We start from the raw sequence: 115,343 nt of genomic DNA on the forward strand, positions 1-115,343 counted from the left end.
TCGCGCCGAACGAATCATGCGCGAGGCCGCCGCACAGAGCGAGCGTTTCATCTTACCCCAGGCGCCAGCCAGCGTCGCTCTCGATGAGCTCTATGCGCCGCAGTCTGCATCGTCATTGCGTTTTGTCTTAAGCCCTGGCGCAGAAACCACTTTGCTGGAGGAACTCTGTGCGCTCCGCCAGCGGGCGCCCGCCCTGTGCGCCCCCTACCGCGCGCCGCTGCAGCTGGCTATCGGACCGGAGGGCGGGTGGGAGCAAACTGAACTTGAACGATTGCAGCAGGCCGGATGGCGCTGCGCAGCGCTGGGCCGCAGCATCCTGCGTGTGGAGAGCGCCGCCCTGGCGGCGCTTGCCATCGCTCAATCGGCCTGTTACTGATGGATCGAACTTTTGCCCACGTCGAGGGCCGCTTCCTTCATCGCTTCCGATAGAGTGGGGTGGGCGTGGAAGCTGCGACCGATATCCTCGGCGCCGGCGCCAAATTCCATGGCGACGGCGGCCTCGGCGATCAGCTCGGAGGCATTGGGGCCAAGGATAAAGACGCCGAGCAGTTTGTCGGTGCGCTCGTCGGCAATGAACTTAATCAGTCCCTCGCTTTCGTTCATGGCCTTGGCCCGACCGTTGGGTTTGAAGAAGAACTTTCCGCTGCGAACCTTTTTGCCTTCGGCCTGCAGCGCCTCTTCTGATTTGCCAACCCATGCCACTTCCGGCCAGGTATAAACGATGTAGGGCAGCGCATCGTAATTCACGTGACCCGGTTTGCCGGCCAGGATCTCCGCTACCATTACGCCCTCTTCCTCGGCGCGGTGCGCAAGCATGCCGCCCTCGATCACATCGCCGATGGCGTAGATGCCCGGCGTCGAACATTGTAAAGTGTGCGGATCCGCTTCAATCCGCCCGCGTTTGGTAAGTTTGACGCCCACCGCCTCAAGATTCAAACCCTCGACATAGGGCCGGCGGCCGACAGCCACCAGCACGCGATCGGCTTCCAGTTCCTTCTTCTTTCCGTCCTTGTCGGCAACGCGCACAATGGCGCGGCTGCCCTTGCGTTCGGCGCCTTCTACCTTGTGCTCCAGAAGAAAGCTCAGTCCTTGCTTCTCGTAGCTGCGCTGAGCCAGCTCGCGAAATTGGCGATCCATGGGCCCAAGCAGCGAGGGCAACATCTCAACGATCTGTACTTTCGATCCAAGTCGGCTCCAGACCGATCCCAGTTCGAGTCCGATGACTCCGGCGCCAATGATCGTCAGACGCTCTGGAACGCGCTCAAAGGAGATCGCCTGATCCGAGGTGACAATCACTTCGCCGTCGATCGGAACGCCCGGTATCTGTATCGTGTCCGAACCCGTGGCTATCACCGAGCGCCGGGCGCGCACTGTCGCCTTCTGGGCGCCGTCGACCTGGATCACGCTGCCTTCGGCGCTGTGGCTCTGAAAGGAACCGGCGCCCTGAAATACCGTAATCTTGTTCTTCTTCATTAAGAAGTTCAAGCCATCAGTGAGTTCCTTTACAACCTGCGTCTTGCGCGCCATCATTTTGCTGATGTCGATGCGGACATCCTTTACGGATATTCCATGAGCATCAAGTCCGTGCTGCGCCTCGGCATATTTGTGCGAGGTGTCGAGCAATGCTTTGGAGGGAATACAGCCGACATTAACGCAAGTCCCGCCAAGCGTTGGCCGCTTCTCAATCAGTGCGGTTTTCAATCCCAGCTGTGCGCAGCGAATGGCGCAGACGTAGCCGCCTGGTCCTCCGCCGATAATAGCAACATCAAAGACTTCGTTTGTTTCGCTCATTCGGGACTTATCCGCCTCAAATATCGAGCAGCATGCGCTGCGGATCTTCGATCAATTGCTTGATGCGCACCAGGAAGGTCACGGCCTCTTTGCCGTCGATTACGCGATGATCATAGGAGAGCGCCAGGTACATCATCGGGCGAATGACAATCTGATCGTTGACGACCATTGGACGCTTCACAATATTGTGCATGCCCAGGATGCCTACCTGCGGCGGATTGAGAATTGGCGTCGACATCATCGAGCCGTAGATTCCGCCGTTGGAGATGGTGAAGGTGCCGCCCTGCAGTTCCTCCAGCGCAATCGAGCCTTCTTTGACGCGCAGCGCCAGACGCAAGATCTCCTGTTCGATGCCGGCGAGGCTGAGCTGATCAGCGTCGCGCACCACCGGCACCACCAATCCCTTGGGTCCGCCGACGGCGACGCCTATGTCGTAGTAGTTTTTGTAAATCAGGTCTGTGCCGCGGATCTCGGCGTTGACTGCCGGCGTTTCTTGCAATGCCAGGACAGCGGCGCGCACAAAAAAGGACATGAATCCCAGTCCGACCTGGTGTTTTTCCTTGAAGGCGTCCTTGTAGCGCGCGCGCAACTCCATGACGGCATGCATATCGACTTCATTGAAGGTCGTCAGAATGGCGGCGGTGTGCTGCGCTTCGACCAATCGTTCGGCGATCTTTTGCCGCAGTCTGGACATAGCCACGACGCTTTCGCGTTCGCCGCGGGCGGCGGCGCTGCGCGCTGGCGCCGAAGGTGCAGCGGCGCGCTGCTCGATGTAGTTCACAACGTCTGGCTTGGTAACCTGTCCGCGCTTTCCGCTGCCGGCGACATCGGCCGGATTGACGCCGGCTTCGGCTGCCAGGCGGCGAGCGCCGGGGGGCAGCGTTTCGTTGCGCGGACCGGCGGCAGCCGGCGCAGCAGGCGAGGCGGCGGCAGGCGCTGCGGCCGAGGCAGCTGCAGCCGGCGGCGGCGAGGCGGCGCGCCCCGGACCCTCTTCGTATTCGCCCAGGGTTTCATCGACTTTGACCGTATCGCCGCTGTTGCGCTTGATTTCTTTCAGCGTACCGGAGCTGGGCGCGGGCACCTCCATGGTGACCTTGTCCGTTTCCAGCTCTACCAGGATATCGCCGGCGTTGAAGCTATCGCCGGGCTTCACGCGCCACGAAGCGACCGTTGCTTCGCTGATGGATTCACCCATGGGCGGCGTCTTGATACTCTGGGCCATGCTCTGTCTCCCTTGCCTGCTTGGTTATCGATCTGCGCTCTAAAACGAATTTAATTATGCATCGCGGCGTGGCTGTGCAACTTCAAAGCCGCATCCAGAATGCCCTGCTGTTCGCGTTGGTGCACCTTGTGGTAGCCGGTCGCCGGGCTGGGCGAGGGGGTGCGTCCAAAGTAGTGCAGTCGCTGGTTGGGACGCAGCTGCGAATTCAGCCTGCTTTCGATGAAAGTCCACGCCCCCTGGTTGCGCGGCTCCTCCTGAACCCAGCCAACTTCGCTGGCCATGGAATAGCGCTGCAGTACGCCGGCGATCTCATTGACCGGATAGAGATAGAGCTGTTCGACGCTGACGATGGCTACGTTTTGCTGCTCGCGTTTTTTGCGTTCGGCAACCAGCTCGTAGTAGATCTTCCCAGTGCAAAACAACACGCGCTCCACATTCTTCGGATCGATGGCGGGATCGCGCTCATCGATCACCTCTTGAAAGCGGCCCTCGCACAGGTCGCCAAAGGAACTGGCCGCTTCTGGCAAGCGCAGCAAGGACTTGGGCGAAAGAACAATCAATGGTTTGCGGAACTGCCGCTTCATCTGGCGGCGGATCAGATGGAAATACTGGGCCGGCGTCGATGGATTGCAAACCTGGATGTTATTCTGCGAGCAAAGCTGCAAGAAGCGCTCCGGTCGCGCGCTGGAGTGCTCCGGACCCTGGCCCTCGTAACCGTGCGGCAAGAGCATCACCAGACCGCTTTGACGGTTCCATTTGGCTTCACAGCTGCAAATGAACTGGTCGATTACCACCTGGGCGCCGTTTACAAAATCGCCAAATTGCGCTTCCCAGATTGTCAGATGACGCGGATCGGCGAGGGAAAAGCCAAACTCGAAGCCCAGCACCGCTTCTTCCGATAGCAGGCTATTGATGACTTCGAAGCGCGCCTCGCTATTCAGGCTGGCCAGGGCAATATGTTCGGCGCCGCTTTCCATATCGAAGATCGCTGCGTGGCGATGGCTGAAAGTGCCGCGTTTGGCGTCCTGGCCAGAAATGCGAATACTTGTTCCTTCCATAAGAAGAGATCCGTAGGCCAGGGTTTCGGCCATGCCCCAATCCAGACGCGATTCGCGCGAGGAAGACATCTGCCGCCGCTGCTCCAGCAAGCGGGCGATCTTACTGTTGGGCCGGAAACCCTCTGGCAAGCGCGTGATGTGCTCGGCAATCACCTCCAGGTGTTCGCGATCGACGCCGGTCTCCGGATTGAGCTGCGCTGTCGATTCTGCTTTCTGGAAGCCCGACCAGGCCCCTGAAAAAGCCTCCATCTCTACCTTGAGTTGTCCTTCTTTGACGCGCTGCAACGCCTCTTCCAGGCGCGCATGCACGCGGTCCTTGATGGCCTGGATCTCGGAGGCGTGGATGCCTTCGGCCAGCAGTCGATCCTCGTAGATCTTGGCAGTGGTGGGCAAATGACGGATGCGATTGTAGACTACCGGCTGGGTGAAAGCCGGCTCGTCGGTCTCATTGTGTCCCCAGCGCCGATAGCAGATAATATCCAGAAATACATCGCTCTGAAAGCGCTGACGGAACTCAAGACTGAGCATGATCGCTCGATAGCAGGCCTCGGGATCATTGCCGTTAACGTGGAAAATCGGCGACTGCAGCATTTTGGCAACGTCTGTGCAGTACTGCGTGGAACGTGAATCGCTGGGCTCCGTGGTGAAGCCAATCTGGTTATTCACAACGATATGAATGGCGCCGCCGACGCTGTAGCCGCGCAGTCCGCTCATGTTCAGCGTCTCGTAGTTGATGCCCTGACCGGCGAGGGCTGCGTCGCCGTGAATCAGCACCGGCAGATTGTTGCTGCGCGTTTGATCCTTGCTGCGCGTCTGCCGCGCTCGACAGGAGCCAAGTACGACGGCGTTGATGACCTCAAGGTGGCTGGGATTGAAGGCCAGGCTGAGGTGCACGCGCTGGCCGCCCAGGGTCTCTACATCATTGGAATAGCCCAGGTGGTACTTCACATCGCCGGCCATCTCCTCTTCTTCGTGGGCCAGGTTCTCATTGAATTCGGCAAAGATCTGCGCCGGGTCTTTGCCAAGAATATTGGTTAACACATTCAAACGACCGCGGTGGGCCATACCCAGTACAATCTGTTGAATGTTGAAGCGATCGGCGTTTTCAATGATCGAGGACAGCGCCGGGATCAGGCTTTCTCCGCCCTCCAGCGAAAAGCGCTTCTTGCCCGGAAAGCGGGTGTGGATGAACTTCTCGAAGTATTCAGCATTGTAGAGCTTGTCGAAGATCATCAGCTGCACGTTTGCCGGCAACTTGCTCAGGTGCTGCTCCGATTCGAGGCGCTCCATCATCCAGCGCCGACGGTCCTCGTCGCGAATGTAGAAAAATTCTACGCCGATGGAGGAGCAGTAGGTCTTCTCCATACGCGCCACTAGATTGCGCAGGGTGGTGCGCACTTCGCGAGCGCCAATCCATGCGATCACATCGCGATCCAGATCCGCTTCCGTAAGCCGATGATCTTCCAGACCAAGATGATCGCGATTGTGTTTCTTGAATCCAAGCGGATCTGTATCGGCGGCGAAATGTCCGTGTCGGCGATAAGCCTGCACCAGCAGCAGAGCCTTCATGTGCAGGTCGGTAATATCCCGGGTTTGCTGCTCGGCCAGTTTTCCGGCGCCGGCAAGCAGAGAGACGGCCTGAGCCGCGCCGCCGGCGTTCGCCGCTTGCGGCGAACGCTCCATTTGAATAAAAAATTCCCGCCAGTCGGCCGGAACAGACTGCGGGTTAGAACTGAATTGTTCGTAAAGTTGTTCGAGTATTTCTAGGTTTGCGCTGTTGAGGACCGAGGTCGACTGGTCTCTGCTCATGTTGCTTCCCGGTAGCCGTAGTGCGGCTGACAGGGGAACAGTTAAAATGCGACGCAGACCGCGAAAACAATAAATTTTCGCGGGCGGTAGAATGCCGCGTCCCGAGCGGCGACCGGCTTATCGGCGGGTGAAGGGGGCCAGGCTGATCTGGCGAGCGCGCTTGATCTCTCGCGCAATCCGGCGCTGGATTCGAGCGGTGGCGCCGGTCATGCGGCGCGGCAGGATCTTGCCAGTCTTGGAAAGAAAGCGTTCCAGAACCTCGGGATGCTTGTAGTCCAGCACCAGATTGCGGGTATCGAGGACCTTTTTACGGTAACGCGGACGCTGCTTTTTGCGCTCAAAGTGGCCCTCGCCTTCGCTCTGGCCTTCTTCCCGTCCACGCTCTTCGCTGCGCTGGCCTGCCTCTTGTTCCGCTGCCTTGTTCTGCTCTTCGCTCATATGGTCTACGGGCAGATTTGGCGCTCTGCCCGCCTGGTAAAGCCAAAAAAGGCCGCGCAATGGTTTAGCTTTCGTCGAGGGGCGCGGACCCATCCTCGTTGCTCAAGCGAGCGGAGAGGTATTGCAGGGACTTCAGGCGTTCAGCGCGCAGCGGGCCTTCCGGGGGCTCCTCCGTAAAAATTTCCATGGTCTTATCGGTCTGCAGGCGGTTGAAGAATCCAAAGGCCGGTCGCGGCGGATTGAGCTCATCGTCGAGGCCGGTTTGGACCAGGGTTGGTTGTTTGATGGCCGCCGACCAGTTGAGCCCATCGAACAGCAATAGCGCCCTTTTTCCGCGGGATCGCGCCCGCTGCGAGCGATCCAGCAAGCGGCGGGCCTCGCTGCAGAGCGGCGAGCGCGCCAGAGAAAGCCAGCAATCAGACCAGAGCAGCGCCGGTCGCTCAAGCGCCAGAGCCTTCACGTTTTCCGGCATGGCGGCGGCGGCGAAGACAGCCATGGCAGCGCCAAGGCCGCGACCGACCACGCCAATACGCTGGGAGTCTATGGAGCGGTTGAGCTTCAGGAAATCAATGGCGCGTACTGCATCCAGAAAGCAACCGAACAGGTAGCTATTCTCCGGCGGCTCCAGTCCCGCATCCTGTAACAGGGCGGGCGGCGCCGGCGCTTGATCGGCTGAAGCGACTGTGGCCTCTTGCTGGTGGCCGCGCAGCCAGAAAGAGAGATGGGCGACTCCATGCTGCGTGTAGCTGCGCTCACTGTCGATTTCCTGCTGGTAATCATGGAAGGAAATCACCACAGGAACGCGGCCGCGGCGACGCGGGATGGCGAGAAAGCCGTGCAGGCGCTGGCCGCCGGCGCTGGCAAAGCTTATCTCATTTTGCGATTCACGGCCCAGCGAGCGCGATAATACCATTTTCTGGCGTGGATCGACCGGGATGCGGCGCAGCTGGGCCAAACCGCCCTCCCAGAACTGGCGCAGGTTGGCCGGCGGCGTTGCGGTGGGGAAACTCTGGAAGCACTCGTCGAAGGAAAAGCGCATGACTGGTGCTCCAACCCGGTCGATTTTCGTCGACGCCCTGTAAAGCGGACTTTTCCCGGGCGCCGACACATTCAAGCAGGGCGTCCTGGCGGCGCACTGCGCCCCTGGAGTCGCAATCCATGTCTCTATCATTAAAAGAAAAAGGTCGGCCGCTTTCCTACGTGACCGGCGACTACCTTTACCATGCCGACTATACGCTGGGCGAGCCTTCCGTTTTCCTGATCCTGGAAGGCGAGATCGAGGTTGTTCGACGCTACAATCCCATACAGAAAGAGACCTTTCGCTTTGGCAAAGGAGAGCTGGTGGGATTGCTTGAAGTCTACACCGGCAGTTCGCGCGTGACCGATGCCATCGCCCGCGGCGATGTTCGCGCCCTGGGCTTCTCCAGGGCCGAGGTGGAGCGCAATATGGCGCACGATCTGAAACTTGGAATTATGGCCATTCGTTCCTTGAGTCGAATGTTACGCCAGGCAAATGACCGCATCAAGACCCTGAACTGAGAGCCCTGAAGAAGCACTTTATGGAAGCAAACGCAGCAGACGCCGATTTGATGAAGCTGGGCTTCGAGGGCGAGCAGGCCATCACCGCCGAGCTGTTTATGAAGTACGGCAAGACCTACGAGCCGCGGCAAATCATTATCCGTGAGGGCGAGTTCGGGCGCGAGGTGTATCTGATCATTTCGGGACGGGTGGTGGTGACGGAGCGTTTGAACAAGGGTTCCTACCGCGTGCTCAATTCCCTGGGGCCGGGCGAAATCTTTGGCGAAATGTCGATGATCGAAAACGTGCCACGCTCGGCCACTTTGATAGCCGCCAGCTCCGCCAAGATTCTGAAGCTGGCGCCCAATGCATTTGAGATGATTTTTCGCAGTCATCCGCGCTGGGCCTTCAAAATCTTGAGCGCGCTCTCGCGGCGGATCCTCACTGCCTTCAGCCAGGTCGAAAGTTACTATGGCTCCCGCTGAGGCGGCCCTGCCGACATTGCAGCGCCTGCGCCGTCAGGGCGAGCGCCTTGTTCCGCTTCCCTTGCTACTGCGCAACTTCCTTGCCGAACGCGCGCCAGGCGCTCTGGAATTGATTGAGGATGCCGACCTGCCGGCCGGCGCCGCCCAGCGCCTGTCGATGCAGGGCGTTGCCCGCTGTGAGGCGGGAGGCTTCTTTACGCACGATCGACGCGCGGAGCGCGCTGCTCTGGTGGTCGCTTCGCGTAAGAATGCTTCGCCTTCGGCTAACGCCCGCCGCGAGCTGGCTCGCGAAATCTACGAGCGCTTGCTGGCCAGCGGTCGGCAGGCGCGCGACTTTCGTCTGATTGTGGCCGGCGGCAGCGATTTTCTGGCAAACTATCTTGGAAGATACGAAGCCTTGCTGGCTATCAGCTGGCGACCGGAGCGTCCGCTTCTGGAGCAGATCATTGCCAGTCCAGTCAGCGCCCGCGCCGAGTTCAATGTATTGCGCCTGGCGGATGCTGCCGTCGCCAGCGGTCAGCTGCTGCCATTTGATCTGGCCGATAACCTCAAACCACAACAGAGTCCCAGGCCGCGGCAGGAACACAATTTCACGGCGCCGGTTGCAGAGAAGCCGCCCGCTACGGCAATCCAGGCTGCGCCGCCGCCGGTCGCCGCCGGGCAAGGTCGCAGTGGCGATGAGGAATTCCACTCCTGGAATCATTTTCGCTATCGTATCGTCGGTCGCACTCGCGGGCGTATGCAGCGTCGATTTTTCGTGCGCCGGGAAGACAAACGCCTGGCGCTGGCTATGACCGCCTCCGCCGGCGCGCTGCCGGTGGATTTCACCGCGCAGTTCTTCGAGCGCGTTCAAGCGGCCGAGGACTCGATCGCCGCACACCGCGCTGCCATTGGCGCGGCGGAGCAGGGTCTTTGCACTCTGACCACGGAACTCTTTGTCGACGGTCGCTTTCGGTCGCTTTCCGTGGGCGTCACGCCTGTCTTCTTTCGTCTGCAGCAGGGGCGGGCGCTGCTGGTTCCCGATTCGCCTGGCGGCGGCGAAAAGACGCGGACGGTCGAGGGTCGCTTTCACCCCGGCGACTGTCTGTTGATTGCGCCCGGTCGAATCTCCAGTTCAGAGCAGCGCGAGTTGCTGGAGCTTGCCGAAGCCCTGCAGCAGGCGCCGCTTGAATTCCCGGCGCGGATTGCCGCCTGGCTGGATTGGCGGGAACGCGGGCGCTCGCTGCTCTTGACGCTCAGCAACAGCGATTGACGCAAGCGAGGCGCAGGCGCTGCTGGTCGCCTATGCGTCGCCGCTTTGCCGCCGTTGCACTGGCTCTGCTTGCGGCGTTTTTTGTTCTCGATCGACTGCTCTTTGGCTGGCTGATTTTTCAACCCGCCAACCACAGCGGATGGGACAGCTATCCCTGGTACAATTTTGAGCGACAATTTCGCCGGATCGAGGCCTTCCGTGCAGCAAACCCGCAGGCGACGCTGGTCCTTGTACCCGGATCGAGTATTTCCAAATACTCGGTGAACGAGCGGTTGCTGGAAGCTTTGCTGGCCGGCGATGGCGTCATCGAGCCGCATGTCTTCACCCTACAGCATGCTTCGATGCTGCCCGCTGATCTCTATTACTATTCCAGTCGCATTGCGGCGCTGGCGCCAGATCTAATTCTATTGATCACCGGACCGGCGGACCTGGATCTGGAGCGCTACGCTCCGCCCTGGGAGGCATCGCCCGACTATTCCGATTTTTCCGCTGAAAGCTATTTGAACCTGCGTCGACCGGGGGCCATCTTCTATCCGGGCGGTCTGGCCCTGCATTCGCCGCTGCCAAATAAGGATCAGCGGTTGAGTCTGCTGGGACGCAGCGCACTTTTTTCAGCGCGCTTTCGCAACGAATGGTATGAGCCCTGGCGCTACTGGCGCGATAATAGCGAACCGTTACGACGATATCTTTACTACCAGGGCGCCGCTCTGTCGCACCCAATCTGGCGCGATGGATTTACACGCGCCTGCTTTGAGGCGCCGCCTTCCTTTTTTCCGGAGCGTGTTGCCACGCTGGAAACGCCGGCGGGCCTTGCCGGTCGCGCCGCTTTGCGTATCTTCGCTGCTCGACAACAGCCAGCGGCGGGCGATCTGCCGCTGCAGCAACTGCAGGGCGAGTTCTGGGAGCAGGGCGGACCGTCGCGGCCAATTGCTTTGCGAGAGTATGCAACTCTGGCCCGGCGCTACATTGAGCAGCAGAGTCAGCCCTTGCATTGTCAGCAGCCACTGGCGGCGCGACCGCTGGCCGAGCTCAGGCTGGATCGTGTTGGCTGGAACGACTACAGCCTGCCGCCGCTGGCCGAGGGCGAGGGTTACTTTTTTCAATTGAGTCACTCCCTGGATGCAGAGGGTCGCGCCGTCGCCGGACTGGCAGATGGACGCGGCCTGCGTCTGCCTGGGAATCTGGGGCTTCTTCAGGCGCGAGTCGACGATTTCATGGTGCGACGCCCGGCCTGGGAGGATTATCGTTTGCAGGCAATGGACAGGGCGCAGTACGCCGCTGATTACTATGGACGCATCGAACCGGACGACTGGCGCAGCGCAGAGCGCGTTGCCTTTCATCAGCTGAACTCGCTACGACTGTCGCGCTACTATACGGCGTGGTATCCCTGGAGCGAGTCCTTCCAGGCGCGCAAGCTTCGAGCCTTTGTGGAAGCCATGCCGCCTTCCACTCGCTTTGTCATTGTTGAAAATCCCGAAAATCCGCTGGCCCAGGGCGACTACGATTCGCAATGGCGCCGCGGCTACAGCAGCTATCTACAGTCGCTGCTCGATGGCCGCTATCCGGCCCACGTTCGCTTTTTGCGTCTGGTCGACGAGCTGCCGGAGCAGTACTTCCTGGACCCGCACCACCTCAGCCATGCCGGCGTGTTGCGCATAGCCCCCGTTTACGCGGCGGCAGTTTCCGATGTATTTCGGGCGCCGCGTTACGGCCGCTGAGCGAAATTCCTGGTCGGGTAGTTGTCGCTGCCTAAAGCTGGCGATGCAGGACTTCGCCGCTGTCCCTGAAATGTCGGCCTTCATCCGTCAGCCGGAAGTCGCCGTGGCCCATGTGACAGTTGCCACAGTTTCGAAATACCTGGCGACAGGGATCGATGCCTTCGCTCACGCTTTCTGTCTGAAGCTGCCGAACACTGGTCGTCGAAGCGTCTGCCTGGTTCAATTGCTGCAGGCAGGCATCCAGTTCTGGCTCGCCCTGGCCGGCGGGGGCCACAAAGCGCGCCAGCTGCAGCATCACCTGTGTGCGTTGAGCCGGCGATTGCCAGGGCCTGGCGTCTGGATTGCGCAGCGTATAGCCGCGCTGCCAGAACAGGCAGGCGCCGCTTGCTGCACAGAGCAGCAGAGCGCCGGCCGTCGCTTGCGGAAGGCTGAAGGACATTTCGTTTGGACGGCGGCCCGCGCCGAAGGTTGGTCCTTTTTCAGCAAAGGAAGCAACTGTCCTAGCTGCGCTGCAGCATGGCCGCAAAGGCTTCGCGACGCCGCCACGCAATGACCGCTCCCGTCACAAACAGAAACAGCGCGCCAGGAAGATTGGCCGGGTCCAGCATGATGTGATACATCAGAAAATTCAGCACCAGCGGCGCCAGCATCAGCGCCGCCAGACGCAGGTACTGCCCGGAAAGTAGCAGGGCCCCGATGATCATCTCACAAATGCCGACAAAGGGCAAAAAGTAGCCGGTTGCAGCCATTGCGCCTTTGAAGGCAACTGCGCCGGCGGCCGATTGGGGATGCGTCAAGAAGGGGGATAGCTTATCAGCCCCGACAACCAGCAGCATCAGGCCGGCAATAATACGCAGCACAAGTTCGATCCATTTCATAGTCCTAACGCAACGGCCGCCGGCGAGATTACAAGATCAAAATGATCCTTCTGGCTGGCAGGACTGTTGAATTGCGCTGGCCGAGTTTGCAGCTTAGCCTGGACTGCACCGATGAAGCGGATACTGGCGTGGATTGCGATCCTGCTGGCCGTCGGTATGATCTTGAGTTTTTTTGCCGGCGTCTTTCAGATTCCGATGTCGCTGGAACTGATTGTCTTTTTTCTGATCGCGTCACTGCTGGTGGGCGGCGCCACCAGCGCTAGCTGCTACTGGCTTGCATCATTGCATCTGCGCTGGACTCTGGCCAGGCTGCTGGGCGCCGGCGCGCTGGCGGCGATTGCCTGGTCGCTGCTGCTTTGCCATTTGCTGGTCGAACTTATCTATCCTCTGCTCTCGATCAAAGGCTTTCAGCCCTCCTTTGCGGTCATTGCCCCGGCTATAACCTTTCTTTCGCTCTGCATAACCACGCTCAGCACGCTGATCGAATGGAATCTGGCGTTGCGTCCGGTCGCGGGCGGATTGGACGGCCAGGCCGCTTCTGCTCGATCGGACGCTGCGACAGGCGCCTTTGAAGCCGTCCCGTCGGCAGACAGCATCGCCATTCGCGAAGGCGATGTCCACCATCGCATTGCGCTGGATTCAATCTGTTATCTGGCAAGCGCCGATGATCGTACGGTCATACACACTACGGAGCGGCAATATGTAACCGCCAGGCCGCTCAAGGATTTGCTGACTGCGCTTCCGGACCGCTTTGTCCGCATCCACAAGAGCTACGCCTTGAACTTGAGCTGGATTGCACGACTGCAGTACTACATGGGCGGCCGTTATCTGGCCTATCTTCGGGATGACGAGGAAACCAACCTCCCTGTTGGACGGAAATACGCCGCCGACCTGCGCTCCCGGATGGGCATAGTCGGACGTTGAAGCGTCGCTGGCCGGCGGTTGAGTATCGTTGACCGTGCAAAGGTGTCGTTGGCCGCCGCCAGCTTGCGCGTTGGGAACGACTCTGCCATACTGCGGCTATGAAATTGCACAGTTTAAGTCGCCTGGCTGGCGCGGCGTTGATGGCGCTGGCCTTCGGACAGCCAGGGAACCTGACGGCAAGCGGCGAATGTACATTCCAGGTGGAGTCGCCAGACGGGCAGCTTTTTACGGAACGGCAATTGGCCGGAAAAGTGACCGTACTATTCTATGAAACGCGCGAGGGAACAAACCACAATCGCGCCGCAAAGGATGAGCTCAATCGCTTCTATTCCGAGCAATCGCCGGCCCTCGTGGCTCGCGTCCAGCGCGTGGGCGTCGTAAACGCCGCCGGCACGCCAGCGATCTTTCGTCCCTTCTGGCGCAGCGGACTGCGCAGCGCCGCGGCTCGCGAGGGCATCACAGTCTACGCCGACTGGGACGGCCAGATGGGCGCGCGTTGCGGTCTGGCCGACCCCTCCGGTACAAGCCTGGCGCTCTTTGATCATCGCGCACAGAAACGTGCGGTGTATCGAGGCGATCTTACAGAAATCGAAACGATCAAGACGCTGCTGGTGCAAATGGTTGTGGCGGCAGGCGCGCCACAGCCAACCAGCCCACGATGAACGCTAGCGATCGGTGGAGAACAGGCAATGAACGAAACAAGAAACAAACGTGTTGAAGTCGAAGAAATAGACGGCGAGCGCTGGGATGCGATATTCATAGGATCGGGCATTGGTTCGCTGGCGGCGGCGGCGCTTCTGGCGCGGCGCAAGAATCTGCGCTGCTTGATACTCGAACGACACTATCGCGCCGGCGGCTTTACCCACGCCTTCGAACGCAAAGGCTACAGCTGGGATGTGGGCATCCACTACATCGGCGGCATGCGCCCCGGTTCGTCGCTCTACCAGCTCCTGAACTATATTTCCAACGGGACCCTGCGCTGGCAGGCAATGCCGCACAACTTCGACTGCTTTCACTATCCTGATCTGGATTTTGCGCAGCCGGCCAATGCCGTCGAATTTCAGCAACGCCTGATTGCGACCTTTCCAGCCGAGCAAAAAGCAATCGAACGCTATTTTCGCGACCTGCGACGCGCAACTAATTGGCTCTCGCTCTATGTGATGAGCCGCATCTTGCCGGCGCCTGCGGCGCGGCTGGTTGGCTGGTATTCGACTTTACGATCGGGCCTGGCCTTGCAAACAACCGGTCAGTACCTGCAGCGCAATTTCAAGGACCGGCGATTGCGGGCGCTTCTGGCCTCCCAGTGGGGCGACTACGGTCTGCCGCCCGGCGAGAGCGCCTTTGTGATTCATGCGACAATTGCCAGCCACTACCTGGAAGGCGGTTGGTATCCGGTTGGCGGCGGCTCAGCAATCCTTGCGGCCATTGAACCGGTGATCGCCGCGGCAGGCGGCGAGCTGCGCGTCAATCATGAGGTTCTGGAGATCTTACAAAATGAGAATGGCGCCGCCTGTGGAGTGCGCGTCGCCTGTGGCGCCGGAAGTCGCAAGACGGTGCGCATTTTCCGCGCGCCGGTGATTGTCTCTGACGCCGGCGCCGTAAATACCTACGGGCGCTTGCTGAACGAGCCGGCCCCATTTCTGAAGCAATTGCAGAGTCTGCCTTCGCCGAAGAGCGCTGTGACACTGTATCTTGGTCTGAATCGCGACCCGCGCAGCCTGGGGTTTGCGGGCGAGAATCACTGGATCTATTCCGACTTCGATCATGATTCCGTTCCCCACTCGATGGATGAGCTGCTTGCCGGCCGTCCGCGGATGGCCTTTCTCTCATTTCCTTCTATGAAAGACCCGCAGGCGCGCAAGCATACGGCGGAGATCATCAGCTTTGCCGACTATGCGCCCTTTGCGTCTTTTGCCGATTCGCCCTGGAAAAACCGCGGCGAAAAATATGAGGCAATGAAAGAGCGCATCGGTCAGGGGCTGCTGGCCACGGTGGAGCGACAATTTCCCGGTTTTTCGGCGCTGGTCGACTACTCCGAGCTCTCAACGCCGGTCACCGTGGAGCATTTCGCCAATTTTGAAAAGGGGGCCATCTACGGCATTCCGGTGGCGCCGGAGCGCTATCGGCTGCGCTGGCTTGGGCCCCGGTCGCACATCAAAGGCCTCTACCTGACCGGCGCGGACTGTGTGTCGCTGGGAATTGGCGGGGCCTTGGTGGGCGCTGTAGCCTCAGCCGCGGCGATCCTTGGCGGACCATCCTTCATGAATATCATGCGCGACGCCATGCTTTCGGGAAGCGCCCCGGTCGAAGCCTCGGAAGAGGACGCCGATCAGGCGAATATTTCCAAACCCGAAGCGGTCGGGGCCGGAAATAAAGGCTGAAGGAAAGGCCGCCCGCCGGGCCTGTGGGCGCTCATGGCAGGAAAAACTGGTAAGCTAAGTCCCACGGCGGAGCGCGCTCTCCAGGCCTACGGCGGCGAAAAAATGTGGCGCCAGGCAAAATTCCTGGAGGCCGAAGTCAGTACCGGCGGACTGCTGTTTTTGCTGAAGCGGCGTCCGGTTTTCCGGCACGCCCGCCTGCTGCTGTCGGTGCAGCGTCCGGAAGTATGGCTGCGTCCTATCGACCGCAAAGAGCAGCTCAGCGGCGTGCTATCCGGCGGCGACGTTCGCCTGGAAGATGCCAGCGGCGAAACCGTGGACTCCAGAAAGGATGCGCGCCGCTTCTTCCCCTATGGCCGTCGGCTGCTCTACTGGGACGATCTCGATCTGGCCTATTTCGCGGGCTATGCCTTCTGGAATTATTTAACGTTTCCAAATCTTTTGCTAAACTCAAGTATTTCATGGGCGGAAAGCGCGCCGGGCATTCTGGACGCCGAGTTTCCGGATTCGATTCCCACCCACAGCCGCCGGCAGCGCTTCTTTTTCGATACGAAGAGCGGTCTCTTGCAGCAGCACAATTATGTCGCCGAGGTGGTCAGCCCTCTGGCTTCGGCAGCGCATTGCATTCTGGAACACCAGACCCAGGATGGGCTTTGCTTTCCCTCGCGGCGCGCGGTCACGCCAGCCGCCGGCAACGGCCAGCCGCGCAAGCGCCCGCTGCTGGTCAGCATCGAAGTGCATGGTCTGAAGCTGCGCTAGGCTGCCGGCGTCTACCGAGCGCAGTCAATCTGTATCCGTACCGCGTCCTGGCGGTTTTCCCGAAATTGTAGATGTGATTAATTTTTTGATGAAATAAAAAACAAGAATAATGCAAAAATTGCGTTTGCGTCGTCCAATATTGGGTTGTGAATAAGGGGATGGGCGATACTGCGAACTCCCTGTAACCGCGAGTTTGCGATCGCTCAGTCCAAAAGGACGCATGCTTTGGCCGCCGAGAATCGAAATTGCCTGGCCCTGGTCTGTTATGCGGGTGAGCAGCGCGTAGCCTTTCGTTTGCCGCAGATCGTGCGCGTGGTTGCCGCCGCCGCCCTGCAGCAGTCGCCCGATGCACCTGAGCATCTGCTGGGCCTGCTGAATCTTGGCGGCGAGATCATCCCTGTATTCGATTTACTCTTTATGCTGGGCGCTGGCCGTCATCGTCTGCGCGCCAGCGACAGCTTTGTGCTTGTTCAGGCCGAAGGGCGGCGTTTTGGCTTTCGGGTTACTGGCATCGACGCCATTGTCGCAATTCCAGAAGCCTCGGTGCGTCTGCTTTCCGATTTTCAGATCGAGGGCGAACTGCACGGCGCCGTTGTCGCCGCGGAAGATGGAACCCTGCTGCTGATGACGCCAGAGCGTCTGACGCTGCCCGACGCCTTGCGTATGATGCCCATTGCAGCGGGGAGCGGCATCTGATGGAGCAGCTGCTAAGAAAAATCGAGAATGAGTTAGGCCTCGACCTTCGAGGCTCGCGTCAGGATCGCTTACAGGCCGCCATTTTAGCGCTGCCAATGGCGACCGAACAAAGCCCGGATCTTCCAACTAGCGTTGGACTGTCCGCGGCGGGCGGATTGCAGCCGCTGCTTGAGCAGCTGGTCCCTCATGCTACAGTCGGCGAAACCTATTTCTGGCGCGAACCAGAGACCTGGGCCTTATTCGAGTCCAGTCTGCTGCCGAAGATCCTCGATCAAGCAGAACGCGAAGGAAGATCCCCGCGTTTCTGGTCGGCCGGCTGCTCTACAGGAGAAGAGGCCTACTCCATCGCCATTGCCTGCAACCGCGTCGCCGGCCGCCGCGACAGCTCCGGCCGCCCGCGGATCCTTGGCAGCGATATCAATGCAGATTCCATTGCCCGGGCGCGCAGGGCAAGTTTTCGCGATTGGTCGATGCGCGGCGTACCAGACTGGTTCTTTCAATACTTCAGTCGATCGCGCGATGGTCATATCACAATCGAACCTGCAATTGCCAGCGCTGTTCAATTTCAAGTAGCGAATCTCAATCGCCTGCAGCAGCAGGCGGTTCGCGGAGCGCCCTTCGATGCTATTTTTTGCCGTCATGTTCTGATGTACTTTCAGCCGGAAGCGATGCGACGCACGGTCGCGGCGCTACGCGCTTTGCTTGCTGAAAACGGGCTGCTGATTGTTGGCGTCGCCGAAGCGTCGCTGCTGGAGGGAATCGATGGCCTCGAGCGCGCCCATCGCACTTTGCCCGTTTTCCAGCTGGCCGCCGCGCGCCTTGCTCCGGCGCCGGCATTTGCCAGCTCGCGCCAATGGGAAGTTCCGGCCTCGCCGCCAATGGCCGCTGCCTTTGGTTCAGTTGCGGATTTCAGCGCGACGGAGCAGCAACAGGCCAGCTGGATGAAACAGCTGGAGGCGATGCTGCGAGAGGATTCGCCCGAAGTTGCTATAGCCATAGTAGACGAGCGCCTGATCGAAGAACCCGAACTTGCCGAACTGCACTACGTGCGCGGACTATTGCTTACTCTTTTGCATCGAAAGCGCGAGGCTCTGGCTGCATTTCGCGCCGCTCTCTATCTCGATCCAATGCATGATGGCGCCCGCCAGGCGACCGCTTCGCGCCGCATGCCGGGCGGAGCATCATGAGCTTGATTGCAAATGAGGCTAAGCCGGCGCAGCAAGTAGACGAGCTGCGCGAGGCGAATGTCCTAAGGGAGCGCGCCGCGCTACTGGCCCGTCCCAGGCAAAGTTCTTCCAGTTCTGAGTCGAATCAAGTCTTGCTGCAATTCAGCAGCTGTGGACAGCGCTTTGCCGTCGACGCTCTGGCGGCGGCCGGCGTTGCTTATGTGAATCGAGCGATACGACTGCCAAATACGCCGGCGCGGTTGCGCGGCCTGGTTCGCGTCGGCGGTGAGACGCTCTATGTGATCGACCTTGCCGCATTTCTCGGGCGCACTGCATCCGCAGCGCCTCTTCCCTCGCGTTTTCTCGCCCTGCGGCTGGCGCTATCGAATCGCTCAGCCTGCATTGAAATCGAAAGCGACGTCAACGTCGCCACAGTGTCCAGCGTCGACATGGTTCGTGTGACAGCCGAATCCGCCCTGCAGCATTCGTCGGCCGTGTCGGGCATGCTATCCGATGGTCGGATCATTCTCGATGCCGCCGAACTGCTTCAGCTGGCGGCTGCCCAGGAGAAAAACTAAATGCACTATTCACATTGGAAAATTCGCACCAAGTTTCTGGCTTTGCTTGCGGCCCAGACCCTGCCGTTGGCGCTGGTCGGCGGCCTTTCGCTCTGGAACATCCAGCGCTTAATCGACGTAGAGGCGCGAGACAAGCGACTCTCGGATGAAACGGTTGCTCTTCAACGCTTCAGGACTGAGCAGAATCGAATTCGCGCCGACGTTCATCAGTTGTCCGGTGCAGAAGTTGATCGTCGGGGGGAGTCTGAGACTCTAGTGGCGATCGCGGAAAGCAGAAAAGCTGCGAGAACCCAGCTGCGACTGCTTGCTGATCGCCAAAGTCGGGAATGGCGGGATGATGTTCAAAGACTGGTGCAAGCTTGGACTGAACTGGATCAAGACTATGAAGTGAAGCTTTTTCCTTTGCTTCGAAGCGGAAACTATACGGCGGCTGAGCGCTTGATTCATGGCGAACTATTTCGTCAGAACAATCGAATTACAGAGCGCTGCTCTGTGTTAACCGAAACGATGCAAGGGGTGATGAGCGCGCGACTGGAAGAATCTCGTGCGCTGGCTTCGGACGTCATTGCCTATGTTAGCTTGATCATGGGTCTCGGATTGGCCGCTTCCATCGGCCTTACATTGTTTGCGTCGTCAACCTTGCTGCAGCCGCTCAACACGGCGGTCGTTCTTTCCCGAAAAATTGCCTCCGGGGATTTGAGTGCGGACATCCGCCTGGACGAGCGACGCGATGAGTTTGGCGACCTGCTTGCTGCGCTGAAGTCGATGGCTGATAGTTTGCGCCATTACTCGGCGGAAACCACGGCAGCCGCCGACAGTATGGCGCAGGCTTCGGATGGAATCTTTTCAGGGGCTGCTGATCTTGCCGCCTCTTCGGCGCAATCGGCGACGGCAATTACTCAGACCACAGCAACCGTCGAAGAGGTCAGGAAGACGGCGCAACTTTCCAGCGAAAAAGCAGTCGCCGTGTCGGAGCGAGCCCAGTCTTCGGCGGGCGTCGCCGCCGCCGGTCGCGAGGCTGTGGAGAAAAGCATCGCCGGAATGGGTCATTTGCAAGAACAAATGCGATCGATGGCCGAGACCATTGTTCAGCTCTCCGAACGTAGTCGGGCCATTGGCGAGATCATGGCCGTCGTCAATGATCTTGCAGAGCAGTCCAACCTGCTTGCCGTAAATGCTGCGATAGAAGCATCGCGCGCCGGCGAACACGGCCTTGGATTTTCGGTAGTCGCCGGCGAAGTCAAGTCGCTTGCCAGCGAGTCAAAAAGCGCCGCTGCGCAGGTTCGGACGATCCTGTCCGAAATTCAACAATCGATCAGCAGCGCGGTAATGGCCACCGAGCAGAGCGCTAAAGCCGCCGAGGCCGGAATGGTTCAGACGCGTTCCGCCGGTCAGGCGATACGCGATTTGACCGATAGCTTTGCACTTTCGGCGGACGCCGCGCTGCAGATTGCCGCGGCCAGTCAGCAGCAATCGATCGCTGTCGGTCAGGTTGCGATCGCCATGGATAGCATTCGCGTTGCCGCAGCGCAGCAGGCCTCGGGCGCCGCCAGCGCCGAGAAATCAGCCAGGGGCTTGCAGGATTTGTCGCTGCGTCTGCGGCAAAGCCTCGGTCGATTCAGGGTTGTGGCCGGGTCATGAGCAACCTGGAAGAACTACAACAGCGCTTGTCGCTGATCTTCCAGGAGGAGGCGCAGGAGCGCGTCGCTCGCCTGGAATCGGCTTTGTTCGAGTTGCGCCAGAATCCGCTGGCTCGCGCCGCGCTGCAGTCGGCCTATCTCGAAGCGCACAGCATCAAGGGAGCGGCGCGCTCCGCCGGAGTTCGCGCCATAGAACGAATCTGCCAGGGATTGGAATCGCAGCTTTCGTTGTATCGCAACGAGGAGCGTAGTTGCACCCCGGAAGCGGCCGAGCTTGCGCTGGAAGGATGTCAGGCCATCAAGGACGCGCTGCTTCGCGCAACCAAGGGGGAAGCAATCGATAGCGGCGCGTATGCACAGTTGCTGCGTCGTCTGGATGTTGTCGGAAGCGGCGAATCAGGCGATCGTCCTGCTGCTGAACCAGAGCGTTCCATCGCGCCAGCTGCGAATCCTGGGCCGCCGGTCATCGCGCCTGCGCTGGAGTCGGCCATGCGCATCCCTGTGGAACGGGTGCACAATCTGCTGCGACGAGCGGATGAGTGGATCGTGGGCGGCGAGGCCATGGCCAGCCCGCGCACTTCGCTGGAAGAATTGCGCCAATTGTTGCGGAGGGTGGAAACAAAGGCGGCAGCCGCCGTGGAGGTGCGAGAGCATGCTGCGCTGGCGGCGACTCCGTCCGTTGGGCAGGCGCTTCCATGGCAGTTGCAGGCGCGACAGTTGTTACGCCTCATCGATCGGCAGCTGGTCGAATTGAGCAAAGGGATGCGATCGCACGGCGCTGCCTTTCGCGAGAGCGCCAGAGCGCTGCTGGTGCTTCCCGCCCACGATTGGCTGGAGCTATTGCGTTTGAGCATCGAGAGCCTGGCGCGGGAGCAAGGATGTAAGGTGCAGGTCAGCGTCGCTGGCGGCGACATCGAAGCAGACCGCATGATCCTCGAGGAAATGCGAACTCCGCTGTTGCACCTCCTGCGCAATGCTATTGCTCATGGCGTAGAAACGCTGGCCGAACGCCTGGCCGCCGGAAAAGGCGAGGCCCTGCAAATCGCTCTGCGGCTGGCGCTCGAACCGGGTGCGCGGCTGTTGATCTCCGTAGCTGATGATGGTCGCGGGCTGGACGCTCCAGCTTTGCGACGACGAGCCGTCGCCATGGGAATCATCGAGCAGTCGGAGGCGGAGCTGCTTGATGAAGCGCGGTCTTTCAACTTGATCTTTCATCCTGGTCTCAGTACGCGTCAGAATGTCGATGAGGTTTCGGGGCGCGGCGTGGGCATGTCCATCGTTCGCGACGCTGTTGATCGGCTCGGCGGCAACATCCAGATTCACTCACAGCCAGGCAAAGGAGCGGAGTTCGTGCTGCGACTGCCGTCGCGGATGTCCGCCTTCCGCGCTATCGTGGTGGGCGTGGGACTGGAGCGATTTTGCATTCCGGCCACCGCCGTCCTTCGTGTTCAGAAGCTGGACCGCACGCAGTTGGCGGATGCTGGCCAGGGCGCCAGTTTGCTCTGGCAGGGGGCCGCAATTCCGGCCTGCGAGCTTGGCGCAGCGCTTGGCGTGGCGTCGGCGGCCGAGTCTGATGGGCACATTGCCGTGATCGTGAGCAGTCATGGAAGCATGGCCGCTTTACTTGTTGATGCGCTGCTTGACGAACGCGAGATATTGCTACACGGCCTTGGCAGTCTGGCGCCAGATGTTCATTGTATCAGCGGCGTCGCCGATTGTGGCGATGGAACACTGGCCCCGGTCCTGCATATTCCTCAACTAATTGCGGACGCCGCCATGCGCCCCTGCGCCGCGCGCGCCGCAGCCTCGCGGGCGGCCGCTCGCATTCTGCTGGTAGAAGATTCCGTAACCTCGCGGGCTCTGCTGCTGGGCATCCTGGAGGATGCGGGCTATCAGGTCACTGCCGCTGTCAATGGACGCGAGGCGACGGCGGCGCTGGAGGCGGAGCAATTCGAGCTGGTAGTTTCGGATGTGGAGATGCCGGAAATGGACGGCATTTTGCTGACAGAGTACATTCGTCGGAGACCAGAATGGGATAAAATTCCGGTAATCCTGGTAACTTCCAGGGCCTCGCCGGAAGATCGCCGCCGCGGAATGCAGGCCGGCGCCAATGCCTATGTTTCCAAGCTCAGCTTCGACCAGGCCGAACTGCTGGGCGCAATTCGCAATGTGGTCAGCGTATGAATCGAAAGACTAAAGTTATGATTGTCGATGATTCGGCGACGGCGCGCGCCTTGCTGGAGCTAATATTTTCCAGCGATCCTGACTTCGAGGTTGCGGGCGCGGCGGCCAGCGGCGCCGAGGCGCTGGCTGCCATTGAAAGGATACAGCCAGATCTGGTGACTATGGATCTGCATATGCCAGAGATGGATGGTCGCGAGACGACGCGTCGCCTGATGCAAGAGCGTCCTACGCCAATCTTGATGGTCAGCGCCACCACTACCGCAAAGGACGCCCGCCACGGCCTTGGCGCTCTGGAGGCCGGCGCACTGGCTTTTCTACAGCGCCCCCAGGGGCCGGGCGATCCAACATTTCAGTCATCGGCCGGCGAGATTCGACGCCTGGCCAGATTGCTGAGCGAAGTTCCGGTCGTTCGGCGCCGGCCAGCGCTTGCAGCCGGCGCAACGACGCCGCACCGCTCTTCGCATCGTATTCGCGTCCTGGGCATCGGCGGTTCAACTGGAGCTCCTATGCCGCTGCGCACGATTCTGGGCGCGATTCCGGCCGAAGCAGCCTATTCAATTGTTGTGGTCCAACATATATCCGCTGGCTTCCAGCAAGGTTTGATCGACTGGCTTGCTTCCGCAACGCGCCTTGAGGTGCGCGAGGCAAAAGACAAAGAGCGCCTGGATGTCGGCGTCGTCTATTTCCCGCCAGAGAACTGGCACATCGGCTTTCATGCGGACCAGAGCATTGAGCTTTCTCAAGCCGCGCCCGAGCACCACGCTCGTCCCTCCGTCTCTTACCTCTTTCGAGGTCTGGCCACGACCTTTGGCGCTGCGAGCGGCGGCGTTTTGCTTTCCGGAATGGGCGAAGATGGCGCCGCAGAATTGCTGGATATCCGGCGCGCTGGCGGATTGTCCATCGCCCAATCAGAAGAGTCTTGCATTCTCCACGGCATGCCAGGCGCCGCGCAGCACATGGATGCCGCCGAATTTCTGCTCTCGCCAACGGATACTGGAGAGCTGCTGGCGTCGCTGGCGGCTCAGGGAGGCTCTCGATGAGCTCAATTCAGAATGATGCACGAGTCGTCTGGCCGCATAATCAGACATCGGGCTTCGAAGGGCGCGAGCGCAGCGTCGCCGGACGAATCCTCATTGTAGAAGACAGTTCCACGCAGGCCGCGGCATTGCGCGCGCTTCTGGAGTCTGCGGGCTTTGAGATTGAACTGGCTGGCGATGGCCCCTCCGCTCTGACGGCGCTGCCCTTGTTTCATCCCGATCTGGTCATTACCGACATCGTCATGCCTGGCATGACCGGATTTGAGCTCTGCTCGCGCATCAAAGCAGAAGCGGAATGGTCGCAGACGCCGGTCATGCTGCTCACTTCCTTGAACGATACACAGGACATCATTCATGCCCTGGAGTGCGGCGCGGACAATTTCTTAACGAAGCCATACAATGTGCAATATCTGGTTTCCCGGATTCGACAATTGATGGCCAGTCTGGAACTCCGCCAGGGCGGCAAAATGCAGCTCGGCGTAGAGCTGATCTTTGGCAACCGTCGACACTTCATTACCGCGGAACGACAGCAAATTCTGGACTTGCTGCTTTCCACCTACGAAGCCGCACAGCTGCGCAACAGCGAACTGGCGCGCGCCAGCGACGAATTGCAAGTTATGAACGAGCGACTCGAAGAGCTGGTACAGGAACGAACCGCTCAGCTCAACGATAAAGTGCATGCTCTGGAAACCACTCAGACAGCCTTGCAGGCGGAGAAGGAATTCACGACACACGTGGTACAATCCTCGCCGCTGTTGATCGTCGAACTTGATGCAATGGGCCATATCCTCTTTATCAATGGCGCTGTCGAATCGATGCTTGGCTATCATCCGGAGGAGTGTCTGGGAAAGGCCTGGAGCGACCTGATGCGCGGCGAGGCGCTGCTGGGACGGCTGAAGGTACAACTGGAGGACGCTGGCGCCGCGCGGCCGCAAAGCAAAGAGCTGGCGGCACGACATCGAGATGGTACAGAACGGATCATCGCCTGGACCGCTCTTCCGCCCTTGAAGCGCGGCGGCGACCCTGGCTGCATGGCCATTGGCTTGAACCTCACGGATCTGCGCCAGGCCGAACGCGAAAATCAAAAACAAGAGCGCCTCTTTCGCGACCTGCTGGAATCCGCGCCGGACGCAATGGTCATTGTAGATCAGCGCGGCGTGATCGAGATCGTCAATTCGCAGGCTGAAAGACTCTTTGGCTGCCGCCGCGAGGAGCTTCTGGGGCAGCCAATGGATATGCTGCTGCCCGACGAAGAACGCGAAGCCTACCGCCAGCGGCTCTTGATCCACTTTTCACAAAACGCAGAGGGGCAGGCCGCTGCGGCGGTAGAACTCTACGGTCGCAAGAGCGATGGTCGCAAGTTTCCAGTGGAAGTCAGTTTGAGTCCGATTCGTAGCGGCGAAACCATGTTGGTAGCCAGCGCCATCCGTGACATCTCCGATCGGCGCGCAGCGGAACGTGCGCTTCGTGAACGCGATCGCCAGCTGCATGAAACGCAAGAACTGGCGCGGATCAGCGGCTGGGAAATCGATTCGACCGATGACCGGCACATCTGGACGGCCGAGGCGCTGCAACTGCTTGGGCTGCAAACGGCCGATAGCGCCTGCGGCATCGACGGACTGTTAGAGCTGCTGGATGCCGAGGGTCGAGAGCAAGTAGAGAGCGCGTATCGTGAATTGGTCAACCATCTTGTTCCCTTCATTCTTGAATGCCGGGTAGTGCGTGAGAACCGTCCCGATCAATGGCTGCAAATGCGCGGCGTTGTTGTTTCAGAAGATGGCGGTCGGCAGCGCCTGGCCGGTACAATTCAAGATGTTACGGAGCGCATGGAACTGACGCTGCAGCTGAACCAGTCGGCCAAGCTGGCGACGCTCGGAGAAATGGCAACCGGCGTGGCCCACGAGCTCAATCAACCTTTGAATGCGATTCGGATTTCCAGCACCATGGTGCGCGATGCTCTGGCGGCCGAGGATCTGGACCGCGAATTCATCGCCGCTCGATTGGATCGAATTCAGGATATGGTCGATCGCATGAGCCGCTTTGTATCGCACATGCGTACCTTTGGCCGCAAAAGCGGTCAATCGCGGGTCAACATCGATCCCAACCAGCCGATTCGGAGCGCGCTGGAGTTTCTGGAGCAGAAGCTGAAGAACGCCGGCGTCGAAGTGGATTTGCAGCTTTCCGATGGATTGCCGCTTGTTCTGGCTGACGCAATCAACTTTGAACAGGTCTACATCAATCTGATTGTAAACGCTCTGCACGCTCTGGAGCTGCGCAGCGACTCGGAAACAGAGCCAAGACTGATTCTGAAATCGGAGACGTCTGGCGAGCGCATAATTACCTCGGTAGCCAACAACGGCCCGGCCATTCCGGCTTCGGTTTTGCCGCGAATCTTTGAACCATTCTTTACCACTAAAGAGGCGGGCAAGGGCACGGGGCTGGGGCTCTCAATTAGTTTTAACTTGATCCAATCGCATGGCGGCGAATTGACGGTGGAAAGCGATGATCACTGGACCGTCTTTCGGATCTCGCTGCCAGCGCTGGCGGCCCGCGAAGCTGGTCGGGCAGGAGTATTCTCGTGAAAGATTCTGATGTTCTCGACATTTTGCTGGTCGACGACGAAGTCGAAGTAACCGAGGAGCTTGCGCTCTATTTGGAAACCAAGGGTCTTCATTGCAGCGCCGTCCGCGGTGGTCGCGAGGCTCTGCAGGTCATCCAGCAGAATCCGCCGCGGCTAGTTTTGACCGACTATGCCATGCCGCGTATGACCGGTCTGGAGCTGTTGCAGCAAATCCACAGGCTGAAGCCGGACCTTCCGGTTATCATGATGAGCGGCAATGCCGATCTGGAGGTCTGGGCGCAAGCGCTGAAAGACAGCGCCTACGATTATCTGGAAAAGCCGCTCCATTTGAAGGGCTTGCTTTCGGCCGCAGATCGTGCGCTGCGCGGCGAACCTTCCCTGTGGCGACGCGAGCGCGCAGTTTGAAATGAGGGAAACTATAATGTCTAAGCCAAAAATCCTGCTGGTGGATGACGAGCCTGTGGTCTGCGGCGAACTCAGCGTCTACTTGAATCGCAAGGGCTTTCAGGTTTCCGCCGCCACCAGCGTCGATGACGCTCTCGAACTATTCGAGCATGAAGCGCCGGATGCCGTGATCACGGACTACAACATGCCGCGCAAGAATGGCATTGATCTTTTGCGCGAAGTCAAAGCGCGCGACAAACTGATTCCAGTCTTGATGGTCAGCGGCGAGTCTGATGTGCGTATTGCGGTTCAGGCGCTCCATGAAGAGGCCTTTGATTTCATTCCCAAGCCGGTGGATCCCGAGGCGCTGGTAAAGGCAATTGGCGCCGCAATCGAACGACTGCGCGAAGTGCGGGCATTGGACGGCACGCGGGTAATGAAGGCGCTCTACCACGAGCTTGGCGGATCGGGCGAGTCGGTTTCGCTTTTGACCTTTCACCGAGCGCTGGATGAGCGCATCAAGCAACGTCTGATTGAAGACATTGGCAACTTACTGGCCAAGAATGTCTTGCGCAAGAAGGCCATTTTGATTTTCAAGAATGTGGACTACATCAACAACGTCGGCTTTAACGCGCTTGTAGAAATCGTTCGCAATCTGCGCGCTCAGGGCATTCGCCTGGTAAGCGCTCAGATTCCCAGTTCCATTTTAAACTACATTACTACGCTGGGCTACGTCGAGTACTTTAATGTGATTCTGAATCTGGATGAGGCGATGGCGCATCTCGCGGATAAATAGCGCGCGGCCCGGCGCCGCTTTATTCCAGGCTATAGCGGGCGCCGTCGCTGGCCGCCTCGCCCAGGCCCAGGCGGACCACGGCTTCGGCCAGCGTGTCGTGGATATGCGTATAGACCAGGCGGCGGCAGGAGAGCGGGAAGCGCTGGCCCAGGATTTCATCGAGGGCGATGTGCGCCACCGGGGGAGTAGTTTGCGTTTCCATAGTAAGCTCGACCAGCGCCAGGTCGACATCGCGCACCAATTGCTGCAGGCTTTCATTCAAGCGTGCGTCCCCCGAAAAGGCTACGCTGCGCCCGGCCGGTCCGGTGATGCGATAACCGAGACTTTCCGGCTGGTGATCCATACGCAGCGCCAGGATGAAGAACTCGCCAATCTGTCTTTCTTCGCCGCTGACTGTTTCAACGAAGCGCAGATCGAAGCCCGGCCAGTAACCGGGGTAGCATACTTGCAAGAGGCTCTGTACCGCCGCCTGCACGCCTTGCGGTCCCAGAATGGTCAGCGGCGCCTGTCGCTGGCGGAGGATATCCATGTCCAGCAGCAGAAAGGGCAGGCCGCCAAAATGATCGCCATGGAAATGGGTCAGAGCTATGGCATCGATGCTCAGGCTATCGACATTCATCTGCTGCAGACGCAACTGTGTTGTGGCGCCGCAATCAAGGAGCAGACGTTCGCCGCCCGAACTATCCAGCAAGTAGGCGGCATGGGCGCGTCCACCGGAGTTAAACGCATTGCCACTGCCAAGTACCGTAGCCTGCCTCATCGATCGAGTCCCTTACAGGCGCGCCGTTGCGGCGCCCGGTTCAGCGCAACTGGATATATTCCATCGGATCGATTTGTGGATCGGCGCCAAGTTCCACTTCGTAGTGCACATGGTTGCCCGTCGTACGGCCAGTGCGACCGAGGGTGGCGATGATCTGACCGCGTCGAACGTATTCGCCTTGCTTGACAAACAGTTCATTGCAATGCGCATAGAGAGTGGTATAGCCAAGTCCGTGGTGGATGCGGATGTGTTTGCCATAGCCGCCGCCTTCCTCGATAGAGCGAATGACAATGCCCGGCGCGGTAGCCGCAATGGGAGTGCCGGCGGCGGAAGCAAAGTCCACGCCGGAATGCGCTTCGCGCGGACCGCTTTCGCTTTTCTGGAATGGATTGGGCCGCGAGCCAAATTCCGAAGTAATGGAACCGGCGCCCGCCGGCAGCGGACGTCCGCGGGGCATGATGTGGTGTAGAGTCATGCGGTGCCAGACCAGTTCCAGCGCACTGTAGGCCTGATCGCGAAGCGTGACCCCCGCCAGCAGGTTCATGCGCCGTGAAATGGCCAGGTCATAGCTCAGGCGGTCCGCCGCCGGGGCGCCGTCGTCGGGGGCGCTGGGGCGCGGGAAATTGACCGCCTCGCCCTCATCAGTCTCGGCGTAGGAAATCCCGCGGATTTCGGCGCTCTGTTCGCCGGCGCGCTCAATCATTCGCTCTTTTTCGCGCGTCAAACTGCTCATCAGATTGAGCAAGGAGCGTCGCGATTCAGCCACCCGAATGCGCTCCGATTGGGCCACGCGGCGTTCGACGATGGTTGCAATGGCCGCCGCCGGCGCTACCAGCGCCAGGGCCCCGGCGAAGGCTAAGGCGTAGTAGTTGATGCGCAGCGTCAGCGGGGCCTCGGCCGATTCGCCGCGCAGAATCAGGATGGAGACGCCGTTCCAGCCGCGGCGGCGGCGCTCCCCCAGCCGACGGCGCAGCAGTTGCGTGCGGAAACGTAGCCTTTCGCTCAGCCTCACCTGTGCATCTGGACCCGCCGGCGGCTCCTGACAAGGCAAAATAGTACGGGGTTTTTCGCTTGCTTCCTGCCCTTGCGGCGCGGACCGTCTCGTCTGCAGACAAAATGCTTCGCAAGATCCTCCGCTTTTTTCGATCCCGCCCCGCCGACGTTGAAGACATTCTGCGTTATCCAGAAGGAAAGCGGATATACCGGGAATTCCATGAACTCCGTCGGGAGCAAATGGATCAGGACGCTCTCAAGGTCATCAATCGACTGAATCGACACGGCTATCGCTCCTATCTGGTAGGCGGCTGTGTGCGCGATATGATCCTGGGCCGACGGCCCAAGGATTTTGATGTAGTTACCTCAGCGACGCCGGCGCAGGTTCGCAAAGCATTTACCAACAGTCGTTCCATTGGCCGCCGCTTCAAGATTGTTCATGTCGTCTTTCAAGGCGGAAAAATCATAGAGGTGTCCACGTTTCGTAGCCTGCCGCAGCATCGCTTCGAGTCAGAAGAGCCTGACGACTACATGCTGAAACGGGACAATCAGTTTGGTTCGCCTCGCGAAGATGCAGCGCGCCGCGACTTTTCCATCAACGCTCTATTCTTTGATCCGCGCAACGAGAGCATCATTGATTACGTAGGCGGCTACGAAGATATCAAAGAAGGCCACATCGAAGTCATAGGCGATGCCGACATCTCCTTTAAAGAAGATCCGGTGCGCATGCTGCGCGCGGCTAAATTTTGCGCGCTGCTTGGCTTTGACATGACGCAATCGCTGCAGAAGTCCATCAAGCGTAACCGCAGTGAAATTTTGAAGGCCAGCACGGCGCGCCTGTTGGAAGAGTACAACAAGATCTTTCGCACTGGAAAGGCGACGCAAATTTTCGGGGCCTTCGCCGACACCGGCCTGTTGAAGACGCTGATGCCTGAGGCATGGGCCGCCTCCGATCTATCGCGCGGGCGGCCTTTTGTTGATTCCAGCATCGGCGATCGTCTGCACGTCGCCGACCGTATGCTCACCGAGCGAGAGGACCTGACGACGACGCTCTACCTGGCGCTGTTGATGGCCGATCTGGTGAAGGACGTTTTTCACAATGCGGTGCGCGGCAACATCATCGACTATGTCAAAGCGGGCATTCAGCCGCTGTGCAAACGCCTGCAAATTGCAGGCAAAGACCAGGATCGGCTGTTGCAAATCTTCATGAGCCAGCCTCGGTTCTGGCAAAAAGATGCCGGTCGCGGCGGCCGTCGTCGTCGCTTCAATCCGGAGCTCTTTCGCGATAAGATATTCTTCTACGAATCGTTTATGCTTTTTAAGATCTATGCCCTTGCGGCCGGAGATGAGGAGAGCATTCAGAAATCGATGTTCTGGGAAATTGGCCCGCGCATGCGTCCGCCGGAAAGCCACAAGCTGGTCACTCTCTTTCCAGGCCGCCGCTCGCAACGCGTTCGCCCGGAAGGCGGCGGCGATCGGCCGCGGGATCGATCGCGCGACGGCCGGGACAGTCGCGACGGCCGGGATAGCCGCGATGGGCGCGGTCGCCGCGGTCGCGGCCGAGGACGCGGCGAACGTTCGGCCGCAGCGGCGCTCGATGAGGACCCAGAACTGGAAGAATCCAGCCGGCCCGATGAGTATGAATCCGGCGAATCATCTGGCGGCGCCGATCCAAACTTCGAGTCAGGGCGGGCGGATGACAACGGTCGCTTCGAAAGTATGGCAGCTCCGTCATCCGCTTCGAATGCGGACGCCGATGAACGCAATGCCGCCCGCTACGATGATGGGACAGAGACACAAGAAGCGCAAGGCGGGCCACGCTGATGGGCGCTGAGGACAAAGCCGGCGAACTGGACCTGCGCGACCGGGCGGCATTGCTTTTTCGCGAAGCCACGGATCAGAAGCTTGCCACCGTCCTGGTTTTCGAGGGGGCCGGCCTGGGGGCGATCTACGGGGCGCTCACGCGACTCACCCAGATTCTGGATCCGCGCCGCTTTCGCTGCCTGAACATCAAGGCGGCGCCCTTGCCCACGCGACGTCGTCCATTCTTACAAGAGTACTGGCAGGAGCTGCCGGCGGCGGGCGACCTCTTGATTCTGCATGGCGCCTACTACCACAAGCTGGCGCTCTGGACGATGTCGTCCAGGCCGCCCTCCGATCAGCGGCTGCAGTCGCTTTGCGAAGAAATCCAGGACTTCGAAAGAAGTTTGGCGCACAATGGCGTTGCCACGATTAAGATCTTCTGCACGCCGCGCGGAGAAACGGTTCGCAGCGAGTTGAAAGATCTCAAGCTGGAAGGCGAGTTAAAAAGAGAACTGCGCCGGAGCTGGAAAAAAGAAATGGGCGATCTGGCGCGCTATCAGGCAGCGTTGCGCCCGCTCTTACTGGCTGCCAACACCTATGAAGCGCCCTGGTATGAACCGCCGGGCGTAAACGATCGGGCCGTATCTTATTCGATCCTGGACTATCTGGTGCGCCGTATGGAGGAGCGCCTGAAAATCGATTCGCGTCAGGCAACGGCGGATTTTGACGAGGCCATGCGGCGTATGCGCGAGTTCAGTCGTAAGCTGGTTGCAGGAGAAGAGGGATGAACGGCCGGCTGGATGCGCTGGATCTGAGCCTTGCGCTTTCGCCAGACTCCTACGAGAATCAGCTGCGTGATTTGCGCGCGGAGCTGCAGAAGCTTGTGGCGCGTTTGATTCGTAAGAAGCGCTACGCGATTCTTGTGTTCGAGGGCAAAGATGCGGCCGGCAAGGGCGGCGTCATTCGCCGCCTGACTGCCGGACTGGCGCCGGAACACTATTCGGTGATCACTACGGCGGCGCCTGAACCGCATGAGCGCGCGCGCCACTATCTCTGGCGATTCTGTGCGCGACTTCCGGAAAGCGGCCGCCTGGTTATCTTTGATCGCAGCTGGTACGGGCGCGTGCTGGTGGAGCGCGTCGAGGGATTTGCAAAGGAAGAGGAATGGCGACGGGCCTATCGCGAGATCAACGATCTGGAGCGCTCCTGGGCCAACGCCGGGATGCGCGTTGGAAAGTTCTGGCTGGAAATCGGACAGGACGAGCAGATGCGTCGCTTTCAGTCGCGCGCCGAAAGCCCCTTGAAGAGCTGGAAGATCACCGACGAGGACTGGCGTAACCGCGACAAGTGGCCGCAGTACAAAGAGGCGATCGAAGAGATGCTGGCGCGCACCGATGCACCCCACGCCCGCTGGAATCTGATTGAAGCAAACGATAAGCGTTTTGCCAGGATCAAGACGCTGCGCACCGTCGCCGCGCTGCTGGGCGAGACTTGATTGATGGCAGCGTCTCTTCCGCCGCTGGTGGCGGCGGTAGATGATGATCCAGAATTTTTGGATTCGCTATGCAGAGCGCTGGAAGCGCTTGGTTTTCGCAGCCTGCCGCTTAGCCGACCGGGCGCTGCCTTTGCCCGGATCCGCCAATCCGGCGCCCTCGCGGTGTTGCTGGACCTTGACATGCCAGGCCGCAGCGGCTTCGATATCTTGCAGCGTCTGCGGCGTTCGGCTCGATGCGCCACATTGCCCGCGTTGCTCTTAACCGGTCGTCCCTCGAGCGCAGCGCTGCAGGAGGGTTTCGCCCTGGGACTCGATGACTTTCTGCGCAAGAGCGATTCACTGGAGGAAATTGCGGCCCGCTTACGTCGTGCGGTGCAGCGGCGGGAGCAGGAGTTCAAGCTGCGCGGCCCGCTGGGCGTTGGCGTCGCGGAACTTCCTGCAGATTCCGCCCTCTGCCTTGTCCTCGATGTACAGATTCTGCCGCTGCTGGAGCGCAGCGATCGAGCGGAGTGCAGCGCGGCGGCCGCCCGGGCAATCCGCTCCTGCATCGAGCGACTGCAGGAGGAATTGGGCGAATTGCGACCGGCGCCGGCAAGGCAGCAGGATGATTGCGTCTGGCTGAATTCAATGTGCGTCCTGAATCTGCAGCTCAAGCGTCGCCTGGAACGACGCCTGCAGGCGGCAAATCGCCTGCTGTACAGGATTTGCGGTGCGCGATGGGCGCTGGCGACCGATGAGACGGGCCTGCTGCAACGCCTGCCCCTGCCGCCGCTGCGTCTGGCAGCTGATCCTCTTTCGCATCGTCGCTGTGAGGAGCGACTGGCCGATACAGATTCCGCCGCCGCTCGCTACTTGCTGACCGACGAGGGCTGATTGATTACATCTTTGCGATCAGCTTGCGCAGCCGAATCAGAACGGTCATGATACGAACCTGCTGCAACAGCTCCTGCGTCAGCTTCATCAGCTGCTCCTGCTCGGGCTGCAGTTGCGCCAGCTGCGCAGGCGGAATCGTTTCTTCCATTGCCCCTGGATCGAGCTCCAGCATGATGCCATGGACGGCTTTCAAAGCTTTGCTCAATTCGCCTATATAGCGCAAGGCAAAGCGATCCTGTTCTCCAGAGAGTTCGTCGATGCGATACATCAGCGCCGAAATTTCTTCGATCAACTTGCGCTCGTCCTCGTCGGGCTTCTGTTTGCCAGACAGCTGCTGGTAGGCGATCACGAAGCGGTCGTATTCCGCAGCCAATTCCGACTTCAGCGCCATACTCAGTCGTAACAAACGCAAGGCTTCTCGCCAGCGCTTGATTCTGAATAGCGCTGGCAGCCGCTCGGCGTTCAGATCGCGGCGCAAGTCGGCGCAATCATCGTTGGCGCGTTCAACCATTGCCAGCAGCATTGGCAGCTGCTCGTCGGTCAGCAGGTTCACCAGGTCGCCCAGAATGCGATTGTACTCGCGAACCAGTTCCGGTCCGATCACGGGCGATCCAGGCGTAGCATCTACCATTGGTCCAGCTCCGGTCGCGCCCAGCGATAGGCGCCCAGCTCGCGGATTGCAGTCTCGGCTTCGCCCAATTGCTCGATGATTCGAGATCGAGCAGCGCCGCCATAGCTGCGCTTCTTGTCTGCGCTGGCCGCCAGATCACAGGCCCGTTCATAGAAATCGGCAGCCGCCAGGTGCGGGGAGATCGCCGCTCGTTCCTCGGGCGGCATGGCGGACAATCCCAGCTGCAATTGCTGGGCGCGCGCCGTCAGTCGGCCAACCAGATGATGCGCATCGCGAAAAGCCAGACCCTTCTCCGCCACCAGCGCATCCGCGATATCGGTGGCCGTTGCAAAGCCGCGCTCCAGCGATTCTCGCATTCGATCTGGATGAAAACGGATTCCCTGGATCATGGCAGTGAGCGCCAGCAAGCACAGTTCGCATTGTTCGGCTGAATCAAGCATTGGATGACGATCTTCCTGCAGGTCGCGGTTGTAGCTGAGCGGCAACGCCTTGAGATTGGTCAGCAGGTTTTGCAGGTTGGTCTGCAGGCGGCCGCTCTTTCCGCGGATCAGTTCCGCCAGATCTGGATTCTTTTTCTGCGGCATGATGCTGGAGCCGGTGGTCAGAGCATCGGGCAGGGTGCAGAAGCCAAACTCTACTGAACTCCAGAGGATCAATTCCTCGGCGATGCGCGAAGCGTGCGTCGCCGTCGCTGCACAAGCATAGAGAAAGTCCAGCAAGTGGTCGCGACTGGCCACGGCGTCCATGGAGTTCGGGTAAATGCTGTGAAAGCCAAGCTCGCCGCGCAGGAACTCGCGATCGCTGTCGTAGTTAACGCCGGCCAGTGCGCCGGCGCCCAGCGGCAGAAAACCGGCCTGCCAGGCCGCGCGCTGGAAGCGCTGGTGATTGCGATAGAAGGCCCAGAAATGCGCCAGTAAGGGATGCGCCAGACGAACGGCCTGCGCCACCTGCAAGTGCGTATAGCCAGGGACGATAACATCGATCTGCGCCCGGGCCTGCTGCTGCAGGGCGCGCAAGAGCTCCAGCAAAAGATCGCCAAGCTCGGCGCTGCGGCGGCGAACAAACAAATGCGTATCCACGGCAATCTGATCGTTGCGCGAGCGCGCCGTATGCAGTCGCTTGCCTGCTTCGCCAATCAGTTCCACCAGCCGCGTTTCTACGTGGGTATGAATGTCTTCCAGTTCGGCGCGCAGCGGCAGAGCAGCGGCGGCCAGTTCGTCGCGCACCTGGCGCAGCCCGCCCTCGATGGCGTTCAGATCGCGCTCGTCCAGCAGGCCGATGCGTCGCAGCATCCGCGCGTGGGCGACGGAGGCGCGGATATCTTCGCGATAGAGCAGGCGATCCAGCTGAATCGATTCGCCCATGCGCACGGTGATCGAGGCTACTTCGCCCGATTGTCTGCCGGCCCAGAGCTGCGGTCCGCTGGCCTGATTCATTCGCTGCTTTCCTGGCGCTTAGAGTTGGAGTTCCTTCCAGATCGTGTGCAGTTCGATGGGAAGTCGATCCACAGTGGTCAGATGCAGTCTGTAGTCCAGCACCAGATTCTTGATGTGGAAATAAATTGTCTGGAAGCGATCGTGGATCTGTTCGACGGTAGCTCCGGGCAGCAGCGTGACATAGGCGCCAGGGCCGGGTTGCACCAGGTAGTCGTCCTTCTTCAGCCTCTGGCGAATGGAGTCGATGATCTCCTGCATCAGCGAACGGCTGCGCGCCTCGCCGGCCAGTTCCATGTACTGTGCCAGTCCCGGAAATTCAAAGTGCGCCAGAGTGACAGGCTTGCCGTTTTCCAGGCTGTGGGCGATGATTGCGCGGCAGCTGAGTTCAAAACCGGCGGCAAGGTCGAGCATGCGCGGATCGCGCCGCGACGGGTCGTGAAAAAGAAAATCAGAGGCGAAGCGCAACAACTCCAGATCAATCTGCGCTTCGGACTGTGGCAGATCCTCGGACGCAATCAAGCCGCTGAAGCGCAGGCTTTGGTCCATGCGCCAGCGCTGGCGTTCGACCCAGACCAGGCCGGGCAGGCCAGGGGCTGGACCGCCCTCGTCGCCAGCCCGCTGCAGACCTTCGGGCAGCCTGCCAAATTCAAAGCAGACTTCAGCGTCCAGCTGAAGGGCGGCATAGATCAGCCGACATTCCTGGCAAAGGCGCAACAGCCGCGACGGGAAGTAATCCAGGCCCGGAAGCGCGGCGAGCTGCAGTGCATATTCAGAAAGCGAGTTCTGAATACCAGCCGGCAGCCTGGACCAGTTTGTCTGCCAGGCGCTGGCCGCTGAAGGCATTGGAGGAGCCTGAACCATGGTTGTTTCCATCATCGGTCAGCTGCGGCTGACCTGGAAAGTCCTTTCGCCGCTGCGGCCAAATTTCGGGACGGCCGGCCCTGGCCCTGCAGCGGAACATTTCTTTACAGCACAGCCGCTTGCCATAGCCTGGCCGGACAATGGCTCACTATAACGGTCCTCGCCTGCGCATCGTTCGTCGCTTTGGCGTCCCGCTGATCGGTCTTACCCGCAAATCCACCCAGAAGCGTCCTTATCCGCCGGGAATGGGGGCCCAGAACCGCCGCCAGAAATTCAGCGAATTCAAGAAGAAGCTCTACGAGAAGCAGAAGCTGCGCTTCAACTATGGCGTCGGCGAACGGCAACTGCGTAACCTGATGTCCGAAGCCCGCCACTCCCATGAGCCGACCGGTCTGGTCTTGCTGCGTCTCCTGGAACAGCGTCTGGACAGCGTTGTATTCCGCATGGGCTTTGCGCCCACCATGCCCGCTGCGCGTCAGCTGGTCGGTCACGGTCACATTGAGGTCAATGGCCAGCGCGTTGATATTCCCAGCTACCGCGTGCGACCGGGCGATGTGATTTCGGTTTGTGAAAAGAGCCGCAAGCTTGAAGCAATCAGCAATTGTCTGCAATCGCCCACACTGCGTCTGCCGGGCTATTTGAGCCTCGAACCTTCGGCCATGACCGGAAAAATGGAGTCGTTGCCACAGCGCGATGATATCCCGATTCAGGTCGAAGAACAGCTGATCGTTGAATACTACGCACAGCGATTGTAATTCAGCTCTGGCGCCGGATCAGGCTTTTTCACACCGACCGCGTCTGCAAGGCGGCTTGCGCTTTGCAGACCACATTGCCTCGGCCAGGCTGGCGGCCGATCCGACAGGTTTCAACCCTGTCTAAAAGGCCGGCAGCAGCCGGTCCAGCAACTCGACCAGGTCTGCGGCGCTGCTTTCGGCGCTGAGGCGCGCGCGCAAGCGGCCCCGAGCGTCGATCACAAAGAGCCGCGTGCTATGGTCGACCGTGTAGCGCAGCGCGGATTCCGGGCTCTCCACGCGTCGGAAATCTACGGCAAATGCATGGGCCGCGTCGCGCAGCGCGGCAGTTTCAGGCGAAACGCCGGCGGCCTGCAGCCCAAAGCCCTCGAGGTAGCGTCTTAGAAGCTCCGGCGAATCACGCTCTGGATCGACGCTGATCAGAATGGTGCGTACGCCTCGGCCGCGTCGACCCAGGCTATTCACGGCGCGACGAATCTTGCTCAGTGTCTGCGGACAGAAGTCCGGGCAGCTGGTGTAACCAAAATAGACCAGGGTCGCTGTGGCCTCGGGATCGGGGATGCGCAGCGGCGCGCCAGAGCTGCTGCTAGCAGCGCCAAAGGCAAGCTCTGGCGCCGCACCCAGATCGGGCAGCAGCGGTCCACAGCCGCTGTAAAGCAGAGAGCAAAGCAGAGCGGTCAGAATAAGGGCTCGAGGCCCCGGGTTCGGCGAGGTTTGGCGCTTCATGGATCGTCCGTAACCCGAGCAGGAATGGAAATGGCAGTTCGCGACTCGAACTGCAATTGCAACTGGACCTGCTGTCCGCCGATCAGCGGTCGATGCAGATCAATCAGCATAATGTGGTCTCCGCCGGGGGTGAGCGCAACGCTCTGTCCTGGGGGAATCTCAATGGCCGATAGCGGGCGCATCTGATGCAGGCCCTCGTCGAGAATGATTCGATGTAGTTCCGCAGTCTTGGCCTCGGCGCACTGTGCGCCCAGCAATCGCTCCAGACCAGCGCCCAGATTTTCTATTTGCAGATAGGCGGCGCTGTTCAATCCGGCGGCGGCGCTCCGAACGCGTGCATTGCGAATCTCCAATTCCTGCGGGGCGTCCGGCGATCGCTGGCAGCGGCCGCCCGCCGCCGCCAGCGCAACGAAAACAATACTCAATATGCAACTTCTGCCGCCGCTTGCCTGTCGCATACGGTCAACGAGGCCTGCGCGGCCTCTCCGGCCAAGGCTTTTCGAAGCGGCTGCCGATCAGCGCCGCGAGGATTTTGAAGTTTTCGGACAATTTTCTTACGCGAAAAGATGATGCGCCCCATTGCCGCCGTACTATTCCATCCTGGTGCGTCAAAATCGCTTTTCGATTCCAGATTGGTTCCGCCATCTCTCCTATGGAAAAAAGACCGGGTTTGCTGTTTTCTCACTGGCTGCGGCGCTGACCGGTTCCGGCGGCGCCATATACTATTTCAGTATTCGAGCAACCCTGCTGGAGCAAATGGGGGCCCGTCTCAAGGACGTCGGTCGTACCGGGGCCTATCTATTTACTGAATCAGAACGCAATGCAATCGAACGCCTCAATGCTGAAGTTGATCGTCGTCGCGCTACGCTCAGCGCTGCAGATCTGGAGTCGCTCAGCAGGGATCCGGAGGGAACGCAGGAGACATTGCAACGCAGGGATGCAGAGGAACTCATGGCTGGCGCCGATTACCAGACCCTGGTGCAGCGACTGCGCCGCATCAAGGATGGCAGCCGCAATGCTGTTCTGCCGCTGCGCTCTTTGCCGCAGAGGCCCGAGGACCTGAATGACCGTCCGCTGGTGCGCTACGCCTATTTGCTGGGGCGTATGCATGAAAGTCCGCAGCTTGAGCATACCTACTTTCTCGTCGACGCGGACTATCAGGAAGTAGATAACAACGGCAACGGAACGATTGAAGAGGACGAGCAGGGCGATCCGATCGCCACGGCCTGGCATACGCCCGGCGAGGAATTCAAACGGGCCTTTCATGGCGAGGCCAGCGCTATGAACGACTGGTACAGCGACAACTGGGGGACGTGGCTGTCGGCGGCGGTGCCAATCAAGGCTGCCGATGGCCGGGTGATTGCCGTTCTGGGTCTGGACTACGACATTCGTGGCGAGGCTAACCTTCTGCGATACGTTCGCAACGTCGCCATCGGGCTCACCGCTATCGGTCTGTTGCTGTCGCTGCTGGTTTCATTGGCCCTTTCGCGCCTGCTTTCGCGGCGGGTGCGCCTGCTTGGCTACGGCGTGGAGCGCATGCGCAAGCGCGATTTTTCAGTGCAACTGGAAGATGATTCACGCGATGAACTGGGCCGGCTGGCGCAGGGTTTCAATGACATGGTCAGCGACATTCGCGCCTACTCGCAGGGACTGCAAGCCCTGAACAGCGCCTTTGAACGCTTTGTTCCTCGCGAGTTTCTGCGCGAACTGGGCCACGAGAGCGTTCTTACTCTGCAACCGGGCGACGCCGTGATGAAGGAGATGACGGTCATGTTCTGCGACATCCGCTCCTTCACGGCAATTTCGGAGCAGATGAGTCCGGCAGAAAACTTTCATTTTCTCAACGATTACCTGAGCCGCATGGGACCAATCATTCGCGAGAACGGCGGCTTCATCGACAAATACATTGGCGATGCGCTGATGGCGCTGTTCCCCGGGGGCCCGGAAGCGGCGCTGCGCGCTGGCTCGCAAATGGTGATTGAGCTTTCGCTGCTCAATGTTGAACGGCGTGAAAACAATCAGCCGCCCCTGCGCTTTGGCATCGGCGTGCACCACGGATCGCTGATGCTGGGCGCCATTGGCGAGGAGCGGCGCCTGGATGGGACAGTAATTTCTGATGCGGTCAATATCGCCGCACGCCTGGAGCAACTGACCAAGCGCTACCATGTTCAAATGCTGGTCAGTGCGGACGTCATTGATTGGATCTCGAAAAAGGGCGGAGTCCCTTTTGCTTCACGTTTTCTCGGTTCGACGCGTCTGCGCGGCAAGAGCGCCTGGATCAAGATCCATGAAGTGCTGGAAGGCCTGCCGGCGGCGGAGCGTGACGCCAAACTGGCGGGCAGCGCCGAGTTTGAGGCCGGGCTGAATGCTCTGGCCAGCGGCCAGTACCGTCAGGCAATGCAAACCTTTGAGGATCTGGCTAACCGATACCCCCTGGATCTGGCAGCGCGCGCTGCGGCCGATCGACTGCAGCGCTATATGCGAAGACAGCGCGAACTGGTCGGCGATTGATTTGATCACGCGGGATTGCGTTGCAGCCGAAAGGCGTGGTGGATGCGTCGATCGCGAAAATCGGGCGGAATGGTACGAGCGCTGATATCCTGTATCGACCAGTCCGCAAGCTGTTCGGCCGGCAGTCGGAATCGTCGGAAGTTTGTTGAAAAATAGATCGCGCCGCCGCGACGCAACAGCAGGGCGCAACGTTGCAGCAGACCGGCAGCGTCGCGCTGAATATCGAAGTCGCGGCGCATGCGTTTGGAGGATGAGAAGGTCGGCGGATCCAGGACAATCAAGTCAAAACTGGCGCGCCCCAGGCTTTCCAGTCCCTGCAGGATGTCCATCTCCAGAAAATCGGCGCGCTCGGCCGGGAGCTGGTTCAGGGACCAGTTGCGGCGCGCTCGTTCCAGGTAGGCGGAGGAGAGATCGACGCTGATGACCGAGCGTGCGCCGCCGGCGCCGGCGTAGACGCTGAAAGCGCCGGTATAGGCAAATAAATTCAGGACATCTTTTCCGGAAGCTTCCTCTCGCAGCATAGCGCGCGTCTGGCGATGATCCAGAAATAGCCCCGTGTCCAGATAATCGCTGAGATTTACTTCGAAGCGCAGGCCGCCTTCCAGAACCGTTCGCAGCGCCTGCTTTTGATCAATGCGTGCGTACTGCTGTTTGCCGCGACGTCGCAGCTTGTGTTGGATGTGCGAATCGTCGAGTTCCAAAGCTTCCACGATGCAGCGCCGCGCACGGCTTCGCCACTCGCTGAGGTCAGGAATGCCTGGAATGCGTTTCTCAAACTCCCAGACCACGGCATCTGCGCCGTACAATTCGATCAAGAAGGGAAATTGTGGAATATCCCGATCGTAGAGCCGAAAGGCCTCGATTCCCTGGCGCCGCGCCCATTTGCCAAGATGTCTGCGCATTTTGCGCAGGCGGTTGGCGAACATCTCATAGCCCTGGTCATTCACCGGGCGCTGGCCAACACCTGCTCCAGCGCAGCATCATCGTTGGCCTCCATGGCAGCCTCGATTTGCAGGTTTTCTCGATCGCGATTGAGACTGGCTACGGCCATGACGCGACCATTCAAACGATAAGCGGCGAGGGCATTTTGCTTTTGCAAATCTCCGTAGTACTCGATGGCATCCCAGCTCTCGGCATGGCCGGTGTAAAGTATGGAAAGATCGTAGTGATGACTCCAGAAAAAGGGAGCGAAGCGCGTTGGTTGTTCGATGCCAAGCATATCGTGGACGGCAATCTGCGCCTGCCGCTGTGCCGCTACCCAGTGTTCAACGCGAATGTGCTCGCCGCTCCATGCATCGGGGTAGCGAGCGATATCGCCCACCGCGTAGATGCCAGGCGCGCTGCTGCGCATGGAGGCGTCCACCACGACGCCGCGTTCCACTTTCAAGCCGCTCTCTTCGGCCAGCGCCAGATTCGGCCTCACGCCAACGCCCAGTACTACCAGCGAAGCCGGCAATTCGCTGCCATCATCCAGGATTACGCTCTGCTCGCTGATCTCCCGTGCGCTGCGTCCCAGCCGGAATTGGACGCCCTTCGCTTCGTGAAGGCCCTGCACCAGACGTCCGATGTCTTTGCCCAGCACGCGCTGCAGCGGCGTTTCGTCCGGGGCTACTACGGTGGCAGAGATGCCGTGGGCGCGCAACGAAGCGGCGGCCTCCAGGGCAATGAAGCTTGCCCCCAGCAATACAACTTGCTGCTCCGGTTTCAGTTGTGCTAGAATTGCCTTCGCATCGCTCAGCGTGCGCAGAGTGCAAACTCGCGGATGATTGGCCCCGACAATGGGCGGACGAAGGGCGCTTGCGCCCGTGGCCAGTATCAGACGATCAAAACTCAGACTGCTGCCATCTTCCAGGAACGCCTTTTTGGCGGCAGTGTCGATGCGTCCAACGCGACGTCCGGTCAACAGTTCAATCTTCATTGAATCATAGTCCTGCCGGGGGCGAATCCACAGCCAGTCCTCCGGCGCCGCGCCTCCCAGGTAGTCTTTGGAGAGGTTGGTGCGATCGACCGGCGGCAGCGCTCCGGCCTCCAGAACGGTCAATGGTCCGCTATAGCCGCGTCGCCGCAGTTCTACAGCTGCCGCATCGCCGGCGGCGCCGCCGCCAATGATCAAGACGGACGCTGGCTGGAGCGGCGGGGCGGAGGCTGCTGGCGCAGCCAGGCGTTCGCGAACAAAGATTCGATCGCCGATCTGCTCCACGCGGTAGCACGCTACCGGGCCAAGCGCCGGCGCCGCCAGCGCCTGGCCATCGCTCAGTCGGAAGCGTGCATGGTGTAGCGGACAGCGAATCTGATCGCCAACCACCAGACCTTCGGCCAGCGGTCCGGAGTAGTGGTTACAATGGGCGTGAAGGGCATGGACCTGCGCTCCGCGGCGCACCAGAATGAGCGGTTCACCGTAGGCTTGACCGGAGACAACAACACCCTCGGCAATGCTCGCTGCATCGATACCGGCCGTAAAATCAGGTCCGCTGGCCTTGGTTCCTGCACCCATGGACTTGCACCGCCTTCCAGCCTGGCCGGCTGGGTCCCGTCGCCAGGACGAGGCGTCGAGGAAAGCCGCGGCCGCGCCTGCTGTCAACAGCGCTACGATGCCGGCCGCGCCCACGCTGCCCCCGCCTCCCGTGCTGCCCGCCGAAAAGCCCTTGCCGCCGCGCCCTATATACCATACGCTGTATTGTGTTTGCCGGACGCGGATTGGCGTCGCGAGTCTGGCCTTGCGACTCGAAGGGCGTTGAGGAATGAACGAGTTTTTGCAACATGGCCTCGCTGCGCTGAGTGCGGAATGGCGCTCCTTCGTCTGGCAGCTGCTGCATCCGGGCTGGGGAAATTTCTTCTACCTGTTGCTGGCCGTTTCCCTGGCGGCCGCAGCGCTGGAGCGGCTGCGGCCCTGGCGCAAAGAGCAGCCGCTGGCCTACCCCGGATTCTGGCTCGATGTGTTTTACATGTTTTTCAATATGTTCCTTTTCCCGCTTTTGGGCTTTGCAGTTCTCAGTTTCCTTTTCGCCCAGAGCCTGGCCAGCTCCGCTCCGGGAAGAGCGCTGCAGGGAGCTCTCCCACTGCAGAGCCTGCCTGCCGCCCTGCAATTGCTGATAGTCTTTGTGCTACGCGACTTTGTCCAGTGGATGGTCCACGTCATTCTGCACCGCGTCGGCTGGCTATGGCGGCTGCACGAGGTCCATCATAGCGCCGAGACCATGGGTTTCGCTGTTCACCTTCGGTACCACTGGCTGGAAAACGTTATCTATCGCATTCCTGAGACATTCTTGATGCTTGTACTGGGGCGGAGCGTTGGCGATCTGTTTGTGATCTATTCAGTTTCGCTTTTGATTGGCCACCTCAATCATGCCAATGTGCGTTTGCCGTGGGGGCCGCTTCGATACATTTTTAACAACTCCGAGATGCACCTGTGGCACCACGCCCGGAGTTTGCCGCGCAACTCGGGAGTGAATTTTGCAATCTCACTCAGCATCTGGGATTGGATATTTGGCACACTGTATCTGCCTGACCGACCGCCGCAGTCCATCGGCTTACTGAATCGCCCGGACTTCCCGCGAACTTTTTTCGGACAGGTTATCTGGCCTTTGGGCAACAGAGCGGCCTCCGCGCCAGCTGGCACGGCGGACGGAAGGAATTCTTGAACTTTTTGCGGGACCAGGCAAAGCTGGCGGCGTCATACAATTGTATGTCAGAAACTAGAAACTCAAGCGGGCCGGGGATGAGTGCGGGGTCAAAGGTCTTGCGACTTATTCTGGCATGTGTTTTTTGCGTTGGCCTGGTTTCCGGGATTGTGCTGCTTGTGCAGCATTTCTATCGCTGACAGAAGTCTGCAGTTATTTGGGAGGATTGAAACATGAAAGCAAATATGGGGACCATTGATCGGATTGTGCGCGTGCTGCTGGCGGTAACGGTTGGCGTGCTGTACTTTCTGAATATGATTTCAGGTACTGTGGCAATCATTCTGGGCGTGCTGGCCCTCGTTTTCCTGGCAACCAGCCTGGTTGGCGTTTGCCCGCTGTATCTGCCCTTCGGACTTTCCACGAAAAAGTCAGCAAGCTAAGTACGGATAGCACCGACGGACGCTGGCTGCGTCCGTGCGGGGGCTCAGGGTTCGGCAAGAGCAGTCGAAGGCTTGAGCCGGGATGTCCTGTCCCTGCTTGCCGGCGGTTCATAGGTCGCGCAGCAAGTAAATAGAATAGTAAACGCCGTTAATTTCTTGGTACTGCTCGGTCAGCTCGTATTGCTCCTTGAGCATCCGATCCAACGCTGGAAACTTTGATCTTCGTGGGCGGATGGCGGTCTGTGCCAGGGATGTTCCTTCCTCCACCACAATCAATTGCGGCGGCTGCGCCTCCAGCTGCTGCATCAGTTCCGCTCGGTAACGGTCGAAATTCCTTCCGGTCGAGAAGAAAGGATGATCCATCGGGAAGCGTGAGGCCAGCTTCAGACTATACTTCATCATTGCCGTCAGTACAATGTACCTCTGTTCAAGGGGTTGGACACGGCTGATGTGCGGGTGCAGCCGCAGCAGGCTTGCAATGCGCTGATCGAGGCGAGAACGGAAGACCTGCGCGCCCTGGGCCGAAGCCAGACCGGTGTCGCGGTACACGCGGCGCGCAGACTTGTAGATCCAAGCGCTTCCCAAACAGAAGAACAGGAACAACGTCAGCGCGGCCGCACGCAGCGGCCCGTGCAGGCGATTGAGGCTCGCAACCAGATCTCCAAGCACTACGGCCGTTATCATTGCAAAGGAGTGCCAGATCGGGAAGGCATGGTAGCTGTAGCCCTTGCCCTGAAGAGCATAGTGCACGAAACTGAAGAGCAGCAAAACCAGAAGTCCATCTGCAGAGGCCGCCCGCTGGCGTCTTAGAGCAACAAAGGTTGCCAGCGATAGAAGTTGAAACAGTGTAACTTTTCCGATATCAATAGCATTGGCAACGCCGCCATTGTGCGGCAGAAAGACATAGCGCGGCGCCAGCGCGAAGAGGCGGGACAGTACGGCCAGCGGGCTGTCATATTCAGTAGCATCGCGCCAGGCGTTCAGCGCTGGCCACCAACGCAGAAGAAAATCGTCGAGGGCGCCGTGCAGTAGCAGCGGCGCAGCCAGCAGAATTGCGCAGGCGATCCATGCGGCGGCGCCAAGCATGCCAAACGTAAGGATCCGTCGCCACAGCGGTTGAAGGTCGAGGCGCGTACGCCACAGAAAATAAAGACCCAGCAACAGGGCAAAAAGCGCGCCCGTCGGCTTGATGAATGCCGTACAGCCAGCCAAGAATATCGCCAGAAAGAACGCGCCGCGCTCGCGGTGCGGGAAGCGAATTGCATGCTCAATCAAAATCAGGCTGACCAGAAAAAAGGGCGCCATGATCTGCTCGCGCTGAAAAGCGCCCAGCGGAGTGGCGATCACGGGTAAGATGAAGCTCGAAGCAAATCCCACGAAAGCTGTGAGTTGCGAAAAGCGAAGCAAATAGGCGGCGCTCAAGACAGCGATCGAGAAAACCAGAAACGCATCCTGAAGGCGAAAGGCCAAGGATCCTTCGCCAAAAGTCAATACGCCCAGATAGTTGATATAGTGAATGAGCGGCGGAGAGATATTTTCAAAATCCCTGTAGGGCCACTGGCCATGGGCCATGCTCAATCCCATGAAGCGGTAGTATGCGGCATCCAGGCAGATCTCCAGCGGCCATTGCAAACTGAAGTAGAGAAATTGAATGCAACTGATCAGGATTGCGCCAAAGACCATCCATGCCAGTATTCGAAATCCGCCGTCCAGCTTGTTCATGGAATGTCGCCCGGAGCAGGGTCCGGGCGTCTGCCCCCGTCATCTGACTGAGGATTGCCACAGTCGCTGCTCAGGCTGGCCAGCCTTTTCCTGAGAGCTTCCAGGGCGCTGACGGCCTGCTAGGAAGATTTCGGCCTCGATTGAAGAGACTGGCGCGGTCGAGAAGCGCTGACGGCAAACTTTACAAGGTTGGCGGGGAAATAGCGCCAACCAATGGTCAGCAGCGAGGATTCCAATCCGCCGGCGCGAAACTGTTTTACTGCTTGCTGTGCGGCATCTTTGTTCAGCGCCGCAAAATGCCAGAGGCGCGACTGCAGCCGTCCGATCCAATTGCGCCGGATGCCTATCAGCAATACCCGCCCGCCGGGGCGCAAACTGCGCTGGATCAAGGGAATGATTCGCCTGGCGTGGCCGTATTCAAAAATAGCGCCGGCGCTTACAATGAGGTCAAAGTCCTCGGCGCTCAGACTGGAGGGAAGTCCGCTGCGATGCGTCCGAAGCGCAGACCAATCGTGAAAATCGCCGCGTAGCAGGCGCGCCGCCGGCAGTCGGCGCTCGCAAATGGAAAGCATGCTCTGGGAAAAGTCGATTCCAGTAATCTCCGCCGACGGCAGAGCCCGGAGCAGCGCCGCCGAAGCCAGTCCCGTTCCAATGCCAAGATCCAGAATGCGCGGCCGCATTGCCGACGCCGGCGTCTGGGCGGCCCAATCGTAAATGAAGCGTTGCATAGACTGGACGTAGCCAAGCCAGTGCATTTGCCGATCGTAGGGCGCGGCATCGCGTTGGTATTTCTCGAGTGCGCTGTTCAAGAATTACTCGCCTTCGAAGGAACGTTGCAGCACGTCGATCTTAAGCTTCTTCATTCTTGGAAACGATGGCGTCAAGCGCTCGCTTTGTTTGGAGTCTATTGCAGACATCATGGCTCCCATGACGCGCGGAGCCTTTAGTCAGGACAGGCGAAGGGCATCCTGGCGCCAGCCGCATTATTCAGCCTCGGCGAAGGCCGAAGTTTCACTTTATGACAGGCTAATCGCAGAATGACTCGAAGCGCACTGTCGCGAGCCTCCAGTCCGGCCGTCCTGAGCGCGCTTTCTGCTTGCGCCTGGAGGCAAGGGCGAAAGCAAAGCGACATGCACAGGCTAGTGAATCGCGCCAGAGCTATTGCTTCGGCTGCAGTCCATGTCGGTATCGAAGCGAATGTACCGGAGCACACCAAGCGGCCGCTGGCCCTGGCAAATACGGTAACCCTGCTGGCCATACTGGTTACCCTGCCCAACATTCCGCAGTTCCTGTCCTTCGATGCTGCGGCCGCCAGCCAGGCGGCAATCAGCGCAAGCGTAGCCTCGCTGGTCTACGCACTCGCCTATCTGTTGCTGGCCCTGCACCGCAGGAGGCTGGGCTTGACGCTTTTGAGTTACGGCAGCATTGCCAACGTTACGGCCATTACCTGGATTCTGGGCACATCCAGCGGAGCGCAGTACTATTTCATCGCCATGGGGGTGGGCGTCATGCTGCTCTGGCCGCCAGCCTACCGCATTTCGCGCGTTGTGGTCGGGCTCGTGGGCGGGCTGGCGTTCCTGGCGACAATGGCTCTGTCGCCCGAGCATGCCGCCTTTGCTCCAGCATTGCCGTCGGACGTTGAACGGCAGATTTTTTTCGCACAGATTGCCGGCGCCTACGGCGTGGGCTTTGGCTTCGTTTACTATGCGATTGTAACCGTTGGCAGAGTCGAACAATCTCTGGACCGTGAAAGATCCAAGGCTGATGCACTGTTGCTCAATATTCTGCCGGCGCCAATAGCGGCGCGACTCAAAGAAAGCGCAGACTCCATAGCGCAGCGCTTCGAGGAAGTCAGCGTAGTGTTTGCCGACCTCGTCGGATTTACTGCCCTTTCCGCCGCGATGCGACCGGAGGATATTGTTGAGCTCTTGAATCGCGTCTTTAGCTCCTTTGATGAACGCGTTCGCAGTCTGGGCCTGGAAAAGATCAAAACTATCGGCGACGCCTACATGGCCGCGGGCGGCGCGCCAGCGGCTATGGCAGAGCATCGCCAGGCTGCCGCCGAAATGGCGCTCTACATGGTGGAGCGCGTGGATCAGCTGGCCCGAGAAAGCGGACTCCCGCTGCAAATTCGCGTCGGTATCCATTCCGGACCGGTGGTAGCCGGAGTGATCGGCAAAGATAAGTTCATCTATGATCTCTGGGGCGATACCGTAAATACGGCGGCGCGCATGGAAAGCCACGGAGAGCCCGGTCGAATTCAGGTTAGCGCTGCATTCTACGAAAGCCTCGGCAATACCTTTGTGCTGGAACGACGCGGCGAAATTGAAGTTAAGGGCAAGGGGCGGATGGAGACCTACTGGTTGCTTGCGGAAGGCGGAGATTAGGGCGCGATTGCTGCGTTGGGGCCGCGCTTTCCGCCATCCTTGAAGAGCCGCGCCCGAATTCGGCTGAGCGCAACATTTGTAACTCCTATGAAGGAAGCAATCTCGGTCTGCGATATGCCCTCTAGATGAGAGCCCCTTTGTTCCATAAACTTCAAGTATCGCTGCGGGGCATCGAGCAGTAAAAAATCCGCCTCGCGTTCCTCCTTACGCAGAAAGAGCGTTTCGACGATACGCTTTTCCAATCGCAAGAACGGCAGGGAGTTCCGAAACGTATGCCGAAGGGCGGCGATGTCGGCGACCAGCACCGTGGAATTTTGCATAGCCTGGACGTAGCAACGGGCAGGCCGCGCGGTCAAAAGCGAAGCATAGGAACCCACAAATTGATGATCGCCTGAGAAATCTTTGATTTGCTCCTTGCCATCGACCAAATAGTACATCTTAAACATGCCGGAGCAAACATAGCCAATGCGAGAGCATTGTTCGCCAGCTTGCAGAAAGAACTGCTTTTTCGAAAAATTCACGCTCACAAATAACTTTGCGAGCTGTATCCGCTCTTGATCGGAAAGGCCGTAGCGATCAAGAAGCGCGGCGAGTCGGTCCGGCAGACTGGATGGGTCCATGACGGTTTGGCCGGTTGCCTCAGCCGAGGCTGCGGTCCGCATCGCACCGCGGTCAAATGCTTTTCTTAACCCGGGTTAATGACCGCGATCTGCCAGATAGCGTATACTCTGCTGCAGGGAGAACCATGACAAAGACAAAGACGATCTTGATTACTGGCGCCACCTCGGGCATCGGCCAGGCCTGTGCAGAGCGCCTGGCAAAGCGCGGCCACCGCGTATTTGGCACGGGCCGCTCCGTTCGCTCTGCAATGGAAAGCAAAGCTGGAGTGACATTGTTGCCAATGGATGTAAATTCTGACGCCTCCGTCCGATCGGCCATAGCGGAAATCGAAAAGGATAGCGGTCGCCTGGACGTTTTGGTCAACAATGCGGGCTATGCAGTCATGGGCGCGGTCGAGGATACCTCAATGGAAGAAGCTCGGCAGCAGATGGAGACGAACTTTTTTGGGGCGCTGCGTCTGTGTCAGGCGGTTCTTCCGATCATGCGCAGGCAGCGGTCCGGGACAATTGTCAATATCAGCTCGCTGGCTGGCGTTCTGGGGCTTCCTTTCAGCGGGCTTTACAGCGCCAGCAAATTTGCGCTAGAAGGCATGAGCGAAAGCTTGCGCTGGGAAGTGAAGGGCGCCGGCATTCGCGTCGTTTTGATCGAACCGGGAGACTTCAACACCCAGTTGCCGGCGCATCGCCGATTCAGCAGCGATCGCAGTGGCGGGGCCTATCGCGAGGCGCTGGCAAAATTTAAGGCCAATCAAGATCGAGACGAGGCAAAGGCGCCATCGCCGGAAGCGGTTGCCAGACTCTTAGCCAGGATCGTCGAATCCAGAAGCGTCCGGTTGCGCTACACTGTCGGCATGCCGGGACAGACGATCGTTGCGCCGCTGAAAAAACTGCTGCCGGGCCGGCTCTTCGATGGCATTCTGGCCGCTGCCCTGGGACTTTGAGCTGGCCCGGACGCAGTCCGCCGAAAAATATCTGGACGTACTAGATATATAATATATTTAGTACGTTATGCTCTTGAACGCGCTGCGCCCGGTCGGTCCGTTCCTGGCGGCCCAGGATTCGGAATGGTATCCGCTCTTCTTGCAATCTATCGTGGAACATATCCGCCCGGCTGGCGATGGTCTCTGGATCGACATTGGAACAGGCCCGGGCGCCCTGCCGGCCGCCCTGTGCGAGCAGCCTGGCTGGAAGATAATCGGGACGGACATTGATCCGGCGATGCTGCAGCTGGCGCGCCAGCGGGTCCGATCGCCTGACGTCCATTTCCAGCTGCAGAACGCCGATTTCTTTGCCTCGGTAGCAAATGCCAGCGTCGATCGAGTCAGTTTTTGCTCGGTGCTATTCTTGCTGAGCGAAGCGGTGCGCTGTTCTTTGCTGGACGAGGCCTTGCGGATGTTGAAGCCAGAGGGCCAGTTGCTGGTACTGACGCCCACGCCCCTGCGCGCGCCGCCGTCCGCCTTGAGCGGAATTGGACTGCGCGCCTTTGCCCGCAGCAACTGGACTTTTTTTGTCTGGCGTGCAAGCACTCGAGTCAGAGCGACGCGCTGGCATCAGGAAAACTGGGCGCAACGCGTCGCAACCGAACGGGGATTGCATTACGCCGCAGAGGATGTCTTCAGCGGCTATGCGAGACTCGAATGCCTTAGCAAATCCTGATCAGCAGGCAATACCGTTCAAGCAATTCCAAGCAGGTAGCTTCCATAGAGCAGCACACATACGCTATCGAAGACGCCGGTCAGGACCAGGCCACGGGTCGGGCCGCGAACGTTGAGCCAGATCAACGAGGCAAAGGCTAACTTCTCGGCCATAGCCGCAAAGACGATGGGGCCGCGCACTTCGGCGTGGCCGGCGGCATAGAGCAGCAGCAAGCCGAAGGTGGTTGCCACAAGACCCCAGTGTGCCGAGAAGAAGAGTTCTGCGCTGCCGCCCACTTCAATGCGATTGAGAATTCGCAGGTAGGGCCTGGGCGCCAGAAACTGCAGCAGAGCGCTGGCCGTGATGGCGCCGGTTACGTAGAGAATGATGCTGATGTGATCGGTAATCATTGCTGCTTTGTCTCCGTCTTTGGCGATCGGCCTACGACGCCGCGCCCGACGTCGCCCCCACAAGATAGATAGCGTAAAGCGCGACACAGATCGAGTCGAAGACCAGGCCGACCATCATCTTCTTGCCGAAATCTTGAAATTTGATCAGCAGGATAATAATATAGGAGAGCTTGCTGCAGCTGATAGCCAGCATCACCGGAACACGCAGCTCAGCATGGGCGCCGGCGTAGATCAGAAGACCGCCGCCAATGGCGACCATCAACGCCCAGTGCCGGGCGAAGATCAGGGCGGCCTCGCTGGACAATTCAATTTGATTGAACTGCTTCAGTGCAAAGCGCGGGCTGATAAACTGCAGTAGCATGATTGCCGTTATTCCGCCCGTAACATACAGGATAATATCTATGTGTTCCGCTACCATTCCGCGCTCCCATTCCTGTCCTGATCATCTACAATAATGCAATCGCCTACTGACCGGCGACGCCATCATGACCGGGGCGAATCCGGAACAGATGATAGGGCGCATGCGCCCTGATATGCTCCTGACTTTGCAGAGCAATATCCGGGATATCGCTGTCAGCAATATAGAGCCACCCATCCGGACCAAAGGAAAAGCCATCTGGCCAGCGCATGGCATCGCTCGTCACCAACGTGAATAGCTTGCCATCTGCGCCAAGCACGGCGATGCCCCGGTGTTCCATATCAGTCAGATAGACATTCCCGGCGTTGTCAATCGTAATGCCGTCGCTTTGCACCTTTGGGCCGGCCTTTTCTACGCGAGCGGCAAGCTGATCGGCGCTCAGCGCCGGATTGTTCAAATCCGCTGTGCGAATTCGAAATAGATCCTCGTGATTCATTGGACCATAGTACAACCAATCCCCGGCTGGATGGATGGCAATGGAATCCACGCCAGCGCGCAAGGCGATCAATCCGCCAAGGCGAACCATTGGACCGTTGTAGGCGCGGATCAAATAGTTCTGTGGCTGCACGGATACGTCGTTTTCCAGAAGGCGCCGACTTTCATTGGCGACAGTGTCGACGACAATCAAGGCCGGCGATTTGCCAAAGAAATTTACATCGGCGATGTAAACGTAGCGCCCGCTGGGATCAATGGCCAGATCCTGGAGATAAGATAGCAGTCCCGCAACGTTCGAAGGGAAATCGTAGCGATAGACGACCTTGCGCGAGTCAATGTCCACGGCCGCCAGTCTGGCCCCATGGATGCCATTGTCCCCGTGGTCAATGGTCCAGAGACGGTTTTTCGAATCAACGCGAATGCCCTGAGGAAAGCGATAGAGTTCCTGCTGTGCAGCCTGGTCGGGAAAGGCCTGTGGCTTCCCGTCGACAATTTCGGCGACATGCATTCCCTGCGGCTTTGCTTCCGGATGAAAAGTAATGAAGATCCGACCGCTGCGCGAGACGGCGATGTTGCCTGGCGGTTGATCAAGGCTGGCGACCAATTGCAGCGCCGAGGCCGGCAGTCTGGCGGCGGTGCTGCGATCAGGAAAATTTTCGCCGCCGCCGTAGCGCAGCCGGAGGCCCGCCGCCAGTACGCAGATCAGCGCGACCAGAATCAGCAGGATGCGCAGCCAGAGCCTTCGGGATGGTTTTCCATCGTATTTGGATCGTTTCGACATTGCATCAACCTCCGCAAGATGAATGAAGATTCATTCTTCACCCTTGCACTGTCAATCCGGAATGACAAAAAAGTCAGCGAGCAGCCGCTGGCGCCAATCGCTGCCAGGCCCCTGGCGAAAGCCGACCAGCGCTGTGGCCAGGGCATTGCGCACGCGTTGCAATGCAGCTAGCTTCTGATCCAGCTCGCATAGCTTGTCGGATAGGCCTGTCACTACGTCCTGCACGGTTTCTGCATTCTCCAGCAATTTCAGAAAGCTGTAGATCTCGCTCAATCGAAATCCCATCTGTCGGGCGTTGCGAACAAAGTGCAGTTGGCGGACGGCCTCTTCGTTGTAGCGTCGATAGTTGTTGTCCAGTCTTGGTCCGCTGTCCAGCAATCCAAGCCGCTCATAGTAGCGAATTGTCGCCGGCGATAGTCCGGTCTTCCTGGCAATTTCAGAAATCAGCATACTCGTTTCCAAAAAAAGTCATTGGCCGATCTTGACCCTCAAGCGCGCTTCAATGATAAGCTTTTGCCTGCTTTTTTGCAGGGAGGCAAACTTTATGAAACATGCGGCCATCAGTGTGCTTGTATTTGGATTCTATCTGGCAGGACAGGGCGCCATTTTGCTATTGGCCCCCAATCTACTGCTGGGAATTTTGGGCCTGCCGCCGACCGACGAGGCCTGGATTCGAGCGGTAGGAGTCGCGCTTCTGGTCCTCTCCTATTACTATGTGCGTACATCTCTTGCCAACAACCTGGCCTTTTTTCGTTTGAGCGTACACGGTCGAAGCATCCAGCTGCTCCTGATAGGCGGCCTTGTCCTGAGTGGAAGCGCGCCGGCAATCCTGGGCGCCTTCGCCCTATTCGAATTTCTGTCCGGCGTTTGGACCTGGCTTGCACTGCGTTCCGCGGCCGAAAGCTAAGGGCCAGCCGGCGCGCCGTCCGACCTTGCGGCCGGCGGCGCAGCAATCGGCCTCTACTTTGCCTTCTTTGGCTTGCTGATGTTATAGCTCATCATCGCCATCACTCGACGCGGCGTGCTGCGAACGGAAGCGGCCAGAAAGTAATTCATCAGGCCGGGAATGGTTGAAGGCGCCTTGCCCAGTTTGTTCAAGCACTGCGCTACAACATCGCGGGGCTCGGACCAGCCGCCCATGGGCTTCTGTCCGGCATTGCCCGCTACGTTTTGAAAATCGGTGCGCGTGTAGCCAGGCGAAAGCGCAATCACATCAATGCCAAAGGGGCGCAATTCCGCCCACAGCGCCTCGCCCAGCATCAAATTGAATGCTTTCGTAGCGCCGTAGGTTGCAAAGAAAGGGCAGGGTTGATAGGCGCCGTTGGAAGAAAGAAAGACAATACCGCCCTTCTTGCGGGCGACCATATCGTTTACAAACAGGTGCGTCAACTCTACCGGCAGGCTGCAATTCAGCGCCACCATATTGGCCTCTTTACTGCCTTCTATTTCATGGAAGAGACCGTAGGTTCCGTAGCCTGCATTGTTTACCAGCAGACCAACTTTCAGACCCATGGATTGCACCTGTGATTGAACCTTCTCTGCCGCTCCTGGCGCGCTGAGATCGGCGGCGATGATGCGCACATCGACGCCGGCCTCGCTCTGCAGCTGCTGGGCCAGCGCCGAGAGCCTGTCCTCTCGTCTGGCGACCAGGATCAAATCCATTCTGCGCGCTGCCAGCTGCCGCGCAAATTCCTCGCCCAGGCCTCCCGAAGCGCCGGTAATCAGCGCCGCTCCGCCAAATCGTTCCTTCCAGTTTTGCATTGCTTGCTACCTCCTGGCCCCGCCCGGCGCACTACTGGCCGGCGATGGGCGCGTGTGAATGAACTTTCATTCACAATGAGATCGCCGTCAAGCTCAAATCGGCCGCGCTGCTCTGGATCTGGATCGCTGGAATTGGCCTTGACGTCCGAAGAAACGGCGGCCAGGCTTCGACCGCGCCGACTGCAAGGGGGCATTGAGCGACGCTCTTTTCGCGTTCGGAAGTATCTTATGAGCGTGCGACAGGCGACAAAGGCGGATAGCGGCAAGCGCCGGCAGATCCTGGCGGCCGCGCTGCAGCTCTTTTCTGCAAAGGGTTATGAAGCTACGCCGGTTCCGGAGATAGCCGCCGAATGCAAGATTGCCGTGGGCGGCCTCTATCGCTACTTCAAGAGCAAAGAAGATCTGGCCAACTGCCTCTTCCAGGAGGTTAAGACAAACTACAGCGCAATCCTTTCCGATGGATTTGACCGCATCGAAGATACGCGTGAGAAATTCTTACATCTCTGGAAAGCAATGGTGCGTTTTTCAGAGCAGCGGCCGCAGGAATTTATCTTTCTTGAGTTTCACAATCATTCTACCTATCTCAACAAGAAGAGTCGCGACCTCGACGCTCGGGCCATGCGCGACATTGAGCAGTTCATTCGCCGCGCACAGCGCCGGGGAGAATTGAAAAAGATGGAGCCGGCGCTGACCGTGGCCATCGTCGTCGGGATCTTCCTGGCCTACTTCAAAACGCGAACCGAAGGCCAGCTGGCCCATCCCGAGACGGCGCTCAAACAGGCCGAGGCTGCTGCGTGGCGCGCGGTGGGCGTATGAGGTCCGCTCCCAGCGGAGCGCTGCCGTCGCTCCGGCATGAAAAGCTGTTGAAGGCCTGAGCAGCGCCGCCCAAGCATGACGCCCGCGGTCTTCGTTACCGCGGGACGAGGGGCAGTCGGACATGAAGCTGAAAGGCGACAAAATCGAAATTCACCGGGACGAGAACGGCATTCCGCACATTCGCGCGTTGACTATTGCCGATGCCTGCTTTGCGCAAGGCTATGTTCATGCCACCGATCGCGGCATGCAAATGCTGTTGATGCGCATCCTGGGCCAGGGACGCGCTGCCGAGCTGCTTGACGGCAGCGATAAAATGGTCGATATCGACCGCTTTTTTCGCAAGATGAACTGGGCCGCCGTCGGCAGCAACCAGACACAATCGCTCACCGACTTTTCACGAGAGTGCCTGCAGGCTTACGCCGCCGGCGTCAACGAGGGCTTTGGCGGCAAGGTCCCGTGGGAATTTCGTTTGTTGAAGGCGCCCTTCGAGGCCTGGCGCATGGAGGACAGCTTTCTTATTTCCAGGATGATTGGGTACTTAACGCTTTCCCAGTCGCAGGGCGAAGTTGAGCGGCTGCTGATTGAGATGATTCAGGCCGGGGTGGCCGGCGATTTGCTGGAGGAACTTTTTCCGGGACTGCTCTCCGGACTCGATCGTGAACTAGTCCAGTCGGTGAAGCTGGACCATCACATTGTGCCATCCAGTTTGCTCTGGGAGCTGGGCGCCCCGCGCTTTATGGCCTCCAACAACTGGGTGCTGTCCGGTCGCAAGACGGCCAGCGGCCACGCGCTGCTTTGCAACGATCCGCATCTTGAGATCAACCGCATCCCGAACGTCTGGCAGGAGATAGTGATGGAGGTTGGCGACAACTATCTGATGGGCGGTTGTATGCCGGGGGCCCCCGGCGTCCTTTCCGGCCGCAACCGCGAGCTGTCCTGGGGCGTAACTTATTCCTTTATGGATGGCGAGGACTCGTGGATCGAACGTTGCAAGGATGGCCGCTATTATCGCGAGGGAGAAGGCTGGAAAGATTTTCAGGTGCGCAAAGAAACGATCAAGCGCAAAGGCCAGACCGCCGCGGAAGTCATCTACTACCAGAACGAGCATGGCGTCCTTGCGGGCGATCCGCGCCATGAGGGGCTCTATCTGGCAAGTCGCTGGGCGTGCGGCGAATCAGGGGCGCGCACGCTGACCCGTATTCTGGAAATGTGGAACGTGAAGAGCGTCGAGGAGGGCATGCGCACCCTTGGTCAGGTGGAAACGGCGTGGAATTTTGTGTTTGCTGACCGTCAGGGCGCCATCGGCTACCAGATGTCCGGTCTGATGCCATTGCGTCGCGACGGCATTAGCGGACTGGTTCCCTTGCCGGGATGGCTTCCTGAAAATGACTGGCAGGGATTTGCCGCGGTCGAAGACCTGCCGCGCTCTTTGAATCCGGAGCAGGGTTTCTTTGTAACCACAAACAACGATCTCAATCGCTGGGGCAAGCGCAAGCCGCTGAACATGCCCATGGGGCCTTACCGCGCCGAACGCGTCGAAAGCGTTTTGCACCAGCGCAACGACTTCACGCGCAAGGACATGATCGATCTGCACTACGATGTATACTCGACGCAGGCTGAACAATTCATGAAAATCATCCGGCCGTTGCTGCCGGATCAGGGGCAGGGCAAGGTCCTGCAAGACTGGGATATGAAGTACGATCCAGCCTCAAAGGGCGCCTCGCTTTTCGAGCGCGTCTATCGCGCGCTGTATCGCGAGGTATTCGGCAAAAAGGGCGTAGGCGCTCAGGTCGAAGGCTATCTCTACAGCGAAACTGGCATGTACATCGATTTCTACATCAACTTTGATCGAATTCTTCTATCGCAGAGCTCGCGCTGGTTTGGCGGCGAATCGCGCGAGGCAATCTATCGCCGGGCAATCGCCGAAGCGCTCTCCAGCGCCGCCCCCGCCTGGGGTTCGTTGCAGAAGATCAAGCTCTCGCACATTCTGTTTGGCGGAAAATTTCCGTCTTTTCTGGGTTTCGATCGCGGGCCGATCACGCTGATTGGCGGTCGCGCAACGCCGCATCAGGGGCAGATCTATCGCAGCGCTGGCCGACTCACCACCTTTGCGCCGTCCTTCCGGACGATTATCGAAATGCAAAGCGATGTCTGCCATACCAATCTGATTGGCGGCGCCACCGATCGGCGCTTCTCGAAGTGGTATTGCTCCGACCTCCAGAACTGGCTGCAGGGGCGCTACAAGGAGCTGATGCCTGGCAAGGCCTCCGGGGACTTCCCCTGAGCGGCAGCTCCGGGGCGGCCGTCGGCTGACTGAGTTTTCTTGGTACAGATGTATCGTTTTACGCAGCCGCCGGCCCCAATTTCTTCTGCGCTCCACGCCAATCCCGACTCATCAAGCAGTGCGTCTATATCTTGCAGCCGGTCGCCGATCCAGGCCGTCAATCGCGCCAGAAAGTAGCCAAACCAGTTGCGATCATCTGGATAGTCGATAGCCACCATCAGCAACTTGCCGCCCGGTTGCAGCACGCGCACCATCTCTGCCAGCGCCTTTTTTCCGTCTGGGTAACCGGTCAGCGCCATAGTGCTGATCACCGTATCAAAACTCTCATCTGCATAAGCCAGGCATTCCACATTGCCGCGCCGCAGATCAGCGGCGATTCGCAGGCGCTTCATTCGCCTCACGGCGATGGCCAGCATGCGTTCATTGTAGTCGATGCCGTGCACTTCGTAGCGCCCATCGCGCGCATAGCAGCCCATCAAATAGCCAGGCCCAAAAGAAATCTCAAGAATGCGTCGGCCTGCAATGAATGGAATTACGGAACGTATCCAGCGCCGCCACATCGGAAAGAGCCAGGAGATTCCGTTGTAAAAGGGCGCGAGCCAGTTGTAGATGCAATTCATACGCTCGGTGTAGCGACGATCATCGGTCGCCGGCGCGCTGTAGCGCAGCCAGGATGCAGGCGCAGAAAAGAGGCCCATGATCGAACTGTTTTGTCGTCAGGAGACCCGTCAATTAGATGCCTGTCAACGTCAGCGACGCGCTAGTCTGACTGATTCGGCGGCAGAGCGCCGGCGCCATTCGCCGCTCGCAGCGCTTGCCGCAGCGAAGCAACATAGGCTCGCCCTACTGGAAGGATCGTATCATCGCTGTCCGCAAGGACCGCCTGTAAGCCGCCGCCTGGCGCGCGTTGCAGCTGGCGCAGGAGGTCCAGACGAATGGCATAGCGCTTGTGAATCCGCAAAAAGGAAGCGCCCGGCGCAGCCAGCACCCGCTTCAGGACCATTGCAATTTCAAAATCGCGATCTTCGGCGTGGACTACGGTGTGTGTACGATGGGCGCTCAAGTAGTGTACGCTGCGCACCGGAATAGCGTGCTGGACGCCATCAGCGCGAAGCAGCAGCAATTGGGGCGGCGCGCCGGCGTCCGGCGCGGTTCGCTCCGCGCCGTCTGCGGCCCGGGCGATTCCAGTTCTCTGCATGTTCCCGGCCAGGAGATAGGATGCGCTGCAGACGATCAGCGTCAGAATCAGCGATCCGGGCAGCTGTCCTGACACCAGGCTGAGCACGGCCGGATCGCTGTCATAACGCAACAGTGCAAGTGTAAACCATTTGGAAATTTGGTCGCCGAGCAGCGTGGCCAGCAGGGCGCTGCCAAGAGTCAGTGCAAAGCGGAGCGACCCGGAAAGCCTGGCGGTCCGGAAGTAGACGTAAAAGCCGGCGCCAGCAGCCAGCGTCGTAATCCAGCCTACGGAGATCAGGATCGGCGCAAATAGCGCGGCGCCTTCCGTTTGCAAAGAAGTTGGCGACGATATCCGGCCAAGCAGTAGCGTCAGCGCTGCGCTGAAAATGAGAATAAAAGCGGCGTGGGCCAGAATCAACAACCTTGCGCTGCGTCGTTGGTTAGCGGTTTCAGGTCGTTGGTTCATGGCCGCCTTGACGGACTGGCCTGGTTCTGACAGACTACAAAGCGCAGCCGGCGCACGGCTGCAGGGGCGAACGCGATGCATGGTAAAAAACCGGTCCGACTGATTCTGATATTCTTTGCCGCCCTGGCTCTGGTTGATCGCGGCCTTGCCACGCCGGAGCGCAGCGGCGCAGCCGAAACCGCCGCCCTGCTGGCGCCGGCCAGTTCGTCCGAAGAACTCTGCTTGCTTTCGGCGGCCGAGCTGGCTCGGCAGATCCGCGGCGGTTCTCTGAAATCCGAGACCCTCGTGCAGGCCTTCCAGCAGCGCATCCAGCGAATCAATCAGAAGTACAATGCCATTGTCACGCTGAATCCCGATGCGCTGCGGCGCGCCCGCGAGCTGGACCAAATGCAGGATCGCGGACAGATCCTGGGGCCGCTGCACGGGGTTCCCGTAGTCGTCAAGGACAGCTATTCGACGCGAGGGCTGCGCACAACTGCCGGCTATGCGCCGCTCCGCGACTTTGTTCCCGAGGAGGATGCCGTCGCTGTGCAACTACTGCTTGAGGCCGGCGCCGTCATTCTGGGCAAGGGCAACCTCCCGCCTCTGGCGTCTGATATGCAAACCGACAACGAGATCTTTGGTCGCACCAACAATGCCTGGGATTTGAATCGCACAGCCGGCGGCAGCACCGGCGGCGACGCGGTAGCAGTGGCGACCGGCATGGCGGCCCTTGGCTTTGGCAGCGATATTGCAGGGTCCCTGCGCGTTCCCACCGCTTTCAATGGCGTCTACGGGATGAAGCCAAGCTGGGGCGTGATCTCTTTTCAAGGCCACATCCCGCCTGTTCCAGGCGAGGTCGACGGCGTACACGATCTTGCCGTTCTTGGACCGGTTGCTCGCAACGCCGAGGATCTGGAACTGGCCTTCAGCGTACTGGCCCGCGGCCACCGCGGCGATCGTTCCGTCATTCCGCTGCCGGCCCTGACGCCACAAAGTCGTCATGGCTTGCAATTGCAGCGACTGCGCATCGCCTGGGCCGAGACGCCTGGCGGCGTTCCAGTGCAAGCGGATATTCGCAAGGCGATGCGCGCGTTTGTCGATCGCCTGGGCGCCAGCGGGGCCACAGTGACTGCGGCGGCGCCGCTTGATTTCGACTACCAGGAAGCGTGGCATGTCTGGGGCGGGATTGTCGGCCACCAGGGCGGTTACGATCGATCCAATCTGGCGCGCTGGTTTGGCGATCTCTTCACGCGCTCAGCACGGGCGCCAAATCCGATGCAGGCTGAAATTGTGGCGCCGATCTCTGTTCCGCGCTACATGGAATTACTCAATCGACAGCGCCGTTTGATTACCGCGATGGAAAACTTTCTAGAACCTTATGATGTTTACCTGACGCCTGTCTCCTCCACCACGGCCTTTGCCCATCAGACGCCAGATGGATCGTACGGCGTTTTCAGAGTGTATGACCGCGCGCTTGATGTCGATGGACAGGCAGTTGCCTACTATGTGGCCACGCAATCACAGGCGACGATTTTTACTGTAACCGAAAATCCCGTGGTTTCCATGCCCATTGGCCGGGATCGGCAGGGTTTGCCCATTGGCATTCAAGTCGTAGGCAAACGCTATCGCGACTACGAGCTGCTGGCAATTGTTCGGCAGCTGGAAAGCGTCGCGACGGCCATGCAAGGCAACGCGGAACCTCGATCAAATGAGCGGCGCCAGCCCGCGCACGAGCATTCGATTCATCTCCTCCGGCGGCCGCTCCCCCTTGTAGAAATAGGGATGCAGCAGTCCGAGGTGAAGCAATACGCCGCCAATGGATCCGGGCAATAGAAACCAGGCGACGCCAGCAGCGTATTCAGCAAATACCGCCGCCTCCTGGCCTGCAGCCAGCGACCACGCTGACAGCGGGCGCGCTGCCAGGGTCAGGGTCAGTCCGCTCAGGTGCAGGCCGGCAAGCCAGACATGCAGACTGTATTCAAATGTGGACAATCCGCCAAATCCGCGACGCGCTCGGCGCTCTTCCCAGAGGTCCCAGCCCTGAAGAAAAAGATCCAGCGCCGCAAGCAGCGCGGCGATCCATAACAGCAGGCCAACAGCCGGCGCGGCCAGCAGCAAATAGATGATCAGCGGGAATAGGACGCCGCGCAGCATATGCAGAACATGTTCGCGTCGCGTTTCGCTGTAGGCGAACAGGCGATAGCGCCACAGGTGCAGATAGACGCCATCAAAAGATGCGGCCAGTCCAAAGCTCAGAAAAAAGACGGCCGCAAGGTTCTGCACCTGATTGCTCATAAGCCTGCTTTGCGTCGGCTGCAGCCCGACGCCAACCACCTTTGCCCTGCCGCCGCTGCCGTTCATCGCGGATCCTCGCTCCGGGGATTCCACAAAATAGATGAAAAGGTTGAAAGGCGGAGCCTGGCAGCGAGAGTGCGCCATGGCGGGTATTTTCGATACCTTCACGCTCGGCGGTTTATTCCTGGCGTGCGCCGCCCTGGGCGGCGGTCTATTTCTGGTAAGGATTCTTCTTCAACTTCTGGGCGCTGACGGCGTTCACGATCTTTCGCCTGAAATCGATGCCGGGGAAACCGACGCCAGTTTTCAGTTTCTTTCGCTGCAGGGTATCGCTTCGTTTTTGATGATGTTTGGCCTGGTTGGCCTGGCAATGGATCGCAGCGGCGGATTGCCGGGCGCCGTCAGCGTGCTGGCCGCAACCGCAGCGGGCTTCGCTTCCGTTTGGATCGTTGGCCGCATTTACATTGCAATGCGCGGACTGCAGTCCAGCGGAAATGTGGATATCGAATCGGCGGTGGGGGCCGAAGGGACAATCTACCTTACCGTGCCGGCCAACGGACGCGGCAAGATCCAGCTGGTGGTCAGCGGCCGGCTTCGCGAATACGATGCAATTTCGCAGGCCGGCGTGGAACTCCCTACGGGTCGGCGCGTGCGTGTGGCGGCCGCTGTAGAAGGCAACGTACTGTCCGTAGTTGCTTTGTAGCAGCGCAACAATGATTTCAAATAATCGCCGCCTATTTTCAAAATAAGTCTGCACTTAGAGGATAGAAACAGATGGGTGAGTCGGTGATCTGGGCGCTAACAATTCTGGCCTTTGTTGGGCTGCTTGCTTCAAGCATGATGATCCTTGCGGCCCGCTACAAGCGCTGTCCCTCGGATATGATACTGGTGGTCTACGGGCGCGTTGGCAAGGGCCAGTCGGCGCGCTGCATCCATGGCGGCGGCGCTTTCATCCTGCCCTTGATCCAGGGATTCGATTTTCTACGACTCACGCCGCATACGATCAACATCCCGCTGCAAAACGCGCTCTCCCTGCAAAACATTCGGATCAATGTACCCAGCACCTTTACGGTGGGCGTCAGCACCGATCCGGCCATCATGAACAACGCCGCGGAGCGTCTGCTGGGGCTTCGGGCCGAGCTGATCGAAGATATGGCGCGCGAGATTATTTTTGGGCAGCTGCGTCTTACGGTCGCCTCCCTGACCATTGAACAGATCAATCAAGATCGCGAGAGTTTCCTTGCTTCAATTCGAAAAAATGTGGAACCGGAACTGAATAAGATCGGTTTGTACCTCATTAACGTCAATATTACAGACATTACGGATTCCTCGAACTACATCGAGAGCATCGGCAAGAAGGCTGCTTCCGAGGCCATCAATCAAGCCAAGATCGATGTGGCTGAGCAGGACAAGATTGGCGAAATTGGACAGGCCGAAGCAGTGCGCGAAAGGGAGATCAAAGTCGCTGAGAATCTGGCGGCCGCGGAAAAGGGCAAGAAGGCGGCGGAAGCGGATCAGCGCGTCTTTGTGCAGCAACAAGAGTCTACTGCCTCCATTGGCGAATCAGAGGCCTATCGTGACAAAGAGATCAGGGTGGCCGAAAACCAGGCGGACGCCGAGAAGGGGAAGAAACGAGCCGACGCCGACCGCCGCGTCTACGTACAGGCCCAGGAGGCGGAGGCCATTTCCGGTGAAAACCGTTCCAAGGCCAGCATTGCCAATGCCAACGCTGAATTGCGCGTTAAGGAGGCCGAGGCGCGTCAGCTGGGCGAGGTAGCCAGGTTTCAGGCCGATGTTGTCATCCAGAAGGCTCAGGCGCTTGCCGAAACGGAGCGATTGAATGCCGCTGAGGTGGTGCGCGTCGAAATTCAAAAACGAAAAATTGAAATCGCCGCCGAAGCAAATGCCGAAAGATCGCGGCGCGAAGCGCGCGGTGCAGCAGACGCAACCTTGCTGAAGTACCAGGCGGAGGCTGAGGGCATGCGCCTGTTGCTGCAATCCAAGGCGGAAGGATACCGTCAGCTGGTAGCAGGAGCAGGAGGCGATGCTCGCGCCGCCGCTACGCTCTTGTTGCTCGAGAAGCTGGAGCAGATTGTCAGCTCGCAAATCGAAGCGATCAAGAATTTGAAAATAGATAAGATTACAGTTTGGGACTCGGGGACCTCCGGAGATGGATCGTCTACTGCAAATTTCCTGTCCGGGCTGATCAAGAGCCTGCCGCCGCTGCATGAGATCGCGGCAATGGCCGGCATCGACCTTCCGCAATTTCTTGGACAGATTGCACAACGCGGGCAGGAAGGCCAGGAGCAGACCAGCAAAGACTGAAGCGACAACCTGGAAGAAGCGCGCGGCCGGCCCGTCCTGCGCTTGCTCCATAAAGCCAGTATAGAGTATATACTGCAGGCTGCTGGAAAGGGCCTTGCGCCGATGCCAGGGGCGGCCCTGGCTGGGCCTATGAGCTATTCGCTGGCCTATTCCCAGGCGATCCTGGCGCTGATCTTTGTACACGATAAGCAAAATTTGAAGGGCTACGAGTTTGTTTCGGCCCGCGATCTATCGCAGACCCTGAACATTCCAGCCCCTTCCGTTGCTCGAATCCTGCGACTGCTCACACAAAGCCGAATTCTGGAAACGCGCGAAGGGTACGGCGGCGGCGTGCGCATTGCCCGAAGTGCGGAAGAGATCAGCCTGCTGGACATTTTTCAATCCATCGAGCAGGGTAAGCCGCTCTTTCGCACCAACCTCCGCATCAACGTAAAGGACAGCCGTCCGCAAAGACTGCTGGCAAGGATCAGCGCCGCGCTGCAGGCGACCGAATCAGAGATGCAGGCCAGCCTGCGCAAGGTTACGCTCCGGCAGCTGCTGGGTCCCGGCGGCGCTTCCAGAAAGTCGTCGCGGAGCTGAAACTAAATTGGCCGGCCGCCTACAGAAATGGCTTGCCTGAATCAATCTACTGGATATAGTGTATATGTAGTAGAGGTGATTAACATGAATCGATTCTGGAAGATCGGACGACTGGCAGCTGCCGCCGGCTTGCTCTGGAGCGGCGCGCTGGGCGCAGAAGACAGGGATCAGCAATTGCCGCTGGCCATCGAGATTGATCCGGCAACCTACGCCTTGAACGGCTATGCCCTTCATCTGCGCTTTGATCCGGAGATATTGGGCCCCTGGGTCGCGGGCTTTGGGGCTTATGGCCTGGATTTTCCGAAGGCGCTGGTCAATAGCAATCCGCAGAACCGCGATCAGGGGTGGAACCTGCGATTGCATTCAGGCGCCGGGCTATTCCTGGAGCGTTACTTCAGTCCGGAAAAGGATGGCTGGTTCCTGGGGTTACAGCTTTCGCGGCAGAACTACCGGCTTGAGAATTCCGACCGCTATCGAAGAGAACTGGAACTGCAGAGTCTCGCTCAGGCGACGGTTGCGGGCTATGACAATCGACTGTACCTATGGCAGCTGTACCGGCGCGGCGAACAGGATCTCTTGCTGCTTCATGCGCTTTTTCCAGCACAGCCAGGCAGTTTGCCGATCGCTGAGCTGCTCTACATTCGCTCGAATCGAAGACGCGTATTTTCCAATGGTCTGGCCATGATCTACGGGGGCTATCGAATCTATCCAGGCAAGCAGCGAAATATCTATCTTCAGTTTTGGGGGGGCGTCGGCTATACCGAAACCGTAGCGGGAACGACAAGTCTACGCGGCAAATCATATGATGTAGCGCCGACCGTCCCCTTTGCCACGGTGCACATCGGCTATCATTTCTAGTTGAAATTGTCATCGCGCTGCTGTCGTAAGCGACTTGCCCTGCGGATAGAGAAGCAGCCACTGAGTCCTGCGAGGGATGACGTAATGGGCATGAGCGGCAGGAATCCGGGCAGGACGGCGACGCGAAGACGTCGGATCCTCGTTGGCTGGGGACCTGGAATATTGGGTCTTCTCCTCTCCTCGTGCATGGAATTTATGCGCATCGAGGAAGAGAATCGGGCGACCTTCCTGAAGCGAGAGCCTGCTGCGCTTCAGACAATCCTGGTCGAAGGCCATGCCGTGCAGCTTGCAGTTGCCGGCGCTGTCGACCGGCCGCCGCTGCTCTTGATCCATGGAACGCCCGGTTCCTGGGCCGCCTACGCCAGGCTGATGAATGATGCCGAGTTGCGAACGCGCTTCTTTTTTGTATCCGTTGATCGACCAGGCTTTGGCGGTTCGGAGTCTGGCGCGGCCGTCACGGAGCTGGCAGAGCAGGCGCGGCGCATTGTGCTGGCCTTCGATGCGGCCTGCCGGACGCACGGCGCATTAGTGCACGATCGTTTTCGAAGCGGTCAATTGCCCATTGTAGTTGGTCATTCGTGGGGGGGCCCGGTGGCGGCGCGTATCGTCATGGACTATCCTGGCCGTTTTCGCAGCATGATTCTGGTGGCGGCCTCCATTGATCCGGATCTGGAAGAAACAAAATGGTACCAGTACGTCGGGCGCTGGCCGTTGTTGCGTTTGCTTGTTCCGCAGCCGCTTTCTGTCGCCAATAGCGAGGTCTTCGTCGCTCGCCAGGAACTTGGTAAACTGCTTCCGCGCTGGAGCGAGCTGCGCCTGCCGGTTACGGTGATCCAGGGCGAGGAGGACGACCTGGTTCCGGCCGCTAACGCCGACTTTGCACAGCGCATGCTTGCACACCTTTCGCCACGGATTGAACGTTACCCCGGACTGGATCATATGATTCCCTGGTATCAACCTGAATTGATCCAGAGGGCTATACTCCGTCAGGCCGCGTCTAACGGTCCAGCGCGCTAATGCAGCAGCAATGCGCCTCTGCCGCGCGACGGAATTTGGCGCTACGCTCGCAGACCATGAAGCAGGGCGGACAGGATGCGTTGCAGCGATCGCTCGCGATCCTTTTTCTCAATCGATTCAGCAACTAGCCGCGGATGGTGAAAGGCAAGCGTACCAAGGTAGAGCGTGTCCACAATTTGCTGCGGGGCTGCAGGGGCCAGGGTCTTTTCCCTGAGCCCGTCTTCCACCATTTGCAGCAACTGGCGCCGCGTATTCTGGACGTGCCTCTGCACGAAAGGCCGAGCGGACTGCGCAGATGCGCTGAATGCAGAATACAGTTCAGGATCAGCGGCGACCTTCTGGCGTTTCAAGCGGTGTAGTGCAAAGAACCAATCCTCAATGCGCTGCAAGGCTGGCTTGCTGGCGCCGGCGATGGATTCCAGTTCATCATCCATTCGCAGGAGCCAGCGCTCCGAAACCGCATCCAGCAAGGCGCCCTTGTCTGGAAAATAGCGATAGAGCAGGGCGTGACTTACGCCCAGCTGTCTGGCAATGTCCACCAGGCGCGTTTTGGCAAAGCCCTGCTTGCGCATTGTCCTCTCCGCAGCGTCCAGCGCTGCTGCTTTCAACTGTTCTGCGGAGAGTCCGGTTCGGGGCATGCCTATTTCGCGGCCAGATTCATCTGCGGCGCAGGGTAACGTTCGCCAGCGATGGCGCCGTCCGGAAAAATGGAACTCAGCATCGACAGGTTCTCTGCGCCAGGCGCTATGGAAAGTGCGCCAAGGTTTTCCTGGAGCCGCAATTGCTGTGTTGTTCCAATCAACGCTATGACGTCCTCGCCTTGTGCCAGCGCCCAGGCAATCGCAAGTTGCGCCGGAGTGCATCCTATTTTTCTGGCCATGTCCTGTAAAGCGGCGGTTTTCTCCTGGTTATGACGCAAATTCTGGTCTTGAAAACGCGGCAGATGGCGGCGAAAATCGGCAGGACTGAGCTCAGGCAGAGGGCCCGCCAGCAAACCGCGCGATAGTACTCCGTAGGCGATCAGCGGAATGCCAAGTTCACGGAGGGTTGGCAAAATCTGAGCCTCCACAAAGCGCGTGCCAAGCGAATATTCGATTTCCAGCGCAGCAATCGGATGCACGGCGTGCGCGCGGCGAATCTGTTCCGAATTTGCTTCGGAAAGGCCAAAGAATCGCACCTTTCCCTCCTGTATCAATTCGTGAATTGCGCCTGCGGTCTCTTCGATGGGGACTTGCGGATCGACGCGCGCCGGCTGGTAGATGTCGATCACGTCCGTCTTGAGTCGTCGAAGCGAGTATGCTGCAAAATTCTTTACGGCCTGCGGTCTGGCGTCAAAGCCGCTGAATCCGCCCTGCGGCGTTCGAAGCGCGCCGAACTTGACGCTGATGATGGCCTCTTGCCGCCGGCCCTCAAGCGCTCTGGCAAGCAGCATTTCGTTGTGACCGGCGCCATAAAAGTCGCCGGTGTTGAACAAGTTAATGCCCGCGTCCAGCGCCGCCCGGATGGTTGCGATCGATGCAGTATCATTGCGATTGGCCGCATCGCCGTAAAAGTCGGACATGCCCATGCAGCCAAGTCCCACGGCCGAAACCGCCGGTCCCGCGGCGCCCAGTTTTCTGAAAATCATCGCTCAACTCCCAATGTTACAAATACTGAAAAATGTCAGTTCATGGTTACATGAGCATAAACGTGTAAGTTTGGCAAACGTTTTTCTTGATCCGGGCGACTCTGGATCCGGGCCAACTCTAAGCCGATGCGCCGGCAAAGAAGATCTGCAGCGCCAGGCTCAGACCTCAGGGAAGCGAATGCGGCCGGGGGCGGTCGGCCGCCCTCAGGGGCCCGATGCCGCTACCGGCCGCAATCGAAAGACATGATAGGACCAGGCCGGCATGTCCAGGTATAGTCCGGCGTCATTCATGGCCGAGCCGTCGCGCACATAGACCGCCGGTCCCATCTGGTCGCGCAGCTCCCAGTTTTTTTCGCGCAGCTCGTCAGATTCCAGACGCACATAGCATTGCGCCTGTTGATCGGAGTAGTTGACAGCGATCAGAAAGGAATCTGATTTTTGAAGCGTCCAGCTGGAGACGATGAAGCCCTGCCAGCTTTCGTTGCCTTCATAAGCTGAGTTGCAGGCGAGCAGTCGCCAGTTTCCTTCGCGCAATGTGCGTTCGCGCAGGCAGGAGAGTAGCTGGACGTAAAATTCTCGCGTCTCTGGCGCGACAGTTTCCTGTGGGCCGCGGCAGAGATGCGGCGAGATACGTTTGCGATTGCCCTCCATTTGACCGGCGTGGAAAAAGCGCAAGCCTGGACTGCAGTAGCTGAGGATCGCCGCCGCGCGCCAGATTTCTGCAGGGAAAGCCGTGGCAGCGCGCGGCTCATCGTGATTTTCCATGAAGCGCGCCGATCGATTTTGAAAGGCCAGATCGGCGTAAAGGTGTTCGCGCACCGGGCGCGCCTGGCGTTGCAGCAGCCGATCGTAGAGTCGCTTGTCGTAGGTATAGTCGAAGCCATGCTGCTGCAGCTGCCATTCCATGTCCCAGTAGACTTCGGCCATGAACTTAAAGTCCGGATGACGCTGACGCACGCCGCCTATCGCATCGCTCCAGAAGGGCGGCGCGTTTTTACGCCAGGTGCGCTGGAAGACTTCCGGTTCAACCAGCATAGCCATGTCGCAACGCAGGCCATCACAGAGTTCGGCAATCGATAGCAACACTTCTCGCATGGCCTGCTGTAGCGATGGATTGAAGTAGTCCAGCTGCAGCGTGTCCGGCCAGCCGTCGAAGTAGGGATCGCGTCCGTATGCAAAGACGGGCCCCGCGCCTGACGAATCCAACCGAATGTAGTTTTGCGGCTGTTGTGCAAGCAGGGTCGCATCGCCGCTTACAAAAAAGTCCGGATGCTCCCAGGACCAGCGATGATCCAGGGCCATGTGGTTCGGTACAAAATCGAGCATCAATCGCAGCCCGAATCTGCGCAATCGCGCGCGCAGGCGCAGCAGCGCCTCTGCGCCGCCCAGCGCCTGGTGCACCGAATAGTCGCTGATTGCAAAGCCGGAGCCGCAGATGTCCTCCTCGCTGAGATCGGGCAGGGTCTCTTGAAACTCTTTGCGCCATTCCAGTCGCCTGCGAGATACTTCGCGACTGACTGATCCAGTTTGCCAGACGCTCAAGAGCCACAGCCAGTCAAATCCGGCCTCGGCCAGCGCTTCCAGTTCTTGATCGGGGATGTCATTGAGTGTAGCTGGCCGTCCCAGTTGCTGCGAAAGCGCCCGCAGTCGCACGCGCGTATTGAGCTGAAACAAGGCAGGATACATGATCATCCATGCTGCAGAGCGGATTGAAAACGGTCAATCCTGGCGCAGAGATCAGTGGATGAAATTGGAACGACCGGTAGCGTATAGAGTTTTTGCAAGGTCATTTGCTTTCCGCAATTGAGGCAAACGCGGGCTCTGCGCCGGATGGCTCGCCAATGTAGCGACCACTCCCTGGCTGCAATGCCCATGCGATTCTTTCGAAAGCGCTAGACCAACCAGACCAACCAGGCCAGCGGCCAGCAGTATCAAGACCTGGAACAGGGCATTTCAAATGATTTGCATGTAGAGCGGCGCATGCTTGCGTTCCAGTAGATCGCGAACTGGAATCTCTGGTACGTTTTGTACGCTCTGTCCCGGCGTGGTCTCCAGGCGACGTCCGGAACATCCCCTTCCATGCCGTAACCTGTTTCTATTTCGACGCGGCGTTGATCGAGAATAGGAAGCACGAGAAGTCCATTGTCCTTGCCTCGCTTGCCAATGCGCCCCAGGCCGCAAAGAGCCGGTTGACTTCTGGTTCATGGGACGAGCCGGGCAAGGGGCGCTACAAAGCGTCAATCAATTCGAATGGCGATCAGACTGCAGCGCTAACGGGGCTTCAGGATACGGCCGTAGGCGATCCCGTTCAGAATTACGGCAGGCAGGCCGCTGACTTGAGTCCAGCTGGACGCTGTGTTGTCCGTGCGAACCATCGACGGCGTTGCGCCAGTTCCGCCAACGGCGATCAAATGTGTGGCGTCCAGCGTGGCAGCATCTTTGAGAAAGCCAACCGGCAGCGCACCCGCCGCGTTCCAGGCAGTTGCATCGCTTGAGGTTTGTGATGTCAGGTCATCCCCAAGCGCTACCAGGGTTGAACCGACCAGGCGAACCATGCGACGTATGGCGGAAATGCCTGCGCCGCCGGCGATCCAGTTATTGCCGCCGTCCATGGAGTAGTGATTGAAGGGTGCGGCGCCGCTTCCGATAACCATGCGCGTTCCGGCGCAGGCGCCGCGACCCGCCGGAAAAGTTGGATTGGTAGCAGCGGACACGGAACCTGTTCCATCGGCGCTGAAAGCTATCGAGGCATTGGAGGCGTGCACAAAGACTCCGCAAAGGTAGTCGGCCTGGTTTTTTACCGGCGCGATGGGCGTCGTCGTACTGACCCAGTTGACGCCGCCATCCAGGGAGCGAAAAATATTGCCCACGGTGCCGACGGAGAGCAGAATACCATTGCCGTAGGCAAGCATCTGATGATTGCAGCTGCCGGTCGAAGGTTGTGCAGCAGGAGTCCAGCTCATGCCGCCGTTGTCTGAGTAAAGCATGGTGTCGGCATCGCCAACTGCGACCCAGCGGTTGCCGCCTGCGTAGCGAACGCCGCGCAGGTTGGCTGTGGTTCCGCTTACGCCAGCGCTCCAGCTGGCGCCAAGGTCGCTGGAATAGAGAACGGTTCCCGAGTCGCCGACAACTACAAGCCAGTCGACCTGCAGCAATGCAGAGGAATAGAGTAGATATCCTGCCAGCGGATTGCACTGGGGATCGGATGCCTGGCACTCGAATCTGCCGGCCTCGCAGGAAAGCGTGAAAAATAGCGCGAGCAACGCAAAACCGAGAGACAATGCTCTGTTAATCGTGCTGCGCTGTGGCGGCGCCAACTGGCCTCCAGGGAGCATGAACCTCTGTTGCGTCGCCTCCGGCCCGGTCAATCCGATCGCCAGCCTCGGGCAACGTACTCAGGTCAGGGAAAGCGACCCTGCCAGGGCAGGGTCGGCTCGCTGGATTCATAGCGGCGTGGCGTGCGCCAGGTCCTGAATGATCTTCCAATCGTCGCCGCCAGGCGAACGCACCAACGTCAAACGGCAGTCAAAGTGCAGCGCAGCGCTTTTCATCTCGATTGCAACCGTTAGCGCCGTGTCGCCGCTAGGATCCACGGAAAGAAACTGCAGTGAACGCGGAGAACCGCCAAGCTTCCTGGCCGCCAGCAGCGCGGCAAAGCTGCCGCGGTCGATGATTGCCACGGCGCCCGGTTTTGGGTAGTCTGGCGCAATGACGCGGAACTCCGGACTGGTAATGGCTTCAAAGCCAGCGCTGTCCTGTTGGTCGCCAGCGCGGACATAGGCGGCGATGGTCTGCTGTACGCCAGGCGGCAGCTGCTCCGTGACGGCGGGTTTGCACTGGCTGGCCGCGAGGGCCGCTCCGCCAAGCAAGGCTGAAAAAAGACGCTTCATTGAGACGCTCCTGAATGTTATTGCAACGACTGTTGCATAAGTAGCAATTAATCAGGGCGCAGCTGTAGCGGCAACAAAAATTTGTGGCGGAGAGGCTTTGCTTTGCTGGCCAGGACGCCTCTTGTGCGATGGCGCTCTATGGCAAAGACTTCGAGCAGCGCGGACAGGGCCGTCATATCGCTGGATGACGCCTTCGCCTATTTCATCAATCGCAGCTATCGACTGCTGCGTACGCACTTTTTGAAAATGACGCGGGAGGCGGGCGAGGAGCTGACGCCCGAGCAGTACTTTCTACTGAATAAACTGTTCCACCAGCCGGGGCAGGCGCAGACAGAGCTGGCTGCGGAACTCAATGATCGCGCCAATGTTACTCGCGGGCTGGATATTCTGGAAAAGCGCGGCTGGAGCGAGAGGCGCGGCGATCCCGCTGATCGTCGCAAGCACAAGGTGTATCTGACGGCTGCGGGCAGCGCCCTGGTTCAACGACTCAATCCAATGATCCTGGAAGAACGCCGGCGCATCTATGCGGGCCTATCGGACCTGGACTTGCGCGAGTTTCGTCGCATCCTGGGAAAAATAGAGGCCAATCTTATGTTATGAGAGAAGCGCAGGACATCCCGATCAACGAGCGGCCTGTAGTCGACACAGTCGCAAGAGTTCATCCTGGAACTTATCGCTGGCGAGGGCCGGCGGAAGCTCCATGGTCTTCTTGCCGGAAATTGCAATGCCGCTCTGTTCGTTCCAGCGCGCGTCAAAGGCCGCATCGTAAATTTTCTTCGCGCCGCTTCGGGCGGAAGGCAGTGCAAAGTAAAACAATCGCATCCAGAGCGGCGTACCCGAGCCCTTTGTCATTTTGGTCTTGTTGGGACCTGGATCGGCGGCGCGTATCTTGGTGTTCTCGGCTGCCAGTTCGCGGGCCAGCGCCGCAGTCAGCACATTGAGCGCCTGCTTGGATACTACGTATGGACCAAATAATTTCTTGAACTCGGCTTTCGGCGAAACCAGTTCTTCGAATGAAAGGTCCTTGACCTTCGCCGCCAGTCCCGCCGTCGTATTGATCACCAGGCCGCGGCCGGAACGAGCTAATGCCGGACGAAGGGCGTCAGTCATCTGCAATGCGGCCAGGGTGTTTACCTCAAAGTGCATTTCATTGCCGTGTGTAGAGAATTGTAGCGCTTCGACGAGTACGCCGGCATTGTTGAATAGATAGTCGATTTGCGGATAGCTGGCCAGGATTTGAGCGGCTGATTGTTTGATCGAGGCATGATTGGATAGATCGACGGCAAAGCATTGCAGCGTCGATCCGGGATATACGGCGTTGAGCTGTTCCGCAAATGCCTTAGACTTGTTGAGATCGCGATCAGCGAGCAGCAGTTTTATGCCACGGCCCGCCAGCAGTTTGCAGAGTTCTGCGCCCAGACCGCCATAGGATCCTGTGACTACCGCTATTTCATTGCTCATCTGGTCTTCCTTCCTTGAGTCGACCTCAGGGCCAACCTTTCCAGAAAATCAGGCCAGCAATGCGCTGCAAGTTGAATTTGTAGTAACAGCTGTTACAAATATTTACGTCTCCGGGCGCGATTTGGCAGCCGGCATTAGCTCGTACCCCTTGATTGTCAGATGGGCCCATGCCCGGAGCGAGAGGCGATGATCGTCTGGTTTGATGGGCGCTGATCGAGGCCGCAAGGAGAACTTAAGAAATGCAGACGATTGTAATTGCCGGGGGCAGCAGCGGGATTGGACGGGAGGCGGCCAGGCAGCTGGGCGCCGGCGGACATCGCCTGATTTTGATGGGCCGCGATGCGCGCAGCGGGGAAGAAGCCGCTGCAGAGGCGCGGGCCGCAGGCGGCGATGCACGTTTCCTGGCGGTAGATCTTTCCACGCACGCCGGAGTACGTCAGGCGGCCAAATTGCTGCTCGACGAGGGCAGGCCAATCGATGCGCTTTTACACACTACCGGCGTGCTGACTATGAAGGATATGCGCACGGCCGACGGCCTGCACCCCTTCTTCTCTGTAAACTTTCTCAGTCGTTACCATTTGACCCAGCTTTTGCGGCCGCTGCTGGAGCAGGCTGCACATCCGCGGGTCATCATGGTGACTTCTAAACTGAATATGAAAACGCGCATTAACTTTGACATTTACCCGCGTTTTCAGCCCTTCGAATTTCGAAAGGTCACTCAGCAAATTCAAATCGGAAACATGCACTATGCCAGCTACCTCAGTCAGGCCGCGCCAGAGTTGCAAACGGCCATTGTCAATGCAGGCGTCGTTGATACGGGCATCTGGCGGATGACCTCAGTGTGGATGCGGATCATGACGACATTGATGCGACCCTTTGTTTTCAACAGCCTTTCGGAGGCCGCTATCAATCCGGTCCGCCTTTGCCAGACGACCGACTGGCCAGGCAATTCCTACTGGGGAGTTGTCGGCCATCCGGAGAAGCATCAGCCGATCGAACTCAATGCGGACGAAACGCGGCGCGTCATCGCCGAATGCGCGCGACTGACTGGCGTCTGAGTCGTCGCGTGTTGCAGCCGGGCGGAACCAGAAGGGCGCTACTGGCTGCTCAATCGACGGGCGGCGCCGTGCAGCTGTGGCAACTGAACGGCGATTCTGGTTTGCAGCGTCCGGTATACTGCGCTCAAATTGTCGGAGGAGCATCGATTGAATGAGAGCTTACGTAGTATCCAGAGCCGGCGGTCCGGAGGTCCTCGAACTCAAAGAAGTTCCAGATCCGGTTGCCGCGCGCGGGCAGGCGCTCATTGGCATTCGCGCCTTTGGGCTCAATCGGGCCGAGGCTGTGACGCGCATGGGCGGCTCTTTTGATGCGGTAAAATTTCCCAGGGTCATCGGCATTGAATGTGTAGGCGAAGTGCTGGATTGCCCTGGCGGCGAGTTGTCGGTTGGGGAGCGAGTTGCGGCGTTGATGGGCGGCATGGGGCGCGCCTATGATGGTTCGTATGCAGAGAAGACGGTCGTTCCGCTGAGCAATGTCTTTGCACTGCAGACCAGCCTGGACTGGTCTGAACTTGGCGCTATTCCGGAGACCTACCTGACCGCCTGGGGTTGCTGCTTTGAAACCCTTCAACTCAGCGAAGGCGCTCGTGTTCTGGTCCGACCCGGCGCCTCTGCGCTTGGCATTGCCATCGCCCAGATCGTCAACACATTGAACGGCAGCGTCATTGGCATCACGCGCAGCAAAAGCAAGGTTGCATCACTGCTGCAGGCAGGGATGCAACAGGCAATCGTCAGCGATGGCGCTGTTGCCGATCAGGTGCGCAACCTCTGGCCCGATGGGCCAAGCGGCATCGTCGACACGATTGCCAGCGAACTTTCTGTGGCCGATGATCTGGCTATGCTTTCCAATAGCGGCGGTCGTTTGTGCCTGGCGGGCTCGCTGGCAGAAAGCTACGGCAATTCAAAATCCGCCGACTTCGAAGCGGCGCTGTCGCGCGCGGATGTCGCCTTCTATAATACGGAAAATCTTCGCGCCGACCGCGACGGCGTAAATTTACAGACCATCGTAAATCGGGTCGAGGCCGGCAAGTACCGGCTCCATACGCAATCCGTTATGGACTTCGGCGAACTGGTTCTTGCTCACCGTCAAATGGATGCCAACGAACACTGCGGTAAGGTTGTGATTCGCGTCGCATAGCTGATGCGCCTCAGCTCCAGGCCTTGAGAATAGCCTCTGCATCTCGAAATCCGAATGTAGCCTTGTTCCCATCGGCCAGGATTGGACGTTTGACCAGGCGGCCATTTTTGGTTAGCATCGCGATCAGCTCTGACTCGCTGCGACTTTTCAACAAACTGGCGCCGCCAGCCTTTCTGTACTCCTCGCCGCTGGTATTGAAAAAGCCCTTCAGTTCGGCCTGGCCGGATTGTAGCCAGGACTTGAATTGCTTTTCGGTTGGCGGCGAAATCGTAATATCAATTGCCTGGAAGGGTATGCCGGCAAGTTGCAGCGCCTTGCGCGCTTTGCGACAGGTCGAACAGTTTGGATACCAGTAGAATTTCAGCATCCAATCCTGATGCTGCACGCTTGATGCAGCCACAACTGAAAAAGTTGGCCGCCCATAGCTCGCCCTTCGTCATCCTTCAGCGCTGCGATTCGGCCTGCTCTTTCAGGAGATTCAGCCAGTGCTGGTGAGCGGCAGGCAATGCCGTGCCGTGACCCGTTGCGGCAAAGAGCGCATTGATCAGCCAGCGGACCACAGCCGGCGATTGTGCATTATTGCATTCCTCGGTGATCAGCAGCGTTCCGTTGTTCTGCGGCACAAGTATCCAGCGGTGGTAGGCGCCAATGACCGGCGTTCCTTCATTGAAGGCGTTCCAGGCAAGGACCCGGTCCTGTTCAAATTCGGTGATCTCCGCATGGATCGTTGCGCCAAAGGTCGACCAATCGAACTTCACGCCCGGGCCAAGACGCGCCAGCGGATGGCCATCACTCTGTGTCAGGATCTGAAGTTGATGGGCATTTTCGTAATAACGGCTCCAATCGTTGGCCGACAGCAATAGCTGAAAAATCCGAGCGGGTGGCGCGTTGATAAAGATCTCGTTGTGCGTGTAGACAGGATTGCTGGCTGGATCATAGCCTTCCGGCCAGGGCCTGGGATACGCCTGACTGCGGTCGGAGGGATGAGCATCCTGAGAGTAGGCGGCGATGTAGTAGTCTACCCAGTCTCCGTGAGAAGCGTCGGCTGGCGGAACCTGCAGGCCGGCAGGAGCGCCGGAACAGTGCGTCAGGGCAATTGAAAGGAGTGAAAACAGAAGAACGGCGGACAGAAGGAAATGGCTACGGTGCATAGGTACGAAGCATAGTGGATCCTGACGGCGCTGTCATTAACCGCAGTTAAAAGGAGATCGCGTCGGAGCTGCCGGCGCCCCGGCCTTCGCAGGCAAGGGACCAGGAATTCGATTGAGATGCCGGCAGCGCCCTCTGGCGCCCGGTTCAGCCGCCCTGCTCAGCCGCCAGCTCTGCAAGCAATTGCTGGTAACGATGCCGGTAGATCAAGAGGCAAAGGACCATCAGGATCAATGCCGCGGCAATCATCGGGTAAGTTCCCGTCGCAATGTGGGCGGCGATGGCGCCAACCACGATCAAGGCCAGGGTCAGCGAGGCCGGCAGGCGCAGAATCCTTACAAATAGCAGCAGTCCGCCAAGCGTTTCGCCAACGCCCGTCAGATACATGAACCACAGCGGAAAGTGCAGGACCTCGCTGAACATCTGAATCGGTTGTTGCTGGCTGCTCAGTTTCATCGCGCCGGACAGCGTAAACAGTACGCCGACGACGTAGGCCAGAATCAAATACAGTTTTTCTCCCTTTTTCGGGGGCAGTGCTTTGCCATTTATCGATAGCAATACGCGGACTATATGCGGACAAGAATGCGCGACCGGAAAGTTAGGCGGCAAGAAGTTTTCAGTCTTGTAGCCTCTTCGCTGCCGCGGCGCTCAGATCCTCATCAAGATTATTGGTTACAATTTGTTACATAGTCCGGGCGGGGCGCAGTTGACCTTCAGGCAAGCCGTCTGCCGCGTCAGTCAATCAGTCCTAATTCTGCAGCCAGCTGCACCATCGCCGTTAACGCGGCTTCCTTGGGAAAGGGATGATCAAGGTGCGGCGATCCAAAACGCATCGCTACGGGGAAGGGGCTGTAGGAAAGATCCCAGTGGTGGCCGCGCATCATGGCCAGATCGGTAGCCATCGGCAATTTTACTTTTCCCTGATCCTGAGTTACCTGCATGTCATTGTTGGCATCGTAGCGATTCAGCTGGTTCACCCCTTGCATCTGGAAGTAGGGAACCTCGAGCGCCGTCGTGGATCCGGTGATATTGAAAATCGGAATGCCCATGTCATTGATCGTTTCAGAGTATTCCTTCATGAATTTCCCACGCACTTCGGTGCTGAGATCATGGATGCAGGTCTTGAGATCCAGCTCGGCCACGCGGCGCAGCGATTCGAAGTCGGTATTGACTACTGGCGACACCATCTTCAGGAGCATGTCCAGGCGCTTTTCGTAAACCTCGACGGGCAGATCCTTGAGCGAATCATAAATATCGTTTGCCAGATAGGATCCGCCGGGCGCTCCGGCCCAATTGAAGATGCAGCGCACCCGCTTGCGCAACTCCGGACGCTGCACCAGCGCCGTAAGCACGTCAGGGGTCCCTTTGCTGTAGGCGATGATCATTACGTCGCCGGGCGCCGATCCTTCGCCGGGTCCAATGAGCGTGGTGTCGGCGCGGAGTCCCTGGCCTTCATTCATAGCCGCCAGAAGATCGGAGATGTTTGCCTCACAGCCGCGCATGGGATGCAAATCGGCGCGCAGTATCTTCCAGCCGTATTTTCTCTCGGCGGCGGGCAGCGCCTCTTGAAAGGCTCGCACCGGAAGCATCCCGTTCAGCATGCCCGGACAGAAGAGGATGGTCGTGTTTTTCAGCTCCGGTATGGCCGCCGCCGGCATGTCCAGATTCCACTCCGTCGGTCCGTCGCCTTTCAAGAAGCGTTCGGCAATGCGCTGCCGCTCGGGCCGTTGGTCGGCGCCGAAGATGCCCAGAAAGGCATGGCCGCTTGCCGCTTCCAGTGCGACCGGATCGTGGATTGCATGGTTCAGGAATAGATTTCGAAAACGTCTGCCAGCCCAGGTCTTCAACGCACTGTCGGCAAAGGCGCGGCGATCTCTTGCCGCTTTGCGCGCCTCGAGAATTAGATCCGCAAAGTTGCCGGCATCCAGCAGCGTCGCCAGTTTGTTCATGTGTTCTACTCCGTGATTGCCGGGCGACGCAGGCGGCGCCTTGCGGCAGAGGCCAGGAGCCTGGATGCCGGTCTGACCGGCCTGCAATCAAGTCGTTTTCCAGGCTTCGTTGACCGATGCCGACTCTTAGCTTTGGCCAATGATGATGCCGATTTGGTCCAGGTAACGCAGCAGCGCAGTTGCGTCCGGTCGGGAGGAACGAAAGCCGATGTAGCCGTCAGGTCGAACCAGCAATACGGCGCCCTCCTGCAGTTGCAGCCGGCGATCGAGAGCGGCAGAGACCCGGAAGCTATCGGCGGCGTCGACTGCCGCTTTGCGCAAGTGAACCGGGCGCACCATGGATAGACTTCGTACGGCAGCTGCGAATGATTCGCTGGTCGGTCCCGCCTGATGTTCGTAGCACAGCAACAGCATATGCGCTGGCGGCGCCAGATCCAGCAGATCGAGCGACTTACCCTCGCCATCCACAATTTCTCCAGATGGCATTCGATCGCCGGGCGCTGGCGCCTGGCGTCGAAATGAGCCCTGTCCGCTGGAAAGCGGTCCGCCTCGATAGTGAATTGCCAGCTGTGATAGCCGCCAGATAACGCGCCGGCGAAGCGCTTCGATACGTGAAAGCAGGGCCGCGGCGCGCGGAAATACAAAAAGCCGCAGCCAGGCGCCTACGGCGCCGCCGCGAACGGCGCCTGAAAAAAGCGCGTCCGTCGTGCGCAATAGGTCCTCCGCAGCCGGAAAACGCTCGGCGTGATAACTCTCCAGCAATTGTGGTCGCGCAAGACCGCGCAGTACAAAGGCCAGTTTCCACGCCAGGTTCCACGCATCTTGAATGCCGGTATTCATCCCCTGGCCGCCTGCCGGACTGTGTATGTGCGCCGCATCGCCGGCAAAGAAGCAGTTGCCCATTTGAAAAGACGCAATGCGTCGATGATGGATGCGATAGACAGAGATCCAGTGCGCTTGCAATACGCGAAGGTCCGGCTGTAAGGAACGCATCTGTAAAAGCTTCTCTACCTCCGCCGCACTCGGATGATCGCCGATCTCATTTTCACGAACAATCGAGATAATGCGGAAAAGATCGCCGGCCATGGGCAACACAGCCGCCGGACCTTGCGCCGTCAGAAAAAAGCTCAGTCGATCCCCGCCGCGGTAGCCGGAGAGTTCGGCATCAGCAAGTACAAAGGATTGTTCATAACTTCCGCCCTCAAAGGGAAGACCAAGCTGATGACGAACCACGCTGCGAGCGCCGTCGGCCGCAATCAGCCAGGGATATGCAGCGCTATGGATTCCGGCGGCATTGCGATATTCAACGGCAAATCCATCGCCCTCGCGGGCGACCTTGAGCAGTTCGCAATTCCAGTCCACCGAGGCGGCTGTTTGTGCAAGACCTTCCAGCAGAATGTTCTCGGTATCGGCCTGTGATAGAATCAAAACAAAAGGGTAGGGCGTATTCAGACGACGTACGGCGCCGATATCGATTTGCGCGACTCTCCGGCCATTGGCATGCAGCAGGATGCCCAGCGATTTTCGACCGCGAGCGATGGCGCGGTCTGCCAACCCAATGCTTCGGAAAAGTTCCAGCGTTCGAGCATGCACTACGAGTGCGCGCGATTGTGTCCCCGGTCCTGCATTGCGGTCGAGGAGCCGAAAAGAGACGCCGTTTCGCGCCAGCAGATTGGCGAGGGTCAGGCCGGTAGGTCCGGCGCCAACGATCAAACCCGGCGCGTTCTTCACGGCAAATTGGATCAGCAAAAGTGCATAGATGCCCAGCACTTTTTGCAGGAGTAAGATACATAAAGGTGCAAGTCAATGTGCGTAGTTGTGCGCATCATGAGAATCAGTCGCGTCGCCTTTGCCTTCGGATTTTCTGGACAACAAGCATTGCGCCGCTGGCCCTGCCTGGTATGCGAACCTGTTCCGCCTTTTTGCGCGCGCTTGCCTTGCCGGCGCTTTTACTTTTTGTCTGTACGGCGCCGGATCTGGTGCGGCTGCCAACCTCGCCGGCCAGTCGAATCCTGATTCGAAACGTGCGCGTCTTCACTGGCGCTTCAGCTGCTGACGCCCTTGAAAATGCTGACGTGCTGCTGGAGGGCGAGCGCATCGTACGCGTTTCTACAACGCGCCTATCGGCCGATGGCGCCGAGATCATTGACGGGCAGGGCAAGACGCTGCTGCCGGGGCTCTCCGATTGTCATACGCACATCACTGGCGGGATGATCGTTCCCTGGAAAATGACGCTCCTGCCTACGCCGGAGTTCAATCTGCAGGCGGCGCTCTACAGCGGCATCACCGCGGTGTGGGACATGGGCGGAAAGAGCGTGCCAGAAATGAATGCGCTGCGCGCGCGCGTCGAAGCCGGCGAACTGGCCGGCCCGATGATCTTTCACTCCGGTATTGCTTTCACGGCGCGCGGCGCGCATCCTGTTCCTTACCTCACGTTTGTGCGTGACAATCTTCCTTTCTTCCTGCACCCCTTCGTGCCGCGAGTGGCTGCCGAATTGGGGGATGACAATGTTTCTTCCAGCATGGAGGCGCTGCTTGCCGATCGGCCCGACTTTGTTAAGGTCTACGTCGATCGTATTCCTGAGCAATCGCCGCTGATGAGCGATGAGCTTTTGAAACGCGTGGTCGGCATTGCCCATCAGCGCGGATTGCCCACGGTATTTCACATTGGCGCCAATGACAACCTGCGCGCGATGCTTGATGCCGGCGGCGACGGCGCCGCGCACAATGTTTACAAAGAGCGCCTGGATGCGCGGCTTGCGGCGCGCATGAAAATGCAAAATGTTTATGTGATTCCAACGATTGTCGCCTGGCATAACTACAATCTGGTAATCAGCGACAGAAGCTTCCGGCACTATACGCCACTGGAGTGGGAGACCATGGAGCCAGCGCACCGCGCGGCGGTGCTTGATCCTCATCCCGAGGACGTGATTACCCGTCCGGAATGGCGCGCCTACAATGAGAAGCAGCGTCAGTATGCCAGCAACCTCTATCCCAATCTGCGCATCATGCACGCCGCTGGCGTGACGATCCTTGCCGGTTCTGACGCGCCTAATTACATGCTGGCCGTCGGCGGTTCGTTGCATACTGAACTGCAACATATGGTCGCAGCTGGAATGTCGCCAGGCGAGGCGCTGATTGCGGCCACCTCGGCGCCGGCTGCTGTACTTGGAAGAATTCGCCGCACGGAACAGGACTTCGGTCAGGTGCGCGAGGGCTACCTGGCAAACCTTCTGCTGGTCAACGGCAATCCGATGCAGGACATTCGCGCCACACAGCAGATTGCCGAGGTCTTCTTTCGCGGTCGTCGCGTAGATCGAAAGAGCTTTGCCGGCGCTCCATTGCCTGCAGCCGCGCCCTGAGGGCAGTTTGGCCGACGCCTGGCGCCTGAAGCGCCGGGCGGCAATCGAATTAGCTTGTCTCCTTGCCAGCGACAAATTCCACCGTGGATCTGCCTGGTTCACGGGAGGCCGCTTGGAGACTTTCAATTTCTACTATGAAAACCCGGAGCAACTGCGCGCCGAACTGGCGGCGCGCAAGATCGCCGGCGGGCCCGGGCTGCTGGTGCAGGTTTTCAGCGGCATTGCCGATGAGCGGCATACCGCGCAATTGATCCAGACGATTCGTCAGTTGCTTCCAGAAACGGCGATCCTTGGCGCCACCACGGCCGGCGAAATCCTCGATGATCAGGTAAGCGATCAGCGCGTCGTGCTTTCCATTGCTCGCTTTCGCAATGCAAGGGTGCGAAGCGCTCTGGCCCCTTGCGACAAACGCAGCATGCGACAGGTTGGTCTGGAAATGGCGGCGGCGCTGCTGCCAGAGCTTCACGAAAAGGAACAGAAAGTATTTGTGGTCTTTGCCAGCGGTACGGATCAGACCGATCTGGGCACGCCCGATCTGCTGCGCGGCATCTACGAAAGCCGTCCCGACGTGCCGCTGGCCGGCGGCGTGGCTGCCAATGCCATTGGCTTTGACGAGAACCTTGGTCGTTCGGCCGATCTGGGCGTAACCTACGTCTTTACGGAGCAAGGGCTGACAGCGCGCGGCGCAGCAGGCGCCTGCATCGTCGGTCCGGGACTGCAGATCCATCGTGATGTTAATCTGGGCTGGAAGACCATTGGCAAGAAGATGCGCATCACTCGTGTGCTGGCGGAGGGCGCCGGCTCGCGCGTTTTTGAAATCGACGGACTGCCCGCGGCGCAGGTCTATCGCAAGTACTTTGGCGACCAGGTGGCGGAGGGTTTGCCGCTGACGGCGATCAACTTCCCTTTCATTGTCCGCCGCGATCAGCTGGAGATTGCCGCCACTCCTATCGTCGTATACGAGGATAAATCGATTCTTTACAATGAACTTTTAATGGAAGGAGAGAGCATCCAGTTTGGTTTTGGCGAACCAGGATTGGTATTGAACGAGTCGATGCGCATCGCCCGATCGATTGCCGACTATCCGCATTCGATCGAAGGGATGTTTGTTTACTCCTGCGCCACCCGCCGACGCCAGCTGGACCACGTCGCTGCCAGCGAGCTCAAGCCCTTTCACAACATTGCGCCAATGTCGGGATTCTTAACCGGGGGGGAATTTTTCCGTACGGAAAGCGAAAATCGAATCATTCGCCAGACGATGACAATCCTTTCCCTTTCCGAGGCGCCGCCGGCCCCCGATCATGTGCGGCCTGAAATCCCCGAAGCCGCTGAAAGCAAATCGATCGATTCCATGCTGGCCATCCAGACTCTGGTGCAACGGATGACGGAAGAGCTGGAGGAAGAGCAAAAGCGCTCGGAGAATCTGTTGCTCAACGTGCTGCCAGGCAGCATTGCCGCGCGCCTGAAGGCCGGCGATACGACCATCGCCGAACGCTTTGAGGACGCCTCCGTTCTTTTTGCCGATCTTGTTGGCTTCACCGAACTGTCCTCGCGCCATCCGCCGGAAGAAGTGGTGCGCTTGCTGAGCGACATTTTCTCTTCATTCGACCTGCTGGTGGAAAAGCACGGACTGGAAAAGATCAAAACGATCGGCGACGCCTACATGGTTGCCGGCGGCATTCCCGATCCCGTTGCAGACCACGCGGCGCGTTGCGCTCGCATGGCTCTCGATATGCTGGAGGAGATTGAACGATTTCGCGCCGGCGGCAGATCCTTCTTGAATATTCGGGTCGGCTTGCACCGCGGTCCAATTGTAGCCGGCGTCCTTGGCTCCAAAAAATTTGCCTACGATCTATGGGGAGACACAGTCAATATTGCCAGTCGCATGGAATCTTCCGGTCAACCCGGACGGGTGCACGTCAGCGCTGCCGTCCAACGGAGCCTGGGACCAGCTTTCGTCTTTGAGGAGCGAGGAGAGATTCAGGTCAAAGGCAAGGGCTTGATGCACACCTTTTTCCTGCTCGGCGAGCGCAGCGCCGCCGTAGTTTGAATACGGCGGCCACTGCGATTCGCGCCAGGCGGCGCTCGTCGAATGGTGCGACATCCATGTCCCACGGAGCCGGTTTTGAGACCGGCTCTAAGTTATTACCTCCAGGGTAATTGCTTCTTTTTCCTGCGGCGCTATGATCCTGAGAACGCCGGCCAGAACTGGCGGCGTTTCCCGGAGGTACTCATATGTCGCTATCCGCAGCAGCCCGCGGCGCCGCCTCTTTGCGTCGCGCCTATCGGCCCCGCCGTCCTCGCCACTGGAACAAGGGCGCTCCTACCTTGCCTCGCCTGCGTTTGCTGCGGCCGGCGCTGAGCAAGAAAGAAATCATGCAGATGTATCTGAGCAACGGCCGCCCGCTGGCAGAATTTGCCGCAGAACTGCAACAAGCCTACAACCGCGCCCGTGCGCGCATCAGCCTGGACGACCTTCGCGAAATGGAGTATCTGGTGCGCCTTTCTCTGCGCCTGGAACGCTGGGGGCGCTACAAGATTCAGAACGCCTGGGGCCCGCGGCAATGGCTGACTGGAATTCTGTTTTTGACCTATCATTACGCCATGGAGCTGACCAATGGCCATGCGATCTACCATGGGACCTACGATCGCATTGGCAAATCGGCATTGGCAAATTCTGATACTTACCAATGGAAACTGACAATGCACCCGCCGCACTGGTCCTACGATCACAATCAGAACCACCATCCCTTCACCAACATCACCGGCGTGGACCACGATCTGGCCTTCTACCTTTACCGCGCCAGCGGCAAGCAGGACTGGAAGCCCTACCACCTTTTGCAAGTGCCGCTTTTCATTTCGATGATTGTATGGCTGGACCTGTTCATTGCCTGGCTGATGGCTACTTCCATCGCCCAGGGAAGCGGCAAGACATACTGGCAGGCATACAAGGAAGCCTGGCCGGGCTACTTCAAGCGGATGAAGGAAAACTACTGGGACTACCCGCTGCAAAAGCTGTGGCGCTTTCCGCAGGTGTGGATTGGCAACTTCGTTGCCAAAACCCTGGGCAATGCCCACATCCTGGCAATGGTCGCTGTGGAGCATCTCAATGATGGCCTCTGCTATTTTGAGCCTGCGGCCAACGAAACCCGGCAGCAGTATTTCTTGCGGCAGATCGTATCAACGATGAACTTTTACACCGATCAGCGACACGAAGACCTCTTCACCAAAGGAGTCAATATCCACCTGGAGCACCACCTCTATCCGGACCTGCCGGTCAATCATCTGCGCGAATTCAGCCGCGAGATTCAGGATATTTGCGTGCGTCATCGCGTACCCTACATGGCCAAACCGTGGCTGGAAGCGGTCAAAGACACAATTCGAGCCGTGTTTCACTATTCGCTGCCGGTAGGCGAGGGCGAAGGCTGGCTTTCCCTGTTGCGCCATCCGCTGCGCACTCTGGAGCGCGTCGGCCGCGCCATCAGGCAGCTGCAGCCAATCGGCGAATTCCGTCCGATCGGCGTACTGCCGAGCAGGATTCTGCAGGTCGATAAGCAAAGCGCCGGACCGGGCGTCTATTTGAAGATTAAAGTTCCGGGCGCCGTGCGCAATCGCAACTGGGCGGCGGGCAGTTACATCAACGTTCAGTTTGATATCAATGGGAAAAAGGAGGTGCGACAGTACAGCCTGTTGCAACCAGGCCGCTCTTCCAACTTCTATGAAATTTTTGTAAAGCGCATTCCGGGCGGATGCGTGTCGAATCACGTAGCAACGTTGCAAAAGGGCGCCAGGATCGCCATCATCGGCGAGCCGCACTGTGAATTCACCCTGGCCGGCTATGAGCGCCCCAAGGTTTTTTTGGCCGGCGGCGCCGGCATTACGCCCATACTCAGTATGCTGGAAGATCTGGCTGACCAACAGTTTCGCGGCGCCCTGCGACTGTTCTACTTTGTCAGCGATCCTTCGCAGATCCTGCTGGCCGGACGGCTGGACAGGCTGCAGCGACGGCTGCCGGGTCTGCGCCTGGAGAATTGCTGCAGCAGTCTGGGCCAGCGCATTTCGAAGCCAATGCTATCTGCTGTGGCGCGCGAGCTGTCCGATGCCGAATACTACCTCTGTGCGCCAGGCGCTTTCATGCAGAAGGCGACGCGCTGGCTGGGGGCATTGAAGGTCAAAAGCGGGGATATCTATCAGGAACGTTTTGTGCAAAACGCGCCGCTGCGAAAAGTCCGAGCCAATTCCCGGAAGCATCGAGTGCAGCTTGTCGCCAGCGGGCGACAGTTAATCGTATCCGAAGGCCAGAGCCTGCTGGAGGCCTTGCGCGCTGCAGGGATCGAACACCCCTCGGGCTGTGAAAAAGGTTTGTGCAAGGCCTGTGAGTGCGCCAAACTGAGTGGAATCACCGTTCTCGACAATCGCAAGAACCAACAAACTTTGATTACGCCCTGCGTCGATCAGGCGCGTTCCGATCTGGAGCTGGCCCTATGAATTCAAGCAATGGAACGCAGCAGCGAACTCTGGATGCTGAGTACGACTATATTATTGTCGGCTCCGGCTTTGGCGGCAGCGTATCGGCCATGCGCCTGGCTCAGAAGGGCTATCGCGTGCTGGTGCTGGAGGCGGGCAAGCGCTGGCGCACGGAGGATTTTCCACGCACCAACTGGCGCCTGCGCAAATTCCTGTGGCGTCCTTCGTTGTTCTGCTATGGCATCCAGCGCATCGATATTCTCAATCATGTGATGGCGCTCAGCGGCGCGGGGGTGGGCGGCGGGAGCCTGGTCTACGCCAATACGCTATACGTTCCGCCCGATCGATTTTTTGAAAACGAAACCGTCCAGCAGCTGGGCGGCAAGGAGGCCCTGCTGCCCTTCTATTCCGTCGCTCAGAAGATGCTTGGCGTGGTGCAAAACCAGCATCTGACCGAAGTGGACCAGCTGATGCGCGAGACGGCGGGCGAGATGGGACGCGGCGAGAGCTTTGTCAGCACGCCGGTCGGAGTTTACTTTGGCGATCCAAAGCAACCGCCGACCGATCCCTATTTTGGCGGCGAGGGGCCTGAGCGCCAGGCCTGTAATTTCTGCGGCGGCTGCATGGTCGGCTGTCGTTTTCACGCCAAGAATACCCTCGATAAGAACTATCTATATTTTGCCCAAAAACTTGGCGCGGTAGTCCTTGCCGAAACGCAGGTCGAAGAGATCGTCGCGCTGGGCGAGGATGGTCATCAGGGCTACGAACTGCATACGTCAACGCCCACCGGTTGGTTTGGTTTGCCGCGCCGGCGCTTCCGTACGCGGGGCCTGGTGCTATCGGCCGGCGTGCTGGGCACCGTTAATCTGCTCTTGAAGATGAAAGAGCGGGGTAGACTGCCGCGACTCTCTGCTCGTCTGGGGCAACTGACGCGCACCAATAGCGAGGCCATCATTGCAGTGAAGGCCAGGTCGCACAAAGTGGACTATTCGCGGGGCATTGCCATTACTTCCAGCGTCTATGTGGATGAGCATACGCACATCGAGCCGGTACGCTATTCAAAGGGATCCGATGCCATGGGTAATCTGGTAACCTTGCTGACCGACGGCGGCGGAAAGATCCCTCGGCCGCTGCGCTACCTGGGCAACGTAGTCAGCAAGCCCATCCAGTTCTTACGCACCATCCATCCCTTTGGCTTTGCAAAGCGATCGATCATCCTCCTGGTCATGCAGACTCTGGATAACAGCATCAGCCTCATTCGTCGACGACGCTGGCTATGGCCCTTCCAGCGAACGCTTACCACCGCAGTAGCGCCAGGACAGGAGATCCCCACCTATATCCCCGACGCACATCGCTTCGCACGCATTCTGAGCCGGAAGATTGACGGGATTCCAGAAAGTTCTATTCCCGAGGTGCTGTTCAACATTCCAACGACGGCGCACGTGCTGGGCGGCGCCTGCATCGGCGCCAGCGCTGAAGAGGGCGTGATCGATCTGCAAAACCGCGTCTTCGGCTATCAGAACCTGCTGGTTTGCGATGGTTCGATGATCCCTGGCAATCTGGGCGTGAACCCCTCGCTGTCCATCACTGCCTTTACGGAGCGCGCCATGTCCTTTGTTCCGTCGGCCAATGGCGCGGTTCAATACTTTGATTTTGAACGGAAATGGAAAACCGATGGCATTGTAGGTCCGGCAGCTGCCCAGGGCGGAGCAATCGGATAATTTCGTCGCCGCTTGCCGCGGCGATGAAATCCGGGCGGCGCAACCGTGAGCAAGTCAACCCATCTGAAGCGGACCCCCTTTGCCGACCTGCTGGCCAGCATGCGCCGGCGCCGCAGGATCAGTCAGATGGATTTGGCGCTATCCGCCGGTCTGTCGACGCGACATCTGAGTTTTCTGGAAAATGGTCGCGCGCGTCCAACGGAGGAGTGCGTGCTCAAGATCTGCCGCGCCCTTGAGTTGCCGCTGCGCGAATCAAATTTGATGCTTGCTGCGGCCGGTTACAAGAATCGATACGCTGCATCGAGCCTCGAGGAGGCCAGGCTATCTGGCATCAAGGAGGCGCTGCAGATGATCTTGAGCAAACAGGAGCCCTTTCCGGCGCTGGTGACCAATCGCACCTTTGCAATCGTTATGTACAACAATGCATTTCGCAAGCTGATACATTTTCTGACCGGTCATCAGCTGGAACTGCAAAATCTCAGCGTCCTGCTGCTGGTCTTCCAGCACCTGCGCGATACCATCCAGAATTGGGATCAGATTGCGGCGCATCTGATGGCGCTGCTCTACAGGGACACGCTGCGCTCGGAGGATGCCGGTCTGCGGGCGCTCTATGCGCAAATAGCGGAGACCGGCATTGGCTTTCCCGCCTGGGATACGGACGATGCCGAGGCGCCGATTTTGAACTTTCAGCTCTCCACGCCGCAGGGCGAGCTGAAGCTCTTTGCCGCCTATATGACCTTCACCAGCGCTCTGGACGTCACCGTCGATGAAATCCGCGTAACCTCCTTTTTTCCGGCTGATGAGCGCAGCCGCCAGATTCTGGAAGGGCTTTGAATTTATTTTCGATTGTCCGGTCACAACCGGGGGCAGCGGCGACTCTGTCTTTCTGCGCGGCCCTTCCGATAGCGAAGCCTGGCCGCCCGGAGGGACTTTATGATGACCTGGATATTGGCCAGCGTTGCCGGCGCGGCGACAAGTTTTGTCGCCAACTCGCTCATGGCGGCGGCGCTGATCGGTCCGCTTTTTAGCGAGCAACTTGGCGTGGTGCGCAGTCGCGAACAGGGTTTGCAGTGGGCGGCGATGCTTGGCGGAACGCTGTTGCTTGCCGGCTTGTGCGCCTATCTCTACCCGCGCCTGGATTTTGGCCTGCCAAACGAAGCGCTGCGCGGCGCGCTGCTTGGAGCGCTGATAGGGCTTGCCGTCTTTGGCGCGGGACACCTGATTGTCGCTGGCTGGTCGACAATTCCCGCAGCGCCGATGTTCTGGTCCGGACTGCTCGACGCCCTGGCCTGGATTCCAGGCGGCGTGGCGATTGCCCTGGCGTACCGCTGGCTGGGAGGCCTGGATGTCGTCGCTTGAAGATCCCTACCGCGATCTGCTTGAAAAGACTCGAGGCGGCAGCGCCGCCGCCCTCGAGCAGCTCCTTCGCGAAATCCAGACGCCGCTTTACAACTTCCTTTTGCGCATGCTCTGGCAGCCGGAGGATGCAGCCGATGCAACGCAGGACGTGCTGGTTAAGATTTGCACCAACCTTGGCGGCTTTCGCGGCGAGAGTCGATTTCTAACCTGGGCCTATCGCATCGCTGCCCATCACGTTTTTCGCCTGAGGCGTTCGCGCCGGGAGGTGCAAGCGCCGGACTTTGACGGCTTTGCCGCTGGTCTGGCCCGCGGAATGCTGATCGATTCGAAGCCGGCGGTTGCAGGAGCGGATCAGGCATTGCTGGAACAAGAAGTGAAGCTTGGTTGCATGACCGGACTCTTGCTCTGTCTGGACCGTGAACACCGCGCGGCCTACATTCTTGGCGAAATCTTCGAGGTCTCTGGCAGCGAGGCTGCGGCGATTCTGGACCTGCCGCCGACGGCTTATCGCAAGCGGCTGTCGCGAGCGCGGGAACGTCTGCGGGGATTCTTGCAGCAACATTGTGGTCTGACCAATCCTGCCGCGCCCTGTCATTGCAAAAAACAGGCAAACGCGGCGTTACAATCCGGTCTCATTTCTGCAAAGCGGACGCTTTTTGCCGGGCATCCGCAACAACCGGCGACATTGAGTCCGCAGCGGCTGAGCGATGGCGTAGGCGAGATGGATGAGCTGGAACGCATCGCCGCCCTGTATCGCACTCATCCGCATTATCGCGCGCCGGAACGTTTTACAGGCGCACTGCGCGCGCTGCTGGCCAGCGGCAGTGTATCAATCCTTGAGTAGACGCTGGCGGCGCTGAACAATCTTAACTAATCGCGTTCAGCGGCTTTTTGGGTCGCCGCGGGAATTTCTATTGCTCCAGGTTGCAACGATACGCGGAGCTGCGCGTCAACCAGTGATGGCGGAGCGCTACATGAAATCAAGCCTTGACCTGTCGATCCTGAGGGAGGAAAATCGAGTCGATCTTTTCCCGCGCATAGCTGAGCGCGACGCCAGTTTCCTTGTGCAATTCGCCGGCCAGGGGAACACATTTCTCAACGAGTTGCGCAAGCTACATGATGAGGATCCCATCGGCCATGCACCCTACTTTGAGCTGCTGTGCAGTACGCTGCAGCAGGAGCTGCGCTCCGAGGCCATGGAACACCCGGAATGGTTTTTCGATGGTTTTGATCTGCGCGCCTGGCTGAACAGCTCCGACTTTTCCCCGCCGGAAGCAATCCTGCTGGAGCCACAGATCTCCGGCCCGCTGATCTTCGCGGCGCAAATTGGCAATTTCCTACGTTTTGTAAATCGTAGTTATGGCTACGAACCATTCATTTCACGCTGCGCGGCAAGCATCGGCCACAGTCAGGGCATCAACGCAGCCCTGTTTGCCGTTTCTCTACAGAATGCTGATCAATTCTCAGAACGCTTTGCGTCATTTATCCGCATGCTCCTGTGGCAGGGCTATCGAGCGCGGGAGCGCTACAGCGTAAGCAACGACGATCCTGCCTTGCGGCAGCTGGCTGCGGAGTGCGGCGATCGCGAACCGTCGCCGATGGCCGTCTGTAGCATGGCCAGCGAATTGCTGGAAAGGCATATGGATGAGTACAACGCACGCAGTGCGGATCCTTCGCGCCGCGTCTACATTGGACTGCGCAACTCGAAAGATACAAGCATACTCGTCGGAACACACTACGGTCTGGCGCGATTTCGGGCGGCGCTCCACGAGGCGGGCAGGCAACCGGAAAGTTGGGCCTATTTGAAAGTCACCGCGCCCTACCACAGCCCGCATCTGAAAGGCGCGCCCGATGCACTGCTGCAGGATATGCAGCGAATCGGCTTTAGGCTCAACGGCGGCGAATTGCGTGCGCCGGTGTATTCCACCATCGACGGCGCCGATCTGCGCGCCGCCGGCGATTTGCAGCGCTGCCTGGCGTCCATTGCCTTGACCGAACCGCTGGACTGGCCGGCGGCGCTATCGGCATCGCGCTCCTCTCCGGCGGCCTACATTCTAAACTTCGGTCCGACTGACGCGCTGCATCGCCTGGCGCGCGAGGCGCTGGCCGGCGCCGGCAGCGTTTGCGTCTCGCTGACTTCTCGCGAGCGCCTGGAGCAGTTCGTTATGGCGCCGCCGGCTCCGCCGCCAGACTGGACGTCTTACGCCCCCCAAAAGTTGCGGTTAGCAGATGGTAAAGAAACACTTGTTAATCGCTACGCGGCCTTCGCTGGTCGTCCTCCGATTTTTGGCGGCGGGATGACGCCAACGACCGTCGAAATCGATTTGCCGGTGGCGGCGGCCAATGCCGGGCGCATCGTCGAATGGGCCGGCGGCGGCCAGGTAACTGAAGAGATCCTGCGCACTCGCCTGGACCGCCTCACGGCGGCCCTGCAACCCGGAGAAGGAATAGTCCTCAACTTGCTCTTTCTGGATCCCTATTTGTGGCGGCTGCAATTTCCGCTGGTGCAACGACTGCGTCGCGAGGGCTATCCAATCGATGGCGTGACCATCTCGGCGGGAGTGCCGGAGGTCGAAGAGGCGCTGCAGATTCTCGATCAACTGGAAGCCGCCGGACTCTGGTTGAATTCGTTTAAGCCAGGTACATCCGACCAGATCAAGCGGGCGCTGGCCATCGCTAAGGCCAATGCCGGCCGCAAACTGATTTTGCAGGTGGAGGGCGGCGCCGCTGGCGGCCATCACAGCTGGGAGAAACTGGATGATCTGTTGCGCGCTAACTACGCCGCCATTCGCGCTCAGCATAACGCCATCCTTGCCGTCGGCGGCGGCATCGCCACCGAGGCCCAGGCCTACGCCTACCTTTCCGGCGACTGGAATCCGGAACAATGCATGCCTGTGGATGCGGTTTTTCTGGGCACCAGGCTGATGGCGGCGCGAGAGGCGCATACTGCCAGCACGATCAAAGCAGCGCTGACCGCCATGCGCGGCAATGCCGACTGGCAAAAGTTGCGGGGCGCGGCCAAAGGCGGCGGCGTCATTTCGGGCAAATCAAGCCTTGGCGCAGACATCTATTACGCCGACAATCACTGGTCGCAAACCAGCGCCTATCTGGAAGATCTTGTCGCCGGCAAGTCCGAAGAAGAGGCGCAGCAGGCGGTCGATCAAAATCGGGCGGCGATTATCGAGCGCCTCGAGCGCACCGCCAAGCCTTACTTTGGCGAAATCAGCCGGATGAGTTATGCCGACCTGCTGCGGCGCTTTGCCGATTTGACCGCTCCTGACAATCGTTTGAGCGCTCCGCAAGAAGGTTGGTCAGATGCGCCCTTCATCGATCGCAGTTTTCGCGAGCGTTTTCTGGCGCTGCTGCGCCGCTTTGAGAGTCGCTTCGCCGCAACTGAGTTTGATCAACAGCCCTCGCTGTTTCAAGCGCTGGCTGAACTTGATCAGCCCTATGCAGCGCTTGATCGATTGCTTGAACGCTTTCCCGAACTGGCGCGTTGCGCCGTACTTCCCGAAGATGAATCCTACTTCCTGGATCTTTGCCGGCAGCCTGGCAAGCCGGTGAACTTCATTCCAGCTCTGGGAGCGGACATCGTGAAGTGGTATCGTTCCGATGCCTTGTGGTATGCACACTGCCCAGGCATTGATCCAGATTCCTGCGCCTGGATTCCAGGGCCGCTGGCCATCGAGGGCGTCACAAGCGTTGATGAAGGCGTCAACGATATCCTGGCGCGTTTTGAGGCCTACGTCTTGCAGCGCGTTGCTCTGGTCCCGGCGACCGGACCGGACGCGCTCCAGCGCCTCGAGTCTGGCGCATCTGAAAACGGGAATGGCAAGAGCGCGGGCGCTGGCCATGCAACAGTCGACCGTTTTCACCGACCGAATGTGCAGGTGAAGCGTGACGACGAGGGACTGAGGCTTGCGATCGACGGGCCCTGCGATCTGGACGATAAGCAGTGGACTGAGCTGCTGGCCCGCTCTGGCGGCGGGCCGATTGCCGTAGCGCTTGGCGCCAGGCGCGTGGTAGTTCGAAGCCGCAGCTTTGCTTCTCCTTTTGCAGCGCTCCTGCGGCCGCTCGCCGGCCGACAGTTTCGGCTTGGCTTTGACAGCGAAGAGCGTCTGGCAAGCCTGCAGGTATTTGAAACTGAAAGCGATCTTGGGCGCAGCCTGCCGGCGCTGGAGCTCAAGGCCGACGCCGACCTCGGCGGACTGCAACTTGCGCTCCACTACCGCCGCCCCGGTCAAGCCAGGGCCTCCATCTATACGCAGTCCTTTTGTATTTCCAGGCAAGCCTATGCGCCGCTGCACGCCGCTGAGGCCGATGGCTCAGAGGACATCCGGAAATTCTATGCATCGCTCTGGGATCTGCCGGTCAACGACGGCCAATCAGAGAAGCGGCCGCTGCCTTATCGCGGCGAACATATTGTCGAGGCTGCTCAGCTGCGTAAATTCAGCGCCGCGGCCAGTTCGGCGCTGTTCGATGTGCACGATGCGGTCCCCGGCGCAGCGGCCATTGCCTTTGTGTTTCGCGCCATGGTAGCGCCGCTTCTGAGCCAGAACTGCGGCAACCTGCTCAGGCTGCTGCATCTGTCGCATTCCTTTGTCTGGCGGGAGGCCTTCCAGGACCTGCAACCCGGCAGCGCTCTGCAGCTGGAGAGCTGGATAGCAGGGCAGCAGTTGCACGAAAATGGCAAACAGCTTCAGGTTAGCGGACGCATGTTGCACAAGCAAAAGGAAGTCTGTTCCTTTGAGAGCCGCTTCTTTGTCGCCGGCAATTTCCCAGGCGAATCCATTTCCTTCCGAAATACCGATCCCTTGCAGCTGACGATCCCCTGTAACGAAGAGAATCTGCAATCACTTGCCGCTCTGGACATGGTAGAGCTGAGCCGCAGCGCGGAAGATCTGCTGCGGGCTGGCGGCGCCATCGAATTCCAGAGCAACGAACGCGAAGATCTGCGCACAGCGGATGGGCGACGTCGCTACCTGCTGCAGGGTTTGCTCAGCCAACAGGGTCGGCCAGCAGGAACGGTGCGCTTTGAAGCAGAGGATGCGACGCAGAACCGCAACCCTGCCGTGGCCGCGCTCGAGAGTCTGAGCGGCGGCGCAGCGCGCGTTGCGCTTACCCAATCCTATCTTGCCATGAGTCAGGCGGTGCGCTCGCCGCAGTCAATGGCAGCCTATGCTGAGGCCTCCTTTGACTCCAATCCAATCCATATCGATCGTAACTTTGCCGTTCTCGCCGGAATGCAAGAGCCAATCGTACACGGCATGTGGACGGCCTCGCAATTGCAAGCGTCGCTGGTTCACCATCTTTGCGCTGGTTCTTCCACGCGACTCAAGTCCTGCGGCGTCGAGTTTGAGGCAGTCGTACTGCCTGGCCAGGCGCTCTTGATTGAGGCGCGCCATACGGCGATGCAGGAGGGCGATCAGGTCTACGCCCTTGAGGTGCGCAACGCTTCCGGCCAGCGCGTTCTCAAAGGCGAGGCGATTGTCGCCGCTCCGATTACAGCCTATGTCTTCACCGGACAGGGATCGCAGTCCGCCGGCATGGGCCGTCCATTTTACGAGGAATTCTCCGCCGCGCGCGACATCTGGGATCGAGCGGAACGCACTGCCAATGAGCGCTGCGGCTTCTCCATCCTGGAAGTAGTCAACGAGAATCCGGAGACATTGCGCGTCGGCGGCCGCAACTGGACGCATCCTCAGGGCGTCTTGAATCTCACCCAGTTCACGCAGGTCGCGCTGCTAACCAAAAGCATGGCCGACTGGGCGGCGCTGAGATCCAGAGGGCTGCTGGTGGAGCAGGCTTATTTTGCAGGGCATTCGCTGGGCGAATACGCGGCGCTGGCGGCCAACGAAGCGCTGCCGCTGGAGAATGTGATTCCCATTGTCTACCATCGCGGCCTGACCATGCAGGATCTGGTCCCGCGCGATCGTTCTGGCCGCAGCCCCTTTGCCATGTCGGTCATTCTGGGCGCCAGGCAAATCGGGCTTTCGGAAGAGAAGATACTGCAGCTGGTAGAAGGGGCCAGCCGCGATTCCGGAAAACACCTGGAAGTTGTAAACTTTAATGTTCGCAACCGTCAGTACTCAGTAACTGGTTTTGAAAGCGCCCTCGAATTGCTGGAGGAGCGTCTGCGCGAGCTTTCGCATGGCCATAAGACCTGTATCCGTCTGAAGGGCATCGATGTACCCTTTCACTCTTCGCTGCTGGCGGAGGGCGTGCCGGCCTTTCGTTCCGTGCTGGAGCAGAACCTGCCGCTCAGTCTGGACCTGTCGCGCCTTGACGGCCGCTACATTCCCAACCTGGTAGGACGGCCGTTTGCGCTCAGCCGCGAGTTTCTGGAACTTGTCTATGCCCGGAGCCAGAGTCCGGTAGTGGCCACAATGCTGCAGGGCGCAAGCCTTGACCCCGCGGATCACTTGCTGCGTCGCCGTCTGTGCATTGAGCTTCTGGCCTACCAGTTTGCCCGTCCGGTACTCTGGATGCAAACTCAGGACGCGCTCTTTGGCGAGTGTGGCGTGATGCAACTGCTGGACATCGGCGCCCGCGGCGATCTGGCCGGAATGGCCAGACAGACTTTGCGCGATCACAGCGGTCCGATGCCGCTCATCGTTCACGTGGAGGAAAATCGTCGCACGGTCTTTTTTGAGGGCGCCGACATTGTTTCGGCCGAAGGCTTTGTTCTTCAACCGATCAGCAGTGACAGGGGAGAGCAGGACTCGGATTCGGGGTCGCTGTCAGAGCAGCTGCCATCACCGCCGCCGGCGCTTGCGCCCGCTTCGCAAGCGGCCCCGGCGACGGGGACGGCGGCGCCTGCCGATCGGCCGCTGGATACGCTCAGCGGACTGAAAGCCGTGCTGGCGCTCAAGGCCGGCATGCGTCTGGATGAGATTGGCGACGGGCTGAACATTGAGGAATTGTTTAAGGGAAATTCCAGTCGTCGCAACCAGGCGCTGGCCGACCTCGGCAGCGAATTCAATACCAGCGCCCTGGACGGCGCACACGAGAAGAGCGTAGGCGAGCTGGCTCTGGCCCTCGCTAAGCTGGGGCCCTATGATCGGCCCGGCCCTTTTCTGCGCGTCGCCCTGGACGATGCCATCAAAAAGTTCATGCCGGCCGATTTCGGACGTCGTGAAATCCTGGCACAGTTGAGCGAGAGTCGTCTGCTGGGCGCCGGACATGTCTTTCAGCTGACTGCGCGACTGCCGCTTTACCTGCGCGCTGGCGAATCAATCGGCAAGGGGCCGCTGTCGCCCATCGCTCCGCTCGGACGATTTGGCGACCGACGGGCGGCCGCAGACTTTATCCATCGCTGCGTCGATCTCTACGGTTTGGAACTTGGCCTTAATTTCCCGCATGCCGGCGCACAAGCGGGCGCTGCGGCTTCGATGGTCGATTCGGCCGCACTGCAGGCCCTCGAGCAAAAGTACTTTGGCGCTGGCGGCGCCCTTGAGCGCTGGCTGCGCTTCGGGCAGCAGACCCTTGCTGGCGTCGATCCCTATGCGGCCTTGCTGGTGCGTGATCGCGAAACGCTGGAAGAATCTCAGGTCAATGCTGTCGGCTGGAGCGAAAGCGAAGAGCGCGTTGCTCGTCCGCGCTTTGATCAACGCAAGGTCGTATTCTTGCGCAGCAGTCGTCAATGGGCAAAGATGCGCCTGATACGGAGCTTCTACGATCTGGAAAATGGACGCATCGACGTCATCGCCGAGCCGTTTGCGCAGCAAATCGCCTCGCATCTGGACGCCGAGCTCGAAGCCGCCTGCGTCTACTTCCAGCGCCTTGCCACCGGCGCCCGGACCAGGGCGGAGCTGGCGCGCTTACTGGCTCTGCCGCGTCAGTCCGCTTTCCGACCGCTGCAGTTGCCCGGCAAAGCCGCGCTCGATTGGAAGGAGGATGGCAGCTTTGCTTTTCGCGAAGAGTCCGGCGGCAGTTGCCAGGATCTGCTTGGCGGCAGCCATGCGCCGCGCATTGAGATCTCCGAGGACGAGGGCAATCATTTTCAGTTCAGCGCTTCGCTCAGCGACGCCTTTCGCTCGGCGAGCCTTGAAACTCTGGATCAGGGCCTGAGCTTCGTCGGTCAGTGTGCGCTGATCACCGGCGCCGGTCCGCGCTCCATCGCGCTGGAAATGGTAAAGTACCTGCTGGCCGGCGGCGCTCAGGTGCTGCTGTGCACCAGCTCCTATTCTATAGCGCGGATCAAGGAATACAAGCGCCTCTACCAGCAGTATGGCGCGCGCGGCGCCGAGCTGGCGATCCTGCCCTTTTCCCAGGGCAGCATGAGCGATATTCGCGAAGTGGTGCGCTATGTTTTCGAGCAGGGCTATGAACCGGATATATTGGCGCCCTTTGGCGCTATCGGCGAAGAGAACAGCCTGCTGCAGATCAACGACGATTCCATGGCCGGACTCCGCGTCATGCTGCTTGGCGTCGAACGATTGATAGCGGAGATGACGAGCGCCTACCAGCGCCGACACATTCGCCACAAGCGCCTGCGCGTCGCGTTGCCGCTTTCGCCCAATCATGGCGTTTTTGGCTTCGATGGCATGTATGCGGAAAGCAAGCTGGCTCTGGAAAGCTTGTTGCGTAAGTATCATTCGGAATATGCCGAGTGGGGACGCTATACGCAGTTGCTCGGCCTGCGCATCGGCTGGGTGCGCGGCACTGGATTGATGGAACTCAACGATGCCGTTGCGCCGGAGCTGGAAGCCCGCGCCGCAGTGCGCACATACCATCGCAGCGAGATGGGTCTTATGATTGCGATGCTCCTCGCCGCTGCGCCGGAAAGCAAGGGCCCCCTGATTGCCGATCTGAGCGGCGGTCTGGCCAGCGTCAGCGGACTCAAGGCGCTGCTTGCCGATATTCGCCTGCAGCTGCAACGTCAGTCGCGCCTGCGTCGCCGCCAGCATTCCTTGCATCAGCTCCTGCGCGAGTCGCCCGAACCGCAAAAAGTTCGCGCCCTGCAGCCTCCGGCGCAGCCTTTCCCTGCGCTGCCAGATGAAACCCAGCTACAGCGGTACGCTGTCGCCGCGCCGCCGGCTTTGAAGGACATCATTTGCGTGGTCGGCTTTGGCGAGGTCAGTCCCGGCGGATCGGCGCGCACGCGCTGGAATCTGGAAAAGGACGGCGAGCTTTCACTGGAAAGCGCTATCGAGCTGGCCTGGATGACCGGTCGCATTCGCAGCGAACGCAACGCCGCGGGCAACGGACGTTCATGGGTCGCTGCTGAAAGCGGCGAAGTTCTGGCCGACTTTGAAATCAAGGCTCGCTATGAGGCGGAGCTTTTGCAAACAACAGGCATCCGTTTCGTCGAGCCTCAGACCCTTGGCTTCGATCCGCTGAATCTCCCTGTTCATACGGATGTCGTACTGGAGGAAGACTTCCTGATTCCGGCTGCAGACCGCCAGGAGGCGCGAGCGTTCCTGGCGGCAATGCCGGAAGGCGCGGAGCTCTATTTTGATCCAGAGCGCGATCGCTGGTTTGTGCGACGGAAGAAGGGGACCGCGCTGCGCGTTCTCAAATCGCTGCGCCTGTCGCGCTATGTGGCCGGTCAAATCCCCGCCGGCTGGTCGGCGGAGCGCTACGGCATTCCGCGCGATTTGCTGGCCCAGGTAGATCGGGTAACTCTTTTCAACTTAATCACAACGGCCGAGGCTTTTCTGGCGGCAGGCATGCAGCCGACGGAGCTGTACCGCTATCTACACCCGGCCGAGGTCGGCAGCACCGTTGGCAGCGGCATGGGCGGAATGCAAAAGCTGCAACGATTGTTTAGTGACCACAAGCAAGATCAGGAGCGGCAACGCGACGTCTTACAGGAGACATTGATCAACGTGACAGCAGCCTATGTCATGACTTCTTATGTAGGCGGCTTTGGACCCATTCAGGCCCCGGTAGCCGCCTGCGCCACGGCGGCGCTGTCGGTAGAAATGGCGGCGAGTCTGATTCGCGAAGGCAAGGCGCGCTGCGTACTGGCCGGCGCCTTCGATGATATCAGCGAAGAAAGCATGCTTGGCTTTGCCGACATGAACGCCACGGCCCCCACGGACGAGATGCTGGAACGCGGCATTCCTGCCGCGGAAATGTCGCGTCCCAATGATTCGCGGCGCGGCGGTTTTGTGGAAGCGCATGGCGGCGCTACGTTGCTGCTGGCGCGCGGCGATTTTGCCTTGGAGGCCGGGCTGCCGGTCTACGGCATCATCGCCCACGCAGCTTCCCACGCCGACGGCTTCCAGGCCTCGATTCCGGCGCCGGGGCAGGGCGTGCTGGCCGTGGCGCGGCAGCTGGATGGCGCGGGCAGCAGTCCTCTGGGTCGCGCCCTTGCCCGCTTTGGGCTGGCGGCTGACGATATCCAGTTGGTCTACAAGCACGACACGTCCACGGCGGCGAATGATCCCAATGAAAACCGTCTGCACGACTCCATACAAAAAGCCCTGGGTCGCAGCCCCGGCAATCCGCTGCTGACAGTTTCGCAGAAGTCTCTGACCGGACACTCCAAGGGCGGCGCCGCCGCCTGGCAGTTGATTGGTTTGCTGCAATCGCTCAACGATGGCATTGCGGCCGGCAACCGCACGCTGGACGATGTTGACGTCGAAATGGAAAAGTACAGCGCGATGGCCTTCAGCGACGAGTCGATCCACGCCGGCCCTCACCGCTGGAAGGCCGGTCTGCTGACCTCGCTGGGTTTTGGCCACGTCGGGGCTTTGATTCTGGCTGTGCATCCCAACTTCTTTCTGGCGGCGCTGAGCCCGGAGCAGCGCGCCGCTTACAGCATCAGGCGCGCGCCGCGCGAGGATTTTGCGCGGCGAAGACTGCACGGTATCTGGACCGGAACTGGCGATGCGCTTTTCACGCGTCGCACCGAATCGCTGTTTCGCGATGCACAGGCCGAGTCGCGCAGCCTGCTGGCTGCAGCCATCGACCGTAGCGAGCTGCGGTTTTGAGCATGATTTACGGCATAGGCGTCGATCTTGCGTTTTGCGGCGACTTTCGCGAGGTCTTTGAACCATCGGGCGAAAACTTCTTGCGGCGTTACTTCACGCCTTCCGAAGAGCGCTACTGCCGCGAGGTCGAAGGCCGCCAGCGCCTGCAACGTCTGGCGGCCCGCTACGCGGCCAAAGAGGCGCTGCTCAAAGCCCTGGATGGCCCGCGCCTGCATGAGGACGCGCTCTTTGCATTCAACTATCAGGAGGCGGAGGTTGCCAGGGACCATCGCGGCCGTCCGATGTTTCGCTTTCATGGCGAATTGCCGCAGCGCCTGGCGGAGCTGGGCGTCGCCGGCAGTCATTTAAGCTTAAGTCATTCCGGCGACTACGCCATTGCCCAGGTGGCGCTTCTGAGCCGCCTATGAACGAAGCGTTGGAACCTGCGTTGCGCTTGCTGGCGGCCCGCAACCCGGCCTCCCATTCGCGAAGCTCGCCTCGCAGCGGCCGTCTGCGCCGAGTGCTGGTGGCCAATCGCGGCGAAATTGCCCGCCGCTTTTTCTTTGCGTTGCGCGAAGAAGGGATTCGTTCCGTGGCCGTTGTTGCCGATGTGGACCGCAATCAGTCCTGGCACGAATTTGCCGACGAAGTCCTGCATATCGGCGGCTCCGCCAGCTACGCGAACCCCGCCACGATACTTGCGGCGGCGATCTACGCGCAAGCCAACGCCATTTATCCGGGCTACGGATTTCTGTCGGAGAACGCTCGATTTGTACAAATGATCGAGCAGTACAATAGTGAGAGCGGTCAGAATATTGTCTTCATGGGACCGGCAGCGCAGATCATGCAGTGCGTGGGGTCCAAACTGGACGCCCGGCGTCTGGCAAGAGCGGCCGGTATCGCGCTCTTTGCCGGCAGCGATCAAATTGAAAGCGACGCTCAGGCGCTTGGCGAGGCCGACCGCATTGGCTATCCGGTAATGGTGAAATTGAATGCCGGCGGCGGCGGAAAGGGGATGAGCATCGTGCATTCGCCGGCGGAGCTGCCGGCGGCGCTGGAGTCCAGCCGGCGCATCGGCGCGGCAAACTACCAGGACGCCAGCCTCTATCTGGAACGCTACATCGCGCAGCCGGTGCATGTCGAAGTGCAGATATTCAATGGCATGGCCATTGGCCTGCGCAAGTGCGCCGTGCAGCGCCGCAACCAGAAGATCATCGAAGAATCGGCGCACCAGCTCATGCCGGAGGCTACCGTCGTCAGATTGTTTGAATCCGCCGAGCTACTTGCGCGCGCTTGCGGCTACGACCGCTGCGGCGGAGCGGGGACGGTTGAATTCCTTTATGATCAGGCGGCCGACCAGTTCGGCTTTCTGGAGATGAACACTCGTTTGCAGGTAGAGTATGCCGTCACCGACCAGTCGCTGGGCGTCGACCTGGTGCGCTGGCAGATTCTGTGCTACGATGATCGGCAGGGAGAATTGCAGGGCGAGTTTGGTCGCGCCCTCGCGCAGCGACTTCGGCCGGAGCAACACGCTATCGAATGTCGCATCTACGCCGAAGATCCCTGCCTGGACTATGCCCCTTCGCCGGGCGCCCTGCGCGCCGTCGCTCTGCCGGCCTTCAACGGCATTCGCTGTGACTTTGGCTATCGTGCTGGCGACCAAATTCTGTCCGACTACGATCCGATGATTGGCAAGCTGATAGCCCACGGCCCCTCGCGGGCCATCGCTCTTAATCGCCTGAAACGCGCTCTCGGTGAAATTTACATTGCTGGAGTGATCACAAATATTGATCAGCTGCTGGCTATTGTGCGCCATGACGCCTTTCTTGCCGGCGACTACAACAATCGTCTGCTTGCGGACAGTGTTGAATTGCAACAATGCGCGCCGGTTCCGACCGACCAGATCGCTTTGACTGCGGCGCTCTTTGCGCTTGGCGAGCGTTGCCTTCTTGTCCGGCAAGAGCTGCAGGAGGCAATCCGATCGACAGCGCTGCTTGAGCAATTGGTCGCCAGAGGCGGCGCGGAACCGGCGCAGTCCTTTGCCGTTCAGATCAACGATGCCGCCTTGCAGGTCGACCTGCGACAGACAGGCCTCTGGGAATACGAGGCATATGTGGACGGCGTCTGGCTTTTGCGTGCGGCGGTCGAAGAGCGCGCCGGCGGACAGCAGGATTTTCTAATAACTGTAGAGAAGCAGAGATACGCCATCTGGATTGATCGGCATACAAGTACATCGATCATGCGCCTGCTGGCGCCCGATGGTCAGATCTACTATCGACGCGGCAGGCTGCAGGCCATCGATGCCGGGGTCGTGACCGACGGGCCAGGCCTGGTGCGCTGTCCTTTTCCGGCGCGCTTTGTTCGCTTCGGCGACGATGCAGCGCACAGCGCAGTCCAGCTCAAGGCCGGCTGCGCCGTGCAGAAGGGCGACGCGCTGATTGTGATCGAAGCGATGAAGATGGAGATGACGCTGGTCGCGCCGATCTCTGGCGTATTGCAGTTTTTGTATCGCGCCGACGACGCGGCGCAACGGCGGCAGGGCCATGATCTGCGCAGTATGGGGCCGGGAGCGCCCTTGGCCCAGGGCGATATTCTGGCTGATGTTGCGGGCAGCGAACCATCCAGTTCGGCGCGGCCGCCGGCGATTGGAGCGTCTGCGCCATTCGCCTGGCTGGCTCTTGATCCCGAGGAACGGCAGTGGCATGCAGCCTGGCAGTTGGATTGTCTGGCTGCGGCGCGCCAGGTTCTGTCTGCCCTGCGTCGCATCATCTTTGGCTTCTCAGCTCAGACGCGAGATCTGGATCAGGCGCGCGTGCTGTGCTCCGAGCTGCTGGCAGCGCCAGAGCTCGAGCAAGCGGGCCCGGTCTGGCAAGAGGTGCAGAGCGAACTGCGCGAGTGGATTGCAGCATATACAAGCATGCATCGTCTGCTGGCGCCGGCCCGCGATCCAGAACGCCGCTGGCTGCGCGCAACGATTGAGCTGCTCCGTTCGCCAGAGCACAGCGCTCCGCCGCTATCGGATCGCTATCGCAGCGCAACGGCCCGGATCCTATTGCGCCTCTTCGCAGCGGGCGACGGGCAAAACATCCATCTGGATCTGCGCAGCCGTTTCGGATTGTTTCACTTACTGAAGTTGTATCGTCGCCTGGAGGCCGGCGCGGAGCTATTGCTGCGAGCCCTGCCGCTGCTTGGCAGATTGCAGGAAATCCAGCCATCTACGGAGCGCGCCCTGGAGCGATTGATTGGCGAGACGCGCGATCATTCCGACGAGAGGCTTGCCAACGAAGCCCGGCGCATACTGGCGGCAAAGACCAGGCACAATGCTCGCAACCGCGCCGAGTATTCCGGAACGGGCTTGAATCGACTTTACGCCGCCGATTTCCGACGCTTCATTCTGGAGCCCTTTGTTGCGCTGCCTGGCGAAATGGACAGCGCCTTTCGCGAGCACGCGCGCGCCAGCCTGTCCCGTCCAGGCGCCGAACTGTTTCCGACTGTTCTTGCGCCGGCGACGCTGGCGGAGGTGCGCCGGCGAGCGGAACGCCGCTTAAAAACGCACGAGCTGCGCCGACTTTACAGCCCCTACAGTGATGTCATTTTGTGGCAGGTCGAGTCCAGGAACGATGCATCGCTTTCCTATCACTGCATGGTCTGCGTGGGCGAGGGCGCGCCTGTTCCGCAGCGCGATGCCAGCGGCGCCATACTGGGAGCGCCTAACGTAGAGCAGTCAGCAATTCGCGCCTTGCGCGTTTTGCGGGCCTATGATCACATTGCCCGCGGCAAAAACAATCTGGTGGAGATACTGGCCTTTGAGCACAGCCTGGATCTGGATCTTTTTGGCATCGATCCACGGCGATTCAATCAGTCCATTATTCGACGCGTGGCCGATCGTATCATGCGTTTCTTTTTGCATGCCCGCGCTCACACCGTTTTGCTGGAATTGCGCAGCAATCAAGATCGACGTGACATACGCTTTGCGCTGGATCGTGGACGCGTCGTCCTGGATTTGCTGCAACCAGAAGATCCGGCGCACCCCTGTCATTCACATACTCCGGCGCCTGGCGATGAGCGGCTATTTGCGCGCGGCAAGTGGCCGGTAGAAATCTGGGCTCGCGAATGCTTTGATGCCGGCAGCTTTGAGCAGCTCTTCGTTCCTTGCATCGACCGGCCAGACGTCCGCGGGGGGCCGGCAGTCGAGGTTGGCGCGCACATCTTTCGCGGGACAATTGCCGCCCAGCCGGCGCTATTTTACATGAAGGACTCGCGCATTCAGGGCGGGGCCACTGGCGATCTGGAAGGCCAGAAGTATGTAGCCGCTGTCTATCTTGCCTATCTCTACGATCTGCCGCTGTATGTCTGGAATGATGGCGCCGGCGCCAATGTGCGTCAGGGAATGGTTTCTCTGAATCGTGCCGCGCAGGGTTTCATGATGAACGCGGTGTGCGGCGATCGTTGTACTTACAGCGAACTCTTCGGCAACCTGCAACGATCGGGAGACGCTACGATTCAGTCTATGGCCGCAGAACTGGATCGTATGCACGGCTTCGATCGCGACGAGCTGGCCGACCGCCGGCCGCGCCGCTTTTTGATGGTCGCTGTCGGTCAGGGTTCCTCGACCGGCCTGGATGTATATGGCTCTTCGCAGGCCGCATTGCAGTTGATGCTGGATCACCCTGAGTCCTATCGTGTATTGACTGGATCGGTAGTAATCAGGTCAGTCACCGGAGAAGACTTAAGCAATTACGATATTGGCGGCGCACGTGTGATGGGTCGTATGACCGGCGTCGTCGATCTGGTTGGCGCCGATCGCATCGATCTAATGTACCGTTTGCGTCTGGTGCACAAGCTTCTGGGCGGCGGCGCCGAAGTCGGCGTTCATTCCATCGAACGAATTGGTTCTGTGACAGATCATCCGCGATCGGCGCAAACCGTACTCAGCCCGGACGAACTTCGCGCTCATGTGGATCAGGGAATCTTTGTAGAATGCAAGGGCCAGTACCGATCGGCCGAGGAGGCTTTTGGCGGCCTGGCTCGCTTTGCCGGCCAGTCGACGATGATCGTTGCCTTGCGTAACAACGATGGTATCTGGCGTCGTCCCTCGCTGATCAAGATACGCGATCTACTGCGCAGTGCGCATAAACTTGGATTGCCGCGCATCATCATCCATGGTGCGGCGTGGGAGGGAGGCGCTGCCGGCCTGAGCAACGCAGCCCAGCAGATGGATTTGCTGGAGACCTTGCGCGAAGTTCGTCAGCCGCGGCTGCACCTTGTTACTGATCCGCGCGGACTGGAGCGCGCCGAAGTTCTGAGCGGCGCCGATGCAACAGTCTGCCTGTGCGCCGATGCTGCGCGCGCTACAGAGTTGCGCGGCGCTGCGGATTTTGTTGCGCCCGACCTGCGCGCCGCCTTCGATTGGGTCGCTGACTGGCTGGGCTACGTGTGCAGGCGGACGTCCGCCGCGCGCGCCGCAAGCGGAAACGTCGAGATCCCCCGAGATCCGACCCAGCCCTTTGATATGCGCGCTGTCATTGAGTCGCTGGTCGATGGCGGGGCCGCGCTTTATCTGCGCCACTGGACCGGAACCAGCGAACCGAATCTGATTCTGGCCCTGGCGCGCATCGAGGGGCGGGCCATCGCATTGATTGCCGATCAGCCGTTCTATGCCCAGGCGCCGGACGCGCCGGGGACCGAACGCTTTCGCCGATTTATGCAATTTGTAGACCGTCGACAACTGCCGCTGCTCATGCTTTGCAATGCGCCCGGCTTTACTCCTGGTTCGCAACAAGAGCGTTTGCGCATCCAGCAGATTGGCGGCGAGTCGCTGGATGTGAATGTCCTGTCACGGGGACCGATAGTGTCCGTCGTACTGAATCAGAACTACGGCGGCCGCCAGATCCAGGCCTTTTCGCGCTACCTGCGCCCGGGGGTCATCGCACTGGCCCTCTCGCGTGCGCGCATGGGCGTGATGGGCGAGCAGGCGGCCTTCGATCTGTTTAGTGGAACTAAGTATCGTCAGCTTTTGCAGGCCGGCGAGATAGAAGCGGCGCAGCATTTTCGTGAGCGCTGCCGGCAAGAGTACGATAATCGGATTCGCGCCAGCGGAGATGCGCTGGCTACATCGGCGCTCGACTGGCTGCTGGATGAACCGCAACGCTTGCGCAGCGAGATCAGTCGCGCCCTGGACATTGCCTGCCGCCAGTCGCGCCGGACTGCGGCGGCAGGCGGCCGCTGGACGGCGCCCGGATTTGGTTGACGCTGCGTAGCGGGGAACGCGAACCTCAAGCGATGGCCGGAAAGCGCAAGTCACTGGCGCGCGGATCGCTCAGTCGCGAGGCCATACTATCAGCGGCGCAGGCTATCGTGCGCGAATCGGGCGCCGAGCGTCTGAGCATGCGCGCCATCGCCGAACGGCTGGAGTGCAGTGTCGCCAGTCCCTATCTCTATTTCTCGAATCAGGAAGAAATTATCGGCGAACTGCTGCGCGCCGCGGAACGCGAAATGGCCAATATGATGGAAGCCGCCAGCGCTGCGCAGAGCGATCCTCTGGAACGACTGGCGGCTATTGCGCGCACTTACTGGGAGTTTGCGCGCGGCAACAGTCGCCTCCATGCGCTGATGATTGAAAACCGCGGCCGTACCTACAAAATGTATATGCCCACCATGCCGCGCAGCTATCGCATTTACCTGCGCGCTTTTCGCGATGCGGTGCGCGCCCATCAAATTCCGCTCTACCGAATGCCGGCCGTATCCGTGGCCAGGATCCTCTGGAATTGGATCTACGGAACCATTGTCGTAGAAAATACAAGCCTGGTCGACAGTGTTGGCGAGGATGATCCGGTGCGCAGCGGCCTGTTCTTCTTTGGCGCTCTGTTTCGCGATCGTCGCAAACACGAGGGCGCGGAGTAAGCGCCCGAGGCAAAAAAAATGAGGCGCCCGCTGTCACATTCGACAGACGAAATTCGACTGCACTCCGTAAGCGGGCCGTTGGCCCGGAGGTGGGAAAATGAGTCGAAGTACGGAGCAAGAATCGAGGGCCGAAGTCTGTATTGTGGGAGGCGGGATCGGCGGTCTGGCGGCGGCCCTTCTCTCGGCAAGATCGGGTCGTAAAACAATTCTGCTGGAGAAGTCATCCAGGGCTGGCGGTCTGGCGCGCAGTCGCGTTCTGGATGGATTTGTCTTCAATGCTGGTCCGCGGGCGCTCTATACGCGCGGATTTTCGCTACAGTTCTTCAGGCGTCTGGGCGTCTCGGTTGCGGGCCATCCCGTGGGAAGCGACGGCGCCTGGTGGCGCTTTGAGGGTCGCATCCGGCGCTTGCCTGCTGGCTTTCGCGCCACGCTGCAATCCGGGCTGCTTCCAGGGGAACTCTGGGAGTTGGCGCGCGCCTACGGCAAGCTCGAAGCGGTCAGCGTTGCAAAGGAAAACCGCAGCGCGGCAGAATGGATCGTCGGGCATAGCAGGCGCAGCAAGGTCCGCGCGCTGCTTGCCGGTCTGGCGAGACTCTCCACCTACGGCGACGAAGGCAGTCTGGAAATGTCAGCCGTGGCCAGGCAGTTGCTGCTGGCGCGCGGCGGCGTCCAGTACATCGACGGCGGCTGGCAGAGCATTGTGGAGCAGCTGCAGCGACTGGCAGCGGCGGCTGGCGTGCAGTTCCGTTCCAGCGCCGCGGTTCAAAGCCTGGAAGCGCAGGGGAAAACCTGGCGTCTGGCGCTGGCCGATGGAAACAAAGTAAGTACAAATCAAATCATTCTTGCCGTTCCTCCGACTGCCGCCGCCGCCATAACCCAAAGCCGGCAACTTGGCGATTTTGCCGCCGCAGCGTCGCCGATACGCGCGGCCTGCCTGGATATAGCGTTGCGTCGCCTTCCCGTAGCGAGTAGAACCTTTCTGATGGACTGCGACCGTCGCTCCTATCTTTCCGTGCATTCCAGCTTTGCACGGCTGGCGCCGGAGGGCGGCGCTTTGATTCATTGTCTGCGCTATGCGCCAGATACCGACGCCGATCAGGCAACGTTGCGGCCTGAGCTGGAAGAGATGCTGGATGAATTTCAGCCTGGCTGGCGACGAGAACTGGCGCGCGCTCGCTTCTTGCCGGATATGAGCGTCTCGGCCGCAGCGCCGGGGCCGTCCCGACCGCGATTTCCGGGCTGCGCCCTGGCAGAGCTGCCCGGCGTTTTTGTTTGCGGCGATTGGGTTGATTCGGATCATTTGCTGCTGGACGGCGTTCTGTCTTCTGTCGAACAATGCGTGGGCGCTTTGGGCGTAGCGCGGCAGGCGGCCTGAGTGGCGCCTGGCAACAAATCAGAGCGTCGTCTCTTTGGCATCGCCTATCGCATGCTGGGCAGCGTAGAGGATGCCGAGGACATTGTCCAGGAGGCGTTGCTCTGGCGGCATGAGCAGCAGGCGCTGGCGGCGCGCGACGAGGCCGCGCTGCTTACGACGGTGGTAGTTCGGCGATCGCTGGATTTGATGCGATCGGCGCGTCGTCGTCGCACTGCATACATTGGAGAGTGGCTGCCGGAGCCGGTGGCAAGCGAGCGCGATGACCCGGCGCTGGCCGCAGAGCGCAGCGAAACCTTGAGCTGCACATTTCTTTTGCTGCTGGAGCGATTGAGTCCGGTACAACGCGCCGTATTCGTTCTCCGTGAAATCTTTGACTACGACTATGCTGAGCTGGCTCGGCTGGTCGGTCGCAGCCCGGATAATTGCCGGCGCATCATGAGCCGCGCGCGTCTGGCGCTGCGCGAGCCGTCCGTGGAAAAAGATAGGGTCGAGCGGCCAGGCGGGCGACGTTGTCGCCAATTGCTGCAGGCCTTCATGGAAGCCTGTCGGCTTGGCTCGGTAGAAGGCCTGGAACAAACGCTGTCGGCGGACATTGTGGCGCACTCCGACGGCGGCGGATCTGTGGCGGCGGCGCTCAATCCAATTTCTGGACGCAGGGACGTAGCTCGATTTCTTACTGGCGTCTTGCGCAAAAATCCGCCCGACGCCGTCTTCTTCTGGCCGCTGCACGGCGGACGCGGCATACTGGCTTACAATCAAGGCCAGTTGGTATCCGCCACCAGTTTCGAGTTTCGCCAGGACGGCGTTTCGCGCATCTTTGCCGTGCGTAATCCAGAGAAGCTGACGCTGCTGGCGCGCCAGCTACGCCTGCTGGCCATCGCTGCACGCCTGATTGGTTTTGTGCGTCGAAGGATCTACGGACTGCCGCTGCCAAAGCCGGACCCGGTGCTGCGTGCGCGCCGCGTGCGCAGCGAACGCTGAAATCGATGATGGAAGGCTGTACAACGCAGGCGTGATGGCCGGTTTTTGGGCTTGCCAGCAGATCATGCAAAGGGTCGCAGTGGGCGCTGTAGAAGGCCGATCTGCGGATGGACAATGCAAATGGCAAGAGTACGACGCTTGCAGAGAGCGAAGCAAGCCTGGCCGATCGGCGCGTTCCCTGGTATCGCAGTCTTACATTTGTCATACTTGGTTCGCTGGCCCTGATTCCGCTCTGGGATCTGGCTGGCGTATTTGCAATAATGAACACTCGCGGTCGAACTCTGGTAAGCCAGCAGTCGGCGCGCTACATCACGCAGACCGGCAACAATGTCGTTTCGAAACTTGTGCAGCGCCTGCGCGAAATCGAAGGCCTCTGTCGGACGGTGGCCGGCGCGGCCCCACAGATGCCGCGCAACGAGGCGCTGTATCGACAGGTCCTGCCGCGTATGCTCGACTTTGATGGCGATCAGGATGTCGCCGGCGGCGGCGTCTGGCCGGAGCCCTTTGCCTTTGATGCCAGCCGCGGCAGGCGTTCCTTTTTTTACGGGCGCGACCGACGCGGCCAGTTGCGCTACTATGACGACTACAACCTTGGCGATGGCTACAATCGCGAAGAATGGTACTCCGTAGTACGTTACTCCAGGCCCGGCCGCTGTTTCTGGAGCCGCTCCTACGTGGACCCCTTTTCCAATCAGCCAATGGTAACCTGTACGGTCGCCATGCGGCAGGCAGGCCGTTTCTGGGGAGCGGCTACCGTCGACCTGAAGCTGGAAGGATTGCAGGCTCTGCTGGAGCGGGCCCGCCGGGATACCGGCGGCTACGCCTTTTTGACGGATCGTAACAACAAGTTCATTACCTTTCCCAACCCGGAGCTGGCGAGGGTCAGCGGGGTCGACCGCAACGGAAAGCCGGCCCGGGAATTCATGAACGCCAGCGAATTTGGCCGCCAGGAAGGGCGTTTTGCGCCCATCGCCGCGGCGTTACATCAAATGAACGCGGATATCATGCAGCGCGCCGCGGGGAAGTCAGACTTCAATGCAGCGCACGCCGCTCAGCTTATCGCCGATAGCAACGGGATATCATCAGCGGAAGCGCAATTGATTGCGGCGATCATGGCCGACCCGCTGGCCGTCGGCCTCGGCGATTCATCGCTTTACACACAGTTTAGAATGGATGACGACTTTTTGAATCGCTCTGCGACGCTGGTCTACGTATTTCACGTCCCCTCCGCCTACTGGAAGCTGGTAATCGCCATTCCCGAATCCCAGGCAACGGCCGTCGTCTCTTCGATCACCTCAACTCTGATTCCAATGATGGCGCTGGCTGTCGTTGTTGGGATCGTTCTGTTCAGTCTGCCGCTGCATCGCTGGCTGGTGCGACCGCTGCAGAGAACAGTTAGCGCGGTGCGCAAGGCCGGCGCGCTGGCGCTTGACCAAAAGTACGCAGAACTGGGCCAGCATCGATTGCCCGTTTCCGGCGGCGAACTGGGAGAACTGGGCCGGGTTTTCAACGAAATGGCTGCCAGGCTGGAGTTAGCGGCGGAGCAACAGCGGCAGATTTCAGCAATGAAGGTGGAACAGGCGGCGCTGACTCGCGAGCTGGAAATAGCCCGTCGCATTCAGACCTCGCTGTTGCCGCCCGACCGCAGCGAGGGCCCATACGCCTTTCGACGGGTGATGCATGTCGCCGAGCATGTGGGCGGCGACTACTTCGACTACCTGCAAACGGAGGGCGAAAACGGGGCGCGACACTGGTTTTTCATTGGCGACGTCGTTGGACACGGACTCGAAGCCTGCCTGACGGTGCTGATGATGCACACCGCGATTCATACCACACTTTCCAGATCCCCGGATCTGACGCCGGGCGAGACTTTGATCGCGGTCAATGACTCGATTTACGAAGGGATCCGCGCATTGAAGGCCTGGCGCTATGCTACGGCGACCTTTCTGGCCGGCGACGGCAATGGCAAGATTTCGATTGCCGGCCTGCACCTGGACCTGTTGATCTTCCGCGCCGCCTCCAACCACGTTGAAGTGATCAGTGCTGATGGCATGTGGCTTGGCGTGGAAAAAGATATCAGCGACGCCACTGGCGAACGTAGCTTTACACTCGACGCGGGCGATATACTGTGCCTGTATTCGGACGGTCTGACTGAAATGATGGCGCCGGACGGCTCGCTCTTTGGCGAGGAACGGCTGATTGAATCGCTGTCGCGAAGTGCTGGAAAATCACTCGATCAGGTGCGCGACGAAGTGCTGGCAAGCGCCGCTACCTTTGCCGGCAAAACAGTCCAGAATGATGACCTGACCTTTGCGCTCATCCAGCGTACATAACGCGCGCATGCGCCCGAAGCTCCGGCCGATCTCATTCCTTGATGACCGCAAACCAGCTTCCGGCGTCATCGCTGAAAGCAAAGGAATCCACGCCAAAATGACTGGAGATCTCGGTAGCGGTCACGCCGCGCGAAAGTAGATCGACGCGCATCTTTTCCAGATCCGGCGTCCGAAAAGCAATGGAAGGCGTGCCAAGGCTCATTCCGTGCTCAAATGTTTCCATGAACTTCAACGGGACCAGCTCAAAGGAAAAATCCTGATCGGCAAAGCCCACCTGACGGATGGTGAAGCCGGCAGCCTCTTTGCTATCCTTGACTTCAAGACCGATCTTTTTGGTCCAGAAATCCAGGCTGGCCTCTTCATCCTGTACATAGAGAACCACGTAGCCGACTTTCATAGATATTGCCCCTTGCGGACAAGTCCAGGTCTGACCGCCGATTTTCGCAAGCGCATTGGAAAGCCGGCGGCCTAAGTTCCTGTCGCTTTGTTCAGGAAGTCATTGAGCGGTTTTAGCGTCTTGAATACGCTGGCGGCATAGGAGTTCAGATCTGATGCAAGGATTTTTGCATTCGATACGCGGTGAATGGCCACGTAGCTTTTGAACTTCAGCAGCTCGGCGGCCGGATGATCGGCGGCAAACCCCTGTGGGATTCTCTTCAGTTGTTCGCCATCGAGGTCTCCAAAGGCCTTCTTGAAAGGCGCCGCGCGGATGATCTTTGTAAAGGCTTTAGGATCCCGGGCCACGGCTTCGCGAATCGCGCGCAGCTGATCGGCGGGAGGCATCCAGCGCCCGCCGGCTAACATTGAGCTTCCAGGTTCAAGATGTACATAGTAGGCGGCATGCTCGGACTTGCGTCCGCCTGGGGCCAGGTAGGCGCCAAAATGTGTCTTGTACGGCTGCTTGTCGCGGGCAAAACGCACATCGCGGTAGATGCGAAAGATGCAATCAGGCGCTTCGACTTTGGCGACGGCGGGATCAAAACGCCCGATTTCCCGGATCAGCTGAATCAGAAATTTTGTGAAATCAGCCAGCGCTGCCTCATATGCTGGGCGATGAGCCTGAAACCATTCGCGCTGGTTGTTTTTCTTGAGATCTTCTAGAAATTTCAGCGTAGCCTTTTCCATGGCAGTCCTCTCCGGGACTGTTTTTCCTGGCGTCGCATCCCCGGCAAGAAGCATGCGCCTTCAGCATGCGCTCTGCCGCCGGCGTTTGCATCCTGCAGCAATTCGCGGGCCGCGGCCGACTATTGCTCTACGCAAACCAGCATGTGTATATTGGAACAGCCGCTGGTTCCCGCGCCGCCAATCAGACCCGAGCCGGTCGAATCCCAGGTGCCGACTGTCGAACTATTGCCGCCCAGGTTTGTGGACCAGTCCAGGCAGTCGTTAGCATTGCTTGTCCAATCGGCATTCAGGCCTGTGACGATGCCATTGGTGACTACAAGATTGGCCAGGATTTCGACCGAGTTGGTTAGCGGGAAAGTAAACACGCCGTTGGCGGTGGTTGTTCCGATAACGGTGGTCCCGTCCTTGCGGCGATATTCTTTGTTCGATTGCAATACCCAGGCGATGTGTTCGCCGGCGCCGCCGCTGCAGCTTGCTGTGGTGCAAGCGCGACGGTTGGTCCCGTCGCTGACCAGGGCCCGGTAGGTCCCGCCGCCGGAGGGTTTGTTGCCGTCTGTGGCGCAATTGTTATCAAGACCGGCAATGCCGGCGTTTTTTGTGGCGCCGCCGCCAGCGGTCGTAGCAAACATCCGGCAATAGCCGCTGCTGGAACAGGTTGCAGTTGCTGAACTGTTCTGGCTGGCCAGTAGCAGCGCTCCAACTACAAGCGTGTCCGTCTGGCTGGAATCGCTGGTGCAGGCGAGAGCAAACTGCACCAGGAGCGCCGCTGAACCAAAGACCAGAATCCATCGTAGCGGAGTTTGCCGCTGAGTTGGCAATCGTAATTCCGGAGCGGCGCTGCTGCGCTGCACGCTCGTTGATCCTGCTGCTGTCATAGTCAAAGTCTCTCTTTTGCCATAAGCCGCGCAGGCTGTGGTCATTGTAGACAACAGCGCCAGCGACGCGGCACAGACTAGCAGACGAAAGTTCTCATAAAAGTTTATAGTAGTTTAAGAAATTCTCGTTGAACCCGGTCGCTACGTGTTGCGCCAGGGACCATAGGGCGTCGGTCTGCGCCTCCATTTGCATCGATAGCCACAGATTCATCAGCGAAAAAGAAAGAAAAGCTGCGAGTCGTCCCCTTGCATTTGCCGCCACAAATCCTTTTTGGAACGGGCGAAGCCGAAATCGCAGCGAGCCCTAGCTGGATCTTCAGGCGGACGCTCAGGTCTTGCTTATTGTTTAAAATAGTAAATTATATGGTTCTGTGCCGGGGCTGGCCGTGTTACACAGTAATTACGACGTGGCCTTTCTTGTGGCCGCCATCGACATAACGATGCGCTTCGACAATCTGGTCTATAGGATAGCGCCGGTCGATTACGGTTCGAAGCTGGCCGTTTTCGTAGAGCTCTCGAATAAATTTCAGGTCATCCGCCTTGAGCTTCAGATTGCCCGCGGGCGAAAAGACGCTCAAATAGGCGCCGGATCTGGCCAGCGCCGCTTTGCGCTTTTTTCGCGGAATCTTGCCAACGGCGTCGTAGATCAGGTCATACTTCTCGCCGCTTTGCGCAAAGTCCTCGTGCGTGTAGTCAATGACTCTCAAGGCCCCGAGCGATTTCGCCAGCTCGATATTGGAGGCGCTGCATACAGCTGTGACCTCCGCGCCAAAATACCTGGCCAGCTGAATAGCGAAAGTCCCCACGCTGCCGGAAGCGCCATAGATCAGCGCCTTATGCCCTTTCTGGATCTTCAGTCTTCTCAGATGTACCAGCGCGGTCAAACAGCCGTTGGCAACCGGCGCCGCTTCATCGTAGCTCAGATTCTCCGGCTTCAGGGCAATTGCGCCATTCTCGGGCAGACAGCAATACTCAGCGTAGGCGCCGAGGCGAAGCTCCGTCGAGGCAAATACTGCGTCGCCTGGCCTGAACCGCGTGACATCCTTGCCAACCGCATCGACATCTCCGGCCAGCTCCATTCCGAGGATAGCCCGACGCGGCCTGGCAAATCCGATTGCAAAACGCATCAATAGTCGAACAAGGACATCGATCAGCGGTCCCATGCCCGGCTGCAGACGCCGGATCTTTGTATCTCCAATGTGAACGCTGGTTGCCCTGACCCGGATCAGAAGCTCATTGGCTTTTGGCATTGGCTTTTGCACATCCCGGATCTGCAAAACATCGGGCGGACCGTACTTTGTGCAAATGACTGCTTTCATTCCGTCCAATTCAACCGCCGGCAGGCTGCTCCAGCAACTGGCGCAATTTCCCGGCTCGTCCATGATCAGGCTCTAGATCCAGAGCGCGGTGCAACAATACCGCGGCGCGATCCCTGGCGCCAAGCAGACGGTAGCAGTCAGCCAGATTAACCAGGTTGCGAGTGTTCTG

Annotated in this window: 99 protein-coding genes (2 of these 99 only partly in view); 56 read left to right on the forward strand and 43 right to left on the reverse strand. The window is 59.4% G+C overall.

Translation table 11 applies throughout. The annotated features are described in order from the left end of the window. On the forward strand, positions 1-376 hold the 3' portion of the coding sequence (locus K1X75_07135; protein ID MBX7057823.1) for an RNA methyltransferase. It extends 347 nt beyond the left edge of the window; the window shows 376 of its 723 coding nt (coding positions 348-723); the start codon falls outside the window, past its left edge; its stop codon occupies positions 374-376. On the opposite strand, the gene lpdA is transcribed toward K1X75_07135, so the two are convergent. From lpdA to K1X75_07160, 5 genes are all read right to left on the reverse strand, one after another. Continuing rightward, entirely contained in the window at positions 370-1,791 is a 1,422-nt protein-coding gene (gene lpdA, locus K1X75_07140; GenBank protein MBX7057824.1) for a dihydrolipoyl dehydrogenase, read from the reverse strand. The genes K1X75_07135 and lpdA overlap by 7 nt on opposite strands. Positions 1,792-1,807: 16 nt before the next feature. Then, positions 1,808-3,013 (reverse strand): 2-oxoglutarate dehydrogenase complex dihydrolipoyllysine-residue succinyltransferase, encoded by a 1,206-nt coding sequence (gene odhB / locus K1X75_07145; protein MBX7057825.1) that lies wholly within the window; start codon positions 3,011-3,013, stop codon positions 1,808-1,810. Positions 3,014-3,063: 50 nt separating this feature from the next. Continuing rightward, complete coding sequence (locus K1X75_07150; GenBank protein MBX7057826.1) at positions 3,064-5,880, reverse strand: 2-oxoglutarate dehydrogenase E1 component; 2,817 nt, start codon at positions 5,878-5,880, stop codon at positions 3,064-3,066. Positions 5,881-5,997: 117 nt separating this feature from the next. Then, on the reverse strand, positions 5,998-6,318 hold the full coding sequence (gene rpsR / locus K1X75_07155; protein ID MBX7057827.1) for a 30S ribosomal protein S18: 321 nt from the start codon (positions 6,316-6,318) through the stop codon (positions 5,998-6,000). Positions 6,319-6,382: 64 nt separating this feature from the next. Then, positions 6,383-7,357: an acetylxylan esterase gene (locus K1X75_07160; protein ID MBX7057828.1), complete on the reverse strand. Its 975-nt coding sequence runs from the start codon at positions 7,355-7,357 to the stop codon at positions 6,383-6,385. 119 nt (positions 7,358-7,476) lie between these two features. Between K1X75_07160 and K1X75_07165 the strand changes: the two genes are divergently transcribed. The 4 genes from K1X75_07165 to K1X75_07180 are packed head-to-tail and all read left to right on the forward strand — an operon-like array spanning position 7,477 to position 11,291. Further along, positions 7,477-7,857 (forward strand): cyclic nucleotide-binding domain-containing protein, encoded by a 381-nt coding sequence (locus K1X75_07165; GenBank protein MBX7057829.1) that lies wholly within the window; start codon positions 7,477-7,479, stop codon positions 7,855-7,857. A 20-nt stretch (positions 7,858-7,877) separates the two neighbouring features. Next, on the forward strand, positions 7,878-8,321 hold the full coding sequence (locus K1X75_07170) for a cyclic nucleotide-binding domain-containing protein (GenBank protein ID MBX7057830.1): 444 nt from the start codon (positions 7,878-7,880) through the stop codon (positions 8,319-8,321). Beyond that, positions 8,308-9,573: a hypothetical protein gene (locus K1X75_07175; protein ID MBX7057831.1), complete on the forward strand. Its 1,266-nt coding sequence runs from the start codon at positions 8,308-8,310 to the stop codon at positions 9,571-9,573. The genes K1X75_07170 and K1X75_07175 overlap by 14 nt, the downstream gene beginning before the upstream one ends. Before the next feature lie 32 nt (positions 9,574-9,605). Next, a complete protein-coding gene (locus K1X75_07180; GenBank protein MBX7057832.1) occupies positions 9,606-11,291 on the forward strand; it encodes a hypothetical protein in 1,686 nt (561 codons plus the stop codon). A gap of 31 nt (positions 11,292-11,322) precedes the next feature. On the opposite strand, the gene K1X75_07185 is transcribed toward K1X75_07180, so the two are convergent. After that, positions 11,323-11,730, reverse strand: a complete 408-nt coding sequence (locus K1X75_07185; GenBank protein ID MBX7057833.1) for a hypothetical protein — start codon at positions 11,728-11,730, stop codon at positions 11,323-11,325. A gap of 61 nt (positions 11,731-11,791) precedes the next feature. Continuing rightward, positions 11,792-12,169 carry a DoxX family membrane protein gene (locus tag K1X75_07190; protein ID MBX7057834.1) on the reverse strand — a complete coding sequence of 126 codons (378 nt, stop codon included), beginning with the start codon at positions 12,167-12,169 and terminating at the stop codon, positions 11,792-11,794. A gap of 111 nt (positions 12,170-12,280) precedes the next feature. Between K1X75_07190 and K1X75_07195 the strand changes: the two genes are divergently transcribed. From K1X75_07195 to K1X75_07255, 13 genes are all read left to right on the forward strand, one after another. Then, positions 12,281-13,093 (forward strand): LytTR family transcriptional regulator DNA-binding domain-containing protein, encoded by an 813-nt coding sequence (locus K1X75_07195; GenBank protein ID MBX7057835.1) that lies wholly within the window; start codon positions 12,281-12,283, stop codon positions 13,091-13,093. A gap of 98 nt (positions 13,094-13,191) precedes the next feature. Next, positions 13,192-13,755 (forward strand): hypothetical protein, encoded by a 564-nt coding sequence (locus K1X75_07200; protein MBX7057836.1) that lies wholly within the window; start codon positions 13,192-13,194, stop codon positions 13,753-13,755. 27 nt (positions 13,756-13,782) lie between these two features. Then, complete coding sequence (locus tag K1X75_07205; GenBank protein ID MBX7057837.1) at positions 13,783-15,474, forward strand: NAD(P)/FAD-dependent oxidoreductase; 1,692 nt, start codon at positions 13,783-13,785, stop codon at positions 15,472-15,474. Between the two features lie 33 nt (positions 15,475-15,507). Beyond that, positions 15,508-16,230, forward strand: coding sequence for a hypothetical protein (locus K1X75_07210; GenBank protein MBX7057838.1), 723 nt, complete (start codon positions 15,508-15,510; stop codon positions 16,228-16,230). A gap of 225 nt (positions 16,231-16,455) precedes the next feature. After that, complete coding sequence (locus K1X75_07215) at positions 16,456-16,926, forward strand: chemotaxis protein CheW (GenBank protein MBX7057839.1); 471 nt, start codon at positions 16,456-16,458, stop codon at positions 16,924-16,926. Further along, the gene (locus K1X75_07220; GenBank protein ID MBX7057840.1) at positions 16,926-18,113 is read left to right on the forward strand and encodes a hypothetical protein; all 1,188 of its coding nucleotides are present in this window, start codon (positions 16,926-16,928) and stop codon (positions 18,111-18,113) included. Before K1X75_07215 ends, K1X75_07220 begins: the two co-directional genes overlap by 1 nt. Beyond that, positions 18,110-18,670, forward strand: coding sequence for a chemotaxis protein CheW (locus K1X75_07225; GenBank protein ID MBX7057841.1), 561 nt, complete (start codon positions 18,110-18,112; stop codon positions 18,668-18,670). Before K1X75_07220 ends, K1X75_07225 begins: the two co-directional genes overlap by 4 nt. After that, positions 18,671-20,311 carry a methyl-accepting chemotaxis protein gene (locus tag K1X75_07230; protein MBX7057842.1) on the forward strand — a complete coding sequence of 547 codons (1,641 nt, stop codon included), beginning with the start codon at positions 18,671-18,673 and terminating at the stop codon, positions 20,309-20,311. Further along, positions 20,308-22,494: a response regulator gene (locus K1X75_07235; protein ID MBX7057843.1), complete on the forward strand. Its 2,187-nt coding sequence runs from the start codon at positions 20,308-20,310 to the stop codon at positions 22,492-22,494. Before K1X75_07230 ends, K1X75_07235 begins: the two co-directional genes overlap by 4 nt. After that, positions 22,491-23,534 carry a response regulator gene (locus tag K1X75_07240; protein MBX7057844.1) on the forward strand — a complete coding sequence of 348 codons (1,044 nt, stop codon included), beginning with the start codon at positions 22,491-22,493 and terminating at the stop codon, positions 23,532-23,534. Before K1X75_07235 ends, K1X75_07240 begins: the two co-directional genes overlap by 4 nt. Further along, positions 23,531-26,113, forward strand: a complete 2,583-nt coding sequence (locus tag K1X75_07245) for a PAS domain S-box protein (protein ID MBX7057845.1) — start codon at positions 23,531-23,533, stop codon at positions 26,111-26,113. The genes K1X75_07240 and K1X75_07245 overlap by 4 nt, the downstream gene beginning before the upstream one ends. Further along, positions 26,110-26,517: a response regulator gene (locus K1X75_07250; GenBank protein ID MBX7057846.1), complete on the forward strand. Its 408-nt coding sequence runs from the start codon at positions 26,110-26,112 to the stop codon at positions 26,515-26,517. The genes K1X75_07245 and K1X75_07250 overlap by 4 nt, the downstream gene beginning before the upstream one ends. A 16-nt stretch (positions 26,518-26,533) precedes the next feature. After that, positions 26,534-27,292 (forward strand): response regulator, encoded by a 759-nt coding sequence (locus K1X75_07255; protein ID MBX7057847.1) that lies wholly within the window; start codon positions 26,534-26,536, stop codon positions 27,290-27,292. 19 nt (positions 27,293-27,311) lie between these two features. Here K1X75_07255 and K1X75_07260 read toward each other — a convergent pair whose 3' ends face one another. Further along, a complete protein-coding gene (locus tag K1X75_07260) occupies positions 27,312-28,052 on the reverse strand; it encodes an MBL fold metallo-hydrolase (protein MBX7057848.1) in 741 nt (246 codons plus the stop codon). Between the two features lie 40 nt (positions 28,053-28,092). Beyond that, entirely contained in the window at positions 28,093-29,064 is a 972-nt protein-coding gene (locus tag K1X75_07265; protein ID MBX7057849.1) for a M23 family metallopeptidase, read from the reverse strand. A gap of 104 nt (positions 29,065-29,168) precedes the next feature. Here K1X75_07265 and pcnB point away from each other — a divergent pair, with 104 nt between their 5' ends. Genes pcnB through K1X75_07285 form a run of 4 tightly spaced genes read left to right on the forward strand, consistent with a single transcriptional unit; the run spans position 29,169 to position 33,216 of the window. Further along, positions 29,169-30,869 carry a polynucleotide adenylyltransferase PcnB gene (gene pcnB, locus K1X75_07270; GenBank protein ID MBX7057850.1) on the forward strand — a complete coding sequence of 567 codons (1,701 nt, stop codon included), beginning with the start codon at positions 29,169-29,171 and terminating at the stop codon, positions 30,867-30,869. After that, a complete protein-coding gene (locus K1X75_07275; protein MBX7057851.1) occupies positions 30,869-31,636 on the forward strand; it encodes a hypothetical protein in 768 nt (255 codons plus the stop codon). Before pcnB ends, K1X75_07275 begins: the two co-directional genes overlap by 1 nt. Then, positions 31,633-32,343 carry a UDP-galactose-lipid carrier transferase gene (locus K1X75_07280; protein MBX7057852.1) on the forward strand — a complete coding sequence of 237 codons (711 nt, stop codon included), beginning with the start codon at positions 31,633-31,635 and terminating at the stop codon, positions 32,341-32,343. The genes K1X75_07275 and K1X75_07280 overlap by 4 nt, the downstream gene beginning before the upstream one ends. A 3-nt stretch (positions 32,344-32,346) precedes the next feature. Next, the gene (locus tag K1X75_07285) at positions 32,347-33,216 is read left to right on the forward strand and encodes a response regulator (protein ID MBX7057853.1); all 870 of its coding nucleotides are present in this window, start codon (positions 32,347-32,349) and stop codon (positions 33,214-33,216) included. A gap of 4 nt (positions 33,217-33,220) precedes the next feature. Here K1X75_07285 and K1X75_07290 read toward each other — a convergent pair whose 3' ends face one another. Genes K1X75_07290 through K1X75_07300 form a run of 3 tightly spaced genes read right to left on the reverse strand, consistent with a single transcriptional unit; the run spans position 33,221 to position 36,144 of the window. Then, complete coding sequence (locus K1X75_07290; GenBank protein ID MBX7057854.1) at positions 33,221-33,847, reverse strand: hypothetical protein; 627 nt, start codon at positions 33,845-33,847, stop codon at positions 33,221-33,223. Further along, positions 33,841-35,283, reverse strand: coding sequence for an argininosuccinate lyase (argH, locus tag K1X75_07295; protein ID MBX7057855.1), 1,443 nt, complete (start codon positions 35,281-35,283; stop codon positions 33,841-33,843). Before argH ends, K1X75_07290 begins: the two co-directional genes overlap by 7 nt. 18 nt (positions 35,284-35,301) lie before the next feature. Beyond that, positions 35,302-36,144 (reverse strand): hypothetical protein, encoded by an 843-nt coding sequence (locus K1X75_07300; protein ID MBX7057856.1) that lies wholly within the window; start codon positions 36,142-36,144, stop codon positions 35,302-35,304. A 140-nt stretch (positions 36,145-36,284) separates the two neighbouring features. Here K1X75_07300 and rpsD point away from each other — a divergent pair, with 140 nt between their 5' ends. Further along, complete coding sequence (gene rpsD / locus K1X75_07305) at positions 36,285-36,899, forward strand: 30S ribosomal protein S4 (protein MBX7057857.1); 615 nt, start codon at positions 36,285-36,287, stop codon at positions 36,897-36,899. A 120-nt stretch (positions 36,900-37,019) separates the two neighbouring features. On the opposite strand, the gene K1X75_07310 is transcribed toward rpsD, so the two are convergent. Further along, on the reverse strand, positions 37,020-37,622 hold the full coding sequence (locus K1X75_07310) for an SCO family protein (GenBank protein ID MBX7057858.1): 603 nt from the start codon (positions 37,620-37,622) through the stop codon (positions 37,020-37,022). After that, the gene (locus tag K1X75_07315) at positions 37,619-38,047 is read right to left on the reverse strand and encodes a copper chaperone PCu(A)C (GenBank protein ID MBX7057859.1); all 429 of its coding nucleotides are present in this window, start codon (positions 38,045-38,047) and stop codon (positions 37,619-37,621) included. Before K1X75_07315 ends, K1X75_07310 begins: the two co-directional genes overlap by 4 nt. A gap of 154 nt (positions 38,048-38,201) precedes the next feature. Between K1X75_07315 and K1X75_07320 the strand changes: the two genes are divergently transcribed. Continuing rightward, positions 38,202-40,133 carry an adenylate/guanylate cyclase domain-containing protein gene (locus K1X75_07320; protein MBX7057860.1) on the forward strand — a complete coding sequence of 644 codons (1,932 nt, stop codon included), beginning with the start codon at positions 38,202-38,204 and terminating at the stop codon, positions 40,131-40,133. Positions 40,134-40,138: 5 nt separating this feature from the next. Here the strand turns inward: K1X75_07320 and K1X75_07325 are convergent, their stop codons facing one another. Both K1X75_07325 and K1X75_07330 read right to left on the reverse strand, forming a co-directional pair. Continuing rightward, complete coding sequence (locus K1X75_07325; GenBank protein ID MBX7057861.1) at positions 40,139-41,035, reverse strand: class I SAM-dependent methyltransferase; 897 nt, start codon at positions 41,033-41,035, stop codon at positions 40,139-40,141. A 41-nt stretch (positions 41,036-41,076) separates the two neighbouring features. Beyond that, positions 41,077-42,627, reverse strand: a complete 1,551-nt coding sequence (locus tag K1X75_07330; GenBank protein ID MBX7057862.1) for an FAD-dependent oxidoreductase — start codon at positions 42,625-42,627, stop codon at positions 41,077-41,079. Positions 42,628-42,874: 247 nt separating this feature from the next. Between K1X75_07330 and K1X75_07335 the strand changes: the two genes are divergently transcribed. Continuing rightward, positions 42,875-43,774 carry a sterol desaturase family protein gene (locus K1X75_07335; protein ID MBX7057863.1) on the forward strand — a complete coding sequence of 300 codons (900 nt, stop codon included), beginning with the start codon at positions 42,875-42,877 and terminating at the stop codon, positions 43,772-43,774. 212 nt (positions 43,775-43,986) lie between these two features. After that, positions 43,987-44,193, forward strand: coding sequence for a DUF2892 domain-containing protein (locus K1X75_07340; protein MBX7057864.1), 207 nt, complete (start codon positions 43,987-43,989; stop codon positions 44,191-44,193). A gap of 108 nt (positions 44,194-44,301) precedes the next feature. Here the strand turns inward: K1X75_07340 and K1X75_07345 are convergent, their stop codons facing one another. Both K1X75_07345 and K1X75_07350 read right to left on the reverse strand, forming a co-directional pair. Beyond that, positions 44,302-45,915 (reverse strand): hypothetical protein, encoded by a 1,614-nt coding sequence (locus tag K1X75_07345; protein MBX7057865.1) that lies wholly within the window; start codon positions 45,913-45,915, stop codon positions 44,302-44,304. Between the two features lie 119 nt (positions 45,916-46,034). Further along, positions 46,035-46,724 (reverse strand): class I SAM-dependent methyltransferase, encoded by a 690-nt coding sequence (locus K1X75_07350; GenBank protein ID MBX7057866.1) that lies wholly within the window; start codon positions 46,722-46,724, stop codon positions 46,035-46,037. Between the two features lie 321 nt (positions 46,725-47,045). On the opposite strand from K1X75_07350, the gene K1X75_07355 reads away from it, so the two are divergent. Then, the gene (locus K1X75_07355) at positions 47,046-48,302 is read left to right on the forward strand and encodes an adenylate/guanylate cyclase domain-containing protein (GenBank protein ID MBX7057867.1); all 1,257 of its coding nucleotides are present in this window, start codon (positions 47,046-47,048) and stop codon (positions 48,300-48,302) included. Here the strand turns inward: K1X75_07355 and K1X75_07360 are convergent. Beyond that, positions 48,299-48,922, reverse strand: a complete 624-nt coding sequence (locus K1X75_07360; protein ID MBX7057868.1) for a Crp/Fnr family transcriptional regulator — start codon at positions 48,920-48,922, stop codon at positions 48,299-48,301. The two genes, K1X75_07355 and K1X75_07360, sit on opposite strands and share 4 nt — an antisense overlap. 125 nt (positions 48,923-49,047) lie before the next feature. Between K1X75_07360 and K1X75_07365 the strand changes: the two genes are divergently transcribed. Continuing rightward, positions 49,048-49,863, forward strand: a complete 816-nt coding sequence (locus tag K1X75_07365; GenBank protein ID MBX7057869.1) for an SDR family oxidoreductase — start codon at positions 49,048-49,050, stop codon at positions 49,861-49,863. A 67-nt stretch (positions 49,864-49,930) separates the two neighbouring features. Next, on the forward strand, positions 49,931-50,578 hold the full coding sequence (locus K1X75_07370) for a class I SAM-dependent methyltransferase (protein ID MBX7057870.1): 648 nt from the start codon (positions 49,931-49,933) through the stop codon (positions 50,576-50,578). Positions 50,579-50,595: 17 nt separating this feature from the next. Here the strand turns inward: K1X75_07370 and K1X75_07375 are convergent, their stop codons facing one another. From K1X75_07375 to K1X75_07390, 4 genes are read right to left on the reverse strand one after another with little or no spacing between them, the layout of a single operon-like run. Next, complete coding sequence (locus K1X75_07375) at positions 50,596-50,967, reverse strand: hypothetical protein (GenBank protein MBX7057871.1); 372 nt, start codon at positions 50,965-50,967, stop codon at positions 50,596-50,598. A 31-nt stretch (positions 50,968-50,998) separates the two neighbouring features. Continuing rightward, positions 50,999-51,385, reverse strand: a complete 387-nt coding sequence (locus K1X75_07380) for a hypothetical protein (protein ID MBX7057872.1) — start codon at positions 51,383-51,385, stop codon at positions 50,999-51,001. Between the two features lie 46 nt (positions 51,386-51,431). Beyond that, complete coding sequence (locus K1X75_07385; GenBank protein ID MBX7057873.1) at positions 51,432-52,601, reverse strand: hypothetical protein; 1,170 nt, start codon at positions 52,599-52,601, stop codon at positions 51,432-51,434. A gap of 51 nt (positions 52,602-52,652) precedes the next feature. Then, positions 52,653-53,051, reverse strand: coding sequence for a MerR family transcriptional regulator (locus tag K1X75_07390; protein ID MBX7057874.1), 399 nt, complete (start codon positions 53,049-53,051; stop codon positions 52,653-52,655). 94 nt (positions 53,052-53,145) lie between these two features. Between K1X75_07390 and K1X75_07395 the strand changes: the two genes are divergently transcribed. Next, the gene (locus K1X75_07395; GenBank protein MBX7057875.1) at positions 53,146-53,508 is read left to right on the forward strand and encodes a hypothetical protein; all 363 of its coding nucleotides are present in this window, start codon (positions 53,146-53,148) and stop codon (positions 53,506-53,508) included. Positions 53,509-53,561: 53 nt separating this feature from the next. Here the strand turns inward: K1X75_07395 and K1X75_07400 are convergent, their stop codons facing one another. Beyond that, positions 53,562-54,362: an SDR family oxidoreductase gene (locus tag K1X75_07400; GenBank protein ID MBX7057876.1), complete on the reverse strand. Its 801-nt coding sequence runs from the start codon at positions 54,360-54,362 to the stop codon at positions 53,562-53,564. Between the two features lie 228 nt (positions 54,363-54,590). On the opposite strand from K1X75_07400, the gene K1X75_07405 reads away from it, so the two are divergent. Next, complete coding sequence (locus K1X75_07405) at positions 54,591-55,178, forward strand: TetR family transcriptional regulator (protein MBX7057877.1); 588 nt, start codon at positions 54,591-54,593, stop codon at positions 55,176-55,178. A 121-nt stretch (positions 55,179-55,299) separates the two neighbouring features. Beyond that, entirely contained in the window at positions 55,300-57,462 is a 2,163-nt protein-coding gene (locus K1X75_07410) for a penicillin acylase family protein (protein ID MBX7057878.1), read from the forward strand. On the opposite strand, the gene K1X75_07415 is transcribed toward K1X75_07410, so the two are convergent. Both K1X75_07415 and K1X75_07420 read right to left on the reverse strand, forming a co-directional pair. Next, on the reverse strand, positions 57,417-58,160 hold the full coding sequence (locus K1X75_07415; protein MBX7057879.1) for a class I SAM-dependent methyltransferase: 744 nt from the start codon (positions 58,158-58,160) through the stop codon (positions 57,417-57,419). The two genes, K1X75_07410 and K1X75_07415, sit on opposite strands and share 46 nt — an antisense overlap. Before the next feature lie 62 nt (positions 58,161-58,222). Further along, positions 58,223-59,107, reverse strand: coding sequence for a LytTR family transcriptional regulator DNA-binding domain-containing protein (locus K1X75_07420; GenBank protein ID MBX7057880.1), 885 nt, complete (start codon positions 59,105-59,107; stop codon positions 58,223-58,225). 75 nt (positions 59,108-59,182) lie between these two features. Between K1X75_07420 and K1X75_07425 the strand changes: the two genes are divergently transcribed. From K1X75_07425 to K1X75_07450, 6 genes are all read left to right on the forward strand, one after another. Further along, positions 59,183-60,922 carry an amidase gene (locus tag K1X75_07425; protein MBX7057881.1) on the forward strand — a complete coding sequence of 580 codons (1,740 nt, stop codon included), beginning with the start codon at positions 59,183-59,185 and terminating at the stop codon, positions 60,920-60,922. Between the two features lie 604 nt (positions 60,923-61,526). Continuing rightward, positions 61,527-62,087 carry a hypothetical protein gene (locus K1X75_07430; GenBank protein ID MBX7057882.1) on the forward strand — a complete coding sequence of 187 codons (561 nt, stop codon included), beginning with the start codon at positions 61,527-61,529 and terminating at the stop codon, positions 62,085-62,087. Positions 62,088-62,158: 71 nt separating this feature from the next. Then, a complete protein-coding gene (locus K1X75_07435) occupies positions 62,159-63,709 on the forward strand; it encodes a flotillin family protein (GenBank protein ID MBX7057883.1) in 1,551 nt (516 codons plus the stop codon). 129 nt (positions 63,710-63,838) lie between these two features. Beyond that, positions 63,839-64,288 (forward strand): Rrf2 family transcriptional regulator, encoded by a 450-nt coding sequence (locus K1X75_07440; GenBank protein ID MBX7057884.1) that lies wholly within the window; start codon positions 63,839-63,841, stop codon positions 64,286-64,288. 84 nt (positions 64,289-64,372) lie between these two features. Then, positions 64,373-65,146 carry a hypothetical protein gene (locus K1X75_07445; GenBank protein MBX7057885.1) on the forward strand — a complete coding sequence of 258 codons (774 nt, stop codon included), beginning with the start codon at positions 64,373-64,375 and terminating at the stop codon, positions 65,144-65,146. 195 nt (positions 65,147-65,341) lie between these two features. Continuing rightward, positions 65,342-66,163, forward strand: a complete 822-nt coding sequence (locus K1X75_07450; protein MBX7057886.1) for an alpha/beta hydrolase — start codon at positions 65,342-65,344, stop codon at positions 66,161-66,163. A 41-nt stretch (positions 66,164-66,204) separates the two neighbouring features. On the opposite strand, the gene K1X75_07455 is transcribed toward K1X75_07450, so the two are convergent. The 6 genes from K1X75_07455 to K1X75_07480 all read right to left on the reverse strand — a co-directional run bounded on the left by K1X75_07455 (position 66,205) and on the right by K1X75_07480 (position 71,680). Then, positions 66,205-66,801 carry a TetR/AcrR family transcriptional regulator gene (locus K1X75_07455; protein MBX7057887.1) on the reverse strand — a complete coding sequence of 199 codons (597 nt, stop codon included), beginning with the start codon at positions 66,799-66,801 and terminating at the stop codon, positions 66,205-66,207. A 2-nt stretch (positions 66,802-66,803) separates the two neighbouring features. Then, entirely contained in the window at positions 66,804-67,790 is a 987-nt protein-coding gene (locus tag K1X75_07460) for an aldo/keto reductase (GenBank protein MBX7057888.1), read from the reverse strand. A gap of 204 nt (positions 67,791-67,994) precedes the next feature. Further along, a complete protein-coding gene (locus K1X75_07465; GenBank protein MBX7057889.1) occupies positions 67,995-69,482 on the reverse strand; it encodes a hypothetical protein in 1,488 nt (495 codons plus the stop codon). A 239-nt stretch (positions 69,483-69,721) separates the two neighbouring features. Then, the gene (locus tag K1X75_07470; GenBank protein MBX7057890.1) at positions 69,722-69,964 is read right to left on the reverse strand and encodes a TPM domain-containing protein; all 243 of its coding nucleotides are present in this window, start codon (positions 69,962-69,964) and stop codon (positions 69,722-69,724) included. A gap of 96 nt (positions 69,965-70,060) precedes the next feature. Further along, on the reverse strand, positions 70,061-71,071 hold the full coding sequence (locus tag K1X75_07475; protein MBX7057891.1) for a hypothetical protein: 1,011 nt from the start codon (positions 71,069-71,071) through the stop codon (positions 70,061-70,063). A gap of 162 nt (positions 71,072-71,233) precedes the next feature. Beyond that, positions 71,234-71,680 (reverse strand): nuclear transport factor 2 family protein, encoded by a 447-nt coding sequence (locus tag K1X75_07480; protein ID MBX7057892.1) that lies wholly within the window; start codon positions 71,678-71,680, stop codon positions 71,234-71,236. 138 nt (positions 71,681-71,818) lie between these two features. Here K1X75_07480 and K1X75_07485 point away from each other — a divergent pair, with 138 nt between their 5' ends. Beyond that, entirely contained in the window at positions 71,819-72,280 is a 462-nt protein-coding gene (locus K1X75_07485; protein ID MBX7057893.1) for a MarR family transcriptional regulator, read from the forward strand. Positions 72,281-72,301: 21 nt separating this feature from the next. Here the strand turns inward: K1X75_07485 and K1X75_07490 are convergent, their stop codons facing one another. After that, a complete protein-coding gene (locus K1X75_07490) occupies positions 72,302-73,141 on the reverse strand; it encodes an SDR family NAD(P)-dependent oxidoreductase (GenBank protein ID MBX7057894.1) in 840 nt (279 codons plus the stop codon). Between the two features lie 239 nt (positions 73,142-73,380). Between K1X75_07490 and K1X75_07495 the strand changes: the two genes are divergently transcribed. Genes K1X75_07495 through K1X75_07505 form a run of 3 tightly spaced genes read left to right on the forward strand, consistent with a single transcriptional unit; the run spans position 73,381 to position 75,337 of the window. Beyond that, positions 73,381-74,199, forward strand: a complete 819-nt coding sequence (locus K1X75_07495) for an SDR family NAD(P)-dependent oxidoreductase (protein MBX7057895.1) — start codon at positions 73,381-73,383, stop codon at positions 74,197-74,199. Then, on the forward strand, positions 74,175-74,354 hold the full coding sequence (locus tag K1X75_07500) for a hypothetical protein (protein ID MBX7057896.1): 180 nt from the start codon (positions 74,175-74,177) through the stop codon (positions 74,352-74,354). The genes K1X75_07495 and K1X75_07500 overlap by 25 nt, the downstream gene beginning before the upstream one ends. Next, complete coding sequence (locus K1X75_07505; GenBank protein ID MBX7057897.1) at positions 74,351-75,337, forward strand: zinc-binding dehydrogenase; 987 nt, start codon at positions 74,351-74,353, stop codon at positions 75,335-75,337. Before K1X75_07500 ends, K1X75_07505 begins: the two co-directional genes overlap by 4 nt. 10 nt (positions 75,338-75,347) lie before the next feature. On the opposite strand, the gene K1X75_07510 is transcribed toward K1X75_07505, so the two are convergent. The 5 genes from K1X75_07510 to K1X75_07530 form a co-directional block, all read right to left on the reverse strand. Further along, positions 75,348-75,737 (reverse strand): Spx/MgsR family RNA polymerase-binding regulatory protein, encoded by a 390-nt coding sequence (locus K1X75_07510; protein ID MBX7057898.1) that lies wholly within the window; start codon positions 75,735-75,737, stop codon positions 75,348-75,350. 43 nt (positions 75,738-75,780) lie between these two features. Further along, on the reverse strand, positions 75,781-76,488 hold the full coding sequence (locus tag K1X75_07515) for an SRPBCC family protein (GenBank protein MBX7057899.1): 708 nt from the start codon (positions 76,486-76,488) through the stop codon (positions 75,781-75,783). A 145-nt stretch (positions 76,489-76,633) separates the two neighbouring features. Next, the gene (locus tag K1X75_07520) at positions 76,634-77,044 is read right to left on the reverse strand and encodes a DoxX family protein (GenBank protein ID MBX7057900.1); all 411 of its coding nucleotides are present in this window, start codon (positions 77,042-77,044) and stop codon (positions 76,634-76,636) included. A gap of 176 nt (positions 77,045-77,220) precedes the next feature. Continuing rightward, on the reverse strand, positions 77,221-78,435 hold the full coding sequence (locus tag K1X75_07525; protein MBX7057901.1) for a hypothetical protein: 1,215 nt from the start codon (positions 78,433-78,435) through the stop codon (positions 77,221-77,223). 126 nt (positions 78,436-78,561) lie between these two features. Next, the gene (locus K1X75_07530; GenBank protein ID MBX7057902.1) at positions 78,562-80,205 is read right to left on the reverse strand and encodes an FAD-dependent monooxygenase; all 1,644 of its coding nucleotides are present in this window, start codon (positions 80,203-80,205) and stop codon (positions 78,562-78,564) included. A gap of 131 nt (positions 80,206-80,336) precedes the next feature. Between K1X75_07530 and K1X75_07535 the strand changes: the two genes are divergently transcribed. The 14 genes from K1X75_07535 (at position 80,337) to K1X75_07600 (ending at position 111,855) form a co-directional block, all read left to right on the forward strand. After that, the gene (locus tag K1X75_07535; protein MBX7057903.1) at positions 80,337-81,797 is read left to right on the forward strand and encodes an amidohydrolase family protein; all 1,461 of its coding nucleotides are present in this window, start codon (positions 80,337-80,339) and stop codon (positions 81,795-81,797) included. 112 nt (positions 81,798-81,909) lie between these two features. Continuing rightward, positions 81,910-83,847, forward strand: a complete 1,938-nt coding sequence (locus K1X75_07540; protein MBX7057904.1) for an FIST C-terminal domain-containing protein — start codon at positions 81,910-81,912, stop codon at positions 83,845-83,847. 185 nt (positions 83,848-84,032) lie between these two features. Next, positions 84,033-86,285, forward strand: a complete 2,253-nt coding sequence (locus tag K1X75_07545; protein MBX7057905.1) for a fatty acid desaturase — start codon at positions 84,033-84,035, stop codon at positions 86,283-86,285. Next, positions 86,282-87,985 (forward strand): GMC family oxidoreductase, encoded by a 1,704-nt coding sequence (locus K1X75_07550; GenBank protein ID MBX7057906.1) that lies wholly within the window; start codon positions 86,282-86,284, stop codon positions 87,983-87,985. Before K1X75_07545 ends, K1X75_07550 begins: the two co-directional genes overlap by 4 nt. A gap of 45 nt (positions 87,986-88,030) precedes the next feature. Further along, positions 88,031-88,819, forward strand: coding sequence for a helix-turn-helix domain-containing protein (locus K1X75_07555; protein MBX7057907.1), 789 nt, complete (start codon positions 88,031-88,033; stop codon positions 88,817-88,819). A 99-nt stretch (positions 88,820-88,918) separates the two neighbouring features. After that, positions 88,919-89,344 (forward strand): hypothetical protein, encoded by a 426-nt coding sequence (locus K1X75_07560; GenBank protein MBX7057908.1) that lies wholly within the window; start codon positions 88,919-88,921, stop codon positions 89,342-89,344. Further along, positions 89,331-90,188, forward strand: a complete 858-nt coding sequence (locus tag K1X75_07565; protein MBX7057909.1) for an RNA polymerase sigma factor — start codon at positions 89,331-89,333, stop codon at positions 90,186-90,188. The genes K1X75_07560 and K1X75_07565 overlap by 14 nt, the downstream gene beginning before the upstream one ends. Before the next feature lie 130 nt (positions 90,189-90,318). Then, a complete protein-coding gene (locus K1X75_07570) occupies positions 90,319-100,284 on the forward strand; it encodes a DUF1729 domain-containing protein (protein ID MBX7057910.1) in 9,966 nt (3,321 codons plus the stop codon). 2 nt (positions 100,285-100,286) lie between these two features. Beyond that, entirely contained in the window at positions 100,287-100,691 is a 405-nt protein-coding gene (locus K1X75_07575) for a holo-ACP synthase (protein ID MBX7057911.1), read from the forward strand. Further along, on the forward strand, positions 100,688-106,513 hold the full coding sequence (locus tag K1X75_07580; GenBank protein MBX7057912.1) for a hypothetical protein: 5,826 nt from the start codon (positions 100,688-100,690) through the stop codon (positions 106,511-106,513). The genes K1X75_07575 and K1X75_07580 overlap by 4 nt, the downstream gene beginning before the upstream one ends. A gap of 32 nt (positions 106,514-106,545) precedes the next feature. Further along, a complete protein-coding gene (locus K1X75_07585; GenBank protein ID MBX7057913.1) occupies positions 106,546-107,166 on the forward strand; it encodes a TetR/AcrR family transcriptional regulator in 621 nt (206 codons plus the stop codon). Between the two features lie 97 nt (positions 107,167-107,263). Continuing rightward, entirely contained in the window at positions 107,264-108,541 is a 1,278-nt protein-coding gene (locus K1X75_07590; GenBank protein MBX7057914.1) for an FAD-dependent oxidoreductase, read from the forward strand. After that, the gene (sigJ, locus tag K1X75_07595) at positions 108,542-109,522 is read left to right on the forward strand and encodes an RNA polymerase sigma factor SigJ (GenBank protein ID MBX7057915.1); all 981 of its coding nucleotides are present in this window, start codon (positions 108,542-108,544) and stop codon (positions 109,520-109,522) included. A gap of 107 nt (positions 109,523-109,629) precedes the next feature. Continuing rightward, positions 109,630-111,855: a SpoIIE family protein phosphatase gene (locus K1X75_07600; GenBank protein MBX7057916.1), complete on the forward strand. Its 2,226-nt coding sequence runs from the start codon at positions 109,630-109,632 to the stop codon at positions 111,853-111,855. Positions 111,856-111,886: 31 nt separating this feature from the next. On the opposite strand, the gene K1X75_07605 is transcribed toward K1X75_07600, so the two are convergent. From K1X75_07605 to K1X75_07625, 5 genes are all read right to left on the reverse strand, one after another. Next, positions 111,887-112,252, reverse strand: coding sequence for a VOC family protein (locus tag K1X75_07605; GenBank protein ID MBX7057917.1), 366 nt, complete (start codon positions 112,250-112,252; stop codon positions 111,887-111,889). 71 nt (positions 112,253-112,323) lie between these two features. Continuing rightward, positions 112,324-112,980: a DUF2461 domain-containing protein gene (locus tag K1X75_07610; GenBank protein ID MBX7057918.1), complete on the reverse strand. Its 657-nt coding sequence runs from the start codon at positions 112,978-112,980 to the stop codon at positions 112,324-112,326. A 119-nt stretch (positions 112,981-113,099) separates the two neighbouring features. Then, entirely contained in the window at positions 113,100-113,609 is a 510-nt protein-coding gene (locus K1X75_07615) for a DUF1554 domain-containing protein (GenBank protein MBX7057919.1), read from the reverse strand. A gap of 635 nt (positions 113,610-114,244) precedes the next feature. Next, positions 114,245-115,174, reverse strand: coding sequence for an NAD(P)-dependent alcohol dehydrogenase (locus K1X75_07620; protein MBX7057920.1), 930 nt, complete (start codon positions 115,172-115,174; stop codon positions 114,245-114,247). A 10-nt stretch (positions 115,175-115,184) separates the two neighbouring features. Continuing rightward, positions 115,185-115,343, reverse strand: the 3' end of a protein-coding gene (locus tag K1X75_07625; GenBank protein ID MBX7057921.1) for a SpoIIE family protein phosphatase. The gene runs 2,310 nt beyond the window's last position; 159 of the gene's 2,469 nt are visible here — the last part of the coding sequence; the start codon falls outside the window, past its right edge; it ends in the stop codon at positions 115,185-115,187.

Source organism: Leptospirales bacterium, assembly GCA_019694655.1.
Classification (GTDB): domain Bacteria; phylum Spirochaetota; class Leptospiria; order Leptospirales; family Leptonemataceae; genus SSF53.

Excerpts from the sequence above, each read along its gene's own strand:
- K1X75_07600 (MBX7057916.1), top strand. The coding sequence starts at position 109,630 with ATGGACAATGCAAATGGCAAGAGTACGACGCTTGCAGAGAGCGAAGCA.
- K1X75_07410 (MBX7057878.1), top strand. The coding sequence starts at position 55,300 with ATGAAGCTGAAAGGCGACAAAATCGAAATTCACCGGGACGAGAACGGC.
- K1X75_07255 (MBX7057847.1), top strand. The coding sequence starts at position 26,534 with ATGTCTAAGCCAAAAATCCTGCTGGTGGATGACGAGCCTGTGGTCTGC.
- K1X75_07310 (MBX7057858.1), bottom strand. The coding sequence starts at position 37,622 with ATGAAGCGCCAAACCTCGCCGAACCCGGGGCCTCGAGCCCTTATTCTG.
- lpdA (MBX7057824.1), bottom strand. The coding sequence starts at position 1,791 with ATGAGCGAAACAAACGAAGTCTTTGATGTTGCTATTATCGGCGGAGGA.
- K1X75_07580 (MBX7057912.1), top strand. The coding sequence starts at position 100,688 with ATGAACGAAGCGTTGGAACCTGCGTTGCGCTTGCTGGCGGCCCGCAAC.
- K1X75_07560 (MBX7057908.1), top strand. The coding sequence starts at position 88,919 with ATGATGACCTGGATATTGGCCAGCGTTGCCGGCGCGGCGACAAGTTTT.
- K1X75_07585 (MBX7057913.1), top strand. The coding sequence starts at position 106,546 with ATGGCCGGAAAGCGCAAGTCACTGGCGCGCGGATCGCTCAGTCGCGAG.
- K1X75_07165 (MBX7057829.1), top strand. The coding sequence starts at position 7,477 with ATGTCTCTATCATTAAAAGAAAAAGGTCGGCCGCTTTCCTACGTGACC.
- K1X75_07180 (MBX7057832.1), top strand. The coding sequence starts at position 9,606 with ATGCGTCGCCGCTTTGCCGCCGTTGCACTGGCTCTGCTTGCGGCGTTT.
- K1X75_07550 (MBX7057906.1), top strand. The coding sequence starts at position 86,282 with ATGAATTCAAGCAATGGAACGCAGCAGCGAACTCTGGATGCTGAGTAC.
- pcnB (MBX7057850.1), top strand. The coding sequence starts at position 29,169 with ATGCTTCGCAAGATCCTCCGCTTTTTTCGATCCCGCCCCGCCGACGTT.
- K1X75_07405 (MBX7057877.1), top strand. The coding sequence starts at position 54,591 with ATGAGCGTGCGACAGGCGACAAAGGCGGATAGCGGCAAGCGCCGGCAG.
- K1X75_07525 (MBX7057901.1), bottom strand. The coding sequence starts at position 78,435 with ATGAACAAACTGGCGACGCTGCTGGATGCCGGCAACTTTGCGGATCTA.
- K1X75_07370 (MBX7057870.1), top strand. The coding sequence starts at position 49,931 with ATGCTCTTGAACGCGCTGCGCCCGGTCGGTCCGTTCCTGGCGGCCCAG.
- K1X75_07225 (MBX7057841.1), top strand. The coding sequence starts at position 18,110 with ATGAGCTTGATTGCAAATGAGGCTAAGCCGGCGCAGCAAGTAGACGAG.
- K1X75_07330 (MBX7057862.1), bottom strand. The coding sequence starts at position 42,627 with ATGGGTGCAGGAACCAAGGCCAGCGGACCTGATTTTACGGCCGGTATC.
- K1X75_07445 (MBX7057885.1), top strand. The coding sequence starts at position 64,373 with ATGAATCGATTCTGGAAGATCGGACGACTGGCAGCTGCCGCCGGCTTG.
- K1X75_07195 (MBX7057835.1), top strand. The coding sequence starts at position 12,281 with ATGAAGCGGATACTGGCGTGGATTGCGATCCTGCTGGCCGTCGGTATG.
- K1X75_07220 (MBX7057840.1), top strand. The coding sequence starts at position 16,926 with ATGGAGCAGCTGCTAAGAAAAATCGAGAATGAGTTAGGCCTCGACCTT.
- K1X75_07615 (MBX7057919.1), bottom strand. The coding sequence starts at position 113,609 with ATGTTTGCTACGACCGCTGGCGGCGGCGCCACAAAAAACGCCGGCATT.
- K1X75_07430 (MBX7057882.1), top strand. The coding sequence starts at position 61,527 with ATGGCGGGTATTTTCGATACCTTCACGCTCGGCGGTTTATTCCTGGCG.
- K1X75_07170 (MBX7057830.1), top strand. The coding sequence starts at position 7,878 with ATGGAAGCAAACGCAGCAGACGCCGATTTGATGAAGCTGGGCTTCGAG.
- K1X75_07185 (MBX7057833.1), bottom strand. The coding sequence starts at position 11,730 with ATGTCCTTCAGCCTTCCGCAAGCGACGGCCGGCGCTCTGCTGCTCTGT.
- K1X75_07200 (MBX7057836.1), top strand. The coding sequence starts at position 13,192 with ATGAAATTGCACAGTTTAAGTCGCCTGGCTGGCGCGGCGTTGATGGCG.
- argH (MBX7057855.1), bottom strand. The coding sequence starts at position 35,283 with ATGAATCAGGCCAGCGGACCGCAGCTCTGGGCCGGCAGACAATCGGGC.
- K1X75_07160 (MBX7057828.1), bottom strand. The coding sequence starts at position 7,357 with ATGCGCTTTTCCTTCGACGAGTGCTTCCAGAGTTTCCCCACCGCAACG.
- K1X75_07485 (MBX7057893.1), top strand. The coding sequence starts at position 71,819 with ATGGCAAAGACTTCGAGCAGCGCGGACAGGGCCGTCATATCGCTGGAT.
- K1X75_07175 (MBX7057831.1), top strand. The coding sequence starts at position 8,308 with ATGGCTCCCGCTGAGGCGGCCCTGCCGACATTGCAGCGCCTGCGCCGT.
- K1X75_07460 (MBX7057888.1), bottom strand. The coding sequence starts at position 67,790 with ATGATTTTCAGAAAACTGGGCGCCGCGGGACCGGCGGTTTCGGCCGTG.
- K1X75_07500 (MBX7057896.1), top strand. The coding sequence starts at position 74,175 with ATGCGCGCGACTGACTGGCGTCTGAGTCGTCGCGTGTTGCAGCCGGGC.
- K1X75_07150 (MBX7057826.1), bottom strand. The coding sequence starts at position 5,880 with ATGAGCAGAGACCAGTCGACCTCGGTCCTCAACAGCGCAAACCTAGAA.
- K1X75_07450 (MBX7057886.1), top strand. The coding sequence starts at position 65,342 with ATGCGCATCGAGGAAGAGAATCGGGCGACCTTCCTGAAGCGAGAGCCT.
- K1X75_07565 (MBX7057909.1), top strand. The coding sequence starts at position 89,331 with ATGTCGTCGCTTGAAGATCCCTACCGCGATCTGCTTGAAAAGACTCGA.
- K1X75_07285 (MBX7057853.1), top strand. The coding sequence starts at position 32,347 with ATGGCAGCGTCTCTTCCGCCGCTGGTGGCGGCGGTAGATGATGATCCA.
- K1X75_07465 (MBX7057889.1), bottom strand. The coding sequence starts at position 69,482 with ATGATCATGTATCCTGCCTTGTTTCAGCTCAATACGCGCGTGCGACTG.
- K1X75_07260 (MBX7057848.1), bottom strand. The coding sequence starts at position 28,052 with ATGAGGCAGGCTACGGTACTTGGCAGTGGCAATGCGTTTAACTCCGGT.
- K1X75_07385 (MBX7057873.1), bottom strand. The coding sequence starts at position 52,601 with ATGTCGAAACGATCCAAATACGATGGAAAACCATCCCGAAGGCTCTGG.
- K1X75_07340 (MBX7057864.1), top strand. The coding sequence starts at position 43,987 with ATGAAAGCAAATATGGGGACCATTGATCGGATTGTGCGCGTGCTGCTG.
- K1X75_07355 (MBX7057867.1), top strand. The coding sequence starts at position 47,046 with ATGCACAGGCTAGTGAATCGCGCCAGAGCTATTGCTTCGGCTGCAGTC.
- K1X75_07610 (MBX7057918.1), bottom strand. The coding sequence starts at position 112,980 with ATGGAAAAGGCTACGCTGAAATTTCTAGAAGATCTCAAGAAAAACAAC.
- K1X75_07535 (MBX7057903.1), top strand. The coding sequence starts at position 80,337 with ATGCGAACCTGTTCCGCCTTTTTGCGCGCGCTTGCCTTGCCGGCGCTT.
- odhB (MBX7057825.1), bottom strand. The coding sequence starts at position 3,013 with ATGGCCCAGAGTATCAAGACGCCGCCCATGGGTGAATCCATCAGCGAA.
- K1X75_07335 (MBX7057863.1), top strand. The coding sequence starts at position 42,875 with ATGAACGAGTTTTTGCAACATGGCCTCGCTGCGCTGAGTGCGGAATGG.
- K1X75_07240 (MBX7057844.1), top strand. The coding sequence starts at position 22,491 with ATGAATCGAAAGACTAAAGTTATGATTGTCGATGATTCGGCGACGGCG.
- K1X75_07235 (MBX7057843.1), top strand. The coding sequence starts at position 20,308 with ATGAGCAACCTGGAAGAACTACAACAGCGCTTGTCGCTGATCTTCCAG.
- K1X75_07280 (MBX7057852.1), top strand. The coding sequence starts at position 31,633 with ATGAACGGCCGGCTGGATGCGCTGGATCTGAGCCTTGCGCTTTCGCCA.
- K1X75_07490 (MBX7057894.1), bottom strand. The coding sequence starts at position 73,141 with ATGAGCAATGAAATAGCGGTAGTCACAGGATCCTATGGCGGTCTGGGC.
- K1X75_07395 (MBX7057875.1), top strand. The coding sequence starts at position 53,146 with ATGAAACATGCGGCCATCAGTGTGCTTGTATTTGGATTCTATCTGGCA.
- K1X75_07440 (MBX7057884.1), top strand. The coding sequence starts at position 63,839 with ATGAGCTATTCGCTGGCCTATTCCCAGGCGATCCTGGCGCTGATCTTT.
- K1X75_07415 (MBX7057879.1), bottom strand. The coding sequence starts at position 58,160 with ATGGGCCTCTTTTCTGCGCCTGCATCCTGGCTGCGCTACAGCGCGCCG.
- K1X75_07545 (MBX7057905.1), top strand. The coding sequence starts at position 84,033 with ATGTCGCTATCCGCAGCAGCCCGCGGCGCCGCCTCTTTGCGTCGCGCC.
- K1X75_07275 (MBX7057851.1), top strand. The coding sequence starts at position 30,869 with ATGGGCGCTGAGGACAAAGCCGGCGAACTGGACCTGCGCGACCGGGCG.
- K1X75_07190 (MBX7057834.1), bottom strand. The coding sequence starts at position 12,169 with ATGAAATGGATCGAACTTGTGCTGCGTATTATTGCCGGCCTGATGCTG.
- K1X75_07365 (MBX7057869.1), top strand. The coding sequence starts at position 49,048 with ATGACAAAGACAAAGACGATCTTGATTACTGGCGCCACCTCGGGCATC.
- K1X75_07390 (MBX7057874.1), bottom strand. The coding sequence starts at position 53,051 with ATGCTGATTTCTGAAATTGCCAGGAAGACCGGACTATCGCCGGCGACA.
- K1X75_07325 (MBX7057861.1), bottom strand. The coding sequence starts at position 41,035 with ATGCGCAGACATCTTGGCAAATGGGCGCGGCGCCAGGGAATCGAGGCC.
- K1X75_07480 (MBX7057892.1), bottom strand. The coding sequence starts at position 71,680 with ATGAAGCGTCTTTTTTCAGCCTTGCTTGGCGGAGCGGCCCTCGCGGCC.
- K1X75_07605 (MBX7057917.1), bottom strand. The coding sequence starts at position 112,252 with ATGAAAGTCGGCTACGTGGTTCTCTATGTACAGGATGAAGAGGCCAGC.
- K1X75_07210 (MBX7057838.1), top strand. The coding sequence starts at position 15,508 with ATGGCAGGAAAAACTGGTAAGCTAAGTCCCACGGCGGAGCGCGCTCTC.
- K1X75_07360 (MBX7057868.1), bottom strand. The coding sequence starts at position 48,922 with ATGGACCCATCCAGTCTGCCGGACCGACTCGCCGCGCTTCTTGATCGC.
- K1X75_07290 (MBX7057854.1), bottom strand. The coding sequence starts at position 33,847 with ATGGTAGATGCTACGCCTGGATCGCCCGTGATCGGACCGGAACTGGTT.
- K1X75_07375 (MBX7057871.1), bottom strand. The coding sequence starts at position 50,967 with ATGATTACCGATCACATCAGCATCATTCTCTACGTAACCGGCGCCATC.
- K1X75_07515 (MBX7057899.1), bottom strand. The coding sequence starts at position 76,488 with ATGCACCGTAGCCATTTCCTTCTGTCCGCCGTTCTTCTGTTTTCACTC.
- K1X75_07570 (MBX7057910.1), top strand. The coding sequence starts at position 90,319 with ATGAAATCAAGCCTTGACCTGTCGATCCTGAGGGAGGAAAATCGAGTC.
- rpsR (MBX7057827.1), bottom strand. The coding sequence starts at position 6,318 with ATGAGCGAAGAGCAGAACAAGGCAGCGGAACAAGAGGCAGGCCAGCGC.
- K1X75_07575 (MBX7057911.1), top strand. The coding sequence starts at position 100,287 with ATGATTTACGGCATAGGCGTCGATCTTGCGTTTTGCGGCGACTTTCGC.
- K1X75_07425 (MBX7057881.1), top strand. The coding sequence starts at position 59,183 with ATGCATGGTAAAAAACCGGTCCGACTGATTCTGATATTCTTTGCCGCC.
- rpsD (MBX7057857.1), top strand. The coding sequence starts at position 36,285 with ATGGCTCACTATAACGGTCCTCGCCTGCGCATCGTTCGTCGCTTTGGC.
- K1X75_07435 (MBX7057883.1), top strand. The coding sequence starts at position 62,159 with ATGGGTGAGTCGGTGATCTGGGCGCTAACAATTCTGGCCTTTGTTGGG.
- K1X75_07345 (MBX7057865.1), bottom strand. The coding sequence starts at position 45,915 with ATGAACAAGCTGGACGGCGGATTTCGAATACTGGCATGGATGGTCTTT.
- K1X75_07245 (MBX7057845.1), top strand. The coding sequence starts at position 23,531 with ATGAGCTCAATTCAGAATGATGCACGAGTCGTCTGGCCGCATAATCAG.
- K1X75_07505 (MBX7057897.1), top strand. The coding sequence starts at position 74,351 with ATGAGAGCTTACGTAGTATCCAGAGCCGGCGGTCCGGAGGTCCTCGAA.
- K1X75_07230 (MBX7057842.1), top strand. The coding sequence starts at position 18,671 with ATGCACTATTCACATTGGAAAATTCGCACCAAGTTTCTGGCTTTGCTT.
- K1X75_07205 (MBX7057837.1), top strand. The coding sequence starts at position 13,783 with ATGAACGAAACAAGAAACAAACGTGTTGAAGTCGAAGAAATAGACGGC.
- K1X75_07300 (MBX7057856.1), bottom strand. The coding sequence starts at position 36,144 with ATGGTTCAGGCTCCTCCAATGCCTTCAGCGGCCAGCGCCTGGCAGACA.
- K1X75_07590 (MBX7057914.1), top strand. The coding sequence starts at position 107,264 with ATGAGTCGAAGTACGGAGCAAGAATCGAGGGCCGAAGTCTGTATTGTG.
- K1X75_07620 (MBX7057920.1), bottom strand. The coding sequence starts at position 115,174 with ATGAAAGCAGTCATTTGCACAAAGTACGGTCCGCCCGATGTTTTGCAG.
- K1X75_07495 (MBX7057895.1), top strand. The coding sequence starts at position 73,381 with ATGCAGACGATTGTAATTGCCGGGGGCAGCAGCGGGATTGGACGGGAG.
- K1X75_07455 (MBX7057887.1), bottom strand. The coding sequence starts at position 66,801 with ATGCCCCGAACCGGACTCTCCGCAGAACAGTTGAAAGCAGCAGCGCTG.
- K1X75_07380 (MBX7057872.1), bottom strand. The coding sequence starts at position 51,385 with ATGGTAGCGGAACACATAGATATTATCCTGTATGTTACGGGCGGAATA.
- K1X75_07420 (MBX7057880.1), bottom strand. The coding sequence starts at position 59,107 with ATGAACCAACGACCTGAAACCGCTAACCAACGACGCAGCGCAAGGTTG.
- K1X75_07400 (MBX7057876.1), bottom strand. The coding sequence starts at position 54,362 with ATGCAAAACTGGAAGGAACGATTTGGCGGAGCGGCGCTGATTACCGGC.